The 115,343-nt window shown below is 45.9% G+C and carries 98 protein-coding genes and 3 tRNA genes (2 of these 101 cut by a window edge); 61 read left to right on the top strand and 40 right to left on the bottom strand.

What is annotated here, in order from left to right; genetic code table 11:
* The 11 genes from AC121Z_RS09595 to AC121Z_RS09545 form a co-directional block, all read left to right on the top strand.
* Positions 1 to 1,888: the 3' portion of a TonB-dependent receptor gene (locus tag AC121Z_RS09595; RefSeq protein WP_498123814.1), read on the top strand. 383 nt of this gene lie to the left of the window's left edge; 1,888 of the gene's 2,271 nt are visible here — the last part of the coding sequence; its start codon lies beyond the left edge, outside the window; the stop codon is at positions 1,886 to 1,888.
* Between the two features lie 16 nt (positions 1,889 to 1,904).
* Positions 1,905 to 3,284 carry an alpha/beta hydrolase gene (locus tag AC121Z_RS09590; RefSeq protein ID WP_498123813.1) on the top strand — a complete coding sequence of 460 codons (1,380 nt, stop codon included), beginning with the start codon at positions 1,905 to 1,907 and terminating at the stop codon, positions 3,282 to 3,284.
* Positions 3,274 to 4,632, top strand: a complete 1,359-nt coding sequence (gene pepQ / locus AC121Z_RS09585) for a Xaa-Pro dipeptidase (protein ID WP_498123812.1) — start codon at positions 3,274 to 3,276, stop codon at positions 4,630 to 4,632. The genes AC121Z_RS09590 and pepQ overlap by 11 nt, the downstream gene beginning before the upstream one ends.
* Positions 4,622 to 5,980 carry an MFS transporter gene (locus tag AC121Z_RS09580; RefSeq protein WP_498123811.1) on the top strand — a complete coding sequence of 453 codons (1,359 nt, stop codon included), beginning with the start codon at positions 4,622 to 4,624 and terminating at the stop codon, positions 5,978 to 5,980. Before pepQ ends, AC121Z_RS09580 begins: the two co-directional genes overlap by 11 nt.
* 16 nt (positions 5,981 to 5,996) lie before the next feature.
* Positions 5,997 to 7,445: an amidase gene (locus AC121Z_RS09575; RefSeq protein ID WP_498123810.1), complete on the top strand. Its 1,449-nt coding sequence runs from the start codon at positions 5,997 to 5,999 to the stop codon at positions 7,443 to 7,445.
* 149 nt (positions 7,446 to 7,594) lie between these two features.
* Positions 7,595 to 8,623, top strand: coding sequence for an N-acetyltransferase DgcN family protein (locus tag AC121Z_RS09570; RefSeq protein WP_498123809.1), 1,029 nt, complete (start codon positions 7,595 to 7,597; stop codon positions 8,621 to 8,623).
* Positions 8,624 to 8,658: 35 nt separating this feature from the next.
* A complete protein-coding gene (gene dgcA, locus AC121Z_RS09565; RefSeq protein ID WP_498123808.1) occupies positions 8,659 to 9,633 on the top strand; it encodes an N-acetyl-D-Glu racemase DgcA in 975 nt (324 codons plus the stop codon).
* A 49-nt stretch (positions 9,634 to 9,682) separates the two neighbouring features.
* Entirely contained in the window at positions 9,683 to 11,173 is a 1,491-nt protein-coding gene (locus AC121Z_RS09560) for a M81 family metallopeptidase (protein ID WP_498123807.1), read from the top strand.
* Positions 11,174 to 11,203: 30 nt separating this feature from the next.
* Complete coding sequence (locus AC121Z_RS09555) at positions 11,204 to 12,553, top strand: serine hydrolase domain-containing protein (RefSeq protein ID WP_498123805.1); 1,350 nt, start codon at positions 11,204 to 11,206, stop codon at positions 12,551 to 12,553.
* Between the two features lie 141 nt (positions 12,554 to 12,694).
* Positions 12,695 to 13,543 (top strand): discoidin domain-containing protein, encoded by an 849-nt coding sequence (locus AC121Z_RS09550; protein ID WP_498123804.1) that lies wholly within the window; start codon positions 12,695 to 12,697, stop codon positions 13,541 to 13,543.
* 88 nt (positions 13,544 to 13,631) lie between these two features.
* A complete protein-coding gene (locus AC121Z_RS09545) occupies positions 13,632 to 14,633 on the top strand; it encodes a hypothetical protein (protein WP_498123803.1) in 1,002 nt (333 codons plus the stop codon).
* Positions 14,634 to 14,635: 2 nt separating this feature from the next.
* Here AC121Z_RS09545 and AC121Z_RS09540 read toward each other — a convergent pair whose 3' ends face one another.
* Positions 14,636 to 15,943, bottom strand: a complete 1,308-nt coding sequence (locus AC121Z_RS09540) for a valine--pyruvate transaminase (RefSeq protein WP_498123802.1) — start codon at positions 15,941 to 15,943, stop codon at positions 14,636 to 14,638.
* A 186-nt stretch (positions 15,944 to 16,129) separates the two neighbouring features.
* Between AC121Z_RS09540 and AC121Z_RS09535 the strand changes: the two genes are divergently transcribed.
* Both AC121Z_RS09535 and ilvB read left to right on the top strand, forming a co-directional pair.
* Entirely contained in the window at positions 16,130 to 16,600 is a 471-nt protein-coding gene (locus tag AC121Z_RS09535) for an Lrp/AsnC family transcriptional regulator (protein WP_498123801.1), read from the top strand.
* Positions 16,601 to 16,830: 230 nt separating this feature from the next.
* The gene (gene ilvB / locus AC121Z_RS09530; RefSeq protein WP_498123800.1) at positions 16,831 to 18,696 is read left to right on the top strand and encodes a biosynthetic-type acetolactate synthase large subunit; all 1,866 of its coding nucleotides are present in this window, start codon (positions 16,831 to 16,833) and stop codon (positions 18,694 to 18,696) included.
* Positions 18,697 to 18,804: 108 nt separating this feature from the next.
* On the opposite strand, the gene AC121Z_RS09525 is transcribed toward ilvB, so the two are convergent.
* The gene (locus AC121Z_RS09525) at positions 18,805 to 19,716 is read right to left on the bottom strand and encodes a LysR substrate-binding domain-containing protein (protein WP_498123799.1); all 912 of its coding nucleotides are present in this window, start codon (positions 19,714 to 19,716) and stop codon (positions 18,805 to 18,807) included.
* Positions 19,717 to 19,851: 135 nt separating this feature from the next.
* On the opposite strand from AC121Z_RS09525, the gene AC121Z_RS09520 reads away from it, so the two are divergent.
* Positions 19,852 to 20,565 carry a pirin family protein gene (locus AC121Z_RS09520; protein ID WP_498123798.1) on the top strand — a complete coding sequence of 238 codons (714 nt, stop codon included), beginning with the start codon at positions 19,852 to 19,854 and terminating at the stop codon, positions 20,563 to 20,565.
* 193 nt (positions 20,566 to 20,758) lie between these two features.
* A complete protein-coding gene (locus AC121Z_RS09515) occupies positions 20,759 to 22,597 on the top strand; it encodes a DUF885 domain-containing protein (protein WP_498123797.1) in 1,839 nt (612 codons plus the stop codon).
* 98 nt (positions 22,598 to 22,695) lie between these two features.
* Here the strand turns inward: AC121Z_RS09515 and AC121Z_RS09510 are convergent, their stop codons facing one another.
* From AC121Z_RS09510 to AC121Z_RS09500, 3 genes are all read right to left on the bottom strand, one after another.
* Positions 22,696 to 23,136, bottom strand: a complete 441-nt coding sequence (locus AC121Z_RS09510; protein WP_498123796.1) for a MarR family winged helix-turn-helix transcriptional regulator — start codon at positions 23,134 to 23,136, stop codon at positions 22,696 to 22,698.
* 98 nt (positions 23,137 to 23,234) lie between these two features.
* Entirely contained in the window at positions 23,235 to 24,875 is a 1,641-nt protein-coding gene (locus tag AC121Z_RS09505) for an HAD family acid phosphatase (protein WP_498123795.1), read from the bottom strand.
* A 64-nt stretch (positions 24,876 to 24,939) separates the two neighbouring features.
* The gene (locus AC121Z_RS09500; protein ID WP_498123794.1) at positions 24,940 to 26,475 is read right to left on the bottom strand and encodes an aminotransferase class V-fold PLP-dependent enzyme; all 1,536 of its coding nucleotides are present in this window, start codon (positions 26,473 to 26,475) and stop codon (positions 24,940 to 24,942) included.
* Between the two features lie 357 nt (positions 26,476 to 26,832).
* Here AC121Z_RS09500 and AC121Z_RS09495 point away from each other — a divergent pair, with 357 nt between their 5' ends.
* The 6 genes from AC121Z_RS09495 to AC121Z_RS09470 all read left to right on the top strand — a co-directional run bounded on the left by AC121Z_RS09495 (position 26,833) and on the right by AC121Z_RS09470 (position 31,878).
* Positions 26,833 to 27,600, top strand: coding sequence for a DUF3450 domain-containing protein (locus AC121Z_RS09495; RefSeq protein WP_498123793.1), 768 nt, complete (start codon positions 26,833 to 26,835; stop codon positions 27,598 to 27,600).
* On the top strand, positions 27,600 to 28,985 hold the full coding sequence (locus tag AC121Z_RS09490) for a MotA/TolQ/ExbB proton channel family protein (protein ID WP_498123792.1): 1,386 nt from the start codon (positions 27,600 to 27,602) through the stop codon (positions 28,983 to 28,985). Before AC121Z_RS09495 ends, AC121Z_RS09490 begins: the two co-directional genes overlap by 1 nt.
* A 5-nt stretch (positions 28,986 to 28,990) precedes the next feature.
* On the top strand, positions 28,991 to 29,557 hold the full coding sequence (locus AC121Z_RS09485; RefSeq protein ID WP_498123791.1) for a MotA/TolQ/ExbB proton channel family protein: 567 nt from the start codon (positions 28,991 to 28,993) through the stop codon (positions 29,555 to 29,557).
* Positions 29,550 to 29,957 carry an ExbD/TolR family protein gene (locus AC121Z_RS09480; protein WP_498123790.1) on the top strand — a complete coding sequence of 136 codons (408 nt, stop codon included), beginning with the start codon at positions 29,550 to 29,552 and terminating at the stop codon, positions 29,955 to 29,957. Before AC121Z_RS09485 ends, AC121Z_RS09480 begins: the two co-directional genes overlap by 8 nt.
* Complete coding sequence (locus AC121Z_RS09475) at positions 29,957 to 30,625, top strand: energy transducer TonB (protein ID WP_498123789.1); 669 nt, start codon at positions 29,957 to 29,959, stop codon at positions 30,623 to 30,625. The genes AC121Z_RS09480 and AC121Z_RS09475 overlap by 1 nt, the downstream gene beginning before the upstream one ends.
* Before the next feature lie 89 nt (positions 30,626 to 30,714).
* A complete protein-coding gene (locus AC121Z_RS09470; RefSeq protein WP_498123787.1) occupies positions 30,715 to 31,878 on the top strand; it encodes an alpha/beta hydrolase family protein in 1,164 nt (387 codons plus the stop codon).
* Here the strand turns inward: AC121Z_RS09470 and AC121Z_RS09465 are convergent, their stop codons facing one another.
* From AC121Z_RS09465 to pflB, 9 genes are all read right to left on the bottom strand, one after another.
* A complete protein-coding gene (locus tag AC121Z_RS09465) occupies positions 31,879 to 33,690 on the bottom strand; it encodes a V-type ATP synthase subunit A (RefSeq protein WP_498123786.1) in 1,812 nt (603 codons plus the stop codon).
* Positions 33,683 to 34,390: a hypothetical protein gene (locus AC121Z_RS09460; RefSeq protein ID WP_498123785.1), complete on the bottom strand. Its 708-nt coding sequence runs from the start codon at positions 34,388 to 34,390 to the stop codon at positions 33,683 to 33,685. The genes AC121Z_RS09465 and AC121Z_RS09460 overlap by 8 nt, the downstream gene beginning before the upstream one ends.
* A complete protein-coding gene (locus AC121Z_RS09455) occupies positions 34,387 to 35,067 on the bottom strand; it encodes a hypothetical protein (protein WP_498123784.1) in 681 nt (226 codons plus the stop codon). The genes AC121Z_RS09460 and AC121Z_RS09455 overlap by 4 nt, the downstream gene beginning before the upstream one ends.
* Positions 35,064 to 35,519 (bottom strand): ATP synthase subunit C, encoded by a 456-nt coding sequence (locus tag AC121Z_RS09450; protein WP_498123783.1) that lies wholly within the window; start codon positions 35,517 to 35,519, stop codon positions 35,064 to 35,066. Before AC121Z_RS09450 ends, AC121Z_RS09455 begins: the two co-directional genes overlap by 4 nt.
* Complete coding sequence (locus tag AC121Z_RS09445) at positions 35,512 to 37,314, bottom strand: V-type ATP synthase subunit I (RefSeq protein ID WP_498123782.1); 1,803 nt, start codon at positions 37,312 to 37,314, stop codon at positions 35,512 to 35,514. Before AC121Z_RS09445 ends, AC121Z_RS09450 begins: the two co-directional genes overlap by 8 nt.
* Positions 37,311 to 37,946, bottom strand: a complete 636-nt coding sequence (locus AC121Z_RS09440) for a V-type ATP synthase subunit D (protein WP_498123780.1) — start codon at positions 37,944 to 37,946, stop codon at positions 37,311 to 37,313. Before AC121Z_RS09440 ends, AC121Z_RS09445 begins: the two co-directional genes overlap by 4 nt.
* Complete coding sequence (locus tag AC121Z_RS09435) at positions 37,924 to 39,294, bottom strand: V-type ATP synthase subunit B (RefSeq protein ID WP_498123779.1); 1,371 nt, start codon at positions 39,292 to 39,294, stop codon at positions 37,924 to 37,926. Before AC121Z_RS09435 ends, AC121Z_RS09440 begins: the two co-directional genes overlap by 23 nt.
* A gap of 137 nt (positions 39,295 to 39,431) precedes the next feature.
* Entirely contained in the window at positions 39,432 to 40,169 is a 738-nt protein-coding gene (pflA, locus tag AC121Z_RS09430) for a pyruvate formate-lyase-activating protein (protein ID WP_498128207.1), read from the bottom strand.
* The gene (gene pflB, locus AC121Z_RS09425) at positions 40,166 to 42,457 is read right to left on the bottom strand and encodes a formate C-acetyltransferase (protein WP_498123778.1); all 2,292 of its coding nucleotides are present in this window, start codon (positions 42,455 to 42,457) and stop codon (positions 40,166 to 40,168) included. The genes pflA and pflB overlap by 4 nt, the downstream gene beginning before the upstream one ends.
* Positions 42,458 to 42,783: 326 nt before the next feature.
* Between pflB and AC121Z_RS09420 the strand changes: the two genes are divergently transcribed.
* Positions 42,784 to 42,966, top strand: a complete 183-nt coding sequence (locus AC121Z_RS09420) for a hypothetical protein (protein ID WP_498123777.1) — start codon at positions 42,784 to 42,786, stop codon at positions 42,964 to 42,966.
* A 40-nt stretch (positions 42,967 to 43,006) separates the two neighbouring features.
* Here AC121Z_RS09420 and AC121Z_RS09415 read toward each other — a convergent pair whose 3' ends face one another.
* On the bottom strand, positions 43,007 to 44,026 hold the full coding sequence (locus tag AC121Z_RS09415) for a DUF3080 family protein (RefSeq protein ID WP_498123776.1): 1,020 nt from the start codon (positions 44,024 to 44,026) through the stop codon (positions 43,007 to 43,009).
* Positions 44,027 to 44,109: 83 nt separating this feature from the next.
* A complete protein-coding gene (locus tag AC121Z_RS09410) occupies positions 44,110 to 45,015 on the bottom strand; it encodes a fructosamine kinase family protein (protein ID WP_498123775.1) in 906 nt (301 codons plus the stop codon).
* 276 nt (positions 45,016 to 45,291) lie between these two features.
* On the opposite strand from AC121Z_RS09410, the gene thrS reads away from it, so the two are divergent.
* The 9 genes from thrS (at position 45,292) to AC121Z_RS09365 (ending at position 54,977) form a co-directional block, all read left to right on the top strand.
* Complete coding sequence (gene thrS, locus AC121Z_RS09405) at positions 45,292 to 47,208, top strand: threonine--tRNA ligase (RefSeq protein WP_498123774.1); 1,917 nt, start codon at positions 45,292 to 45,294, stop codon at positions 47,206 to 47,208.
* A 79-nt stretch (positions 47,209 to 47,287) separates the two neighbouring features.
* Positions 47,288 to 47,827 (top strand): translation initiation factor IF-3, encoded by a 540-nt coding sequence (gene infC / locus AC121Z_RS09400; RefSeq protein ID WP_498128206.1) that lies wholly within the window; start codon positions 47,288 to 47,290, stop codon positions 47,825 to 47,827.
* Positions 47,828 to 47,943: 116 nt separating this feature from the next.
* Positions 47,944 to 48,141: a 50S ribosomal protein L35 gene (gene rpmI / locus AC121Z_RS09395; RefSeq protein ID WP_100658293.1), complete on the top strand. Its 198-nt coding sequence runs from the start codon at positions 47,944 to 47,946 to the stop codon at positions 48,139 to 48,141.
* A 17-nt stretch (positions 48,142 to 48,158) separates the two neighbouring features.
* Positions 48,159 to 48,515, top strand: a complete 357-nt coding sequence (gene rplT / locus AC121Z_RS09390) for a 50S ribosomal protein L20 (protein ID WP_100658292.1) — start codon at positions 48,159 to 48,161, stop codon at positions 48,513 to 48,515.
* A gap of 193 nt (positions 48,516 to 48,708) precedes the next feature.
* On the top strand, positions 48,709 to 50,214 hold the full coding sequence (locus AC121Z_RS09385; RefSeq protein ID WP_498123773.1) for a DUF1570 domain-containing protein: 1,506 nt from the start codon (positions 48,709 to 48,711) through the stop codon (positions 50,212 to 50,214).
* A 205-nt stretch (positions 50,215 to 50,419) separates the two neighbouring features.
* A complete protein-coding gene (pheS, locus tag AC121Z_RS09380; protein ID WP_498123772.1) occupies positions 50,420 to 51,400 on the top strand; it encodes a phenylalanine--tRNA ligase subunit alpha in 981 nt (326 codons plus the stop codon).
* Between the two features lie 12 nt (positions 51,401 to 51,412).
* Positions 51,413 to 53,800 carry a phenylalanine--tRNA ligase subunit beta gene (pheT, locus tag AC121Z_RS09375; protein WP_498123771.1) on the top strand — a complete coding sequence of 796 codons (2,388 nt, stop codon included), beginning with the start codon at positions 51,413 to 51,415 and terminating at the stop codon, positions 53,798 to 53,800.
* Positions 53,801 to 53,807: 7 nt separating this feature from the next.
* Positions 53,808 to 54,107 (top strand): integration host factor subunit alpha, encoded by a 300-nt coding sequence (locus AC121Z_RS09370; RefSeq protein ID WP_100641703.1) that lies wholly within the window; start codon positions 53,808 to 53,810, stop codon positions 54,105 to 54,107.
* 273 nt (positions 54,108 to 54,380) lie between these two features.
* Positions 54,381 to 54,977: a hypothetical protein gene (locus tag AC121Z_RS09365; protein WP_498123770.1), complete on the top strand. Its 597-nt coding sequence runs from the start codon at positions 54,381 to 54,383 to the stop codon at positions 54,975 to 54,977.
* On the opposite strand, the gene AC121Z_RS09360 is transcribed toward AC121Z_RS09365, so the two are convergent.
* The gene (locus AC121Z_RS09360) at positions 54,961 to 57,243 is read right to left on the bottom strand and encodes a penicillin acylase family protein (protein WP_498123769.1); all 2,283 of its coding nucleotides are present in this window, start codon (positions 57,241 to 57,243) and stop codon (positions 54,961 to 54,963) included. The two genes, AC121Z_RS09365 and AC121Z_RS09360, sit on opposite strands and share 17 nt — an antisense overlap.
* Before the next feature lie 101 nt (positions 57,244 to 57,344).
* Here AC121Z_RS09360 and nagZ point away from each other — a divergent pair, with 101 nt between their 5' ends.
* Positions 57,345 to 58,337, top strand: a complete 993-nt coding sequence (gene nagZ, locus AC121Z_RS09355) for a beta-N-acetylhexosaminidase (protein WP_498123768.1) — start codon at positions 57,345 to 57,347, stop codon at positions 58,335 to 58,337.
* Positions 58,338 to 59,735, top strand: a complete 1,398-nt coding sequence (locus tag AC121Z_RS09350; RefSeq protein ID WP_498123767.1) for an SLC13 family permease — start codon at positions 58,338 to 58,340, stop codon at positions 59,733 to 59,735.
* A 27-nt stretch (positions 59,736 to 59,762) separates the two neighbouring features.
* Here AC121Z_RS09350 and AC121Z_RS09345 read toward each other — a convergent pair whose 3' ends face one another.
* The 4 genes from AC121Z_RS09345 to AC121Z_RS09330 are packed head-to-tail and all read right to left on the bottom strand — an operon-like array spanning position 59,763 to position 66,003.
* The gene (locus AC121Z_RS09345) at positions 59,763 to 60,293 is read right to left on the bottom strand and encodes a cob(I)yrinic acid a,c-diamide adenosyltransferase (RefSeq protein WP_498123766.1); all 531 of its coding nucleotides are present in this window, start codon (positions 60,291 to 60,293) and stop codon (positions 59,763 to 59,765) included.
* The gene (locus AC121Z_RS09340; RefSeq protein ID WP_498123765.1) at positions 60,290 to 61,867 is read right to left on the bottom strand and encodes a CsiV family protein; all 1,578 of its coding nucleotides are present in this window, start codon (positions 61,865 to 61,867) and stop codon (positions 60,290 to 60,292) included. The genes AC121Z_RS09345 and AC121Z_RS09340 overlap by 4 nt, the downstream gene beginning before the upstream one ends.
* Complete coding sequence (mfd, locus tag AC121Z_RS09335; protein ID WP_498123764.1) at positions 61,864 to 65,361, bottom strand: transcription-repair coupling factor; 3,498 nt, start codon at positions 65,359 to 65,361, stop codon at positions 61,864 to 61,866. Before mfd ends, AC121Z_RS09340 begins: the two co-directional genes overlap by 4 nt.
* A 36-nt stretch (positions 65,362 to 65,397) precedes the next feature.
* Positions 65,398 to 66,003, bottom strand: coding sequence for a PilZ domain-containing protein (locus AC121Z_RS09330; RefSeq protein WP_498123763.1), 606 nt, complete (start codon positions 66,001 to 66,003; stop codon positions 65,398 to 65,400).
* A 119-nt stretch (positions 66,004 to 66,122) separates the two neighbouring features.
* Between AC121Z_RS09330 and AC121Z_RS09325 the strand changes: the two genes are divergently transcribed.
* Both AC121Z_RS09325 and AC121Z_RS09320 read left to right on the top strand, forming a co-directional pair.
* Positions 66,123 to 67,316 (top strand): lipoprotein-releasing ABC transporter permease subunit, encoded by a 1,194-nt coding sequence (locus AC121Z_RS09325; protein ID WP_498123762.1) that lies wholly within the window; start codon positions 66,123 to 66,125, stop codon positions 67,314 to 67,316.
* 42 nt (positions 67,317 to 67,358) lie between these two features.
* Positions 67,359 to 67,919 (top strand): phosphoribosyltransferase, encoded by a 561-nt coding sequence (locus AC121Z_RS09320; protein ID WP_498123761.1) that lies wholly within the window; start codon positions 67,359 to 67,361, stop codon positions 67,917 to 67,919.
* A gap of 164 nt (positions 67,920 to 68,083) precedes the next feature.
* Here AC121Z_RS09320 and AC121Z_RS09315 read toward each other — a convergent pair whose 3' ends face one another.
* Together AC121Z_RS09315 and xthA are read right to left on the bottom strand one after the other, a co-directional pair.
* Complete coding sequence (locus AC121Z_RS09315; RefSeq protein ID WP_498123760.1) at positions 68,084 to 68,728, bottom strand: energy-coupling factor ABC transporter permease; 645 nt, start codon at positions 68,726 to 68,728, stop codon at positions 68,084 to 68,086.
* Between the two features lie 3 nt (positions 68,729 to 68,731).
* Complete coding sequence (gene xthA, locus AC121Z_RS09310) at positions 68,732 to 69,538, bottom strand: exodeoxyribonuclease III (RefSeq protein WP_498123759.1); 807 nt, start codon at positions 69,536 to 69,538, stop codon at positions 68,732 to 68,734.
* Positions 69,539 to 69,734: 196 nt separating this feature from the next.
* On the opposite strand from xthA, the gene AC121Z_RS09305 reads away from it, so the two are divergent.
* On the top strand, positions 69,735 to 70,148 hold the full coding sequence (locus tag AC121Z_RS09305) for a DUF2750 domain-containing protein (RefSeq protein ID WP_498123758.1): 414 nt from the start codon (positions 69,735 to 69,737) through the stop codon (positions 70,146 to 70,148).
* 5 nt (positions 70,149 to 70,153) lie between these two features.
* On the top strand, positions 70,154 to 70,555 hold the full coding sequence (locus AC121Z_RS09300; RefSeq protein WP_498123757.1) for a SufE family protein: 402 nt from the start codon (positions 70,154 to 70,156) through the stop codon (positions 70,553 to 70,555).
* Here the strand turns inward: AC121Z_RS09300 and AC121Z_RS09295 are convergent.
* Complete coding sequence (locus AC121Z_RS09295; RefSeq protein ID WP_498123756.1) at positions 70,552 to 71,796, bottom strand: glycosyltransferase; 1,245 nt, start codon at positions 71,794 to 71,796, stop codon at positions 70,552 to 70,554. The two genes, AC121Z_RS09300 and AC121Z_RS09295, sit on opposite strands and share 4 nt — an antisense overlap.
* Before the next feature lie 79 nt (positions 71,797 to 71,875).
* On the opposite strand from AC121Z_RS09295, the gene AC121Z_RS09290 reads away from it, so the two are divergent.
* Both AC121Z_RS09290 and AC121Z_RS09285 read left to right on the top strand, forming a co-directional pair.
* Positions 71,876 to 72,934: a 2-dehydropantoate 2-reductase gene (locus AC121Z_RS09290; protein WP_498123755.1), complete on the top strand. Its 1,059-nt coding sequence runs from the start codon at positions 71,876 to 71,878 to the stop codon at positions 72,932 to 72,934.
* Entirely contained in the window at positions 72,934 to 73,779 is an 846-nt protein-coding gene (locus tag AC121Z_RS09285; protein ID WP_498123754.1) for an HDOD domain-containing protein, read from the top strand. The genes AC121Z_RS09290 and AC121Z_RS09285 overlap by 1 nt, the downstream gene beginning before the upstream one ends.
* Here the strand turns inward: AC121Z_RS09285 and AC121Z_RS09280 are convergent.
* Positions 73,776 to 74,591 (bottom strand): acyl-CoA thioesterase, encoded by an 816-nt coding sequence (locus tag AC121Z_RS09280; RefSeq protein ID WP_498123753.1) that lies wholly within the window; start codon positions 74,589 to 74,591, stop codon positions 73,776 to 73,778. The genes AC121Z_RS09285 and AC121Z_RS09280 overlap by 4 nt on opposite strands.
* Before the next feature lie 155 nt (positions 74,592 to 74,746).
* On the opposite strand from AC121Z_RS09280, the gene AC121Z_RS09275 reads away from it, so the two are divergent.
* Complete coding sequence (locus tag AC121Z_RS09275; protein ID WP_498123752.1) at positions 74,747 to 76,069, top strand: spinster family MFS transporter; 1,323 nt, start codon at positions 74,747 to 74,749, stop codon at positions 76,067 to 76,069.
* 19 nt (positions 76,070 to 76,088) lie between these two features.
* Here the strand turns inward: AC121Z_RS09275 and AC121Z_RS09270 are convergent, their stop codons facing one another.
* On the bottom strand, positions 76,089 to 77,168 hold the full coding sequence (locus tag AC121Z_RS09270) for an alkane 1-monooxygenase (RefSeq protein WP_498123751.1): 1,080 nt from the start codon (positions 77,166 to 77,168) through the stop codon (positions 76,089 to 76,091).
* A gap of 173 nt (positions 77,169 to 77,341) precedes the next feature.
* Here AC121Z_RS09270 and AC121Z_RS09265 point away from each other — a divergent pair, with 173 nt between their 5' ends.
* Complete coding sequence (locus AC121Z_RS09265) at positions 77,342 to 78,391, top strand: AraC family transcriptional regulator (RefSeq protein WP_498123750.1); 1,050 nt, start codon at positions 77,342 to 77,344, stop codon at positions 78,389 to 78,391.
* A gap of 10 nt (positions 78,392 to 78,401) precedes the next feature.
* Complete coding sequence (locus AC121Z_RS09260) at positions 78,402 to 79,214, top strand: alpha/beta fold hydrolase (RefSeq protein WP_498123749.1); 813 nt, start codon at positions 78,402 to 78,404, stop codon at positions 79,212 to 79,214.
* 8 nt (positions 79,215 to 79,222) lie between these two features.
* Here AC121Z_RS09260 and glgC read toward each other — a convergent pair whose 3' ends face one another.
* On the bottom strand, positions 79,223 to 80,485 hold the full coding sequence (gene glgC, locus AC121Z_RS09255; RefSeq protein WP_498123748.1) for a glucose-1-phosphate adenylyltransferase: 1,263 nt from the start codon (positions 80,483 to 80,485) through the stop codon (positions 79,223 to 79,225).
* A 205-nt stretch (positions 80,486 to 80,690) separates the two neighbouring features.
* Between glgC and AC121Z_RS09250 the strand changes: the two genes are divergently transcribed.
* Genes AC121Z_RS09250 through AC121Z_RS09240 form a run of 3 tightly spaced genes read left to right on the top strand, consistent with a single transcriptional unit; the run spans position 80,691 to position 83,381 of the window.
* The gene (locus AC121Z_RS09250; protein WP_498123747.1) at positions 80,691 to 81,224 is read left to right on the top strand and encodes an SRPBCC family protein; all 534 of its coding nucleotides are present in this window, start codon (positions 80,691 to 80,693) and stop codon (positions 81,222 to 81,224) included.
* Positions 81,225 to 81,238: 14 nt separating this feature from the next.
* Positions 81,239 to 82,192: a fatty acid desaturase family protein gene (locus AC121Z_RS09245; protein ID WP_498123746.1), complete on the top strand. Its 954-nt coding sequence runs from the start codon at positions 81,239 to 81,241 to the stop codon at positions 82,190 to 82,192.
* Positions 82,185 to 83,381, top strand: a complete 1,197-nt coding sequence (locus tag AC121Z_RS09240; protein ID WP_498123745.1) for an MFS transporter — start codon at positions 82,185 to 82,187, stop codon at positions 83,379 to 83,381. The genes AC121Z_RS09245 and AC121Z_RS09240 overlap by 8 nt, the downstream gene beginning before the upstream one ends.
* A 17-nt stretch (positions 83,382 to 83,398) precedes the next feature.
* Here AC121Z_RS09240 and AC121Z_RS09235 read toward each other — a convergent pair whose 3' ends face one another.
* The 6 genes from AC121Z_RS09235 to AC121Z_RS09210 are packed head-to-tail and all read right to left on the bottom strand — an operon-like array spanning position 83,399 to position 90,294.
* Positions 83,399 to 84,310: a hydroxymethylglutaryl-CoA lyase gene (locus AC121Z_RS09235; RefSeq protein WP_498123744.1), complete on the bottom strand. Its 912-nt coding sequence runs from the start codon at positions 84,308 to 84,310 to the stop codon at positions 83,399 to 83,401.
* The gene (locus AC121Z_RS09230) at positions 84,300 to 86,303 is read right to left on the bottom strand and encodes an acetyl/propionyl/methylcrotonyl-CoA carboxylase subunit alpha (RefSeq protein WP_498123743.1); all 2,004 of its coding nucleotides are present in this window, start codon (positions 86,301 to 86,303) and stop codon (positions 84,300 to 84,302) included. The genes AC121Z_RS09235 and AC121Z_RS09230 overlap by 11 nt, the downstream gene beginning before the upstream one ends.
* Positions 86,300 to 87,100, bottom strand: coding sequence for an enoyl-CoA hydratase/isomerase family protein (locus tag AC121Z_RS09225; protein ID WP_498123742.1), 801 nt, complete (start codon positions 87,098 to 87,100; stop codon positions 86,300 to 86,302). The genes AC121Z_RS09230 and AC121Z_RS09225 overlap by 4 nt, the downstream gene beginning before the upstream one ends.
* A 13-nt stretch (positions 87,101 to 87,113) precedes the next feature.
* A complete protein-coding gene (locus tag AC121Z_RS09220) occupies positions 87,114 to 88,721 on the bottom strand; it encodes a carboxyl transferase domain-containing protein (protein WP_498123741.1) in 1,608 nt (535 codons plus the stop codon).
* Positions 88,722 to 88,732: 11 nt separating this feature from the next.
* Positions 88,733 to 89,902 carry an isovaleryl-CoA dehydrogenase gene (locus tag AC121Z_RS09215; RefSeq protein ID WP_498123740.1) on the bottom strand — a complete coding sequence of 390 codons (1,170 nt, stop codon included), beginning with the start codon at positions 89,900 to 89,902 and terminating at the stop codon, positions 88,733 to 88,735.
* Positions 89,899 to 90,294, bottom strand: coding sequence for a MerR family transcriptional regulator (locus AC121Z_RS09210; RefSeq protein ID WP_498123739.1), 396 nt, complete (start codon positions 90,292 to 90,294; stop codon positions 89,899 to 89,901). Before AC121Z_RS09210 ends, AC121Z_RS09215 begins: the two co-directional genes overlap by 4 nt.
* Before the next feature lie 260 nt (positions 90,295 to 90,554).
* Between AC121Z_RS09210 and AC121Z_RS09205 the strand changes: the two genes are divergently transcribed.
* The 5 genes from AC121Z_RS09205 to AC121Z_RS09185 all read left to right on the top strand — a co-directional run bounded on the left by AC121Z_RS09205 (position 90,555) and on the right by AC121Z_RS09185 (position 95,696).
* The gene (locus tag AC121Z_RS09205; RefSeq protein ID WP_498123738.1) at positions 90,555 to 91,730 is read left to right on the top strand and encodes a thiolase family protein; all 1,176 of its coding nucleotides are present in this window, start codon (positions 90,555 to 90,557) and stop codon (positions 91,728 to 91,730) included.
* Between the two features lie 70 nt (positions 91,731 to 91,800).
* Positions 91,801 to 92,661 (top strand): alpha/beta fold hydrolase, encoded by an 861-nt coding sequence (locus AC121Z_RS09200; protein ID WP_498123737.1) that lies wholly within the window; start codon positions 91,801 to 91,803, stop codon positions 92,659 to 92,661.
* Positions 92,654 to 93,910 carry a kynureninase gene (gene kynU / locus AC121Z_RS09195; RefSeq protein ID WP_498123736.1) on the top strand — a complete coding sequence of 419 codons (1,257 nt, stop codon included), beginning with the start codon at positions 92,654 to 92,656 and terminating at the stop codon, positions 93,908 to 93,910. The genes AC121Z_RS09200 and kynU overlap by 8 nt, the downstream gene beginning before the upstream one ends.
* A gap of 9 nt (positions 93,911 to 93,919) precedes the next feature.
* A complete protein-coding gene (locus AC121Z_RS09190; protein WP_498123735.1) occupies positions 93,920 to 95,380 on the top strand; it encodes a transporter substrate-binding domain-containing diguanylate cyclase in 1,461 nt (486 codons plus the stop codon).
* Positions 95,367 to 95,696 (top strand): hypothetical protein, encoded by a 330-nt coding sequence (locus AC121Z_RS09185; protein ID WP_498123734.1) that lies wholly within the window; start codon positions 95,367 to 95,369, stop codon positions 95,694 to 95,696. Before AC121Z_RS09190 ends, AC121Z_RS09185 begins: the two co-directional genes overlap by 14 nt.
* Here AC121Z_RS09185 and AC121Z_RS09180 read toward each other — a convergent pair whose 3' ends face one another.
* From AC121Z_RS09180 to AC121Z_RS09170, 3 genes are all read right to left on the bottom strand, one after another.
* On the bottom strand, positions 95,697 to 97,352 hold the full coding sequence (locus tag AC121Z_RS09180; RefSeq protein ID WP_498123733.1) for a flagellar assembly protein A: 1,656 nt from the start codon (positions 97,350 to 97,352) through the stop codon (positions 95,697 to 95,699).
* Between the two features lie 77 nt (positions 97,353 to 97,429).
* Positions 97,430 to 98,869, bottom strand: a complete 1,440-nt coding sequence (gene sbcB, locus AC121Z_RS09175; protein ID WP_498123732.1) for an exodeoxyribonuclease I — start codon at positions 98,867 to 98,869, stop codon at positions 97,430 to 97,432.
* 12 nt (positions 98,870 to 98,881) lie between these two features.
* Entirely contained in the window at positions 98,882 to 100,486 is a 1,605-nt protein-coding gene (locus tag AC121Z_RS09170; RefSeq protein ID WP_498128204.1) for a response regulator, read from the bottom strand.
* A gap of 256 nt (positions 100,487 to 100,742) precedes the next feature.
* Between AC121Z_RS09170 and AC121Z_RS09165 the strand changes: the two genes are divergently transcribed.
* From AC121Z_RS09165 to AC121Z_RS09150, 4 genes are all read left to right on the top strand, one after another.
* A complete protein-coding gene (locus tag AC121Z_RS09165; protein ID WP_498123731.1) occupies positions 100,743 to 101,849 on the top strand; it encodes an isoaspartyl peptidase/L-asparaginase family protein in 1,107 nt (368 codons plus the stop codon).
* A gap of 131 nt (positions 101,850 to 101,980) precedes the next feature.
* Positions 101,981 to 102,403 carry a CBS domain-containing protein gene (locus tag AC121Z_RS09160; RefSeq protein WP_498123730.1) on the top strand — a complete coding sequence of 141 codons (423 nt, stop codon included), beginning with the start codon at positions 101,981 to 101,983 and terminating at the stop codon, positions 102,401 to 102,403.
* Positions 102,404 to 102,467: 64 nt separating this feature from the next.
* Positions 102,468 to 106,382 (top strand): ATP-dependent RNA helicase HrpA, encoded by a 3,915-nt coding sequence (hrpA, locus tag AC121Z_RS09155; protein WP_498128202.1) that lies wholly within the window; start codon positions 102,468 to 102,470, stop codon positions 106,380 to 106,382.
* A 188-nt stretch (positions 106,383 to 106,570) separates the two neighbouring features.
* A complete protein-coding gene (locus AC121Z_RS09150; RefSeq protein ID WP_498123729.1) occupies positions 106,571 to 106,873 on the top strand; it encodes a PilZ domain-containing protein in 303 nt (100 codons plus the stop codon).
* A gap of 15 nt (positions 106,874 to 106,888) precedes the next feature.
* Here AC121Z_RS09150 and AC121Z_RS09145 read toward each other — a convergent pair whose 3' ends face one another.
* Positions 106,889 to 108,076 (bottom strand): class I SAM-dependent rRNA methyltransferase, encoded by a 1,188-nt coding sequence (locus AC121Z_RS09145; RefSeq protein WP_498123728.1) that lies wholly within the window; start codon positions 108,074 to 108,076, stop codon positions 106,889 to 106,891.
* An 86-nt stretch (positions 108,077 to 108,162) separates the two neighbouring features.
* Between AC121Z_RS09145 and AC121Z_RS09140 the strand changes: the two genes are divergently transcribed.
* Entirely contained in the window at positions 108,163 to 109,149 is a 987-nt protein-coding gene (locus AC121Z_RS09140; RefSeq protein WP_498123727.1) for an NAD(P)H-quinone oxidoreductase, read from the top strand.
* A 73-nt stretch (positions 109,150 to 109,222) separates the two neighbouring features.
* On the opposite strand, the gene rnhA is transcribed toward AC121Z_RS09140, so the two are convergent.
* Entirely contained in the window at positions 109,223 to 109,684 is a 462-nt protein-coding gene (gene rnhA, locus AC121Z_RS09135) for a ribonuclease HI (protein ID WP_498123726.1), read from the bottom strand.
* A gap of 108 nt (positions 109,685 to 109,792) precedes the next feature.
* On the opposite strand from rnhA, the gene dnaQ reads away from it, so the two are divergent.
* Positions 109,793 to 110,503: a DNA polymerase III subunit epsilon gene (gene dnaQ, locus AC121Z_RS09130; protein WP_498123725.1), complete on the top strand. Its 711-nt coding sequence runs from the start codon at positions 109,793 to 109,795 to the stop codon at positions 110,501 to 110,503.
* Between the two features lie 55 nt (positions 110,504 to 110,558).
* Positions 110,559 to 111,944, top strand: coding sequence for a TIGR03503 family protein (locus AC121Z_RS09125; RefSeq protein WP_498123724.1), 1,386 nt, complete (start codon positions 110,559 to 110,561; stop codon positions 111,942 to 111,944).
* Here AC121Z_RS09125 and AC121Z_RS09120 read toward each other — a convergent pair.
* Entirely contained in the window at positions 111,941 to 112,075 is a 135-nt protein-coding gene (locus tag AC121Z_RS09120) for a hypothetical protein (RefSeq protein ID WP_498123723.1), read from the bottom strand. The two genes, AC121Z_RS09125 and AC121Z_RS09120, sit on opposite strands and share 4 nt — an antisense overlap.
* A gap of 38 nt (positions 112,076 to 112,113) precedes the next feature.
* Here AC121Z_RS09120 and AC121Z_RS09115 point away from each other — a divergent pair.
* The 4 genes from AC121Z_RS09115 (at position 112,114) to dapE (ending at position 113,707) form a co-directional block, all read left to right on the top strand.
* Positions 112,114 to 112,190 (top strand) — tRNA-Asp (locus tag AC121Z_RS09115).
* Positions 112,191 to 112,214: 24 nt separating this feature from the next.
* A tRNA-Asp gene (locus AC121Z_RS09110) sits at positions 112,215 to 112,291 on the top strand.
* A gap of 21 nt (positions 112,292 to 112,312) precedes the next feature.
* Positions 112,313 to 112,389 (top strand) — tRNA-Asp (locus tag AC121Z_RS09105).
* 145 nt (positions 112,390 to 112,534) lie between these two features.
* Positions 112,535 to 113,707, top strand: coding sequence for a succinyl-diaminopimelate desuccinylase (gene dapE / locus AC121Z_RS09100; protein ID WP_498123721.1), 1,173 nt, complete (start codon positions 112,535 to 112,537; stop codon positions 113,705 to 113,707).
* A gap of 9 nt (positions 113,708 to 113,716) precedes the next feature.
* Here dapE and olsF read toward each other — a convergent pair whose 3' ends face one another.
* Positions 113,717 to 115,343: the 3' portion of a bifunctional ornithine lipid synthase OlsF gene (gene olsF / locus AC121Z_RS09095; protein WP_498123720.1), read on the bottom strand. Its footprint extends 110 nt past the window's final position; the window shows 1,627 of its 1,737 coding nt (coding positions 111-1,737); the start codon falls outside the window, past its right edge — the gene reads right to left on this strand; it ends in the stop codon at positions 113,717 to 113,719.

The raw sequence follows: 115,343 nt of genomic DNA, 5'->3' as shown, positions 1-115,343 counted from the left end.
TTACATCAATGATATGCCGGTTACCGATACCTATGGCGCGTCTGTTCAACCAGATTTACGCCTTTATGATGTTGAGCGTGTCGAAGTACTAAGAGGGCCCCAAGGGACCTTGTTTGGTTCAGGTTCTCTGGGTGGAACGGTACGAGTTATTACCAAAAAGGCGACACTCGACGGTTTTGACACGTCATTTCGTGTGGATTTAGCGGATACTGAAGATGCCGGCTTGCGGCAACGATACGATGGCATGGTTAATATCCCTATAGTGGAAGATAAATTAGCCATCCGAGTTGTGGGTTATTACCGTGATGAAGCGGGTTGGGTTAATAATATTCAGTTAGGCACTGATAATGGCACAGTAGATAAAGGTGGCCGTGTTAGTCTGCTTTGGCATGCATCGGATCATTTAACGGCAACGTTTGAAGTGCTCGATCAAGACAGCCGACCGCACGATGGTGATGCATGGGATCCCGCACTCGGTAAATTCACAAAGTCTGCAGCGATCGCTGAAGGGCGCCCCTCTAAATTAACCAGTTATAATGCGACCGTCGAATATGACAATTTAGGCTTTGCGTCGTTTGTTTCATCGACTTCGTACACTGAGTCTAAAACTGGCGTGCGAATAGACTATGGTGATATCACTGGTCTGGGTTTTCCTTTGTTAGCACAAAATGAGCCCTGGGAAGTAAACTTTTTATCTCAAGAGTTTAGATTAGTCTCCACTGATAGCGATAAGTATGAGTGGGTAGCGGGGTTGTTTTACATTGATAGGGAGTCAAATGCTGATTTTAACTTTACCTTGCCGGGCTTATCCGAGTTCATTAACACTAATGTAGCTCCCGGTCTGCTCGAAGATGATGTGTTTTTGGCAACCAGCACGCGAACGACATCGGAAGAGATTGCCGCATTTGGCGAACTAAATGTACATCTCAATGATAAATGGACTGCGACTATCGGTATGCGCGGTTCCAACGTCAAAGTCGCTATTGATGAGCCAGCGCGTTCAGTTCTTAACTTTGCAACGTTCACCAAAGATACCGCTTCATTTGAAAACAATGGTGAAGATAAAGGGATATTTACTTGGCGAGCGGCGTTATCTTATCAACCCACCAGCGATCTGCACCTTTATGGGTCAATCACCAGTGGTTACCGGATTGGTCAAACCAATCCGTTCGTCGGTGCAAGTCCTGTGGATCCCAATGACCCGTTAATCATCCCCAATATTTATGAGCCAGACGAAACCTTGAATTATGAGTTAGGTATTAAGACTGATTTTTGGCAAAACAAGGCCAGGTTGAACCTAGCTGCTTACTACATTGATTGGACTAATATTCAGATTGATGCAATACGCTTATCGGATGTCGCTAATTTTACCGCCAATGCGGGCGAAGCAGAATCTAAAGGGGTAGAGCTCGAGCTAGGTTTAAAACCACTCACTGATTTGGAGTTTAATCTTTCTTTAGCGTTACAAAATGCTGAAATTAGTGCAATTAGCGAAGCTGATAGCTTACGTTCTGGTGCGGCAGTAGGTGACTCTCTGCCAGGCTCGGTTGATTTTCAGTTCGCCGCAAATGTTCAATATTATTGGACATTGGAGTCAGGACACCAAATGTACGCTCGCCTAGAAGCTCAATACGTTGACTCTTCACCTAATGGCTTCTCCAATCAAGTTGGTACCAATCAACCCAATCCACTGTTTGCTTTAAATGAGTCGTATGAGAACGTCAATGCGAGTGTTGGTGTGTATCTGGGTAATTGGGAAGTGACTTTGTACGGTGAGAACTTAACTAACAATGATAGCTATATTCTAAACAGCGGAAACCTAGGGGCTAGTTATGTTAACACCCTCCGGCCGCGCACATTTGGTGCCCGTTTGCACTATCGCTATTAGATAAGACACTGTAGCCATGAGTTTAAAAACCTCAATACTGTTACAAAAACTGTTAACACCAGCGTTTATTGCGCTGGTGAAACTCTGTCCGAACTGGATATACCCAGTCTTACAGCGGAGTCCCCCAGATGGGGACTATGCGGTTGGAATGAGAGATATTCAGTTCGCCCATGAAACAGTGGATGAACTCCCTTCATCGGGGCGCGGCATGGCCAGAATTTGGTATCCTGCAGCTGAAACTGAAGGTCTTACACGTCGCTCGCTTTACTCTCAAAGAGAAAGGGTCAGTGCCCGTGTGGCGATTGCTCAGGTGCAGAAACTACCTGAAGTGGTCGCTGAGCAAATGGGGCGCTCACTGACTTGGTCGCATGAAGGGGCTAAGATTATTGAGGCAAAACGCCACTCATTGCCAGTCGTGGTGTTTTCTCATGGTTTTGGTTTGACCATCGATGCGAATACGCAATTGTGTGAGCACCTCGCAAGTCATGGATATATTGTTATTGCTGTTGCACATCCTTCGGCGAGTTTATTTGTAAGTTATCCTGACGGCTCTGCCTCCTATTTAGATTTGTCAGTAGTTGCAAAAATTCAAACACCGACAATGTTAGAGACTGTTAATGCGATTATTAATGCTCCTACACCGGAACAAAGAAGGGCCGCAACTGTCCGCTGGTGTCGCTCGACTGCTCAGAATGAACTTCAAGAAATATGGATAAGTGACATTGTCACATGCCTCGACAGCCTCATTAACAATCGCTGTGACGCTGATCTATCTGACATCATCGCGGCAGGAAACTTTACTAAAATCGGTGCCGCAGGGATGTCTTTTGGTGGTTCCGTAAGCGTTTCGCTTGCCGAGCGGGAGCCCCGTTTTGTGGCGGCAATTAATTTGGACGGCGGTCAGGTTGGTGATGCTTTGCTAGGTAAAACACCGCGCGTACCACTGTTAATGTTGCACTCTAGCAAGGTACAACTAGCCAGTGGTGGGAGTTTTAACGATTTCCATTATGCTGAAAAGCCCGGTTCATCGGTCAGGGGTTACTTGCAAAGGGCATTTATCAAAGGGGCCGATCATAATGATTTTACTGACCTAACACTGCACCAAGGCCAATTGCTAAGGCGTGTACTTATGCTGGGGGATATCGATGGTGAGCGCATGATTGGTGTTACTAATGCGCTGTGTCTGGAGTTTTTCAATAAACACGTTGTGGCCGGTAGTTCAAGTGAAGCTAATCAAGAATTGACACAACTCATACAGCAATGGCCAGAATTACAGCTCTATTGCACCCAAGACAACGTGGATAGGGACAATAGTAACGATTTGCAATCTGTCCATAAGCAGAAGAGTCAGGGCCTAGTTAGTACTAGTCAGTGCTCGGGAACGAATGATGAATAAGTTGATATCTAGCCATTTTGCCTATTTGCAGTGTATGTGTGAGCATTTTATGGCGACTCATGATTATTCTGAAATCGTGGTGTTTAGCGGAGAGCTTACATTTGGGTTCAAGGATGACATTCCGTATCCATTCAAAGTTAACAATTATTTTAAATATTTCTCTCCAATCCTAAATTATCCAAACACATGGGTCCGCTGGCAGCAGTCGGCGAAGCCACAGTTGGTCTGCTATCAACCGAGCACAGTTTGGTCAGCGCCAGTTGCTATTGAACTGGGTGATTGGGCGCCATTTTATGAAATATCTATAGTCAAACAGCTTGCCGATGTCAGAGCGATTTTAGGGGCTTCAGACAGCAGAGCATTTATTGGTGAACACGCAAATTTCATGATGGATTGGGCATTGGGTGATAAAAACCCACCACGCTTACTCACGCAAATAAATTGGTATCGAAGTTATAAGACTGAGTATGAACAAGACTGCGTACAACAAGCGAATTCCATTTCGGTTAGAGGACATAGAGCTGCAGAACAGGCTTTTCTGGACGGGGCTACCGAGCTGGAAACCAAGATGGCTTTTGCGCAAGCATGTGCTCAGCTCGACTCAGAGTTGGCTTATCCAAGTGTAGTAGCGCACAACCAAAATGCATCGGTACTCCATTACGCAGAACATTCGAATCAGCGGTATCGCAAAGGGACGCTGCGCAGCCTCTTGATTGATGCTGGTGCCTGTTTCAACGGCTATGCAGCCGATATTACGCGTTCATATGCGGCTTCAGAAGGGAGCTTTGCAGAGCTGATTCACGGAATGGACGCGGTACAGAAAAAAATTATTGCGGATCTGCCTGCGTGTTACTCATACGCAGAACATGGCCAGCGGGCACAATTTATGTTGGCTGAATTGTTATGTGATTTTGAGTTAATTACAACGGCGCCTGAGACTGCCATTGACCTCAATCTTGTCCCACAATTCATGCCTCACGGACTGGGTCACTTTATTGGTTTGCAGGTGCACGATCCCGGTGGTGAATATATGAACGAGAGAGGCTTGGAATATGAGCTACATGCTCAATTCCCTACCGTAAAGATGGGTCGCCCGATAGAGGCTAACCAAATAGTGACTGTTGAGCCCGGTATTTATTTTATCGATCACCTCCTAGGTCCATTAGCGCAAGGGCACTACCGTAACTCAATCAATTGGACGCTGGTTGAAGAATTGCGTCCCTATGGCGGCGTGCGCATCGAAGACAATATTCTTATTACTGCGGATGGGGTTGTAAATATGACCCGAACTGCGTTTGACCAAGCCAGCCAAACATTACAAAAACAGAGTAATTTAAATGAAAACTAGCATCAGTGATGATCAAGCCACTCCCATTACTCAGCATGGGGTATCCTCAACTATTACCGCAGGCTATCGTCGTTACGCCTTGTTATTGCTGGTTTTTGTTTCCATTTTTAATGCTATCGATAGAACTGTGTTTATTTCTGTCATGGAACCGGTTAAAGCTGAACTGGGTCTTAGTGATACGCAACTGGGATTACTTTCGGGTTTAGCATTCTCTTTATTTTACGCAACAATGGGATTGCCATTCTCGCGTTGGGCAGATTTGGGGAATCGGCGTAGCTTACTCACGTTAACGGTGGGGCTATGGAGTTTAATGACCGCCTTGACCGGAATGGCACAAAACTTTGTCCAGCTGTTTCTGGCGCGTGTCGGGGTTGGGATCGGTGAGGGCGGTGGGCATCCTGCAGCGCTCTCAATGTTGAGTGATCTCTATCCTGCCAAAAAAGGTGGGCATGCCATTTCATTTTTTCTCGTAGGGGGAACTATCGGCGGCATTATTGGTATTGCTGGTGGATCCGCAATCGCTGCAGAATATGGCTGGCGAATAGCCTTGGTAGCGCTGGGGGTTCCCGGATTGTTATTGGCATTAATTATTAAGCTATCGCTACGGGAGCCACGTCAAAACTGCCGCTTGCCCACAATGTCTGAAACCTTTGGTTCTGAATTTAAAAATGCGGCCAAAACTCTCATGCGTAAGAAAAGTTTTTTCTATTGTTTAGTGGGTTTTACTATCTTCAGTATTTATGGACAGGGAAGCGGACAATGGACGCTCAGCTATATTTTGCGGAATTTTGACATTTCTCACGAATCAGCTGGCGGTATTTTAGGTCTTGCATTAGGCGGGGCCGGTATTGTTGGTACGCTCTTGGGCGGCTTTGTTACCAATTATATTGGTGAACGAAACGTTAAAGGCTTTTTGTATTTTCCAGTACTGGTGATGCTGATCAGCGTCCCGATTTCAGCTTGCGTGTATTTGAGTTCTTCGGTGACCCTTGTGTTTACCCTGTTAGCACTAGGGGCTGTGTTGACAGGTTTGATGACACCCTGTGTATTTGCCCTAGTCTTTGGCGTTTCAGGCGTTAAATATAAAGCGATGGGGATGGCTTTGTTAGGTATGTTAGCCACCCTAATTGGGAGCGGCCTTGGCCCTATGTTTATTGGTGTAGTAAGCGATGCGTTGGCATCCATCGTGGGTCAGGAGTCACTTAAATATGCATTACTTTGTAGTGTTGTCTTTGTGCCCATTTCGACCTACTTCTTTATTAAAGCTACAACCACGTTGGAACAAGATTTCGAGAATGATGGGGTGTTAAGTAGCGATAGCCAACAGAACAGTCAGGTAACAGATTAGCAGTTAAGCTAGGTAGATGGATATGAACTTGAGTGAATACGCATCGTACGATGGTATGGGACTGGCTGAGTTAGTAAAAAAAGCAGATGTAAGCGCAGCGGAGCTGGCTACCTTAGCGAATAGGGCAATCGAAACGGTAAACCCCAAACTGAACTTTCTAGCGCATAGTGTAAACAATCAAATGCATACTGCTGGGTGCGCAAAAGATGGTTTAAAACCGTTTTGGGGAGTCCCCACACTGATTAAAGATTCTATGTTGCAAGGACAGCCTTTTGAACTAGGCAGTAGAATCGCGCGCGGGTTGACTGCGGGTCAAGATGGAGAAATGGCACGCCGGTTGAAAAAGGCAGGTTGCAATATTGTAGGGATTTCGACGATGCCTGAGTGGGGGAGTTCGCCGACAACTGAATCGCTGCTATATGGCAAGACCCGTAATCCATGGGATTTGAAGTTGAGTGCGGGCGGATCAAGTGGCGGAGCGGCCGCTGCAGTGGCAGCGGGTGTGGTACCCTTCGCGCAAGCGAGTGATGCCGGTGGTTCAATACGGATCCCGGCCGCATGTTGCGGATTAGTTGGTTTAAAACCAACTAGGGCTAGAACCCCAGAGCATCAGTATGTGCCTTTCTCACCGTCAGTGAGTCATGTTATAACCCGAAGTGTCAGGGACACTGCAGCGTTGCTCGATATGGTTCATGGCAGCGAATCTGGCGCAATTTACTTTACTGAGCGACCCCGAAGGCCCTTCATAGAAGAAGTCTATAGATCGCCGCCGACCCTAAAAATCGGTTATTCCATGCGCAGTTTTAGTGGGGGGAAGGTGCATCCTGACTGCCAACAGGCTGTCACATCAAGTTTAAAGGTTTGTGAATCCATGGGATACCACATAGAAGAGGTTGATTTACCCGTTGACTGGCAACGCTTTCAAGAAGCTTTCACGCTACTTTGGGCCTATCGCCACCCCTATTCAGTTTATTTAACCGAAGTACAAACCGGACGTTTGGCTAATAGCAGCACACGTGAAGCAAATAATTTAGCTTTGTATCAAAAGGCGCTGAATACTGACTTGCATACGTTTGATCGGCATTTGCGTTATTTGGCGGAGGTGTGTATGCAAATCGGGAAGCTCTTTGAACAATTGGATGTTTTTGTTAGTCCGGTGACCTCCAGACCGGGCCTAAAGCTTGGTGAACTTGATGCAAATGCCCACGAATTAACCATTGAATCATGGGTAAGTAGTGCATCCGCTGATTACGCCCCCTTTACCCCCATATTTAATGTGACCGGACAACCGGCCATCTCTCTTCCGTTATCGACAGCCAAAAACGGAATGCCAGTAGGTGTTCAGTTCGTAGCAAAACATTCAGATGAGGCTACGTTATTGCAACTTGCAGGTTTGTTTGAAGAGGAAATGCCCTGGGCGCAACGGTGCCCAAAGCATTCGCTTTTTGCGCTGCGCGATCAGTAGTTAGTCATCTGAAGATCTAGCTGAGAAAGTCGTCATTATGTCTTAGCCAAAAATGACTTTTGGTTATAACTTCGTGACTAACCGCCGAAATTTCAGTGCACGTCTGTGCCATCCTCATCACATCAATGACAGAAATTCAGAGGCGTGTAATGCAATCTCAAACTAGTGTGACACTTAAAGCTCCGTACCTATTATTTATTGGAGATATCAGTGACATGGTCTATGCCAAAACTGCTGCTGGGATTATTCAGTGGAACGCCGAGTCAGTTGCTGGGATCTTGCGCTTTGAAGGTAACGATCTTGATTTGGGAGTGCAAGACATGAGCATTGACGAAGCGATTTGCGTAGGTGTTCAAAGCCTCGTTATCGGTGTCGCCCCAATGGGAGGAAGTGTCTCGAGTGGATGGCTGGAAGTTCTCATAGAAGCGGCACGAAAAGGATTGGATATTGTCAGTGGGTTACATGTAAACCTGCAAACATTTGGTGAGCTCGTATCTGCTGCAGACAGCTCGGGCGCTAAATTGATTAATGTCCGTACTCCCCCAACATCTTTACCAGTAGGTAAGGGTACAAAGCGTACTGGTAATCGCTTGCTCACCGTCGGCACGGACTGTGCTGTTGGGAAAAAGTATACCGCCCTTGCCATAACTCAAGCACTTAAAGATTGCTCAATCCCAGCGACATTCAGAGCGACTGGTCAAACCGGCATTATGATTTCAGGAAGAGGTATACCGATTGACGCCGTAGTCGCAGATTTTATTTCCGGAGCGGCTGAACTCGTGTCACCAGAAAACTCTGCCGATCATTGGGATGTAATCGAGGGGCAAGGGTCTCTTTTCCATCCCGCTTATGCGGGGGTTAGTTTGGGGTTACTGCATGGTTCACAACCTGATGCGTTGGTGATTTGTCATGACGCGACTCGCACTACTGTTGCAGGGTGTCCCGAGTTTAGTGTGCCTTCGTTACAAGAATGCATAACCGCAAACATCCGTTGTGCCCGTTTGACTAATCCAAATGCCAAAGTGGTGGGAGTAAGTGTTAATACCTCTGGGTTAGCACCAGAGGAAAGAAGTAAATATCTTTCTGACCTGAGTAAATCCCTCGAACTACCGTGCGTCGATCCTATTATTGATGGTTGTCATTCAATTGTTCCCAACTTATTGAATTTAAATAAATAAGTTGCGGATTTTAAGATTATTCAGGAAAGTAAATCATGAGAAAAGTCAGCCTTAGTATTGAAAACTGGCCCTTTGCAGAACCCTTCGTAATTACCGGACATACATTTGAAAATGCGGCTGTGTTGTTGGTCGAAATTACCGATGGTGGGTACATTGGTCGCGGTGAAGCGAGTGGTGTCTACTACTTACACGAAACTGCAACTAGCATGTTAAGACAGGCGCAAAGCGTAAAAGAATGTATAGAGGCAGGTGCCAGTCGTGAAGACCTACTGACATTGCTACCAGCGGGTGGTGCGCGGAACGCATTGGATTGTGCATTGTGGGATCTCGAAGCCAAGCTCAAAGGCGAAACTATTTGGAATCTTACGGGATTAGATTTTCAACCCGTTCAAACCGTGAACACTGTCGGTATCGGTACGCCGGCAGAAATGGCAGCTAAAGCGGCAACACTTACTTCACGTCTTATCAAGATAAAACTTGATGCTGATCTACCGTACGAAAAAGTCAGTGCCATTAGGCAAACCAGACCAGACGCGACTCTCGTTGTAGATGTTAATCAAGGTTGGAGTTTTAACCAGTTAGTCGAGTTGGCGCCTAAGTTTAAAGCTCTCAATGTAGCAATGATTGAGCAGCCTCTGCCAAGAGGTGCAGATGAAATACTAGAAGAATACCGTTCACCGCTCCCTTTATGTGCAGATGAATCTTGTTTGGACACCTCTGAGTTTGAACAAGCGGCAAAGCGCTATCAAATGATCAATATCAAGTTAGATAAAACCGGTGGGCTAACGGAGGCACTCGCACTTGCCAGATTAGCGAAAAGTCGAGGGCTTGGTTTGATGGTTGGAAATATGTTGGGAACGTCCCTCGCGATGGCTCCAGGATTAGTGATTGCTCAGTTATGTGATCTTGTCGATCTGGATGGTCCTTTGCTTATCAACTCTGATAGAGAGTATGCGCTGCATTATGAGCAAAGCTTGGTTGGAGGGTTAACCCCGCAACTATGGGGTTAACACATTTCACTGTGTGTGGGCGCAAGGCTCTAATTAGACAGGATGCAGTATGAAAATATTTGTTGCGTGCTTTGACACTGAAACTAATACGTTTGCGGTTTTGCCAACGGGGTATGATGACTTTTCTGTCATAAAGAAGGAGCAGTTTGAGCAGGAACCTTCGCTGGTAAAAGACTTGGGTTGTATGACTGTTTGGAAGGAACTAAGCGATAACTTCGACCATGAAATTATACTTAGCTTGTCTGCTTTTGCTCAACCCTCTGGGCGCATCATACAAGCCGTATATGACGAACTAAAACATGACCTTTTGAATGACCTTAAAAATGAAGATGGTGTTGATATTGTTCTATTAGCACTGCATGGTGCCATGGCGTCAGACAAGATTGATGATTGCGAAGCTGATATTATTCAGAGCGTAAGAGACATTGTCGGCCCCAATGTAATTATTGGGGTGGAACTTGATTTGCATTGCCACCTCTCGCCAGAAATTCTTACGTATTCAGACATTGTCGTCTGCTACAAAGAGTATCCGCATACTGACATCAATGCCCGCGCAGCAGAATTGTTTGATTTAGCAGTCAAAGCCAAGGAGGGCGCTATTAAGCCAACGATGGCTGTATACGATTGCAAAATGATGGGGATGTATCCCACAACATCTTCTGAAATGCGAGACTTTATGGCCTCAGTTGTGCAGGCAGAGCAGCAACCCGATGTGCTGTCCATTTCTATTATCCATGGTTTCCCATGGGGAGATAACATTCACGCGGGTACCAAAGTTTTGGTTGTAACCGACAATGCACAAGACTATGCATACGAGCTTGCGCAGAGCATAGGACAAGAACTTTTCTCTATTCGTGATTCGATTCAGTTCAAATCATACGATCTGGATGCCGCATTATCTTTGGCCTTTGAAAAAACCGAATGGCCGGTTACGGTTGCTGATCAGTCGGATAATCCCGGTGGTGGTGCTCCCTCTGATTCTACATTCGCTTTAAAGTGGTTACTGGATAACCGTAAGGGGCCAGCAGCACTTGCATTTCTATACGATCCTGAAGTCGTTCGTCAGGCTTTTGCAATAGGTAACAGTGGCGAATTATCGGTAAAACTCGGGGGAAAGGTTAGCCAACATTCGGGAGAGCCGGTTGATGTAAACGCGCTCGTCATCGGATTAAAAGAGAATTTACAGCACCGCTTTCCGCAAGAAAATGGCGATGTGATACTTGCGCCTCTGGGTGACGTTGCTGTACTGCGCATTGGTAACGTTGATGTATTTGTCACAACTGAGCGTTGCCAATGTTTTTCACCGTGTTTCTTGACAGATTTTGGCCTCGCAGCTGACGAATATCAGGTATTGATTACGAAATCTACGCAGCATTTTTACGCTGCATTCGCCCGTGTTTCTGAACATATCATTTATATGAGCGCACCAGGCGCAATTCCTCCAAATATGCAGCTGATCGAATATCAAGTGATGTCGACGAGCGATAAGTATCCGTGGAATGAAAACCCGTTTTATCCTGTCGCCCGAACACAAGTTTAATTTAATTATTTATTAAGAAGGAACTAGGCCATGCCGAATGCAACTAGCTCAGAACTTCAATCACTCTTGGAGTGCTTAATCAAGAAACATGGCGTTGTTGGTGCCTCGTTAGCTGTTTTTAACAAAGGTGCTGTTGAAGTTGCTGCCGCGGGACAGCTAAACGTTAATACCGGAGTTGAGGTCACGCCGGATTCATTGTTTCAAATTGGTTCAATATCAAAGGTATTCACTACGTCGGTGATCATGCGCCTGGTTGATGAAGGTCGTGTTGATTTGGATAAATTGGTGGTTGAGTATTTACCTAATTTCCAATTAGCTGATATGACCGCTGCAAGGACGATAAAGGTAAGACATTTGCTCTGTCATATCAGTGGTATGGAAGGCGATTACTTTCCTGATGATGATCCGTTTTCGACCTCAACGGAGAGTTATGTACAACGATGCGCTTTATTACCCCAATTACATCCCGTTGGTAAGTATAATTCTTACTCAAACAGTGCATTTACCGTGGCGGGTCGGGTTGTCGAAGTCGTTACAGGAAAGCCATGGGCAGAGGTTGTGTCCGAATTCATTTTTAAACCATTGAATATGCAAGAGGCGATTAGTGACCCGAAAGAGATACTCCGCTTTAGGGGTGCGATAGGCCATGTTCAATCACCGGACGATGCGAAAGAAGCGATTGTTGTGCCCAAAACGTATCTACCTTTGAGTATGGCGCCCGCGGGCACCGTACTCTCTATGTCAGCAAGAGACTTAATGAAATTCGCCGAGATGCATCTTCATGGTGGAAAATGTCAGGCGGGTAAATCTGTTCTATCGGTTAGCGCAGTTAAGCAAATGCAGACATCACAATTTACCTTACCTGAATATCCGAGAGGGATAACCGATTGGGGATTGGGATGGTTTTTAACGAAACGTCCACAGCGCAAGACATTCGGGCATACGGGAGGCACAATGGGACAATTCGCCTACCTATATATGGCCCCCGAACACAATTTTGGCTATGCGTTGTTAACCAATAGCAGTAGCGGTTTACTGCAAAGCGAGCTTGACGGGTTATTGTTTGAGGACTATGCAGGAGTCCCCGCAGAAACTGATCCAGAGATCCTCGATACACCCGTAGACACACACAAATATGTTGGAGTTTATGGCAACATTGGCGCCAAAGTCGAGGTACGAGAGGAGCATGCCGGATTGATTTGTGATGCTTCAGCTGTGGTTGGTGCGCCAACACTACTCAAGCTAGAACCTGTTGGTGATGACGCTTTTATGGCACGCGGTTCAGCAATGCCATCACGCAGTATAAATTTTGTCGATACTGATACCTCTGGCAGGGCTGCATATCTCTACACCGGGGGGCGATTATTAAAGCGGCTATAGATGATGAATGCCAATCAAGGACGATCGGTATAGAGTTCCGTACGATTGGTATATTCGTACCAAATGCTTAGCGGTATAGTGAGATCAGAGTGTAGTTGAGGGGTGTTAATAGAGTGATCAATACTAGGAGTTATCACATTTATGAAAGCCTTAACTGCCGCCTGCCTATTTTGTTTATCGGTGCTCCCCGCGCAAGCAGAGGAGTATAAATCAATAGCCAATCAAATCGAGATTGGCGCAAACAGTATCGTTACCGTAAAATTTCTCAAAATCAATGAAGAGGACACTCCATCCTGTTTGGATGATGGGGTGTATTTCTTTTTGGGTGAGCATTATTCGTCTGCGTGGCTCGATACAATGATATTAGCTAGACAAAGCCAACAGTTGCTTGGGTTCACGTTTACCGCACAAGATTGCGCATTATCTGCTGTGCAATTATTACCAATTTACAGTGAAGACGGCGGTTCCTATAGTGATGGTCCGTTGGAAGAAACTGGCCTAAATGGAAATGTTGCGTTGCTTGGTACGAACGGTCTAGACCAAAATAGCATCACCAGTAGTGAATATTATAACCAAGACAGTGCGGCTGCAGCTTTCGATGGTTATGTATACACACAGCACGTGAATGAGGATTCGGAGACTAAGATCGCGCGAGGAATTTGGTTGACCAAGCAATGGAGCCGCACAGATGAACGCGTAGACCCATGGGTGGAGTTAGACTTTGGTAAGATTGTAAGTTTATCTGGCATTGGTATTTTCATTAATCAACAGTCTTTGGGCCTTGGGCGACTTCCTCGTTCATTAAACGTGTCAACATCAGATGATGGTGAGGAATGGAGTGATAAAGTCAGTGTGACTTTACTGAATCAAACAGCGAATAGTTTCGCTTTGCCAGATGATTTCCAAGGCAGATATATAAAGCTGGAATTTATCCGTAATTTTGGCGATCCAAATTATATCGAGGTTGACGAAATTGAGTTATATCAGTAAATCTTTTAATTCAAGCTTTGGATTTTAACAACAGAGTCAACATTCTTACTGACAGTTCGCTGTCAGTAAGACGTTAGAGGAACTCGATATGACCATTGCTGCGTTTTCACAGTCTTCGTTAGCATTGTTACAGTCAAGAGACTTTAGTGCTAAGGAAATTAACGCTTATCAGACGATATTATCCAAGGCAGAGGCGGCAGATTTACCGGCTAAAAGCTTCTTGCAGACCCTGACAGCGGCAGAACTTAGTACCTTACAAAAGGCCAACGGCCTTGTTGAACGAATCGCTGTTGATGGCTTATCGGATGAGGGGGCGTCCAATTTACTCGCTCAACCAGATGGTACTGACCTAGTTGATTTAAATAACGACGGTATTGTTGAGATAGGAATAGGACGTTCCATTCACTTTCCGCCTGTCAATGCTCCAGCTCATATCACGGCTGCGTGGGAACACGCTGCGCAAGGATTAGATCCGTATGAAAGAGCGACTGTTGAATTGACGATGCATCATATGATTTACGGAATAGCTGGAATGACAATTACAAAAGCACAATCACCTGCGGTGCAATGGTCAGACACCGGCATCGATAATTTTTTTGCTGACCTGTATGGTAATTTGGATTTTCGTGTCGGTTTTGATGGTTGGACAGAATACAACTTAATGCTAAAAGGCACTTATGAGCGTTTTGCTTCTGCTCTAGGAAAAGCGGAAGAAACACCCCTAACAACAAGTCATTTTGAAACACAATCGAGACCCAGCAATCAGGCTCTAAATTCAACATTTGACTCTAATCAAGATGCAGATGAACCGTTGTTACAAACCATGATTGAGTTGTTATTAGATGCGCGACTTGGCATTGATAGGGATAGGCTAGAGGCGCTTGAAAAAGAGCGGCAAGCAATCCTAACTGATAGTTCACTCACGCCAAAACAACGAGAGGGAAAACTCGAGGCCATTCAAATGGAGATTGAGGCTGTCATCACGCGAGCGCGTGAGAAAATGCTTGAAGAAGAGAAGCGAAAAACCAACCTGTTAAATTTTGACGGCTTTGCAACGATACACAATAAGCGTATTCGTTGGGATGAGTAAAATCAAAACACGTTTGCGTGAGCGTACAGTGTTTTTACTTCGTCAGCGATTATGTGCACACCGGCTTCAATCACTTTGTCATCTTGTGCATAAGATACCCGAATGCACTCTTTCGTGTGTTGCCAATGCGCATCTAGCCCAACAAAAAAGTCTTCGCCGGGTACAATCAAAACACCACGTTTTTTAAGTCTTTGATAGAGCGTGTGTGAGGATACGGGTAGCCCTTCAAACCAAATCCACAGAAACATCGCGCCCTCGGGTTTGTGAATTCGATAGGGTAGCCCCGAAAGTGCATTTGAAAAGAGCGTTTGCGCAAGTGTCGCCTTGTGACGGTAATATGGATTAATTTCATACTGCGTTATGTTGGTCAACTGTCCGGATTGGAGTAATGGCGTAAGCAGTAATGGACCGAGGTTACTGCTAGCCAAATTTAGCGCAGTTGCAGCATTACTTACATTGTTCGCAATCTCAGGTTTAGCAATTACGATACCGCAACGAACACCCGGTAAGCCTAACTTTGACAGACTTAATACGACTACCGTATTGTCGTTCCAGAATGTGCTAGCGTTTACATTAATCATATTTGGAAAAGGTAAACCATAAGCCCCATCAATAATAAGTGGGATCCCTTGTCGTTGCGCTATACCATTCAGAGATCCTAACTCCTCATCAGTGATAACGTTTCCAGTCGGGTTGTTGGGACGAGAAAGTGCAATCGCACCAATATTTTTTTGTTTTGCAAGAGAGCTAAAATCCACAAAATATTTAAATTCGTGGGCGCTCAGCTTTTTTATCTTCGGCTTTGATGCACTGAAAATGTCCCTGTTAATGCCAATTTCTTTATATCCAACATATTCAGGTGATAAGGGAAGATGAATAGTCTTGTAGCTACCGTCAGTGTGTTGACCAGCGTACATATTGAATAAAATATAAAAAGCTGTCTGACTTCCACTGACGACGGCGATGTTCTCTTCATTAATCGACCAGCCTTGGGTCTTAGCCAAAAACTTTGCGAGTGTTTTTCGAAATGACAAGTTGCCCTGAGGTGATTGATAAACCCCTAACAGACCACTTAATGCTGAACTGTCCTTACCTATTTTTCTGAATTGTTCATAGAACAATTGCTCTATCTGTGGGATTTTTGCTGGATTCCCACCACCCATGAATATCATGGATGGGTTATCAGTAAGCGCCTCACTGAGGTCAGCCATTAAGTTGACAATGCTTGACTTTTTGGACCATCGGGTTCCAGTAATTGAAAGAGACATGCCGTTACGTGAATAAATGTTACCTGCAGCTAATACTGACATAGATTCAATCACGCATTGTTTAAAGTGACATTTTTATATTGCAGATAGTGTGCTTTCAACAAAGTGGACAACAAGTCGCCTTCAGATTCATTCTGGTACTGATATACTGGAGTTCACATTTTATTGAATAAAAAGCTATGCAGATCGCAATATGTGGGTATAGCAGTGAGGTTTTAGGGGGATTTTGTGCATAAATTAGATGCAACAGATAAGCGGATATTAGAGCTTTTGCAGACAGATGCATCGATATCGGTATCAGAAATATCAGAGCGTATTAACATGTCGCAGCCACCCTGTTGGCGAAGAATAAAGAGACTTGAAGAGCAGGGTATTATTGACCGACGTGTAGCTCTGCTCAATCGCAAAAAAATCGGATTGAATGTTGTAATATATGTAGAAATTAAACTGTCGGCCAATGGGCGTCAGCACGTAGGGGAGTTTGAGGATAGAATTAGGAATTTCCCGGAGGTTACAGAATGTTATGTAATGTTGGGACGAATCGATTTTTTATTAAGAGTGGTCACGCAGGATGTTGAAAGCTATGAACAGTTTTTTCGCTCACACCTTTCACAAGTCCCGGGCGTCCAAGAAATAAACTCAATGGCAGCTCTGACTGAAGTCAAATATACTACCCAAATGCCGCTTGAACAGGCATGATATTGGCTATAGCTACCATCATTATTGCTTTCGAATACTGGCTAGAATTTTGTTGTTTTAGTGTCAACGTTGAGAATGAGAAGAATTATTCATTGGTATTCAGGCTGCTGCAGTTTAAAAGTATAATTTATACCGTATAAGTGATTAATAGTTGATGGATAGATAAAAAATTACCATGTCGCTTATATACACTTTGCCCTGCATTCAATCGATTATTAGGGCATTCGGGTATGAAAAATTCGAGCGAGAATCTTACCTATTCTTCCAGTTACTCCATCGTTAACGGTACCTTCGCTGACATAAAGTCAGCACAAAGGCGATCGGCTTTACGTGGAGCTGCATTGTTAATCAAAGCACTTATTGCTGAGGATGTTGAGGTTATCTTTGGATACCCAGGTGGTGCGAATTTAGAAATATTTGATGTATTAGCAAAAAGTCCCATTCGCGTCATTCGAACAGAGCATGAGCAAGGTGCCGTGCATGCGGCCCAGGGTTATGCGAGAACGACGGGACGCGTGGGTGTCTGTTTGGCGACATCTGGGCCTGGCGCTACCAATTTAGTCACAGGAATTGCTGACGCAAATAGTGACTCCACGCCGATTGTTGCTATCACAGGTAATGTCCCAACCCATTTGTTGGGAAAAAACGCATTTCAGGAAGTTGACATCACAGCAATCACCAAGCCAATCACCAAGGCAAACTTTCTTGTTAAAAAGGTTGCGGATATACCTGAAGTCGTTAGTCGAAGCTTTATGCTTGCATCAACCGGCCGCCAAGGTCCCGTTCTAATCGATTTGCCTAAAGATATCCAACAACAATATCCACTGGATTGCTTTGGAAATTATATTGAACCTCCCATACCCGCTAAAGTTGAACAACGATCCTCTGCTGAGCAGAGGATTACAGAATTTCAATTAGAAGAGATATTCCGTCTGATTGAACAGTCTAATAAGCCTGTAATTTATGCCGGTGGTGGTGTGATTGCTGCGAATGCGCATGGTGGTTTGCGCGCATTCGCTGAACAGATCTCCTGTCCCGTCGTAACAACAATTATGGGGCAGGGGCTGTTACCGCAGGAGCATCCTCTGAATTTAGGCCCATTAGGAATGCATGGCAGTAAATTCGCCAATATTGCAGTCAATGAGGCTGATCTTGTGATTGCGCTAGGCGTTCGGTTTGATGATCGAGTTACCGGCAATGTAAACACGTTCATAGAACACGCAAAAGTGATTCATATCGACATTGATCGTAATGAATTGAATAAAAATAAAGTCGTAACCTTTCCCATTTGTGCCGATTTGGCGCTGGCGATGGAGCAACTGCAGCAGGCTCCAACAACGGGCCCACAAAGTGAATGGTTGAATTACTTACATGCACTCAAGTTACGCTATCCGTTTACGATTCCGGCACTTGGAGAAGAAAAGCTTTCTGCTCAATACGTGATTGCTAAGCTCGCTGATATGACACAACGTGATGCTATTATATCGCTTGGCGTAGGCCAACATCAGATGTGGGCAATGCAGCATTATGCCAGTGCCAAACCTCGTCAGTTTCTCTCCAGTTCTGGATTTGGCACCATGGGTTATGGGCTACCAGCTGCTATTGGGGCAAAAGTTGCAGCCCCTAGTAAGTGGGTAATTGATATTGATGGTGACGGCTCTTTCAATATGAATGTACAGGAGCTTGCAACGTGTTATCGATTTGGTTTAGGTGTGAAAGTGGTCGTCATCAATAATCAGTGGTTAGGTATGGTCAGGCAGTGGCAAGATATGATCTACGCGCAAAATAGAGCAAGCTCAGATATGGCAGATCCGCAGCAAAATTCAGTCCAGGCTATGGCGGTTTATCCTGATTTTGTGTGTATCGCTGAAGGGTATAAGATCAAGTCTGAGCGAGTATCTACGCAACAAGAGCTGTCCTCAGCTTTTGCTAGAATGCTTAAAGATCCAAATGAACCCTACTTGCTGGATGTTATTGTAGAGCGTGAAGAAAATGTATTTCCAATGATCCCTGCTGGAGGCAGTTACAAAGACATCATCATGGATCAAGAGCAGCTACAAAACAGTGAAATGGGATCGCAGGGGAGCAATATCTAGAGTCTATTACAACAGGTTGTTTTGCACGGTAGCTCGATCATTAGTTCAAGAAATCTTGAGCAAGTTTTTACCTAAGTGTTGTTTCTGCCGTGATAAATGTGCATCAACTTAATCAGAGTTTCCTATTTGTTGGCCGAGGTTGTTGAGCAAAAAGTCGCAAAGCGCCTTTACTGAGGGGGATTGTGTCCGGCGTGATGGTGTGAGTAAACTTAACTGTGCCCTGCCAGAAGTCCAATCCGGTAGAACCCGCTGCAATAGTCCACTAGCGATTTCGCTACGGCATGTATAGGCGGGCAGGCTAACCAATCCAAGACCTTCAGCAGCAGCCTTTTTTAATGTACTCATGTCATCACTGCAAAGTATAGGAGAATGTGGCACGGTGGTTTTGTGGCCAGCTTTGTTTTCTAAGGTCCAATGCCCAGCACTTGGTTGCCATCCGACTTTCATACTCTGCCTCTTATACAAATCATAGGGCGATTGCGGGGTGCCTGTTTTGGATAGGTAAATAGGGCTTGCAAATAAGTGCCACGACACGGTAGCAAGACTTCTTTGAATAATGCTAGAGTCTGGCAAGTCATCGTTATGCCCGCGGATTGCCATATCAATGCCTGAAGAGATCAAATCGACACTTTGGTTAGTGACTTGCTGAACGAGTTCAACCTTTGGATTATCGTGCAGAAACTTAACGACTAAATCATTGATCGCAAACTGTGCAACACCGAGTGAACAGCTCATGGTTACTTTGCCGCTGAGGGATGTCTTTCGACTAAGAATTGCAGCTTCGGCAGCTTCCATTTCATCCAATAAAGCACGCGCGTGCTGATAAAACATTTGTCCAGCTTCCGTGACGTGAAATTGGCGAGACGTGCGTTGTATTAGTTTTATGTCAAGCCGCTCCTCCAGCTTTGATACATGTCGACTTAAGCGAGATTTAGGCATATTTAACGCTTTTGCTGCGGGTGTGAAGCCTTGCTTATCCACCACATGCACAAAATAGAAATAGTCATTCAAGTCGATCATAGGTATGTCTGCAAGCGCTATTGGGTCATCCTGTTCCAAATATAGAACAATAGTTTCTATTTTTCTATCTACCTATCATTATCGTTCCATATGTAGAATTAAACTATCGATTCGCAATAGTTAACGGTGAACAAAATGCATACATCACTAAAGTCGTCAGTAGATACATCAGCTAACTTAGCAAAACCTGCCAATGTTACGTCCGCGAAGCGGGGAGAAACGTTCAAAGTCGGAGACGGTTTTACAGCATTGGCATTTCGGGCAAAAGACTTTTCAGGCGCTATGGATCCATTGGTAATGGTTGACCATTACCGGATGAGCAAACCTACTTTTGGGGCGCATCCACATGCCGGACTGTCTGCGGTTTCGGTCATTTTTGAAGACAGTGAGGGACCGTTTCACAACCGTGACTCACTCGGCAATGACTTTGACCTTATGCCAGGGGATCTGTATTGGCTTAACGCTGGTTCTGGCGTTATTCATGATGAATCGCCACGAGAAGGCTCAAAGATACACGGCTTGCAGGTATTCGTAAATTTACCTTCTAAGCTGAGAAAAAATACTCCTCGTTCACTCCATGTCGAAGCCAAAAATATGCCTCATATTAAATGTGATGGCTGTCGTGTGCGTGCGGGAGAGGCTATTGCCATATCTGAAATTTCAGCATCTGGTAGTAACAACATTCACTTGGTCAACCCAAATGCTGAAAGTGCTCACTTTACCTTGTTTGCTGGGCAGCCCATCAATGAAAATTATGTGCATAAAGGCCCCTTCATAATGGATTCGGAGGCGGAAATTGAACAATTACAAGAGGCCTTCACAACCGGAAAACTTGGCAAACTAGACTAAAAGTACATGTTGCTCTAAACACGCAAATTAAAACGCAGAACGTTATTTTTGGTTTCTGCGTTTAAATTTGCCAGTGCTATGTCACTTTGAGACCAACTTGCGATACAGACCGACAGTTGATCTGGATTATATTTTTTTAGCTAGTAATGTTAACGCGTCAAAATTTATACATTATTAGCAGGATATTATTGAGATGTTTAAACGTAGTCTATTAGCAGTAAGCGTGTCTTTATGCGTGATTGGTTCAGTACAGGTGTCAGCCCACAATCACAGCGCCCAGTTAACCGAAAGCACGACAGTGAATAAGACTGAACTTTCCGCATCAAAACAAGCCAATGCGCTCTTTGATGAAATATTCATGCAGGGGGTTATGCGCAGCCCAATGTATCAGTCATATCTTGGGATCAAAGATGATCAAGATAAGTGGGACGATTTATCTGATGCGCGGGCGCAAGAAGACCTCGCACTCGCTAAGGAAAATTTAGCACGGGTAATGGCGCTTGATGAATCTGCATTAGATGCACAAACACGTGTAAGTTTGCAGCTTATGCGACAAGGGCTTGAGGAGGAAATTGCAGATTTCAAATGGCGGTTATATAACTATCCGGTGAACCAAATGTTTGGTTTGCACTCAAGTGTTGCATCTTTGCTTATCAATCAACACCGCATTAGCACGGTTGAGGATGCAGAGGCATATATCAGTCGTTTAAATGGCCTCCCGGCGCTTTTCTCACAGTTGATTGAAAATTTAGAACGGCGCGCCAAAGCAGGGATAATCGCACCTAAGTTTGTATACCCGCATGCAATTAATGCCAGCCAGAATATTATTTCTGGCGCGCCGTTTGAGGAAGGAAAAGACAGTACTTTGCTAGCGGACTTCAGTGCAAAAGTTGCTAAGCTCGACATTGCTCAAGAGCAAAAAACAAAGTTAGTCAACGCAGCTAAGCAAGCCTTGCTGAGTGCAGTTGAACCTGCGTACAAAAGCCTAATCAGCGCGCTTGAAAAGCTCGAAGCGAAAGCTGATACGAAAGATGGTGCATGGAAGTTCCCTGAAGGCGAGGCGTTTTATAATAATGCGCTAAAGCGCACTACAACAACTGAACTCACTGCCACTGAAATTCATCAAATTGGCTTGGACGAAGTAGCGCGCATTCATGATGAAATGCGTGAAATTATGAAGAAAGTCCAGTTTGACGGTACATTGCAAGAGTTTTTCGTGTTCATGCGCGAATCCGAGCAGTTTGTATACCCAAGCACAGACGAAGGCCGTCAACGTTATTTAACTGAAGCCACAGCTTGGATCGATAACATGAAAACTCGCTTGGATGAGTTATTCATCACTAAGCCTAAAGCTGGACTTATCGTAAAGGCGGTCGAGCCCTATCGCGAGAAGTCTGCGGGTAAAGCGTTTTATCAGCAGCCGTCAATGGATGGTACTCGTCCGGGTACCTACTATGCGAATTTGTACGATATGGCTTCCATGCCAACCTATCAAATGGAGGCGTTAGCCTATCACGAGGGTATTCCAGGGCACCATATGCAGATTGCAATCGCGCAGGAATTAGAGGGATTGCCAAAGTTTCGTAAGTTTGGTCGCTACACGGCATATACAGAAGGGTGGGGGCTCTACAGTGAGTTAGTACCTAAAGAAATCGGTCTTTACGAAGACCCTTATTCTGACTTTGGCCGCCTAGCAATGGAACTTTGGCGAGCGATTCGACTGGTAGTAGATACGGGTATCCATGCCATGCAATGGACGCGGCAGGAAGGTATCGACTTTTACGTGAATAATTCACCCAATGCCAAAGCGGATGCAGTTAAGATGGTTGAGCGTCATGTCGTTATGCCAAGTCAGGCAACTGCTTATAAAATCGGTATGCTCAAAATTCTTGAGTTACGCGCTAAGGCGCAGCAAGCGTTGGGTGACAAGTTTGATATTCGAGAATTTCATGATGTCGTGCTAGCCAATGGACCAGTGCCATTAAACGTTCTTGAAGAATTCGTGGATGGTTATATTGCAGAGAATATCTAACCGTTGAGTTCGCGGCTAAATACAAGTTAATAACCTTGTCTCTTAACAGCCCGATAAGCGTCGGGCTTGTTTGAGAGTGTTAGCTAAGAAAACGTATATCATCTTTGCAAAAGACTACGCTCAATATCGCGCAAACAACAGGTAGACGTCGATATTTGCTCATCATTGCACGTGGAGAATATTGAATTAATTTTAGTCTCAATGCTCTCCGTGGCGTCTTGCCATATTTGTTTTCCTGACGCTGTAATTCCAACTAAGCTCACACGAGCGTCGCGCGGATTTTGCGCTTTCTCTACCAAGCCTATTTTTTCCATTGGTGCCAGAATTCGCGTTACCCCAGATGCTGTTCTACTCACTTTTTGCGCTAAATCTATACGTCTCATACTGTTCTCGGGTGCATGTACAAGTGCGTCCAATACCATATATTCGGTAAAACCTATACCATGAATGGCGCCAAGACTTAGGTCTAATTGCCTAAAGAGTTCGTTGCTCGTGAACCAAATTTGTTTTAATGCGGTCTTTTTATCTAATTCAATCATAATGTACCAATACTTTAAATATACTTGAGTGCGCAAATAATAATTGAACAGGCGAATAAGTCAAGTAGCAATTTTGACAACCTATTTATTGAGTTTGATCACCAAGAGCCATACATCGGATTCGGCAGCAAAATAAATGAGTCAGCATACGACCGCAAAATTGCCCGAATGTCCGCATCCTCCTGTGTCACGCCTTCCAGATCCTCAATATTGTCTCCCACTTGCATAACAATGCGCACAGCGGGGATGTTTTGTCCACGCTTACCCGGTGTTTGATAACACTCAGCTGAACCCGCACGGATCTGCTGTCGGCGGAGATCTTTGTCATTAATGATGGTGGTGTGATTAATGCTGGCCTTATCTTCATCGACTCGACCCAATAAACAAGTGTTATCTGTAGTTAGCGGTAAACCAAGTGCTAACAGATTGTTCCACGTATGGTGATCAAGTTCACGATCTCGATTAGTGATAAGCGCTAGCATACCGCCTTTATCAAGTACCGTTTGAATAAAGCGTTTCACGCCTGGCACCAGTGTCGCCGCCTCTTCTTTGACCCACGCAGCCCAACTAGGAGAGGTGTAGCTTTTGCCACTCCGGTCCAAGCGCACTTGATATTCACTATTGTCTAATACCGTTTCATCAATATCCATTACCACGACCCAAGGAGTTTCTTGCGCAGATAGTTCCGTAATGGTTTGCTGAGCGCTCAAATACGCCTTTTCTGTTAGTAGCCGATATTCTTTACTTTTGGTTTGCCATTTGACCGCGCTAGACAGGGGCAGTTGAGGCTCAGTTAAAGCAAGACTTATCGCACAGTGATCACTGAGCATCTGTGCGGGGCGCATATCGTTAAACGGATGAACAGCCGCTACGAGTGTGCTGTGAGGCAACGACATGTTGCCAACCAGAATGTGATCGATAGGTGCTGGATAATAAGGATGACAACCAATCATTGATGCTGTGGTATTTATCAAAGTGGAGTCTGAACCATCACTATTTGTCGTCAATAGTCGAGTTAAATGATTATAGGGCGCCGAAAGACGGTGATTAAAGTCACCCAAGATCACGTAAGGTTGCTTTTGTGCTTCTTGGGTTTCCACCCAAGCATCTAGCAGCGGTGCTTGTTGGGCGAATGTTTTACAGGCTTCCGAATCTGCGCGGGAATAGTTATCGACGAAACAACCACTTTTCATATGCACGTTTAATACACTGATAGTGCCGAATGGAGTCGCTAGTTCAAGTTCTAGTCCATGCCGTAAGCCAGGTGAATCCAAGCCAAAATTGGCGAGTGAATTTGAGTTTAGAATTTCGATGCCTTTACGCACGGCGAAGGCGACTTTTTGCTGGGTTGACGGTGCTTCTGAACCTCTGCATGTATAGGCTTCACTATCCGCACGCTGTGACATAATAATTTGCCATTCACTTGGCGGAAAAAGCTGCGCAACTGCAGTTTCTGAGGCGACTTCTTGTAAGCCTACAATGTCTGCATCGAGACTATTGGCATACGCTTGCAAGGCCAGTAATTCATCTTGATTTCGCGGCTTACACCCGTGATCGAGCGGATACGCCAAATGTTCAACATTCCACGTCGCAAAAGTCAGTGACTCGGCTGATTGATAAGCTGTAGGTTCAACGAGTTCAGTATTTGCCTGCGAATAATGTGTGGTTGATTTACACCCCGAGATTAACAAGGCTGTACTTACAGCAGCCACTACGCTAGCACGTTTGCCAGATAACATTTTTCCCGTCCTTAGCCGAGTAGCGTGAGCGGTGCTACTGGCATCTTATTAGCCTGGCAAAATGTTATAGTGTAACAACAGTCTCTTGCAAGCGATTTCCTGTTTCAGTGCGACCTTCGGCCAAATTAGCATGCAACTGCAATGGGTCAAAATGATTAAGTACCGTTTGCTGCACACTGGTTGGCGTCACGTTGATGTATTCGCCGGTTGTGCAGTTAAACACATAATGCTGTTGCCACTGGTCTAGATTGCGCATCACAGCCTCTACCGCACGCACAATGTACTGCGCTTCTTCATCAGTATTGGTAGGGTGCAAAGAGAGCCTGACCCAACCGGGTTTATCAGACAGATCACCTTGGTCAATTTTACCTGTGATCGATTCTGAGTGGGCCTTATCTACATTAAGCAAAATATGCCCATAAGTGCCAGCACAACTGCAGCCACCACGCGCTTGGATCCCAAATTTATCGTTCAACAGCCGCACCATCAAGTTGTAATGGCAACGGGTTGAATAGAATGACACGACACAAAGCCTTTCATGCACGTCAGGCTCGAGTAATGATATTCCTGCTATTGCACTCAATCCTGACATCAAAATACGCGTGAGTTGCTGCTCGCGTTGAGCCATTTTGTCAACGTTCATGGTGTCCTTTACCTGAATGGCCAACGCGGCTCGAATGGTTTGCAGAAAGCCTGGCGTACCACCATCTTCGCGGACTTCAATGTCATTGTAAAAGCCTTGTTGACCCCACGGATTCGTCCAGGTTACGGTTCCGCCACCGGGCTGATCGGGGATTTCTGTTGCATACAGTGACCGGTCAAAAAGCAATACACCGCAGCTACCAGGCCCCCCCAGGAATTTGTGTGGTGAAAAAAAGATTGCATCTAACTTTTGCAACGGGTCTTTAGGATGCATGTCAATTGCAACGTAGGGAGCAGAGCAAGCAAAGTCAACAAAGCAAAGACCGCCATGCTGATGCATAATTTTGGCGAGTTGATGATAGTCCGTGCAAATGCCCGTTACGTTACTGCATGCGGTAAAAGAGCCTATCTTCAGAGCTCTATGTTGATATTGTGCGAGTAACTCACGTAGATGCTGTTGGCAGGGTTGAGCATCATCGCCACGGCGCACAACTTCAACATCCACATCACAAGTATTCCATGTGGTTTGATTTGAATGGTGTTCCATATGCGTGACAAAAACAATAGGGCGGGTTTGGTCCTGCTCAGATTTCTCCAATTGTTTGGGCACTCGTAAGCCCATCATACGCTGTAGTTTATTGATGACCGTGGTCATGCCTGAGCCAGCGCAGATAAGAGCGTCATTGGCATCAGCATTGACATGCTGCTTAATGATTGTTTGAGCTTCATGATAGGCCAACGTCATCGTTGAACCGGTGAGGTTGGTCTCTGTATGGGTATTGGCAACATAGGGGCCAAGCGTTTCCGTTATGAAATTTTCGATTGGCTGGTACAAGCGCCCACTGGCCGTCCAATCGGCATACAGAATATTGATTTCCTCTGTCATTGTGGAGTGTGTTAATGCATGGCCGATGATGTGGCGGCGAAATTTTGCAAAGTGTTCGACGAGTTCTGACATAGGAAAATAACCAATAGATGATTTATCGCAAATTGTCCTAATTGTGGAAGAATAATTTTTACCAATTACCTTGTAAATTTGGATTTTATTAAAAAATAAATTCAAATATTGATGCAAATGTAGAAATAAATGCTTTAGTTGCCCGGCTTTGTGAATATAGACAGTTCTTTACACTCCTTATTCAATAAACATTCCGCTATTGATGGCCTGTTTGAGCTGCTTATTTGACAGCCAAATCCCCCTAATTTGAAAAAAATATGATCTGGAACAACGATCACGCTAATTCAACTTGAGTTTAAATGTTGAACATATGTAATGAGCTAATAAACGATGCGTTAACCATTGAGGTGGCTCCTTATGCTAAGAACATTTTTGCTATTGCTTGGGATTATGACAGTTTATTCAAACAGTCCATTGGCTCAAGAGCAAACACGAGAACTCGTTGACAGAGGGCTTGAGCGACTGAGCGAAAACCGCGAAGCACAAGCGACTGTAGATAGTGAGTTTGAGGCAACTCGCTCACTAGAAAAGCAATACATCGAAGAACTAAAAATCATTGACGGTTTGAACATGTATAACGCGATGCTCAAGCGTCAGCTAGACGATCAACAAGCAGAAATAAATAAGCTGGATTTTTCGATTAGCAATGCCACACAGATTGAACGTCAAATAATGCCACTGCTGGTGCGCATGGTGGACGCATTAGATAATTTCGTACAGCTTGATCTGCCGTTTTTAGCCATTGAGCGCGAAGAGCGCGTTGCGAGTTTACGTGCCCTGTTAGAGCAAGCAGAGTACTCGACGTCTGAAAAATGCCGCCGTGTGTTTGAGGCTTATCAAATCGAAAATGAATATGGCTACACGATTGAGTCATACAAAGGGCGAGTGCAAGTCGATGGTAATCAATTCGCAGTAGACTTTTTGCGGATTGGGCGGATTGCATTGCTTTATCGCGACCTAAGCGGCGAGCAAGTGGGCATGTGGAATAAGCAAAGTGGGCAATGGGAGGCTCTCACTGAACGTCAATTCCAACGCCATATTACTAAGGGGATCAAGATTGCGCGCGAAGAAATATCGCCGGAATTGATCACAATCCCAATGGCCGCCAGTGTGGAGGTACGCTAATGCGCTTACTATTACTTTCATTATTTTCGCTCACTATTATTGCGTCCCAACACGTGTTGTCACAACCTGCGGCGGACGAACAATCGGCGAGCCGGGCTATCTCATTGGATCAGTTACTTGAGCAGGTAAAAGCCGGCAACCGCTCGGATCAATTGTTCAATCAGGAGCGGATTGCGGCCTTCCGTCAGCAAAAAAGTAACCAACAACGGCTATTGGCCGAAACTCAGCAACAACGCGAAGCGGCAGAGCGTTTGAGTGCAGAACGAGAGCAACAGTTTGAAAACAATGACCAGCAAATCACCTTGCTACAGGAACGGTTAAGCGAGCGTCTGGGCGCGTTGAAAGAGCTTTTTGGCGTGCTGCAATTGGTGGCGAACGATACCCAAGGTCAATTCGATAATTCGTTAATACAAATTCACTATCCCCAACGATCAGAGCGGTTAAACGCATTTTCGAAGAAAATGGGGTCGTCCTCTGAGCTGCCAACGGTCGAAGAAATTGAATCTCTTTGGTTTGAATTACAACGAGAGATGACTGAGTCGGGCAAAGTGGTTCAGTCCAACCAAACCGTTCTCAATACTCAAGGCAAGGAAGAGCAAATCGATGTTATCCGGGTCGGTGCATTTAACTTAATCGCTGACGGGAAGTATGTCCAACGCATTGCCGAGACAGGTCGCTTGGTTGAATATCCACGGCAACCTTCAAATCGTTATATGAGCGGCGCTGAAGCGCTTGCAGACAACGATGGTGAATTAACGGCTTTAACCATTGATCCGGTGCGCGGGCAACTAATTGCATTAATGGGAGCGGCGCCTGATTTGCGCGAGCGGGTGCAACAAGGTGGAGTGATTGGATATATTATTTTAGCACTGGGAGCCGTAGTTATTTTGCTCGCTTTACTGCGCTATATGGTTTTGGTTATTGAAGATAAAAGGATCCAGTCACAACTCAAAACCTTAGAACAGCCAGGAAACAACGCATTGGGGCGGATCATTGCTGTCTATCAACAAAATCGCAGTGATGCACTTGAATCCCTCGAACTTAAACTAGGTGAAGCAGTATTACGCGAAATACCACGGATCACCCGAGGCCTATCTTTCCTGAAAATAAGTGCTGCAATTGCTCCGTTGCTAGGATTATTGGGCACCGTTACTGGCATGATTATCACCTTCCAGGCGATTACCTTATTCGGTGCCGGCGATCCCAAGTTGATGGCGGGTGGGATATCACAAGCGTTAGTCACGACTGTTTTGGGGTTAACCGTCGCTATTCCAACATTGCTTTTGCATAACCTCGTGAATGATAAAGCGACCAAACTGTCACAAATTATTGAACAAGAAGCCGTTGCCTTAGTGGCTGTGCAGGCCGATAAATCAGTTGAGTAAAGACGATGCCAGTATTCTTAGATAATTTGTTTCCCTGGCTCGGTGATATGCTGGAATTAGGCGGCGATATTTTACTGATGATCATTGTTATTGCGGCCTTTATGTGGGCGCTGATCATTGAACGCTTGGTCTTCTTTTTCACGGTACTACCGGCCAAACGACGCTTTGCCCAAACGCTTTGGCGTGATTTGCCAGAGCATCGCAGCTGGTACGCAGGGCAACTAAGGCAACTATTAATTAGCCGTCTCTCCCGCGACATGCAACGTAATTTGCAATTGATCCGCACAATGGTGAAAGTCTGTCCATTGTTGGGACTGCTTGGCACTGTGCTTGGCATGCTAGAGATTTTTGATGCGCTCGCGATAACCGGGAACAACAGTGCCAGAACAACTGCTGGCGGAGTTTCCAAAGCCACGGTTTCAACCATGGCTGGAATGGTGGTCGCAATATCGGGATTAATGGTTTCTAACTATCTGATTAAAAAGGCAGACGTTATGAAGCTGGTATTTCTAGAGTCATTTCGAATGGATGAAAATCATACCCGCATAAGAAAGGTGAACAAACATGCGTAGATTTATTTCTAGCCAAGCGCAGGATCAGGAAGCCAGTGTTGATATTACCCCAATGCTTGATGTGGTGTTTATCATGCTCATATTTTTTATTGTAACTGCAACCTTTGTTAAGTTGTCAGGCATTGAAGTCGACGCTCCGAAAGCGTCTACGTCGGTGGTGCAGGAACAAGCCAATATACTGATCGCGATTGATGCCAATAATAAAATTTGGATCAACCGCAGAGAAGTTGATTTCCGCGCGTTGAGACCGAATATTGAACGCTTACACGCGGAGAATCCAAAGGGTATCGTGGTCATCCAAGCTGATCGAATGTCGCGTAATGAAACTTTGGTAAAAGTCATGGATGCTTCGCGTAAAGCCGGTGTTTATGACATTGCATTAGCTGCGGATAAAAGCTAATGAGAGCCGACTTTATCGCCCAAGTCGAACAGGTTTCGGATCGGCTATACAGTTTCCGCTTTATCCTCTTGTTTATCATTGGGGTCGCAGTTGCAGGCGCTCTAACCCTATTTATGCATGTACTGATTGAAGCAAGTCATCAGGAATTAAATAACAGCACGCGCGCCAATATTCTTGATTTTGTGCGGGTTAAACGTGATGAATCTTCAGTGCAAAATCGTCGCAAGCCGACACGTCCAGAGCAACAGGAGGCTCCGCCGGCGCCACCGACACCGCAAAATCAACAACAAAATATGTCTGATAGTGTACTTGAAGTCGCCGTACCAACGGTGAGTAATAACGTCAACGTAGAAATGGGCTCAATTGGCGTAGGGCAGGGCGATGGAGAATACTTACCGATTGTTAAGGTGGCACCCGCTTATCCAATTAAAGCGTCGATGGAAGGTATAGAGGGTACCTGTTTGGTGGAGTATACCGTCACAGTAACCGGCGCAACAAAAGATGTAGTAGCCGTTGAAGGTAAATGCCCGCGAGTTTTTGTTCGTGCATCTATCGAGGCCGCAAAAAAATTCAAATATAAACCGCGTATTATCGATGGCGAAGCCATTGAAGTACCAAACGTGTATAACTTGTTTAATTACTTTCTAGATCAACGGGTTGAGCAATGAACAGGCTGATTAAGATCCTTCTTTGTTGTGTGTGCATTGCGCTTGTCAGTTCGCCAGTAGTGCAAGCAAAACGAAAGCAGACCTATGCGATGAGCTTGAACGTATTCAGAGCGGTTGAACAAATTAATGGTTTAGTCGATGAAGAAAAGTACCAAGACGCAATGGTGGAACTGGATGAAACATTGGGCTGGGGCAGGCTATCCCAATATGAAAGAGCGCAACTATGGTACCTAAAAGGTACGATTGTGTATAAGACAAAGGGCGAAGCAGCGTCAATACCGGTATTTACTCAAGTGTTGGAATATGAGGGCAACATCCCTGAATTTTTACACCAGCGAGTACTTAAAACCTTGCTGCAATTAAATTTAGTCAGCGAAGCCTACTTAACAGCGCGAGACCTAGGTATCAAGTTAATAGAAGTGACGGAACAACCCAGCGCGGATGATTGGGCTCTGTTGGCACAGGCAAATTATAAACTCGAGGATTGGGCAGCTGCGCTAGCAGCCATTGAGGCAGCCCGGAAAATCGAGCAGGAGGCCGGCAAAACGCCGAAAGAGAATCTGTTGTTGCTGCAAAATGCGACTTATTATGAGCTTAAACAAATGGATAATATGATCATCACGCTGGAGGCACTGATCAAATATTATCCCAAGTCTACCTACATGCTTTATTTAGCCTCAATATACGGTCAAACCGACAGATTGGATAAGCAGACGGTATTAATGGAGTCGCTGTATGAAGCTGGCCAGCTCAGAGACACCTCGCAGTTGATTAATCTTGCTAGTTTATACATGTCTGAGAAAGTCCCTATTAAGGCGGCAGAGTTACTGCATAAGGCATTGGAGAGTGGCGAAATTGAAGGCTCTCAGCGAAATTATGAAATGCTTTCACAAGCCTGGTTATTAGCAGCAGAGATCGAGTCGTCGATGCAAGCGTTGGCAAAAGCCGCGTCTCTTTCTGACTCAGGAGACTTGCAGTTACGCTTAGCTTACATGCATTACGATTTAGCACAGTGGCAAGAAGCCGAATCTACAGCACGCGTAGCCATTGATACAGGGATGACTCCAGAACGGACGGGCGAAGCTTACCTATTGATTGGCATGGCGCGCTTTAATACCCATTCGTTTGATAGTGCAATAGCCGCGTGCGAGCAAGCCGCAAATTTTTCGGGCAGTCGTGATTTGGCGCAGCGCTGGATCACGTATATCAGCCGAGAGCATGAGAAGTATAACTCGATGCTAGCGATTAATTAATTATTGCACGCCATGCTGCAGTTCGTGCAATATTTGCGTGTACGTCGGTGTGTCTTGTTTGGCGTAATTTAAGTTTTTAAATTTGCCCGTCAATCGCGTGAAGTATTCGCGTGCGGACTGCTTGTCGGAAAACTCATAGTCGTAGTCCACGTGTTTGAGTACAAGGTTAAATAAACATTTTTGTCGCTCAATGGAGCAGGCTGCATCGACTTCGTCAAATGCATCTTGCTGCAAATACACCATGTCCACGAATAGCGCTTTTAAATAGGTGACAAAATCATCCAGGGTAATACCTTCTTCACCGGTAACCTGCATCATTTGCAAGATTGATTCTCCGTTTACAAGCAACTCTTTAACTTGTGATACTTTATTGCTCCAACCGGGTTGCTGGTGAGAATCAAACCATTGCTCCAATTGTTCGGTGTAGCGCGACCATGACAGTAACGGGTCGACGGCGGGATAAAATCGCTTGTACGCGCGCTGTGCAGACAGACCCAAAAAGCACTTAACGGTAGCCAATGTTGATTGCGTTACCGGTTCGTCAAAATTACCTCCAGCGGGAGAAACGGTGCCAATGAGCGTTAGACTGCCAATTGAACCATCATTAGTCTGTACACTTCCGGCACGTTCATAAACGCTTTTGATTGAACTCTCTAAATAGGCAGGAAACCCCTCCTCACCGGGAATTTCTTCTAAGCGCCCCGATGTTTCGCGCATGGCTTGCGCCCAGCGAGAGGTTGAGTCAGCGATGATCAGTACATCCAAGCCCATTTGCTGATAATATTCACCAATCGTGATCCCGGTATATATCGACGCTTCCCTTGCCGCAACGGGCATAGAAGAGGTGTTACAAATAATGATGGTACGGTCCATCAAACTGCCACCAGAATGTGGATCGGTTAGTTGTGGAAATTCGGTGATCGTCTCAACAACTTCACCGGCACGCTCACCACAGGCGACCACGATAACAATATCAACATCAGCGTATCGCGAAATGAGATTCTGCAGCACGGTTTTTCCCGCCCCAAACGGTCCGGGGATACACGCAGTGCCGCCTCTGGCGATAGGAAAAAACGTATCTATTAGGCGTTGACTGGTAAGTAACGGTTCGCTGGGATACTGGCGCTGTGAATAACCTAGTTTAACCAGGCGACGATTAAGAGGTTTGCGGACCGGCCACGATTGTGACAATGTTATATCGTGTTGCTTTCCTCTAGAGTCACGTACACGGGCAATCACGTCAGTAATAGCAAACGTGCCCTGTTGGATCCATTCTAAATGAAATTCACCTTGCCAATCAAAAGGCAGCATTATTTTATGACTGATTCTGCCTTCTTGCACTGCGCCTATTGTGTCACCCGCTTTGAGTGTTGCCCCTGCCTTATGATGGGCGATAAAGGACCATTTTTTAGTTTGATTTAACGCTGGGATTTGCACGCCTTTAGGTAAAAACGTGCCAAATTGTGAGGCGAGAAGCGGTAGTGGCGTTTGCAGTCCATCGTAGACTTGACCGAGTAATCCCGGGCCTAATTCGACAGAGAGCATCGCTCTGCTTTGTATCACAGGATCACCAACGGCAACACCAGCAGTACTTTCGTATACTTGCGCATCGGCGCAGTCGCCACGCACGCGCAAAACCTCGGCTTTTAAATAGATCGGCTGTTGATCTTTTGGTGTTGCAGTCGGAGTGATGTAAACAACTTCATTTTTGGTTAAATATTCGCTTTGTTGATCGATCAATTGGATCTCAACCAAATCATCCTGCACGGCGACTACTTTCGCTGACGGCTTGTTGACTGTGGGATTAGGCATGGTGCGGTTCTCCCCATGTGAGGTCAGCGCGGCAGGCAAGCATATTTTTCTCAATCAGTGCGTTGAAGCGTTGTTTAGCTTGATAACGATTCATTTGTAACGAACGTGCTAGCAGGTCCCATTTTAGAACGTATATCACTACTGCCTCGAAGTCGTACAGGTGAAGATGGTTTAAGCGTTTTAATTGTTTCATTGCTTCACTCAATAACAGTTTTTCTAAACTTAACGGTTGATCATTGTGATACAGCTCTAACGCTTTGTGTAACCATGGGAATACCTGGGATAGAGAAAAGTCTTTATCGTGCCAGTGTCGCACGATATGCGCTTGCCAGCGCCCGTATCCCCAGCGTGGTTCGCTTGGCGGTGGGAGTTCTTGCTCACGCATGCGCATGGCAGCCAACAGCGTTCGCATTTCCAGGCGATTACGAATAATCAATCGCAGTGTATGGTTATCTACTTGCTCATAAGCGCGGCGGTCTCTTGATAGTAAAGCTTTGTCGTTCAATGTTGCTTCAAGGAAACGCCAATCGAGCGCATGCTCTACTGCTTGGAGGGTATTTTGTTCACGGGGCGAGAGTACCCGTAACCGTTGTTCCAGTTTGAGCCGTGATAGTGGCGTTCTGCTCGCTTTAAATAATTCGTCGGGCCGAGGCAAACTGGTTATTAGCATAACGTATTTATCTTGTGTTGCTTGGCTCACCGCACGACACCTTCTAAAATCACTCTGAAACGGGGTTGAACATGCGCCAACAATAGTTCGGCTACAGCTTGATCGGTCAAATCAAGGACCACATCTTTTTCAATCAAGCGAATTTGAATGCCGGCGTTTATTTGCTCAGATGAAGCAAACGTAACCCCTTTTTTAAGTACTTCGTGGGTTATACCAAAGACCAGATCTGATAAGGGACCTTGGGTTAAAATACTAGGGTCATTGCGCAGTTCGGTAACACCAACCACTTTGTCTGGAAGAATGATTTCAATCGGTTCATTATCAGCCACCGCTTGCGACTGACCAGCAACCGCCAGAATTAGCCTTTTTAGTAGTTCAGGTTCAAGCATGGCATCGCTCACTAAGCGCTGCAAATCTTGACTAAATTCACGGGTGAGATCTGACTTAAGCTCTAATACCATATCGCGCATCGCGGTTGTTAATGCCGACTCAGCCGCTTGTTGAAATGCCGATGCTTGAGCTTGCGCCTGTTTAATGCGCTGCTCAGCGTCCTGTCTGGCATCGTCGACGATTTTTTTTGCTTTGGATTTGGCGGCGCTGATAATAGCTTCTGCCTGTGATTCTCCCGCCGCGACGCCTTCATTGCGTAGCCGCTCTATCAGTTCGTCAACGCCGTGCGAGACAATATTCTCTTTTGGTTGGCTCATAGGTTACCTCCAGGGATACCGCCACTGACAACCAGTGCGAAGACAAACGCAAACACAGCAAAGCCTTCAATGATTGCCGCAGGTGCCAACGATAAACCAAATATTTCTGGTTTTTCCTTAGCCGCATTTATCGCTGCTGCACAAGCTTTTCCTTGCCAAATCCCGCTATACAACATCGCAATGCCAGCGAGTAAACCAACCCCAAACAATCCAGCCGCATTACTAATGTCGACCTCTCGATTTAGCGTAAACATGATCACAATGCCATAGATTACAAACGTGGAGGGAAACGCAGAAATACCGATATATTTACCATATCCACCCTCTGTTTCGAGCATGGCACCGATACCCGCCTGTCCGGCAATACCGCAACCGATACTACTAGCAACAGCGCCCAAGGCCATTGGGGCATAGATGCCAAACCAACCTAGTGCAATAACAAATTCATTCATGCTCAATCTCCTTGCGCTTAAACCGATAAAAAGGCTTCCCCTCAATAGGCAAGCCCCATTTGTAGAATTCGATAAAATTTAATCGTAGCCCATGCACAACACCGCTGATCAGTGAGAGCAACAGATTGAGTACGTGCCCTAAAAGCAAAATTAGAATTGCGCCGAGTAAACCTAAGCCGGAGTAGCTATGGTATACGTCAGTCGCTAGTTGATTAAACGTGATTGCTAAAGAGGCGCTGGCAAGGCCAAGCGCAAATAAGCGCATATAGCTTAAAACATCACCAAAAATACCCATAATCCCAGCAAGCTGCACGCTGCCATCAAATAATCGCATCATTTGATTTTTCAATGAGTCTGCCGGTCGGGCACTGGAAAACAGCAAGACCAGCAACATGCCGCTAATCAGCAGCACCCACCCCAGTGCGCGAAGGTTACTAATTGCGCTGAATTGCCAAAGCACGAGTCCGGCAATTATCGTTATTATCCAACCAACCGCAGACCAACGCCGAGAGCTATAACGTAGCGCAAAGAACTGCATGACATTAGCAAGTATAATATGCGCGGAACCGATCAATATCGATAGCGTCATCATGACATTGAAGTCAGTTAGGTTCAGGCAATGCAAATGTGATAACCAATGCTCTGATGGCGGTGTAATGCCAAAATAACTGCCGACTAAAACACCATAAATGATCGTGCTAATGCTCAGCGTTAGTCCCAGCAGAAAGTAAGCTTTGCCCTTGGGTTTGCTGCGTATTTTGTGCCATGAAAATAACACTAGGCATAGCAGAACAATGCCATAGCCAGCATCAGCTAAGATCATTGCAAAGAATACACAAAAGGAACCAAGGAGTAATCGACTTGGATCCCAGCTGTAATAATCCGGGGTTTGATAGAACATGCTCAGATCGGTACCTGTAGCTAACTCTTCAGGTTGGTCCAATAGGGTAGGCGGCTGTTCAGAGGTCTCTGGCGATTGAATGACGAGAGCTGCCTGAAACTGCTTAACTAGTTTGGTTAAGTCATCCAGCGCTGCGGACGGCGTCCAGACTTGTAACATGAACCAATGTGCGGTATCGCGAGACTGTGTTAATGCATGTCGTAAGAGCGCTTGATCATCAGCCTCAGCCAAATGCAATCTAAGTAACAGAAGGTAACGACTCAACTGTTCACGTTGGGCTTGTAAATCTTCAATTTCAGCTTCGACCTGCTCTAATTGATATTGCAGCTCACGCAGTGGCAAAGCTCCCATATGGATCCGGGGAACCGGCAAAAGATCGGATTTAGGCTCTTGTTTGGCAATTAAAATAAGATAGGCATCTTTGGGAGTCAGTGAGACGATTTGCCATGGCAGTTCCAAGTGCTGTAGGCATTGCATTTGTCTGCGTGGTAATTGATAGAACCATAAATGATAGCCTTTGAGTGACTCTTTGGGGGGGAAGGTGATGTCACCCCAAGGCCGCATATCAGCAATTCGCTTTTGCAAAAAATCACGTTTATCCCGCGCATCTCTGAGCGCTTCCTTGATGCTTAAAGTTTGCTTTGAAATGGTGGCGACATTGAAATCGTCACTGCGCGTTAAGGGGTGTCTCTTATGTCTGACGGATTCTAAAAATTTAAGTGCTTTGTAGGTTAAATCAGCGCGCGTGTCAGCCAGAGATTGAGAGCTTTCAGATGTTGGCAACTGGAGGTTAATAATGTGACAATTGCCCTGTTTCTGCAACGCTGATAGAAACGCTAACTTGTCAGTCAACGGCACAATCATGGTTACTTTGCTCAGCGGGGTAATACTCATTCCCAATCATCCGGTGCTGTAGGTTGATTTTCTTGCATTCTGAGGGCTGTTTTTTGCTTAGCAATTTTAGCGCGCACAACGGCAACCATTTGTTCATCGGATAAGTAAATTCGAATGCGTTTAATGTTGGCTTCTGCCTGCGGGATCAGCACCTTTTCAAAGAGGTTTACGCGTTGTGTGATGGTGGCTACCGCTTTTTCAAGTTGATTAATTCTTAGTCTTTGCACTTGCGTTTCAACGCCGAGCGTTATCCCTTTTTCAAGGTGCACGCAAAGATTATCGACCCAGTGTGGTTTGCTAAAAAAGCTATAGTCAGTTCTGGTAAATAGAATTTTCTGAATCGTTGGTAGGCGGGTGCCAACAACATTTTGTTCACCCAGTCGAACAGCTTCCAATACTACTAAGCCATCCACATCAATCTCACTGTTTGCCAACATCGGTATATTTTGCGTGATGATCTCTTGCAAAGCCTGTTGCTGCTCTTCCAGGGACTTGAGTTTGCGATAGGCATTGGCGCGTTCCGTCAATAGTTGCTGACGCTTGAGATCAAGCGAAGGCAAAAAGCGTTGAAACGATTTCAATGCTTGCATTTCCTTGGCTAATGAAGACTTATTCAGTTGCAACCGAGACATTGCTAGTATTCTCTTGCTGATACTGGGTGAAGTATTTATCAATCAATTCTTGTTTCATTAGCAATTGCTCAGCGTTAAAGCACTCCGCGAGAGTCTGCCAACATAAATCCAGCGCGTCTTCGAGCGACATACTGACATTGATATCCATAAATCGACGCCGGAATAATTGGCCAAATTTAAGCAGTTGATGGTCAAATGGAGAGAGTTCAAATGCCATCGCTTGCTTTTTCTTTGCGTCTTGAGAATCTGAATAAAAGCGGATCATAGTGTTCATTATTTGACCATGATCGTCGCGAGTCACTTTTCCGATCACATTTTGTTTTAAGCGTGAGAGGGAGCCAAACGGGTCAATCACGCCATTGTGCAGATAAAATTGGCCCTCAGTGATATATCCAGTATTGTCAGGCACTGGATGGGTAACATCGTCACCCGGCATGGTCGTGACCGAAAGTATTGTGATTGAACCGCCTTTGGCAAAATCACAGGCCTTTTCATAACGTCGAGCTAATTGAGAGTACAAATCCCCCATATAGCCCCGATTAGAGGGTACTCTGTCCATGGCAATGCCAACTTCTTTCATTGCATCTGCATATGCGGTCATGTCAGTCAACAAGACCAGCACTCGCTTACTCTCTTCCAGTGCAAATTTTTCAGCAACGGCAAGCGCCATATCTGCCACGATCAGTCTTTCTACGATAGGATCTGATGCTTGATTAACAAACATAACGGTGCGCGAGAATACACCGGCATCTTCAAAACTTTTACGAAATTTATAATAGTCATCGAAAATTAGCCCGAGACCACCAAAGACAACAATATCGGCATCAGCCTGAATACCAATTCGTGCCAGGAAAGGATTGAATGGTTCACCAGATACGGAAAAAATTGGAATTTTTTGACTTTCGACCAAGCAGTTAAACACATCTATCATGGGCACATTAGTACGGATTAATTGCTTCGGCACAATTCTCTGGCACGGATTAACTGATGGGCCTGCGATATCAATTTTAGGGTCAAGACTGAGATCCGGTCCTTTATCCATCGGGTTGCCCAGACCATCAAAAACACGACCAAGGATATTCGCGGAATAGGTGGTTTGAATGGGGTGCCCAAGAAATGTTACAGAAGCATCGCTTGAGATACCCTTAGTTCCAGAAAATACTTGCAATGAAACAACGTCTCGCTTGATGCTGATGATCTGTGCTGGCAGAGTTTCCTGTTGATGAGAACGCACAAGTGCGAGGTCACCGAGTTTGATTGAACCCGCGTGTTCGGTGTTTGTGACCGCTACACGAATAATATCACCAACGATTTCCAAGATTCGTGAATATCGTACGAGCTGTTGCACAGGGCACTCCCTTTATTCTCTGCCTCTTAACTATCAAAGTGATCGACCATTGACGCAATAGTTGTTGCACGTTTTATTGATTAAGATCATGTGTACTCGTGCGACTCTTGCAAAATCATTGCACCGGCGTATCGGCATCAAACGAATGTATTGATCCCTTTATCCTGCAAAATTTTTGCGAATTTCAGCATGGCTTCGGAAGACGGTGGTTGCACACCCTCTAAGGCATAGTTGTCAGCATAGCTTTGCCATTTGTGCTTGCCCAACTCGTGATAGGCCAGTAGATCCACACGTTCAATATTGCGCAATGTCGAGATGAATTCTGCGAGCGCTGCAATTTGCGGCGCGCTGTCGGTATATCCCGGCACAACGACATGTCGGATCCAGGTCGTTTGCGCCTGTTCATCCAGGAATTGAGCGAAAGCGAGAGGATCGTGATTGTTGACGCTGGTTAACGCTACGTGTGTGGCATTATCCATGGCTTTAATATCAAGTAGTACCAGGTCGGTTACCTGTAATAGCGCGGATATCTCTTTACCCGGCTTGTGCACAAAACCATTCGTATCAAGACTGGTGTGCAGTCCCATTTGCTTACACTCGCTAAACAGTGCTGTAACAAAAGGTAATTGCAGCGTAGGCTCACCACCAGAAACGGTAATACCACCATGTGGTTGCAGGTAATGTTGGTAGCGTTTTATATCGCGGACAATCTCTTCGACGGATCGGGTTGAACCAACATGTCGGTCCCATGTGTCGCGGTTTTCACAGTAAATACAACGGAGTTGACAACCTTGCATAAAAACGACGTAACGCAAGCCCGGACCGTCCACCGTACTGAAGGTTTCTGTTGAGTGAACAAATCCGCGCACGATTATAAGCTTGCAGTGAATGTCCGCGAAATAACATCTTGTTGCTGCTCAGGCGTTAACGCATTGAAGCGCACAGCATAGCCGGAGACCCGAATGGTCAGCTGGGGATATTTTTCGGGGTGTTCAATAGCGTCGAGCAGTCTTTCGCGATCTAACACATTGACATTAATGTGTTGACCACCTTCGACAGTCTCATCATGGTAAAAATAACCATCCAATAGATCACAAAGATTGGTGATCTGGGTATCCAGCGTGCTGCCGAGGGCTTTGGGCACTATTGAGAATGTATAACTGATCCCGTCTTGAGCATCTTTAAATGGTAGCTGAGCAACCGATGATAATGAGGCGAGAGCGCCTTGTACATCACGTCCATGCATGGGGTTGGCGCCTGGGGCAAAAGGGGCGCCAGCTTTTCTACCGTCCGGGGTATTGCCGGTTTTTTTACCGTATACCACGTTTGAAGTAATGGTAAGTATCGACTGGGTAGGGGAGGCGCCTCTGTAGGTTGGTAATTGCCGAACTTTATTCATAAATGCACTTACCAGTTGATTCGCAATGCTATCAACTCGGTTGTCATTATTACCAAAGGTTGGAAAATCGCCGTCAATGACAAAGTCTGTTGCGACCCCATGCTCATTCCATACTGGTGTTACCTTTGCGTATTTAATCGCGGATAATGAATCAGCGCAAATTGAAAGGCCAGCGATACCCATGGCCATCGTGCGCTCAACATCACGATCATGTAAAGCCATCAAGAGCGCTTCATAACTGTATTTGTCATGCATGTAGTGAATGCAATTCAATGCCGTCACGTATTGTTTTGCTAACCAATCCATGACCTTATCAAGGCTCTCCCACACGGTGTCGTAGCATAACGGGCCATCATTGAGTGGCGGTCGAGCGGGCGATACTTGGGTGAATGTGATTTCATCCACACCGCCATTAATGGCATAAAGTAGTGCCTTAGCTAGATTTGCTCGGGCCCCAAAAAACTGCATTTGTTTACCTATCACCATAGGGCTGACGCAGCATGCAATCGCGTAGTCATCAGAATGGAAATCTTCCCGCATCAGCGCATCGTTTTCATACTGAATAGAAGACGTGTCAATGGACACCTGAGTGCAAAAACGTTTAAAGCCTTCGGGTAAACATTCCGACCATAATATCGTGATATTCGGTTCCGGGCTGGGGCCCATAGTGTAAAGCGTATGCAGGAAACGAAAGCTGGTTTTGGTAACGAGGGCGCGCCCATCTAGACCCATACCACCGATTGATTCTGTTGCCCAAATGGGATCCCCACTGAAAAGCTGGTCATACTCCGGTGTGCGCAGAAAACGTACCATGCGTAACTTCATCACAAAGTGATCAATTAATTCCTGAGCGGCTTCTTCAGTTAAAATTCCTGCTTGAATGTCGCGAGTGATGTAAATATCAAAAAACGTAGAAACTCGACCTAAGCTCATTGCAGCACCGTTTTGACTTTTTACTGCTGCTAAGTAGGCAAAGTAGGTCCATTGAATCGCCTGTTGCGCAGTCGCAGCAGGATGGGCAATATCAAATCCATAGGTCTTTGCCATTTGCAGTAAGTCCGCGAGGGCACGTTTTTGGTCCGCTAATTCTTCCCTTAATCGCAGGGTTTGCTCTACGACTGCTGTGTCTGTGGCCTGGCACAATCTTTCTTCGAGACTGCGCCATTGAGCCTCTTTTTCATCTATCAGTCGATCGACACCATAGAGTGCAACTCGGCGATAGTCACCGATAATGCGCCCGCGTCCATATGCGTCGGGTAGGCCGGTAATCAAACCCGAGCGTCGACAATCTCTGACACTGGCCGTGTACACATCGAATACCCCTTGATTGTGAGTTTTACGGTATTCACTGAAGATCTTACTAATAGTAGGTGAGACCGATCTGCCATACACTTTGCATGAATCTTCAACCATGCGGATACCACCCTGACAAATCAGCGCTCGTTTCAGTGGTTGCTCGGTTTGCAGTCCCACAATTTGTTCGAGGGATTGGTCAATGTAACCAGGTGCATGTGAAGTTATGGAGGATGGAATGTCAGTATCAAAATCTATCGGGCCATGTTGCGCGTTTTCTTTACCAATGAGCTCCGACACAATGCGCCATAGCTGCTGAGTAGCAGCGGTCGCTGGGGCTAGGAAATCAGCGTCTCCGCTGTAAGGCAAATAATTTAATTGAATAAAACTTCGTACATCAATATTGGTTTGCCAAGGGCCCGATTTGAAATCACGCCATTGCGCTATTGAGCCAGTTTCAAAAACTCCCATTTCCTCTCCCAGTTGCATTGTTTTGCAACGTCTGCAGTGTGATCTAAGTATAGACGATGGCATTCAATACTTTATTGATAGATATCAAGCAAAGGACATATAGATGCCGTTGGGATGCAGTGAAGTATGTGACTAATATTTAATTTTTAATGAAAAACTGCTGATATTTGCTATACTTACCAGCGGGTCAACGGAATTTAGGATGTTATTTAACTGTTTTATAACGCGCCAATCGCGGTTGTTGCAGCACGGCAAAGTACACATTTGCTGATACATTTCTCAAACAACGCAGACCCTTAATGTTTATATAAAAAGCAGAGGGCATTGTGAAACTACCAAAATTTTTTAAGCGTAAATATCCCTATTCACCGATTGCGTATTTAGGTCGGAAGAACGTGGAACGGATCTTCGGCGCACGTATCATGAAATATAAAAAGCTGGAAAAAATCCAAGCGGAAGAGGCGAGTAACGAAGCAGACGCAGACGCAAGCGAGCGAAAGCGCGCCTAGTCACTAGCACTTCTAAGGGAAATCTCTACTTACCTGACGTTTACAGCGCAGCGACCGATATTTCGCAACGTGAAAATAAGTCTTGCCACAGGACTACATGCTCCCGAATAGCTTGTGAGTATGTTTCGTGAGCACTAATCCGCTGCTGCACACGGTCGCGCAATTTAGGCGATAGATTCGGTTCGCTCAATAACTCAGTGAGCACCGGTGTTAGCTTGTAATGATAAGTGTTGAGCTGTGCTGCCAGGGGTTGAATTTTTTCGGCAAAAAACAATCGAAAAACATTACCCAAGACCGCCGCTTTTTGCTGTCCTGCTAAGCGCTCACAATCAACCTCCGCAAGTGCTGGGGATAGCCACGCATTTGCCGCTTGTAAATGTGCCGTAATAGCTGTTTGCGTGCGCCACATCTTTGCCGGTAATCGATATTTCAATAAAGCCTGAAGATGTTCCTCCAGTTGTTTACTCTTTACTGGGTGATGAGGTTGATTTGGATTTACCGCAATTAAATACTGTAATGCTGCAACGGTCTGATGCAAACCATCGGAGCCATCTCCTGCGATAAAACCTTGCGCTTGTGACAGGGCCAACAATAGTTCTTCGCTGGTTTGTATGAGATTTGCGTAACCCACGCTTAGTTGCGCTTGCTTGGCGAATGCTAATTGGTTGAGTTGGTCTTGTAATGCTGTATCAGCGGTCGACTCGGCACATTCCTTTAAGGCTTGTGTTACGTTAACTTCATATACAAACCGTTGCGATGGCAGTTGGGTTTTACCCATGGCGGTGTTGCGCTCGGCAACGAGTGTCGAAAGGTGGCAATTGGGCAAATTTAGAAACTCGCGCACATTCAAACTAAAAGGCTGTACCGCTTGTCGCATTTCTGCTTTAGTAGGAAACGCTGGCATTGCTGAAATTACAATTGTAGGGGGAGCTTTCTCGACCACTCTTGCAAGTCGTTCAATGTATTCTTCTAAGGTTGATGAAACTCGATTTGAAGAACAGGCCCCTAGAAACAGGAGTGTTGTACTAAAACAGCAGAAAACCAGTAGTCGTATTTGCATCAGGTTAGTGCATAGTTAATCAAGGGGAAACTTCTTGTCATATCATACGCCTCGAAAAGCGATTTTGACCAATTTGGCAGGCCCTAACTATTTCCTCTTATTTGAGCCACAATTGATTCAACCAATCCCCGATAGCTGTCGCCAAACATTAACCAGTGATTCAATGCATGGGGTAATTGATAAATAGGCCGGCGGGTATCGTAATCTGGGGTGGGAGGTAGTTGCTCTTGATACGCTGCAAAGAAGCCTTTAGCAAAACCGCCAAAGAGTTCTGCCATAGCTAAATCACATTCAGGGTCACCGAGCCATACTGCAGGATCATAAATAACGGGAGCCGAAGCACTAAAACCTATATTGCCGTGCCATAAATCGCCATGCAGTAGGCTGGGGCGAGGATTATGCTTAGCCAGTTGGGTATCAATCAATGCCAGAATAGTTTGATCGACAATTTTTGCTGCGCAGGTCAAGTGATGCAAATAGCACTCGATCCGGTTTTGGATAAAAAAATCTCGCCAATTTGAGTTGGGAGAATTTACTTGCTCAGTTGCACCTATGAAGTTGTTAATCGGCCATCCATAACAACCGTCTAATGCAGCAACGTCTGGAGAAACAGGGGATAGGTGTAAAGCGGCGAGTTTGCTACCAGCATCACACCAAAATTCATGTGAAGGCGATTTGAAGCATATATATTGCAGGACCAGATACTCATAGTGTTTATGGTTTTCTGCAAACTCGCCGTGACAAATGACCTGCGGACATTTAAACGTTTGTGTCGATAGTAAAGCGCGCAGACCTTCGGCTTCGCAAGCGAGGGGGCTCGCGCTAGCTTGATAGTGCTGAGTGTCACTCAATTTAACAAAAAAGCGGCGTTGACTGCCTTTTAGCACATAGCTCACATGATTATGTTGACGATGAATTTGTTTTGCACTTTCACAAATGAAGACGTCACCGATCGCGGAGCTAATTGTATCGCTGATAAAATGCCACATACCTGCGTTCTCACAATGCCTGAACTTCAAGTATGGTCAACATTGCTAAATGTGTTAATCCAGTTCGATCTGAAAAACCATTATGTTATACCAATATTGCTTAAGGTCGCTGACTAGCAATTCGCATAGGAAGAGCGGAAGGCCTTGCGTCACAGGGAATTGCGGTTATAATCGCCTGCGCTTACACCCTTCGTATGGGTGTTTTTTTATTGTTTTTGCTTTTTTTTATTTCAACAAGTGGCGCAGAGTAGGCGTCACCACTGTGTAGGACCGAACATGCCAGTAATTACTCTTCCGGATGGAAGCCAACGCGAATTTGCTAACCCCGTATCTGTTTTAGACGTTGCCATGGACATTGGTCCTGGGCTTGCCAAAGCGACCATTGCTGGCCGCGTTAATGGTGAACGTGTCGACGCGTGTGATCTGATTGAAGCTGACGCGGACTTGAGCATCATCACAGCAAAAGATGACGATGGTTTAGAGATCATTCGCCACTCCTGTGCCCACTTAATTGGTCATGCGATTAAGCAACTCTATCCAGATGCAAAAATGGCCATCGGTCCGACCATTGATAATGGCTTTTACTATGATGTCGATTTACCTGAAGCGCTCAGTAATGAGGACTTAGCTAAAATCGAAAAGCGCATGTTGGAACTCGCGAAAACTAACTACGATGTGGTTAAGAAAAAGGTCAGTTGGCAAGAAGCACGCGATACCTTCGCTGCGCGCGATGAGTCATACAAGGTAGAAATTTTAGACGAAAACATTAGCAAAGATGATCGTCCAGGACTTTATCATCATGAAGAATATGTGGATATGTGTCGTGGTCCACATGTACCTAATATGCGCTTCTGTCATCACTTCAAATTGATGAAGGTGGCGGGTGCCTACTGGCGCGGTAATTCAGACAATAAAATGCTGCAGCGTATTTACGGCACCGCATGGGCAGATAAAAAGCAATTAAAATCTTATTTGCAGCGCCTGGAAGAGGCGGAAAAACGTGATCACCGTAAAATCGGTAAGTCTTTAGATCTTTGGCATTGGCAAGAAGAAGCGCCAGGCATGGTGTTTTGGCACAGTGATGGTTGGTCAATCTATACTGAGCTTGAAAAATTCATTCGTCAGAAACAACGCGAATACGGGTTTGGCGAAGTCAAAGCGCCGCTAATGATGGATCGTTCCTTGTGGGAAAAATCCGGGCACTGGGATAAATATGCTGAAAACATGTTTACCACTGAGTCGGAAAAACGCGAGTACGCGATTAAACCGATGAACTGCCCGGGGCACGTGCAGATATTTAACCAAGGCCTGAAATCATATCGTGACTTACCATTACGCTTGGCTGAATTTGGCTGCTGTCACCGAAACGAGCCGTCAGGTGCATTACATGGCCTCATGCGTGTGCGCGGGTTTACCCAAGATGATGCACATATCTTCTGCACTGATGATCAGATTGAAGGCGAAGTTTCAAGCTGCATCCAGATGGTCTATGAAGTTTATAAGGTGTTCGGCTTCGAAAATATTGCGGTTAAATTATCTACGCGTCCAGAAAAACGTGTAGGGTCAGATGAAACCTGGGATAAAGCTGAGCAGAAGTTAGCTGATGCGCTGAAAGCAAACAATATCGAGTTTGATTATTTACCTGGTGAAGGTGCGTTCTACGGACCGAAAATTGAGTTCACCCTTTACGATTGTTTGGACCGAGCTTGGCAGTGCGGCACCGTGCAGCTTGATTTCTCAATGCCAGGTCGCTTAGGGGCTACTTATGTGGCTGAAGACGGCGAGCGCAAAGTTCCGGCAATGATCCACCGGGCGACTTTGGGCTCTCTTGAGCGTTTTATCGGTATTTTAACTGAAGAATATGCGGGCTTTTTCCCAACGTGGTTAGCACCCGTTCAGGTGGTGTTGCTCAATATTACCGACAAACAAGCAGAATATTCGCAAAAAGTTACGAAAAAGTTGCAGGAATCTGGGTTTAGAGCAAAGTCTGACTTGAGAAATGAGAAGATAGGCTTTAAAATCCGCGAGCACACATTACACCGTGTGCCATACATGTTAGTTGTTGGCGATGCCGAAATGCAAGATGATGCAGTTGCGGTTCGTACTCGACGCGGCGAAGATTTAGGTAAAATGTCAATTGATGCGTTTATTGAAATGCTACAGCAAGACGTTACCGGAAAAGAGATAAAGTAGTCGATACATGTACATAGGGTTTGGAGAGGTTGCGATACTTCTAGCCAAACAGACGATTTAGTTTTTGGAGGAATAGCACATTAAAGGCGCTAACAATAAGGCTCAGGGCGATAAAGCCCGCATTAACGACGAAATTACAGCACGTGAAGTGCGTTTGATAGGAAGTGAAGGCGAACAGGTTGGGGTAGTCTCAATTGCTGAAGCTCAACAGGCAGCAGATGAAGCGAGTCTGGACCTAGTCGAAATCAGTCCGAATGCCGAGCCGCCAGTCTGTAAAATTATGGACTATGGCAAGTTCCTCTTTGAGAAAAGTAAAGCTCAAAAAGAGCAAAAGAAAAAACAGAAGCAAATTCAGGTCAAGGAGATTAAATTTCGCCCTGGCACTGATGAAGGCGATTACCAGGTAAAACTGCGCAACCTGCGTCGCTTTCTAGAAGGTGGTGATAAGGCTAAAGTCACAATCCGCTTCCGCGGACGTGAAATGGCCCACCAAGAGATCGGCATTGAACTGCTAAACCGTGTAAAAACGGATCTAGAAGACATTGCCAACTGCGAGTCTTTCCCTAGAAGGGTAGAGGGTCGTCAGATGATCATGGTGCTCGCCCCACTTAAGAAGTAGTAGTGGTTTAAAGTACAATCGGTTCTGCACCCGAGCGTCACCCTGCTGCATATTTTAACTAGGCAAAATACGACTGCACGTATCAGGCCTACATTTAACAATGCGGAGTTTTAGCAATGCCTAAAATGAAATCAAACAGCGGTGCTGCGAAGCGTTTTCGTAAAACAGCTTCTGGCCGCTTTAAAAGCAAGCAGTCTCACTTGCGTCACATTTTGACCAAGAAGAGTACTAAGCGTAAACGCCATTTACGTGGCAAAAAATTGGTTCATGATGCGGATACTAAGCTTATCCAACGCATGTTGCCTTACGTTTAAGACAAGGAGACTGACTAATGGCTAGAGTAAAACGCGGTGTAATTGCACGCGCACGTCATAAAAAAGTTCTGAAGCAGGCTAAAGGTTACTACGGTGCCCGCAGTCGTGTTTATCGTGTAGCTGTCCAGGCAGTTACTAAAGCAGGTCAATATGCATATCGTGACCGTCGTCAGCGTAAGCGTCAATTCCGTCAATTGTGGATTGCACGTATCAATGCTGCGGCTCGTCAAAATGGTATGTCTTACAGCCGTTTCATTAACGGTTTGAAGAAAGCATCTGTTGAAATCGATCGTAAAATCCTTGCGGATATTGCGGTTCACGACAAAGCGGCATTCAGTGCACTTGTTGAAGCAGCCAAAGGCGCTTTAGCATAATCTATTAACCAATAGGTTTAAGTTCTTTCATAGAGACGGCGAGCAGGAAGCTCGCCGTTTTTTTATGCCTAACACTCATTACTACTGCTGTGTTGAATGAGAGATTAAATTAACTTATGTCTCATTGCCATATGACCCGTTTTTTTATACATTTGCCAGCTTAATTATTGCCGTTACGTATCAGGGAAGAAGCATGCTATTTCAGTTTTTCGTCCACTCCAAAGTTAAAGCTTTTGTGCGTAACTGCACGTTCGTGTTGTGTGCGTTAGTATCGCTCTCACCTGCCGCTTCGGAGGATTTAGCTGGGTGGCATGTCTATCATTCAGATAATCTCACCTTATACAGCGATCATGAGCCAGAGGTCGCGTTGGGCTTGCTTGAAGATCTGGAGATTTTTCGCGCCACGATTATTCAATTGGTTAAAGGAAGTCATCGCACTAAAATGCCTCCCGTTGACGTTTTTTTGTTTAAAAATAACGATATTTGGCAGCATTTACCCTACGCAAATTCAGCATCGGCAGTATTTGTTGATGTTGTTTATGGCCCTAGAATGGTCATAGGGCCAGCGGGAGATGAAAATCGATTATCCAAGCTGTATCACGAGTATGTGCATTATCTGGTCGCTAACACGGCACCGATCAAATATGCCGATTGGTATAATGAAGGCATCGCTACATTTTTTTCTACGACGGTCATTGGTAAAGATTTCGTTTACATTGGGCAGGTACCAGAGTATGAGGCTGAAACCCTCTCACGCCGTGGTATGGTCAATCCAGATGATCTCTTCGCGGTAGATTCAGTATTTGATAAATCCAATCGTTTTAAGCAGAAGTTTTATGCGACAGCTTGGTTAGCAACCCATTATTTTACGCTCGGCGCACGCAACGGATTTCCTAGTTACTACGCCTCGAATGCTCAATTTTTAAGCCTGTTGAGTAAAGGCGTTGATGTGGAGACTGCATTTGCCCAAAGCTTTCCGATTAGTTTTAAAGACCTTAAGCGTGAGCTACGCGAATACGCGCGCAGTGATAGAAAAGACGGTCTTATCCTTGAGCGTCCACAGATTAATAGCGAGATAAGCCACAGTCCACTATCTTCCCCACAAGTTAAGTCGGTATTGTCACCAGTTTTAGGTTGGCGAGAGCCGGATGGGCTAGGAGCAATGTTTCTAAAGCAAGCGGCTGATGCTGGCGTACCTTTCGCAGCTTCAATTGCCGCACTCCACGCAGCGCAACGGAAAGAGGTTGCAGAAAGCCAAGCTTTACTACAACCATTACTTACGCGCACAGATCTAGATGCTAATACGCAATACAATATTGCCAGTACCTATCGCGCACTATCGCAGAATGCGTATGCGCAGGGAGAAAACACGATCGGGCATAATTATCGTGAGCAAGCATTGCAGTGGTGGCAGTTCAGTGTGAAGCAGCAGCCCTACCTACCGAGCATGACGGCGTTAGCTATGTACCATGCGCGGTTTAGTGACAAGTCTACTGCGCTTGAGGCTATTGACGCTTTACTCGCATCGTCTCGGCATATCAATGCGATCGTGGGTGCTGTGCGGGCTTATGTAGTACTCGAAGATTTCGAACTGGCACAACAACAGCTATTGCAAGCTAAGCGTATGATTGGTCATGATCGAGCGCTATTTGAACAGATCGAGTCGCTCATAGCTTCGGTTAACGCCGTCGCCAATTGACATAAGTAAACTAATACATTGAATTACGTGCTGCATTGTGAAGCCACTTTATTCTAATCCTAGGTAAAAGTGGAAGGTTCCTTAATTTAACCGCGATTTAGCAGTATCTAGTCCTAGCACTCAGACGCTATTCTTGTGTAAAATACGCAGCTTTATTTTGCACGCTTATATGCACACTGAGATGTGTTCACCGCTAGAGGGTACTATGGATCTAGATGCGATCATCAATGAAGCTAAAGCATTGATTGATGTCACTGAAAATGTGGCAAAACTCGACGAAATTCGGGTCGAGTTTATGGGGAAAAAGGGTAAGTTAACCGAACAGTTAAAAAGCCTAGGGCAATTGAGTCCAGAAGAGCGTCCTGCTGCCGGACAGCGGATCAATCAAGCCAAGCAAACGATCCAGGGTCTGTTAGCAGAGAAAGGGCAGGCGCTCAAAGCCGCCGAGCTGAATGCTAAGTTAGCAGCAGAACAGGTCGACGTGAGCTTACCTGGTCGTGGTCAAGCCTCCGGTAACTTGCATCCGGTGTCACGCACTATTGCGCGTATTGAAGGTTTTTTTGGTGACCTCGGTTTTGAAGTAAAAACTGGCCCTGAAGTCGAAGATGGCTTCCACAATTTTGATGCTCTGAATATCCCAGCGAACCACCCCGCTCGCGCGGATCATGATACCTTTTACTTTTCGCCTAACATCATGTTGCGCACACAGACCAGTGGTGTCCAAATTCGTACTATGGAAGCGGAAAAGCCGCCATTGCGCATCATCTCGCCAGGCCGCGTTTATCGTAATGATTACGATCAGACTCATACTCCAATGTTCCATCAAGTTGAAGGCTTAATGGTTGATAAAGCGATAAGTTTTGCAGACTTGAAAGGTATTTTGCATGACTTCTTGCACCACTTCTTCGAGGAAGACCTGCAGGTCCGTTTCAGACCGTCATATTTCCCGTTTACTGAGCCTTCTGCAGAAGTCGATGTCATGGGTAAAGATGGCAAATGGTTAGAAGTCTTGGGCTGCGGTATGGTACACCCCAATGTATTAAGAGCGGTCAACATAGATCCCGAAGAATACACCGGTTTCGCTTTTGGTATGGGCGTTGAACGCCTCACAATGTTGCGTTACGGCGTTACTGATTTACGCGCATTTTTCGAAAACGACATGCGCTTCTTAAAGCAGTTCAAATAAGGGGCGATTGCGATGAAATTTAGTGAAAAATGGTTACGAGAGTACGTGGATCCAGCGCTAGACAGTAAAGCGCTGTCGGAACAGCTTAGTATGGCTGGTCTAGAGGTTGATGGTATCGACCCAGTCGCTGGAGATTTCAGTGGTGTTGTGGTCGGTGAAGTGGTTGAGTGTAGTCAACACCCTGACGCTGACAAATTACAAGTCACAAAAGTTAATGTAGGGGATAGTGAATTATTAGACATCGTCTGTGGTGCACCGAATTGCCGGCAAGGGCTTAAGGTCGCAGTTGCGAAAGTCGGTGCCGTTTTACCTGGTAATTTCAAGATCAAGAAAGCGAAATTACGCGGTCAACCAAGCTTCGGTATGCTGTGTAGTTTCAGCGAATTAGGCATGGGTGAGGATCATTCTGGGATAATCGAATTACCCGCTGATGCGCCTATCGGCACAGATATTGTTGAATATTTGGACTTGGACGATCGCATTATTGAAGTGGATCTTACCCCTAATCGTGCCGATTGTCTTGGGATGCGCGGTCTCGCCCGTGAAGTGGGCGTGCTGAACAACCTCGATGTTAAGGCTCTTGATTTTAAAGCGGTTGAGAGCACTATTGATGATTCCCGTGCGATTGAATTAGCGGCACCAGATGCTTGCCCTCGTTATCTCGGTCGAGTCATTAAAGGCATTACTCTGGACGTGAAAACTCCGTTGTGGATGGTAGAAAAGTTGCGTCGCAGTGGGGTACGCAGTATCGACCCAGTCGTTGATGTGACGAACTATGTGTTACTTGAACTCGGCCACCCCATGCATGCCTTTGATTTAGGTGCGATTGATGAAAAGATTATCGTGCGCCATGCAAAAGCCGATGAGCAATTAACCTTGCTAGATGAGAGCACAGTAAGCCTTAAACCAGATACATTAGTCATCGCGGATGCAACTAAAGCACTTGCCATGGCAGGCATCTTTGGTGGCTTACACTCAGGTGTGACTGCAAAAACTCAAGATATTTTCCTCGAATCGGCATTCTTTGCGCCGGATGCGATTATTGGTAAAGCGCGTCAATATGGTTTGCATACGGATGCGTCACATCGTTATGAACGTGGTGTTGACCCAGAATTGCAACGTACCGCAATGGAGCGTGCGACACAGCTTTTAATCGATATCGTTGGCGGGCAGGCAGGGCCGATCGTCGAAGCCGTTGCAACCGAACACCTACCAAAATCTGCAGCTGTTACACTACGCCGAACTCGTTTAGATCGTGTTCTGGGTCATACGATTGCTGATGAAACAGTCACTGAGATCCTCACTCGTCTCGGCTTAGATGTAACGTTTACAGATGGCGAATGGAAAGCGCAAGCGCCGAGCTATCGCTTTGATATTGCGATTGAAGAAGACTTAATTGAAGAAGTCGCTAGGGTTTATGGTTATAACAGCATTCCCAACAATTCACCGCAAGGCACTTTGGCTATGCTACCAAGTGAAGAAGCAAAACAGCCTTTACAGCAGTTAAAAACGGTATTGTTGGAACGCGGCTATTCCGAAGCGATCACTTATTCTTTCGTTGATCCGAAACATCAAGGTGCATTATTCCCTGAGCAAGAGGGGTTAGTTTTACCACACCCCATATCCAGTGAAATGTCAGTGATGCGTGTCAGCTTATGGACTGGTCTATTGCAAGCCGTCAGTTATAACCAAAATCGTCAGCAAACACGCGTGCGCTTGTTTGAAGCGGGATTGCGTTTCATTCCTGACACGAGCGGTGAAAATGGCCTTCGCCAAGAAACTATGATTGCAGGTGTGATCGCAGGGCATCAGTTACCGATGCACTGGGAGAGTAAAGAGCAAAACGTTGATTTCTTCGATATCAAAGGCGACGTCGAAGCGCTACTTGCGCAGACCGCTTTAAATGGCAAGGTAGACTTTATCGCTTGCACGCATTCGGCATTGCATCCCGGTCAGGGGGCAGAAATTCGCTGCGATGACCAAGTGATTGGTTGGGTTGGTGCCATTCACCCGCAATTCGAGAAACAACTCGGCTTGAGTGGTCGAACTTTTGTATTTGAACTTTTTGTCGATGCTGTGACTCAACGAGTTATACCACAAGCGCTACCAATTTCTAAATTCCCAGCGAACCGAAGGGATATTGCAATTGTGGTTGACGAGGCGGTTAATTTTGGAGACATACGTAGGTATGTAGAAAAAATTGGCGTAAATCAATTAGTTGACCTAAACTTGTTCGACGTGTACAGAGGTAAAGGCATTGAACCTGGTAAAAAAAGCCTCGCTCTGTCGCTTACGTTGCAAGACACCAGCAAAACGTTAGAAGAAGCCGAAATTCAAAAAGCGGTGGAAACAGTAGTTGCAGGTCTTGAATCACAATTTAGGGCTGCGTTGAGAGAGTAACAAGACAATGGCATTGACCAAAGCTGAAATGGCGGAACACTTGTTCGAAAAGCTAGGTATGAACAAGCGGGATTCCAAGGAACTCGTTGAAGCATTCTTCGAAGAGATTAAGTCTTCGCTAGAGGCCGGTGAGCAAGTTAAGTTGTCTGGGTTCGGCAACTTCGATCTGAGAAGTAAAAACGAACGACCAGGACGGAACCCGAAAACGGGTGAGGATATCCCAATCAAAGCTCGCCGTGTGGTGACGTTTAGACCGGGGCAAAAACTTAAGAGCCGCGTTGAAAACGCTAAGCCGACAGGTCAATAGCAGTGACTGGATAATCAGTTGTACTGAATAGCGTAAAAAGCCTACTGTAAAGTAGGCTTTTTTAATGCGTGCGACCGTCCTAAAAGTAACACTTTCCAATTTTTTGGGAATGCAATGAATTCACATGATAGGCGAATTCAAAAAGATTATTCCTGCGTGCATAAATTAACGGTTGTTATAGCAAAGTGCCCAAATACAATGCTTCCCCCTTATTACGCTGTTCTTGTCGTGGTAACCTTCGCCTTAAATTGGTTGTCATTATAGGTTGTTTACTTGTCTATCCTAAAATCTACGCGTATGCGACTGTTTTACCTTATATTTTTGACCATCGTTGTAGCAACAGCGATTATTCATCGGCCGCAGGAAGAGCAACGGCCGAATGACACTCAGCCTCAATTGAGCGTTGATGCGCTGTTTGCTGCTAGTGACGTACAATTAGGCTTAAAACAAGCCTATGTTGATCAGGATGATGAGGTGTTTGTCTATTGGCAAAATATACTGCTTGAGGCCGCATTAGAGGTAGGTTACGACGCCGACCAAGTGCGCTTTCTTGCCGGCGAGCGCGGACTGGACTATGTCAAATTCCGGGCTGCTCGAATGTTGTTTCAAGAGGCCATCGACGCGGCGTACATCAACGGTGAAGCGTTTGAACCTATCGCTGCTCAATACCCGCAGGCAGAAGACTTGTTTGCCGATGCACAAGCCATGTTCAGAGCGCGTAATGAGGCTCTCAATGGTATTGCTTCTGCCCTTATGCAAAGCGCGCAAGAGGACCCATCTTTGGGTACGCTTACACCGCAACAAGCGCAGCAGCATGCACTAGCGTTGTGGCAACAAAAACTCCAGTCAGCGGCTAGGGCACCAAAGTAAGCGTATGTTCAGGAGTTTCTGGTAACAGCGGGGTTTGTTCGGCGTTAACATAAGCGTCAAAACCCTGCCGATAAAACGGGCTCAACGGATGGCCTGACTGGCCCCCAGGAATCGTTAGAATTGCATGTTGCTCTCGCCCTGGTTGCACGGTTAAGCGTTGTGACGCGCCATGCGTGCCGTTTTGTACGGCAGGTAGAAAACTGTCGCCAAAGCCAGCAACCGTCGGCATGTCGAGTACTGGGGCGAGCACCGGCATAACTCGACTGAATGGATGTTGTACTTTTAGTGCGTTGACCTTGCCCCATGTCAGTTCTGCCAGCGCGCCGGTGTCACCACCGGCATATTGGGCAAGTAACTCTTGGCGCATCGTCCGGTAGGTGTCGAGTAAAAACGGTAGATAATCGTCATAGGGCGCCGGCAACCAATCCAGTGGTTGCTGCTTCAGAATGGCTTTGGTTGCAGGCTCTAAATGGCGGAGCACGGGTCCCAAACTGAGATTCTGTTCACGCAGATAGGTTTCAATTGGCGCAAACAACGCGTTCATGACTGCACTGCGGAATTTTCGCGTTAAGGCATAACCTACGGAGTCGCTGCACGCACAGCCTTGCCACGCATCGAGTAGAGCAATATCTTCGGCAAATTCATGTGGACTTTGTTGTAGGGTATTGAGTAAGTATGCCTGCCAAGCAGACAGAAAAACGGCTGCGTTATCTTGTTGAATTCGATAGAAAGCCGCTTCATCATAAATTTCTTGTTCGAACAAGCGATCGCGGATCTGCATCCCGCGAGCGCCAAGAGCATAACCGCCATCACCAAAGCGGCTTAATTCCTCAGTGCCAATTACGCGTGCATTCGCGGTCCAAAGGCGTTGATTATCTGGGTTGATTACTGCGGGAAGCTGCTGTTCTCGCGCGTCCCATAGGGCCGAAACATCTTCCTCTGCTATCGCCTGATCACTGGGAACAGGGCGTGCGGTCACCGCTCCAGCCGGCATCCATGCAATGGAGCCAGTGTGATCAGCCGCTACCATATTTTGCACAGGGATACCCATTTGCGTCGCAATCTCACGCGCTTCAACAACTGATTTTGCGCTATCCAGTTCCAAATGTTTGAGATTAACCGCGTAGGGCTGGTGCGCTACCCAACGTAATGCATAGTTTTCACCATCAATTTGCCGAACGGGGCCATAGTCGCTTATGGTGAGCTCCATACGGTGCTCAGTTTCAGGGGTTTTTATGATTTCAGTCTGCGTATTAACTGCCGTTGTCGCGGCCAAGCGTATCCAGTCTGTATTATCCAGATTTGCATTGGTAAAGCCCCATGCAACGTGGGTATTGCTACCGACGATAATGCCTGGTGTACCTGGCAAACTCACCCCATGCACCTCTATGGCTTCGTTGTTGCGGGAGTAGTACAAGGATAATCGATACCAAATCGGTGGTACGCGTAACCCTAAATGCATGTCATCACTGACCATGGGGGTGCCGGATTGGGTTAGTTCACCACTCACTGCCCAATTATTGCTGCCGATATCAATCGGTTCAGGGATGACAACCGAGGCTAAATGCGAATTCGCTGGTTTATGCAAAGCGGGAATATCCAACGGCACTGGTCGTTCAATTTCAGAGTAATCCAATGCCGCCTGAAAGCTGCTCGGTAACAAGAAAAAATCCAGCATGGACTGCCCATAATGTTTGGCAATTTGGGTCAGCACTAGGTCGCGTTGAACTTGGCCATTTTGCAAGTCAATGTACATACTGTACGAGACTAACAAACTGTCTTCTGCTTGCCATGGCTTAAACTCTTTGCCGAGCAAAAGGTATTCAAACGGTAAAACTGAATAGTGGCTAACTGCATTATTAACACCTTGTGTATAAGCGTCGAGTACGTTGCGTTCATTGTCACTGAGCTGTTGAAGTGCTTGTTGTGCGCGTTTACGAAATTGATGAAAGCGCGCGCGCTCATCGATGCTTATGGCTGCGTCACCAAACAATTCGGCAATTTCTCCGGCACCACTACGACGTAATAGGTCCATTTGAAACAAACGATCTTGGGCGTGGGCAAATCCGGTAGCGTAGGCGGCATCTACAATATTTTGCGCATTAATCACTGTATGACCCTTGGCATCTCGCTGGATATTTACCTGGGCCGAAATTGTTGCGTTCACTTCGCCATCAAGCTCTGGGAGGCTCAAGAATAAGGTTATATAAATAAAACTAACGGCTGCAAACAGGCAAACAAAGACAGCAAGGAGGATGCGTTTCATGGTAATTTTTCGTATAGTCTCAACTTGTTATCTCATCCTAGCGGTGCAAATCGCGAATGCAAAGGTTTTAATCAAGGAGTAGTGCGATTTTGGGGCCGGTAATGCTTGATATTGAAGGTAGCGCTTTGTCGTCAGAGGACAAAGAATTACTCAGACATCCATTGGTTGGTGGACTCATTCTATTCAGCCGCAACTATCAGTCTCCAGTGCAATTGCGTGAACTCGTTAAATCTATCAGGCAAGAGAATCCAGAAATATTACTCGCTGTCGATCAGGAAGGCGGGCGTGTGCAACGGTTTCGCGAGGGCTTTACAGCGATCCCTGCGATGGGGCAATTGCCGACATTGGCTGAATTAGCAGGTATCTCGCCGGTTGAATTAGCCAAGGCATGCGGTGCAATCATCGGCTATGAATTGACGCACGTTGATATTGATATTTCCTTTGCTCCAGTCCTTGATATCAATGCTATCTCTACTGTGATTGGCGACCGTTCTTTTGGTGCTAGCTGTAACGAGATAGTGCCTTTGGCCAGTGCCTTTATTCTTGGTATGCGCAGTATGGGGATGAGCGCGACCGGAAAACATTTTCCTGGACATGGCTCTGTGCAAGCAGATTCACACATCGCGATGCCGGTTGATACCCGTTCCTTAGCTGAAATTGAAAGCACTGATATGCCAGTATTTAGTCAGCTGATCGAGGCGGGTTTATTGCAAGCCATGATGCCTGCACATGTCATTTATTCGCAGATCGACGACCAACCTGCGGGGTTTTCAAGCGTATGGTTGCAACAAATCTTACGGCAACGTTTGGGGTTTAGCGGGATTATTTTCTCTGATGATTTATCGATGCAAGCCGCTACCGTCGCTGGTGGTCCCTTACAGCGCACTCAAGCTGCTTTGCAGGCAGGGTGTGACATGGCACTCGTTTGCAATAACCGTGACGCAGTCAAAGAGGTGTTAAATGGGCTCCAGTGGTCTTCTGGAACGTCGCGAGCAGTGGCAAGTTTACGGGCCCGAGAAGTGCCGCTTACGCATAAGAAACAGCTGTACAGTGCAGCGTTGGAAACGCTAAAACTCGCAGCGGAGGTAGGATAGATGTCAGAAGTCGTTCAAAGCTGGGTTAAGTGGCCAATGGTTATGCTCGCCATTACATTAGCGTTAGTGATTTATCTAACGCTCAATGCGTTGGGACAACCTGCACCTATCGTTGTAACTGCTGCAATAACGACTCTAGTCGGTACATTATGGGTAACTGAAGCATTGCCAATTCCGGTAACATCACTGATCCCTTTTGTGGCGTTTCCGCTGGCGGGGGTGCTTGACCACAAGACCGCAGCATCGGCACTAGGGAATCACGTTATCGTGTTACTGATGGGCGCATTTATGTTGTCAAAGGCATTGGAAAAATCCGGCGTGCACGTGCGCTTAGCATTTAACATGCTGAGACTCACAGGCACCCACAGTGCCAGACGTATCGTATTAGCCTTTATGCTCACCGCGGCGCTTTTAAGCATGTGGATTTCTAATTCGGCAACGACACTGATGTTGATGCCTTTGGGACTTGCCGTAGTCGCGCATTTGCAGCAACCTCGCTTAGCGATAGTACTCCTATTGGCTATTGCTTATGCGGCCAGTCTTGGCGGCGTTGGTACTCCCATTGGCACGCCACCAAATATTATTTTTATGAGTGTATACGAAGAATTTACGGGCACTCAAATGACCTTTCTTGATTGGATGCAGTATGGCGTACCGATTGTTGTTATCGCAATTCCTATGATGGCGTTGTGGTTAACTCGTGGTATTGGCGAGTTACCGGCGTCTCCGATCCCCGATCAGCCTAAATGGGCCCCTGCAGAAAAGCGTGTTCTTATGGTCTTCGGTTTAATTGCATTAGCTTGGGTTTTTCGGCCATATTGGGCCGCGTTTTTCAACGCTCCAGGCATCGGCGATAGCACGGTTGCCTTGCTTGGGGTGGTATTGATGTGTTTGATACCCTCTGGGAATTCTGATCCTGAGACACGAAAACCCAGTTACTTGCTCGATTGGCAAACGGCGCAACAGATCCCATGGGGTATGCTACTGCTATTTGCTGGAGGGATTTGCATTGCAAGTGCGTTTACGGCGAGTGGTTTGAGTCAACTGATCGGTGAGGGGCTATCAGGTTTGACGGCTTTGCCATTGATTTTATTAGTATTATCTATTTGTATAGCGGTAAGCTTCTTGACCGAGATCACATCCAATACAGCCACTGCAACGTTATTGATGCCGATTTTAGCCAGTGCAGCAATGGCGAATAATATCGATCCAGCCTTGCTAATGATCCCGGCAGCGATTAGTGCCAGTTGTGCGTTTATGTTGCCTGTCGCAACAGCCCCAAATGCCATTGTTTATGGTACTGGAAAAATTGCGATTTCGACCATGGCGAAAGAGGGGGCTGCGCTAAATGTTATGGTTGCAATTGTTGCAGCCATTGTGATCACTGCTCAGTTCTAACTCTATGATATTCCATAGAGAACAAGGTTAAACATTGACATCGGCTATCCCCAATTGCTTATTTGACCAGCGTGCCAGCACAAATAAATAGTCTGACAAGCGGTTAAGATACTGCAATGCTTCAGGTGCAACAGCCTGCTCGTGATGTAAACGTACCAATGCACGCTCTGCGCGCCGACATACCGTGCGACACACATGGGCATGTGCTGCGGGTTGACTGCCACCGGGCAAAATAAACTGGGTTTGAGGTGGCAAATCTTGTTGCATAAGATCAATGGCTTGTTCGACCGCGCAAACGCGTTCGGCAGTCAGTTGACTGCTGTCAGAAATTGCAAACCCTACAGTAAATAGGTCGCGCTGAAAATCCGTGAGTAAAGCAGCGGCCGCGGTAAGTGAGGAATCGGCTTGCAACTGACACGCCAATAAACCTAACTGCGCGTTAAGCTCATCTAAGCTGCCATAGGCATCTAGAATTACATCATCTTTGGCTATTTTGCGTACGTCGTGGGTGTAAACTTGAGTAACGCCCGAATCACCTTGCTTGGTATAAATTTTCACTCAGTATCAACCTCATTGAGCTCACTCAGTGCATCAGGTTCGGGCCTATCGTGGCGGCGGATCTGAACGATTACACCAAATAATGGGTGGTCAAAATAATGTACTTGTTGGCTGATCACGCGGCGCAATTGTTTGAGCCCAATAGCTTCAAATGCAGGTTCGGCCGATTGTTCTACAACCTTGACTGGGCGCTGATACACAAGATCATTATCGATATGCAAGTACGGCACCCGATTGATGTATTGCAAATACACTTTAAACGTTCCATCCACTTGCCAACGTGAGTCCTGATACTGTGTGAGTGGTTCACTACTCGGATCATCGGAACTTAGCAGTTGCTGCACGATATCTGCTGGCACAGGGGTGTTTAACGCCTTATCGAGCTGCGTAAAGAATGTATTAGTGGGATCGGGCGGTGGGTCTAGCTCATCATTAGCGGCCAATGAGCTTTCATCAAGTCGTTCACTTGTGGTCAGATTGTCCATAGAGTCAAAGCTCTCGCCAACCGCTTCTGAACGTTCGTTTAAGCCCTCACTCTCGCTCTCTAACTCTGCTAGCTTTGCCGCTTGTCGGGCTGCCTCGTAAAGTGGGGCGTGCAGATCTTTGCCAGCGATCAAGCGAATTGAATCTGCGATATCACGTCCAAATTCAACTTCCTGACGCCAAGCTGTGTGCAATAGTACTCGATGATTTGCTAGACGATTGATGCCACGGGCAAAGTCGTGCAAGGAGAATAATTCATCGGGCAGGAGGTGAGCGTCCTCTGCACGGAACCAATTGAGACCGCTTAATGTGGTGGGGACGCGATCGGTGCGAGGCAATGAAATATCAAAAGCATACAATGGAATGTCACCCGCTAACAACATTTCGTTGTCCATAATACACAACACGTTTACTGGTAATTTAATCGGTTCCAGCGCCGGCAGAGATTCAATAAGCGCTTGGCGCTGTTGGTTTAATTCGCGCAGCAGCGTAGCATAGTCAAAAGGACTGTCTTGCGCATTTACATCGAATAGCAGCGCATTTTCTGCCGATAATGAGATTTCTGGCCCTTGCTGGGTGTTTAAATCATCGCTACTTGCAGCGTTTTCTTCCGTGTTAGCAGGATCATTCTCAACGGGCGTTACTTCTGTTGGACTGGACACTTGTGTGAAATTGTCTGAAGCATCTTCAATGATGGCAGTAATTGCATCATCTACCGCGAGACTATCAACAGCGTCGGAGTTGTTGTCTAAGTCTGGATTGGCAATTAATTCGGCCTCTCTCAAGCGAGCTTGGTGCGCTTGATATTCGGCAAGAATACTGTCAATTGTGGGCAGTGTGTCTGTACTTGTACAAGTATTGAGTAGTGGCAATAAGCCACTGATATCAGGTGTTAAGGCTTGTTCTATAAGGTTTAATTGCCAATTCGAGGGGATAGGCGCGACATTATCAAATTGCTCGGCTAAGGATTCATCATGGCTGCGTTCAAAGACAATGACTTCAATATCAAACCACCATTCCTGTTCTTGCGCAACGGCAATGCGAACAGGCCATAGGGCCAGTACTAACAGGCAAACGCTGAACAACCTCATGTGGGGCGTGATTCCTTGATAAATGATTGCAATAAGGAAGATACCATATCCAGACGTTGCTGGGCATCCTCAGGTGTGTTGATAAGCTTAAGGCGAGTTGGACCATCAAAGCGGAATTGTTTTGCCTGCGTTTGGACTAACTGAATGATGTAGCCCGGATCGACAGGAGTCGTGTCAGTAAACTCGATACTGCCAGTTTGGTGACCCATTTCAATTTTGCTGATCCCCACCTGTTTAGCGAGCAGCTTATACTCGGCGATCGCGACGAGATTTTTGGCTGCTTGTGGCAACATACCAAAGCGGTCAATGAGTTCAATTTGCAGATTATCGATATCCAGCTTGGTTTTGCAACCAGCCAGTTTTTTGTACAGCGACAAACGTGTGCTGACATCAGCGATATAGTCATCAGGCAAGAGCGCAGGAATACGCAATTCAATTTCAGTTTGTTCTGCGAGTGCTGCATCTAACGACGGTTCCTTGCCTTGTTTTAATGCTTCTACTGCTTGTTCCAGCATGTCCATATAAAGCGTAAAACCGATTGACGCAATTTGGCCTGATTGATCATCACCCAATAATTCACCGGCACCTCTGATTTCTAGATCGTGAGTGGCCAACTGGAACCCAGCCCCTAAATCCTCTAAATTAGCAATCGCTTCGAGTCGTTTCGTCGCATCCCGAGTCATGTGCTTAGGATGTGGCGTTAATAAATAAGCATAGGCCTGATGATGTGAACGGCCAACGCGTCCACGGAGTTGATGTAACTGAGCTAAGCCGAGGTGATCAGCGCGGTCCATAATAATGGTATTGGCAGAAGGTACATCGATACCTGTTTCAATGATCGTGGTACACACCAAAACATTAAAGCGTTGGTGATAGAAATCACTCATGACTTGTTCAAGTTCGCGTTCACGCATCTGGCCATGACCAATCGCTATGCGAGCCTCAGGAACGATCTGGGCAATTTCATCGGCTGTTTTCTCGATGCTGTCTACTTCATTGTGTAAGAAGTACACCTGACCGCCGCGTAAAATTTCACGCATTATTGCTTCACGAATGACTTCTTTATCACGTTGTTGCACAAAGGTTTTTATCGACAGTCGCTTGGCCGGTGGAGTGGCAATAATCGAGAGATCTCGCATCCCACTTAGAGCCATATTCAGGGTTCTCGGGATCGGCGTTGCGGTTAGGGTTAGAATATCGACATCGGCGCGCAACGATTTGAATTTGTCTTTTTGGCGCACGCCAAAGCGGTGTTCTTCATCGATAATGACCAATCCGAGATCATGATATTTAACATCATCTTGGATCAGTTTATGGGTACCAACCACAATATCGACTTTACCTTTAGCTAGTCCACTCAATACTTCTTGGCTTTTTTTCGTGCCGACGAAGCGTGACATTACTTCTATATTAAATGGCCAGTCTGCAAAACGGTCTTTAAAATTCTCATAATGTTGCTGTGCGAGCAGGGTTGTAGGCACCAAAATAGCGACCTGTTTGCCTTGGTTGGCGGCCAAAAAAGCGGCGCGCATGGCAACTTCTGTTTTACCAAAGCCAACGTCACCGCAAACCAAGCGGTCCATAGCGCTGGGAAGTCCCATATCATTAATTACAGCACTGATTGCTTGTTGTTGGTCCAATGTTTCTTCAAACGGAAAACTGTCAGCAAAGCGTTGGTATTCTTGCCAGTCTATTTGATAAGCAAAGCCAGGTTTTGCCGCTCGGCGGGCGTAAACATCGAGTAATTGCGCAGCGACATCACGGACTTTCTCCGCTGCTTTTCTCTTGGCTTTACTCCAAGCATCGCTGCCTAATCCATGAAGTGGTGCTTGATCGGGGTCGCCACCGCTATAACGACTGATCAAATGTAGACTGGCGACCGGCACATATAGCTTCGCACCTTTAGCATACTCTATGGTTAGATATTCGGTGCTGATCCCGCCAGCATCGAGAGTTTGTAAACCAATGTACCGGCCTACACCATGGTCAATATGCACCACCGGCTGCCCACTGGATAATTCTGCTAAGTTGCGGATAACCGCGGATTCATCCGTGGCTTTTTGCTTGTCACGTCGTCGTCGCTGACTGATTTTGTGCCCGAGCAATTCGGTTTCGGTGATCAGCAATAACTGCCCATCAGCAGCATGCAGATAAAAGCTATTTTCAACATTCCCAACGGTCAGTCCCACTGGCTCATGTTGTTGAATAAAGCTGTCAAGACTATCAACGCTGGTCGTGCTGATGCGCGCTTGCTTTAATATGCTCAGTAAGTTTTCTTTGCGCCCCATGGTTTCCGCGCAGAATAATACGCGCCCACCGTCAGCTAAGACTTTTTCTAAGCGTTGACGGAGGCGTTGTGCGGGTTCTTTGTGCTGCGGCTGCAAGGCGATGTCGTCAACTAGGTGAACACCAAAGTTAGTTCTGCCGACCTTGTCTTCTACCTCGTGCGTATTGATCTTCACTCTTGGCCAGAGCTTAAATTGTGCGAACAACTCTTCAACTGATAAATACAAATGCTGTGGAGCCAGTAATGGTCGCTCTGGATTATAGCGCCGTTGTTCATACCGATGCTGAATATCGGCCCAAACAAATTCACAGGCGTCTTGGATATCTCCATGCATGAGTATCTGAGTATTCTCGTTTAGATAATCAAACAAGGTGGCGGTTTGCTCAAAGAATAACGGTAAATAATACTCGATACCCCCAGGTAAACCCCCGCTACCCGCTGTAACGCGATGAAATATTGATTCTTTAGAGCTGACAGTATCAAAGTGGGTTAAATACTGTTCTCTAAAGCGGGCGATTGCTGGTTTATCCGTTGGGAATTCTCGAGCAGGTAGTAGGCGGATTTCATCGACTTTATCCGTCGAGCGTTGATCTTCAGGATCAAAAAGACGGATTGAATCTATCTCATCATCAAACAGGTCGATGCGAAAAGGATGTTCACTGCCCATGGGGAAGAGATCAATGATACTGCCACGCACAGAGAATTCGCTGTGACTCATCACTTGATTAACGTGCAAATAACCAGCCTTTTCCAATTTACGTCGAAATGCTTGTACGTCAATGGATTGACCGATTTTGAGCAGTAATAAATATTGGTCTAAATAATTGGTCGGTGCAAGACGTTGGATCAGCGTATTAATCGGCACGATAACTAAGGTATTAGCCGCGTTCGACAACGCATCGAGCGTTTCTAGCCGCTGCGATATAATATCCTGGTGTGGTGAGAAAGTATCATAGGGTAAGGTTTCCCAATCGGGAAACACATTAATATTGACTTCATTTGGCAGACTAAAAAATTGAATTTCGCGTTCTAGCCGCAGCGCACTGGGGGTATCCGCTGTCACTAACAACGTGGGGCCTGTATGCTGCAGGGTGGCGTTTGCAACGGCCAATGCTGCGCTGCTTTTAGGCAGTTGCCCCCATTGTAGGAAATCAACGTTGGACGTTTTGTTTTGCGGTAATGGGGGAAAAAATATCGATGCTTTCATGGATACGCAATAGGCCTTGTGCTAACAACGCGATAATTACTGATTTTGATTGCTTACGGATCGCTTGCGCAGCTGTTGAGTTTGCAAATGCAAACTGGCTCGAACCAACAATTCCTGATCAGTTTCTCGGATTCGACTGTAAATAAACGCGATATGGTAACCATCTGGATGCGGGTCGCAAGTAATAACTTCAGCAAAACAAAAAACCGCGGCAGCTTCTTCTGGTAAGAAAATTTTTAGTTCTACCCCTTGGCCTATCTCAAGTGATTGGGGGCTAATGATTTCAATGCCACCCCCACCAAAGCGTAATGTTGCATACCGCATGGCTTCGTCGTCTTGCTGGTGCAGGATATAAGACATCATCAAATCTATTTTGCGCGCTTGCGCGGTAAGGAAGTCAGCTAATTCGGAGGCATGATTACTTAGGTTACGCAACGGACGTAGTGCTTGAGCTTCTATGCTAGAAAGCTCTCCAGCGATCTTAAAAGCGTAGGGCATGTGTAACTCAAGTTGATGATGATCAGGGATTGCAGCATTTTCAACCGCTTTGATATTTACGTTAAGCGTATGCTTGATCAAGAAGAATTCGTTAAACCGCTCTTTCTTTTGCGCAGCTGAGAGCGTATCGAATGACTGGTCCATAGTAGATTACCTTGTATGGCTTTACAGATGTTCGTATCATGCGTTGGCATTGTCGCATTAACCATAACTTTCGCAAGCAATTCAATTGCTTTATTGAAAGTTTCGAGCGTTAGGAATCTATGTTTCATCCCGTTTTTGCATTTATTGGCCTGCGGTATTCCAAAGCTAAACAGAGCAGTAGCTTTGTAGCATTTATCAATTTCTTCTCTGTTGCAGGTATTACCCTTGGGATCATGGCCCTGATTGTTGTGTTGTCGGTCATGAACGGTTTTGAAGGGCAACTTAAGCAACGAATTTTAGGTGTTATGCCACATGTCGTGGCTGGTATTCCGGCAGACGTCGCGGAAAGTATGGCATTGCCGGAAGTGATTGGGGCTATGCCCTATGCTGAGGCCGAAGGTGTATTGCAAACGGCCAATGCGCTGCGCGGGGTGATGATCCAGGGTATCGAGCCCGCAGCGATGAGCCGGTATTCCATCATTGATGACAATCTGTTAGTGGGGGAGTTAAGTGCACTCGTGCCCGGCAAGTATCAGATTATTATTGGCCGCGCCTTGGCCTCCCAGCTTGGTATACGACCTGGAGAACCACTCCGTCTGCTGCTTGCCGGTGCTTCAGTGTATACGCCATTCGGACGCGTACCAAGTCAACGCCTAGTTGAAGTGGTAGGTGTGTTTGATGTGGGGTCTGAGTTAGACGACAAAACGCTGTTTATGCACATTAGCGACCTGCAGCGCTTAAAACGCGAAGCTGCTCCAGTTTCAGTATCGCGTTTGTTTTTGCGCGATGCCTTTGCTTATCAAGCCACTGCGTTCGCCCTTGAGCAAGCTGATATTGAACATACAACATGGCGCGCGCGGCAGGGCCCTTTATTTGATGCGGTAAAAATGGAAAAGAATATGATGTTCTTGTTATTACTGCTGGTGATTGCAGTCGCAGCTTTCAATATTATTTCAGCGTTGGTGATGGTGGTAAATGAAAAGCAGGGCGATATCGCTATTCTTATGACTTTAGGCATGCAACGTACCAGCGTTATGCGGATATTTTTGTTCAACGGTATGTTAAACGGTTTAAAAGGTGCTGCTTTGGGTACTTTGTTTGGCGTGCTATTGGTATTGGGGCTGAACCCTATGTTTAAGGCGTTGGGCGTGTCGACAGGCTACAGCTTAAGCGGCGGCCTGCCCATTGACCTGCGCATTGATCAGGTTATAGGTGTTGCGCTGTTTGCTCTTTTGCTATGTTTGCTGTCGACGTTATATCCAGCCTACAAAGCATTATCAGTTCAGCCGGCAAGAGCCTTACAATACGAATAAGTTTTCACTATACTTGCGCGAATTGATTTTCAGGGGCTGCTCATGCAAAAAACCTTTATTACCGCACAATCCTTACTCGAAGATTCATTCCGACTCGCTCATCAAGTATATGAAGATGGCTTTAGGCCTCAGTTTATTATTGGTATTTGGCGGGGCGGTGCGCCAATTGGGATTGCGGTACAAGAGTTTTTTGAGTTTAAACAAACGCCCACAGATCACATCGCAGTGCGCACATCGTCTTATTATGGAATTGACAAACAGTCGAAGGAAATCCGTGTGCACGGTTTGCATTATCTGATTGAAAACGCCAACGCTGATGATGCGATATTGATTGTCGATGATGTATTTGATTCGGGTCGTAGTGTGGATGCCTTAATCAAACAAATCAAAGCACAAATGCGCTTAAACATGCCAACCGATGTGCGTATAGCCTGTCCTTGGTACAAACCAGCGAATAACAAAACTCAGTTAGTGCCAGACTACTACGTACGTGAGAGTGACGAATGGTTAGTATTTCCGCACGAACTCGCTGGCCTCACAGAACAAGAAATCCGCGCGGGCAAGACCGAGTTAACTAACATTATGGATGTGTTGTTTGATTAGTGTGGCGGTGATTTCGTTAGCCTAACCGATTAACAACATGCTTACGTTCAAATGCCCAACCACCGTTTGATAACGGTGGTTGTCTAAAAGTGCTAATCGGTTTAAACAATTGATAAACGCCAGTAAAAACTAGCTTTGCTTATGCCTGCAAAGCATTCGCACGGCTATTTACCATCAATATAAAATTTGTCGTGGAAAGTGTAGACCCAATGTGGGCGATAAATGACTAATAGTGTCATTGTCATGCCATTTAACATACCCTCTGGAAACAATAGTAACGGGATTAGAACGAGATAATTGTCTTGCACCGTTAACCAATCATAGATCCCATCTACAGTATAAAAACCGCCAATCAGAGCCATTTTTAGCGCAATCATTAATGCGCCGGGAAAAAATGCACAGACAAAAATATAGAGGAATAAATTGCGTGGTAACCGATGAAATGACAGGTTGTAGATAAGATGTGTCAATGCTACGGGAACTAGGATGCCGAATAGGCCGTTGATCCCAAACATCGCCCAGTCTTCCAATCCAATCAGTGTTACCCCGGTTAATGCTGCGGTTGCTGCAATCAGCGAGTAGCGCACACCCAGCGTCAGGGCTAGCGCAGTTAACCAAAGAAAGTGAACCGATAAACCGTCATAGATCCCAGCGCGAAATATCCATAAAACAAACACACTTGCGCTGGCGCCGAATACTAGGTGTTGCTGTAACTTCGACTGTCGCAAGGCCGTAAAATCAAGATGCCTTAGTGTCCAGATTAAAACGGCAGCAAATCCTAAAAGGCCTAAAAACTGCAACAAAGACACGGTTTATGCTCCGAATGTCGCCCAAATGGGAGCATGGTCTGAGGGCTTTTCGATGCCACGTAATTCATAATCGATACCCGTTGCTGTTAAGCGCTCCAACAAGGGCTTAGTGGCTAAAATCAAATCGATACGCAATCCGCGATTGTCATCAAAGCCTTTAGAGCGGTAATCGAACCAGCTAAATTCTTGATCTTTACTTGGGTTTTGTTCGCGATATGTATCATAGAGCCCCCACTTTAAAAGGTCATTCAACCATTCGCGCTCTTCTGGCAGAAAACTGCATTTTCCAGTGCGTAACCAACGCTTAGCGTTTTGTTCACCGATACCTATATCGTAATCCGTGTGTGATATGTTCATATCACCGATGACGACCAACGGTGTTTGATTGTCACATTGGCTAGCAAGATAATGATTTAAATCTGCATAAAACTTGCGTTTGGCAGGAAATTTCGTTGCATGGTCGCGACTTTCACCTTGTGGAAAATAGCCATTTAGGACGGTCACTTTCTGCTGCCCGATTGTGTAGCGCCCAATAATCATTCGGCGCTGGGCATCAGCAGGGTCGGTTTTAAACCCGTACTCTACCGAATCCGCGGGTGTTTTGGACATTAATGCCACGCCATAATGACCCTTTTGGCCATGAAAAGCGACGTGGTAGCCCATGTCTTCAATGGCTTTAACCGGGAAGGCTTCATTATCGACTTTGATTTCTTGTAACCCAATGATATCTGGGGAGTGCTTATCAATAAGTGCTTGCAATTGATGTAGGCGGGCGCGAATGCCATTGATATTAAAGGAGATGATCTTCATTAACTGGATACTGCATTGACTAAATCTTAAAACTTTGCGTTATATTAACAAACTTTGCGCAAAAAAACGTCGAATATAAGCATTCTTTGTGGCTTGTATTATGGCCAAAAAAACGCACACATTGTGGCCAAATTAACTAGCGGGAAATGGCGGCAATCGTTACAATTACACAACGTTTACAGATGGAAAGTAAAACATGCATATCGAAGGACAGGACCAATTTCACGACCCATTACCTGGTGAAGAGTTTTTGCGGGTTACGCGGCTAACTCCTGAACAGCGTTTTGATTATTTTTTAGAGCATTTACAGAAAATTCCCACACTTTGGGGCTTGTTTGGTAAAAACGGCTGGGTGATGGTTGAGAGTGAAAATGAGTTATGTTTACCCATTTGGCCGCATCATGATTTTGTTGTCGGCTGGGAGCGTGATGATTTTCCCGAATGTGAGCCTAAGGCGATCCCGTTAGAGGAGTTTCTCAACGTTTGGATAGAAGGTTTAAGCAGCAATCAAACGTTATTGCTTATTTTTCCTTGTGGCGAAGAGGAGGAAGGGATTGTTATTACCGCAAGTGAGTGGGTTGAATGTTGGCATGAACTTAACGCACAGTAACAACCTTGAGCGACGATAGTAATCTATTACCACTGGCTAGCGATATAGCTAAGTGTAATCAGTGGGACACCATGTTGCGCCAAATTATGCTAGCGGGGAAGTCATTGGTAGCTGATGTGGCTACGATCCAAACAGATGCTAACAAGGTGGTAGGGTGTGAGGCCGCGGTGTGGTTGAGTATTGCTGAATCTGATGATGGCTCTCGGGTTTATAGTGCCTATTCCCCAGCAAAGATTGTCCGCGGCTTATTGGCGGTTATATTGGAAAAAGCGAATGCGCTGGATCCTGCCCAGCAACAAGTGTTTGATTATCAATCTTACTTGAGTGAAATTGGTTTGCAGCGCTTCTTAAGCCCCTCACGACAAAACGGACTTGCGGCAGTGATTCGGCGCATCAAACAACATTAGTCGCCTTTTGTCGTGCCTTGCGCTAATTTTAACGCACTTTTTGCTTCTATCCATTGCCCCATATACTGCGTGCTTGCCAGATGGTGGTGGCGTAACATTGCACCGATAAAGTTACGTTTTCGCCGCTCTTCAATGTCGGTTTTGGCCTGTCTAATGATTTCTGCTAAACGCTGCTGCTGGTGCACTAAATCTGCCTCAGTGACCTGTTTGGCGAGTGCTTGTTGATGCGCTTTTTGCCAACAATTTTCTTCATGGTATAGAGCGATAGTCGTGGCGATGATAGCGTCTGCATCATTACAAATTGCGCCGGGCCATTGTTCTGCTGGCCCCATTCCTTCACTCCCAATAATGGTGGTTACACAAGGGGTGCCTACTTGAAATGCGTCCAAAAATTTTCCTTTAATCCCTGCGCCGAAGCGCACAGGTGCTAAGCAGACCCGCGCGTCGGCGAGGACTGATTGTGCATTATGTGCCCATCCTTCGATCAAAAAACGTTTTTTCGGTGCGTGCAATTGGGTTGCTTTGGGGGGCGGATATGCGCCATAAATTCGTAAGTTAGCGTCGGGCAGTCGCTGACTGAGGCGGGGCCAAATTTCAGTGTATAGATACCGCACGCAATCCCAGTTTGGTTCGTGTCTGAAATTCCCAATAAACACCAAGTCGCGGCGTTGCTGAAAGCTAGGTAGTTTACTATCGCTTTGGATCAGTGGAACTAAAGGATAATGGTACAAAAGCTCTTCTTGGATAGCGAAGTTTTGTTGCAAGAATTCCTGTTCAGCTGCAGAAACCAGTAAGGTAAGATCACTACGTAAGATACTAGCGATTTCGCGGTAAAATTTGTCAGTGTGAAGGTTAATGGCAGTGCTACCTGATTTTGTGCTTTGCTGTCTCGCGCTGCGTAATGCATGCAGATCTTCAGTATTTAATATACACAGAGCATTTGGACAATGTTTGCGTACGCGCCACGAAAATTGCTCTTCAATCATAAAGCGGTCGAAGATAACAATGTCCGGTGCTATTTGCTTAACTAAGTCATCAAACGCAGGGTCGTTAATAGTCACTTTGTGAGTGGTAATCCCTAATTCATGCAGTGATACAGCATGCTCACTCTCTGCCGCAGCAGATACATAGGTTACATCCCACTGCTGTTTCTGCAGCGCTGACAAGATATTTAGCATGTTCTGGCCCGCGGCAGAGGAATTTGGCTCAGGCCAGACGTAACCAATCACAACAACACGCATACTTTTGCCTCTTTCAGGCTAGGTTTGTAAAAATTATCGCGTATGATATCAATAATTTGACTGAATATTGATATTTATCATGACGACTCAACTCGTATTTGGGGCTGGCTTGATTGGTTGTTATTTGGGGGGCTGTTTGTCGCGTGTCGCGCGTCATCAAGCAGTGCAGGAGTCTGTCCATTTATACTGCCGCGAAGGTATGGCGCACGCACTGCGGAAAGGCCTTACTTTGACTGATTACCAGAAAAATCGAGTGCAGTTGACAGATGTTATTGTGCTAACTGAACGTGATCACTCTGACGCCAAACCGGTTTCGATCATCTGGTTAACAGTAAAGTGCACAGCAGTAGCGCAGGCGATTGTGGATATGCAACCCTATGTAGGGCCAGATACACTGATATTGTGTTGTCAAAATGGGCTTGGGGTAGATCAGTTGGTGCGCAATGCTTATCCGCATAATGAGATTTTGCGGGTCATGGTGCCATTTAACGTGGTCACATTGTCAGACGGGCATTTTCATCGTGGCTCGCAAGGCGTGCTAACGCTGGAATCATCAACACATAATGACAGATTATTAGCTTTATTACAGCGGGCAGATATTGTCAGTAGTGAGCATGGGGACGGCTTATTACCTGTAGCTTTTACACAAGATATGACAGCGATGCAATGGGCAAAATTACAGCTAAACTTAGGAAATAGTGTGAATGCATTGGCGAATGTTCCAGTGAAAGCTATGCTTGAACAAAGAGGGTTTCGTCGAATTATCGCCGCCATGATGGATGAACTGTTATTGGTTACTCAGTCGTTAGGTTTGAAGCTACCAAAGGTTGCCTCAGTCTCGGGCCGTTTGATTCCGTATATCTTACGCTTACCGAACGGTTTATTTAAACGTGTGGCGAATAAAATGTTGGCGATAGATCCCACGGTAAAAACATCAATGTGGTGGGATTTGCACAATGGTAAGAAAACCGAAGTGGATTTTTTAAATGGAGCGGTACTAGCGCAGGCTAAACAGTTAGGTTTAGCGTGCCCAGTTAACGAAAAAATTGTCGAAATGATCCATGAAGCAGAAGCTTCTGCTACGATTAATTCGACTACCAGTGCCACAGAGTTATCCCAAAGGGTTGGAATCAAATAATGAATGTTGTTGATTATGCTGCAGAAGCTGCTGACATGTTCGCACTTCCTGAAACCGTTACCGCATTAAAAAAAGTGATTGACGATGAACAGTCTACTGTTGAGGACATTGCCAGTTTAATTACTTTTGATCCGACGTTAACTGCGCAGTTGTTAAAACTCGCTAACAGTGCTTTGTATAACTTTCCTAACCGGATTGATTCTATCGCTAAAGCAATTCAAATCATTGGTACCAAGGCTCTTTACGATCTTGCAGTTTCTTATGGCGTCGCAAAAACGTTTGCGACGGTTAGCAGTAACGTGATTGATTTGGATAAGTTTTGGGAGCAAAGTTTAAGCTGTGCTCTGCTGGGTAAATATATTGCTGAACGCAAACGCATTCCAGAGCCAGAGCGGCTTTTCGTTTCGGGCCTACTGCATAATATTGGCGAACTGGCTATGGTCCAGTCATATCCTGACTTAGCGTCTCAATGTGCTGCTATCAATAAAAATACAACCCCTCGCGTAATGCAACAGACCTTATGCGGTTTTACGTTCTCGCAACTATCTGCTGAAATTATGAAAAATTGGGGGTTACCAGCGAGTTTGGTTAGTTTGGTGGAGAATGTGCATCACAAATTGTTCCCAGCTGAACAAGCGGACGAAAGAGTCATTCAGTTAGCCTATGTATTGGCTCTGGATAATGTGCATCAAGATGTGTACGACCCATTTGCAAATTTGCAACCATTCCTGAATGAGGCGTTAGAATTTGATGAAACTCAGATTGAGACAGCGCTAGATATTACTAATCTGCAATGTATCAATATCATATCGCTGTTCAATCCGAGTAGCTTTATTGTGTATTAATCAAATACCGCGACAGTTTGACGACTCAGTGCAATCAGCTCTCCTGCTGCGTCCCAAATATTAGCCTCAGTGTGTCCGTAACCTTCACCTGCTTGCCGAGTTTCTGCTTTGTAGGCAAACCAGTCGGTTGGTTTAACTGGGCGATGCGGATGCAAAAATTCAATGTTCCAACTCACTGTACTGGCAGGCGCGGGCCACTTTAATTGTTGTAATAACGTTGGCGGCCAAGCATCAATTAACGTAATTAAATGTACGTCAGTCACTTCGACTGGGGCTTTTTTGAAACGCATCCAACCATAATAGTGGGATTTTTTTCCATTCATAAATGGTACGCCGCCATCCTCGATAGAAAGGTCAAAATGGCGTAAGAACCGCGGCGTAACTTTGGGAATTTGCGGAATAAACTTGGCTTTTTGAGGTTCGGGAAGGTCATGTAACAGTCCTTTCGATACCTTCAATTTTGATGCTCTACCCACACCAAAGCACACCAGGGCGGCAAGACATACCTTGTCTTGCTGCTGAATGTGCACTTGTAACTGCGACACATTCTTTCCACTGCGCAGCATGCTCGCAGTTACCGTAAATGGTAGATCGTAAACGAGTGGCCCTACAAAATTGACCGACATACTGCGCAGAACTCGATCATCAGTCACCAGTGGTTTAGCAACCTGATAGGCTATTCCAGCAGAGATACCGCCATACACCGTGCGACCTTGAGCCCAAGTGTCGTTTAAGGTTAATTGCACTTGATTAATGTCACCCTTGAGTTTTTGGTCACCCCTGATCGTTTGGATAATTTCGTCGATATGCATACTTTCCCTCTGGTCGGATGAGTTGGTCGTATGGTGCTTGATACGGGAACTAAGTGCAAATAGTTTTAGTGATGATCACAAATAATTAACATTTAGTTGAGCTCAATTGATTATATTCCGTACTATGGGGCGTCGGAATAATAATAAGAGCCATCATGAGTAGTGCAAATAGTGACGTTACAACCCCAACTGCAACCAGCCAAGTATCTAATGGCTATCGCAATTATGTTTTGATCATTCTCACTCTGGTCTATGCATTTAATTTTATTGACCGGCAGATTTTGGGTATTTTAAGCCCATTTATAAAGGCCGATTTAGGTTTAGATGATGCCCAACTAGGCTACTTAAAAGGTATTTATTTTGCTTTGTTGTATACCATTGTAGGGATCCCTATTGCATGGCTTGCCGATCGCTATAACCGAGTAAATATCGTCGCCGTGTCATTAACCCTTTGGAGTGGTTTTACCGCATTGTCTGGGCTTGCCAGCAACTATGCACAATTAGCATTAGCTCGCATTGGCGTAGGTATCGGTGAAGCAGGGGGCAGTCCGCCGTCGCACAGTATTATTAGCGACTTATTTCCCAAGGAGAAACGCGCAGGGGCGCTAGCTATTTACTCTTTGGGAATACCCTTTGGCATCATGGCTGCATTTTTCGCATCGGCATTTTTTCTTACTGGCGGAAGTGCTGATTGGCGTATCGTTATGATCAGTGTCGGCCTTCCCGGTATTGCGCTAGCGATATTGATGAAGCTGACTATTAGAGAACCGGTGCGCTCACAAACGGTTTCCCCAGATAATACTTCGCGACCGAGTGTGAAAAAGTCGATTAAAATTTTACTTTCGATCCCTACGTGGTGGGGAATGTGTTTGGGGATCTCATTCGCGTCGTTTGGAAACTACGCTATTTCTACTTGGCTAATTGATTTTTATGTTCGTGTTCATCCCGATTACCCTATCCGCGACCTCCTCATTGCCTTCGGTATAATTAACGGGACTGCCTACGCCCTGGGGGTGTGGTTAGGTGGTGTATTAGCCGATAAATGGGGTAAATATGATCGCCGCGCCTATGCACTATTGCCGGCGATAGCATTAATTCTTGGAGTACCGGCTTTTTACTACACGCTACACGTTGAAAGCGTAACCTTGTCGTTGGGTTTGATTACGGTATTTCTCTTCACTAGTGGATCGTATTTGGGACCCTCTTTCGCAATGGCACAGACACTGGCTCCGGTTAACGTTCGCGCTATGTCAACTGCACTATTTTTCTTTGTTCTCAACATTATTGCTTTGGGCGGTGGGCCGACGTTAGTAGGGATCTTCAGCCAGTCTATGATCCCCGAGTTAGGTGAGACGGTTGCCTTAACCACAGCACTTGAGTATTTAGTCTTTATGTATGTGTTATCGATTGCAGTATTTCTCTGGACCAGTACCCAAATCCGCAAAGATTGGCAGGCAGCAGCTGATCGCGGGCATTAATAGCCCGCACGTCTTTCAGTTAGCTGTTAGTCTGATTGGGTTTACCATGTTCTTGGTCCCATTGGGCTAATTTAGGGCGCATAAGCGCAAACCATAGCGGCGGGATAAGGGTAAGAAAGACGGTTGCCATATAGCCGCTGATCATAGCCGGTGCAGATTGCATGGGCTGTAATTGATGAAAGGGCACAGCACCTTGCGCATGATGGTGTGAGTGCCGACAGAGGTTAAACATGCACCAGCTGCTTATTCGGCGGTTAGAATTCCACGAGTGATAAGGCATAACACGTTGTTTCGGGTCTCGCACCATGCCGTAATGTTCCATATAGTTGACAACTTCAAGTAATGCTTTAGCAATTAGACCTGTGGCTATTGCAAACAGTAGACCCTTTACGCCAAAGCCAAGCCAAGTAAAGGCCAGCCAGACAAGGCTCATTAAATACCCACGTAAACAACGATTTTGCATACTTAACAAAGCATGGCCTTGGCGCATTAGTCTGCGTTTCTCAATGTTCCAGGCACTAATATTACCTTTAACGGTAGAATGCAATATATGGCTATAAACATTGCGACCACGCGGTGCTGTGGCTGGATCAATTGTTGTCGCAACGTAGCGATGATGCCCATACACGTGTTCAATCGAGAAATTAGCATCGAAGCTTAGGGCCAGGATCCAGCGGCCAATAATAACGCTCGTGCGGTCACCGACGCGATGAACCAGTTCGTGCGCACTTATAGTGCCAACACCACCCAGCATAAATCCGCAAAACAGCGCCGCAACGCCTACTTCTATAGTGTTGCTCGTAACCTGAAGTTGGCTGATCAGTGGTAGACTTAGTTTTACTGACGCAACAACCTGAAGACCGCACAACAAGATCAGTAAAGCTAAGGGTAAAGCTAGCCAAAGCATGCCAGTGAGCAACTGTGGACGTGTATACTCTGGCGTGGTCAGATCGTCACCGAGATACGCATCGCCAATGATAAAAAACAGCACGAGGCTAACGTAGCCCACAATGATCCAAATTCCACCCAGTAATAAACAGAGGCAGCCAAGTAGGGCAATGAAATAGTAACTAAAGAATTTTAAATACTTAAAACCCATATAAACTCCCGCAACTCAAAATTAGAGTTTGATTGAAACGGCGTTCAGCATGGCAACTATTCATTGAGTGGGGGAGGGCATTTATTGACAATGGGGAGTCATTTATTGACAAGTGCTGTTATTCAAAACACTATTGTTACAACATAGATCTAAATTAACGCTAGAGACTTTCCATGGCGGTAATCGACAATAGATTGCAAACACCAGTAGCCCTATATTATCTGCATCAAGTAGCAAACATCTTGAGAGCGCAGGGCTGTTCAGTTGAACGTTGGCTAGACGCAGAAAACTTATGCGCTTCGGACTTGTTACGTAATGATTGCAAAATTACCTTAGCCGCCTACCAACGCCTAATTTCAGCAGCCATAGTCCAGTCACGCCTGCCTCACTTGGGATTATTATTAGGGGCTCAATTAACCATTAATCATCACGGTGCATTAGGCTTTGCATTGTTAAATTGCGGCAATATTGCACAAGTACTGAGTCTCTTTGAGCGCTATTTAATTACGCGAACGCCTTTGTTTTCAGTGGATGTTGAATCACACGCAGACTATACATTGGTTCGACTCCATTCAATTGTCTCTGACGAATCCATTCTTCGACCTCTCACTGAAGTATTGATTGCAACGCTAACTTCGATCATCAATGGCGTGGCTTGTAATGAGGAGGGACGAAAGCACCAAACAGAGTGTCAAAAACGAATCATTTCCCAGATTGACTTTGCCTATACAGCGCCACATTATGCCAGTCGTTATACTGATTTATTGCAGCACCGATGTCGTTTTGCTCAACCCGTAACTTGTTTACGTTTGACTAACCACTGGCTAAATAAGCCATTTCGGTGTGTTGATCCATCGAGTTTTAAACAAGCCAAAGACTTTTGTGAGCAGGAGCGCATTAATGCGTTAGTGCATGTCAGTTGGCAAACAAAAGTGCATATGCAGGTGATTGCAACACCCGGGCAATACCCTGATCTGCATGCAATCGCGGCTAAACTAAATGTAACGCCGCGCACCTTGCATCGGCATCTTTTACAGGAAGGAACCAACTTTAAAAGCATAGTTGAAAATGCCTTTTGCTCACTTGCACAACAATATATGCGGCAACAATCATCCACAATTAAGCAGGTAGCGTATACACTCGGGTATTCGGATGTAGCCAACTTTCGTCGAGCATTCAAACGCTGGACCGGGCAAACACCGCAGCAATTTATACAGGAATAATAGGTTTTTAATGCACATAAGAACACCGGTCATACATTTTGCGCACGCCAATGGATTTCCATCGGGCACGTATCGTAAGCTTTTTCAAGCTATCGACCCGGCTTATCCGGTTATCGCCATAGAAAAAATGGGGCATTCGAGTCGCTTTCCGGTCAATGATAATTGGCGCGAGTTAGCGCATGAAGTACTTGAGTACATTGACCATCATGTTGATCCCGGTTCGCCCGTAGTGGCAGTTGGTCATTCTTTTGGCGCAGTTGTGTCATATTTGGCGGCGTGTACAGAACCACAGCGATTCTGTGGGTTGATCATGTTAGACCCGCCGTTAGCAAGTGGTTTCAGTCGTCATCTTTTCGCGCTGGCTAAAAGAGTCGGAATGATTGATCGCGTTACTCCTGCAAGGCTCGCCAGTACGCGGCGCAGACGGTGGCAACGTTCGGTTGACATGGTGGACTATTTTGCCAACAAGGGATTATTCAAGCACATGGATAGGGATTGTATTGCTGATTATGTGGCGGCTGTCATCGAACAGTCAGAGCACGAACAGGTCTTAACATTTGATCCTAATGTCGAAGCGCAGGTGTTTCGTACGATCCCACATAATCTGCATCGTTTTGCGGGTAAATTACAGTGCCCGGGGTATATTGTTACCGGAAAACAGACTGACGTATGCGTGCCATTTTTACGCAACGCTTTTATTCGGCAGAATAATCTAAAACATGTGACTGTTGCAGGAGGTCACATGTTCCCCTTAGAACGACCTGTGGAGATTGCTAATTTAATCTCGACACTAACCCAACAGTTAGTGTCGCAGCATGTGTAAGCGAAAGCTTAAAAGCCAACCGGTTGCCCAAGCATTTCGCGGGTAACTAATACTACACCACGATCTGACACTCGAAACCCACGCGCCCGATCGTGCTCGTGATCGTATCCAATGACAGTTCCTTCGGGTAATACGCAACCGCGATCAATAATGGCTTTGCGGACCTTGCAGTGGCGATTGATTTCAACATCGGGCAGGATTACCGTCTCTTCAATTTGGCTGTAGGAGTGTACTCTTACGTTAGAAAAACATAAGCTACTGCGCAACGTGGAACCAGAAATAATACAGCCTCCAGAAACCACAGAGTTGATGGCCTCACCTCTACGGTTTTCTTCCTCCCAAACAAACTTGGCAGGTGGAAGTTGTTCTTGATAGGTCCAAATAGGCCACTTGCGGTCGTATAAATTCAATGCTGGTACCGGCGAGACCAACTCCATATTCGCTTCCCAAAAAGAATCGAGAGTACCGACGTCTCTCCAGTAGTTGGTACCCGCATCACCAGACGCAAACGGATAGGCGTAAACGGGGTGGTCAGCAATAATACTGGGTATAATGTCTTTACCAAAATCTCGTTGCGAACCACTTTTTTCTGCATCTCGTTTTAATTCTGAAAACAAAAACTCAGTGTTAAATACATAGTTTCCCATCGACGCCAAACAATGGGTCGGATCATTAGGGAGTGGGGTAGGCTTAGCTGGCTTTTCTTCAAATCCTAAAATCCGCATATCTTCATCCACCGATAATACCCCAAAGGCATTCGCTGCCTCTTCAACTTTTACCGGCATGCAACTAACCGTCATCTGTGCGCCGCTTTCGGCGTGTCGGGCGATCATGGCACCATAATCCATACGATAAATGTGATCGCCGGATAAGATCATGACATATTTAGGTAACTCATCGCGGATGATATCAATGTTTTGAAATACGGCATCAGCGGTTCCTTCATACCAACTTTCTGAGAAGCGCTGAGATGCGGGTAAAATCTCAATGGACTCTCCCAATTCCTTTTTAAAGTGACCCCAGCCTCTAACTAAATGCCGGATTAAACTGTGCGATTTGTATTGAGTGACAACACCTACACGCCGAATGCCAGAGTTAATGCAATTCGATAAAGGGAAATCAATAATGCGAAATTTGCCACCAAAGTATAACGCTGGTTTGGCTCGCCAATCCGTCAGTTCATGTAACCTGGAGCCTCGTCCTCCAGCTAAAATAAGCGCATAAGTTTCTTTAGTTAAATTACTAATATAACGGGAATTGTTGCCAGCCATAGATAAGGTTCCATGCAAATAATGTAAAAGTAAAACAGCGTTTGTGTTTACTAATTAGCCTACTCTTACTACAGCTCAATGACAAACACCAGTTTGATGCGATGAAGTGGATTATTAGATAGCGTAGATTGGTCTGAGTGTAGTCTTCGCATATGTAAATGGAATGTTATACACTGACTCCCAGTAGAGTAAGAAAAGAGTGTTTATGACCTTGCTGAAGCGCTTGGCTATTGTGATATTTCTCCTCATGGTGTTGCTATACGGCATAGGGCTGCTATTGCCATCAACCTTTGCAATACATCGGTCAATTATCATTGAGGCACCCGCGTCAACCATTTATGACCAAGTGGTTGATCTGCGTCAGTGGCAGGCGTGGGGGGTTTGGTTTAAGCGTGATCCGGATATGCAAGTTACCTATAGCGGGCCCGATCGAGCGGTAGGCATGCGTTCTGAGTGGCGAAGTGAAACGCAAGGTAACGGGGTTATGGTCATAACCAAGTTAGAACACGACAAACGAGTTGAATATAACCTTACGTTTCCAGATATGGCAATGCAAAGCACAGGCACTTTGATCTTAGAGCCTGTATCGCAAGGTATAAAGGTCACTTGGCAGGATGCTGGTGATGTAGGCGACAGTGTCCTTTACCGTTTTTCCGTGCTATTCATGGATTATTTGTTGGGGCCTGATTTCGAAGACGGATTAGCTAACCTAAAAACCTTGAGTGAAAACGCGCGTTAATGCGGCAAAGAAGTATGACAGAGCATTTACGCATTATTAGACAATTAAATTTACGTCCTTTCATGGTGCGCTCAAACTGGCAGGGCAGCTATCTCGTATTAGTAAACTATACCCTTATCTTATTTGCGCTAGCGTTACCCGCATTGCTGCCTCACTGGCTAACCTTTATATTGGCAATCATCATACTGGGCAATCGTCAATTGGGTTTGGGGATCCTCATGCATGATTGCGCGCATTATGCTCTATTTAAGTCTAAACAGGCGAATGTGTGGGTTGGGCGTTGGTTATGTGCAGCCCCAATACTTGCGCAGTTTGATGGCTATCAGCGTTATCATTTGCAGCACCACGCCAATGCAGGCACAAAGGATGACCCGGATTATCCTAATTACGCCCCGTACCCAGTTGCACCGAGCTCCCTGCGACGTAAAATTTTACGGGACTGTTTGGGTATCACTGGAATAAAGAATTTTTTTGCCGTTCTATTAATGCATGCTGGTGTACTTGAATATGATATGGCTTATAAGAATACCCGGAGTTTCTACTGGCCTGGATTGCGTAGAGTAGGATTAAATCTGATGCGGCAGCTGTACCGCCCTTTAATCCTTCATGCTATTTTGCTGAGTGTTTGTTTGGCGTTAAATAGTGTCTTGTCATATGGATTGTTTTGGCTTGCCTACTTTACAACCTTTAGCTTGTTTTCGCGGGTAAGGAATGCAGCTGAGCATGCCAGTGTGCCTGATTTACTGAATGTAGACCCGCGCAAACATGCACGCACCGTGCATGCTGGTTGGTTAGCTCGCTTAACGGTTGCTCCTAACCATGTCAATTATCATATTGAACATCATTGGTTACCTCAGGTTCCGCCTTATCACCTTGCTGCGCTGCATAAATATCTTAGTGAGCAAGGGGTGTTGCAGGGGGCTGAAGTATTACCCAGCTATACTGCAGTGGTGAAGAAACTTGCCTGACGCAATACGACTAGTTATCGCTCTGACTGCAAACAAATGTGCCAGCGTCTTGTTTTCAGCAAAGACGCTTTTGCCGGGACTCATTCTTGGTGTTGGCTTACCCAGTTGGTTAGTTGGGTGGGTCGTTCCTATTCGAGAGTCGCTGGCTCTATTACCCCAAGTCGCATTAAGTGTGTATTTGCGGCGACACGGCAAACGCTACAAGGTATGGCGCTTTGGTATGGCGCTGCAAATCAGTGGCAGTGTGTTGCTGGTACTATTATGTTGGCATTATGCGAGCTATTCGATGCATGGTCAGACTTGGTTGTATGCGTTGAGTTTTATGTTGCTGCTTGCTTTTTACAGCGTTGGCCGCGCATGTTGTTCTTTGACGGTAAAAGACATCGAAGCAGACATCGTTGAGAAAGGAAAACGGGGTGGATTGATTGGCAATGCAACCATGCTATCCGGCATTGTAACCTTGTTAATTGCAGTTCCTTTGGCGACATTTTCATTGTTTCAGTCACATATTGCGTTGTTGTTATTAGCACTTTTGTCAGCATCGATGCTAGCGGTAACCGTATTCATCATGTGGCCAATTAAAACCGAGGTGGATGTCAGCGCGAATGCTGAACCCAGTAAAGTACGTTGGTACCAGTTATTGCCTAAATTATCAGGTGCTGCTCGTCGATTTATTTTGGTACGTGCGATATTTGTGCATTCGGCATTGGTTGCGCCATTTTTTATGTTAGCGCAATCATCTCAAGATAATCGACTCCCGCTTTATTATCTGGTTGCCGAGGCGCTTGCTGCACTACTCAGTGCTAAAGTATGGGGGCGATTGAGTGATCGCAGTGCGCGTTCAACCTTGCGTCTAGCAGGCGTCTTTGCAGTAACTGCATGCGTTGGATTATTGTGGTTACAACCACAACAACTGTGGCTGTCTGTGGGGTTGTTCTTTATCTTGTCAGTTGCTCATACTGGGGTACGAAATGGCCGTAAAACCTATACGTTGGATATCGAAGAGGGCCAATCACGGACTGAACTTGTGGGCAGTGCTAATACCTTTATCGGTATTGTATTATTTGCCGTTGGCGCGATTTACGCAGCGTTACAACCTTGGCTTGGGGATACCCTTATCGCAGTGATGGCAGGCATGTTACTGCTTGGCGTAGCCATGACGTACACTCTTGATGCTGAAAAAGATTAAACGTAGCTGATAATGCACTACTTAGTCAGCAGTGCGTTAGCAACTTTGGATTGATTACATTTGCCCAGGGCTTGTGTGATCTGATTACCAACCTGTGCCAGCTTGGTTAGGTCAATCCCGCAATTAATGCCCATTCCTTGTAGCATGTACACCACATCTTCGGTAGCAACATTACCACTGGCACCCTTCGCATAAGGGCATCCACCGAGCCCTGCAACCGCAGCATCAATAGTATTAATTCCCATCTGCAAAGCCACGAGTAAATTTGCTAAGGCCTGTCCATAAGTATCATGAAAATGCACGGCTATAGCCTGTTGGGGAACAACTGCCATGACCGCCTCTAGCATATGCCGGGTTTTAACCGGCGTCCCTACACCAATTGTGTCGCCTAAAGAAATCTCATAGCATCCCATCGCAAACAACTTTTCGCTGACAGCCGCTACAGCTTGTGGGCTGATATCACCTTCATACGGGCAGCCTAATACGCAAGACACGTAGCCGCGAACGGGAATATTGTGCTGTTTGGCAGCTTCCATGACAGCAGCAAAACGCTCTAGGCTCTCCGCAATTGAGCAATTAATGTTTTTTTGCGAAAAAGATTCTGATGCAGCACCAAAAATAGCGACTTCGTCGACACCACATGCAAGTGCCGCTTCAAACCCTTTTAGGTTAGGCGTGAGTGCCGAGTAAATAATGCCTGGCTTACGTTGAATTTGCGCAAAGACAGAACTACTGTCGGCCATTTGGGGCACCCACTTGGGTGAGACAAAGCTGCCTGTTTCGATGCGTTTAAGGCCAGCGTCAGCGAGGCCTTCAATCAAGGCTAATTTGTTTGCCAGCGGAATTAAGGCTTTTTCATTCTGTAATCCGTCACGCGGGCCGACCTCAACGATGCTCACCTCGGCCGGATAGTTTAATTCAGTCAGCATCAGGCTCAAACTCCAATAGCGCAACGCCACCGTCGACTAACGCACCGGCAGCGAAGAAAAACTCTTTTACTTGGCCTTTGCTTGGCGCCTTAATCGCATGCTCCATCTTCATCGCTTCCATGATGATTAACGAAGTACCTTTTTCAACCAATTGACCGGGTTCAACGAGCAGTGCAACGATCGTTCCGTTCATTGGGGCTGTTAGTCCGCCGTGAGTATCTTGCGCGTCCTCAAGGCCTAGATCAGGAAGTACCTGGCTAAATTGCATGGAATGGCGGTCGGTAAATAAGCGATAATCATTGTCTTGGTGAGCCAACGTTAATTGCTGTCGATGCCCATCAATGTTGGCATCTAAAACACCATCGCATAATTGACCACTGCAGGTGTGCGTGTGACCTGCAATCTCGATCTTCCAGGTGGGTAAGGTGCGGCCTGGAATATAACTTGCGATTATGTCTACTACACTGTCGTCACTCAGCTTCAGTTGCATATTTTGCTGATGTAATTCATTCGCCCGCCAACCATCAAGTATGTGCGCGGCGGATTTAAAATGAGTTTGCTCTCGTTGTTGATTAACCTGCATTAACAGGGTACTTAATGCAGCATAAACAACCAGTTCTTTGCCCCCTGATAAACTGCTCGAGAACAACATATCATAATGTGCATCGATAAATCCGGTAGTCAGTTCGGCATTTTTAAACGGTGCGGACGCAGCGATGTTATAGAGAAACTCAATATTAGTAGTGACCCCATGAACATGGTATTCACGCAGTGCTGACGCGAGTCGATTCAGCGCTTTATCGCGATCTTCATCCCAAACAATAAGCTTAGCAATCATCGGATCATAAAATACCGAAACCGTATCGCCTTGGACCACACCAGTATCAACACGAACAAAAGCATTTTCTTGTGGTGGGCGCAATGTCGAAAGTACACCGGTTGCTGGCAAGAATTCGTTGTTGGGATCTTCAGCGTATATGCGGGCTTCAAATGCGTGCCCATTAATCGTCAGTTGGTCTTGCGTTAGGGGCAACGGCTCGCCGCTAGCTACTCGCAATTGCCATTCAACTAGGTCCTGACCGGTGATCATTTCAGTAACGGGATGCTCGACTTGGAGGCGGGTATTCATTTCCATGAAATAAAAACTACCATCGAAGTCTAATAAAAACTCTACGGTACCGGCACCTACATAGTTTATTGCTTTAGCCGCTTTGAGGGCGGCTTCGCCCATTTCACTGCGCAATGCATCGTCCATTCCGGGGGCAGGGGCTTCTTCGATCACTTTTTGATGACGGCGTTGGACTGAGCAATCACGCTCAAATAAATACACACCGTTACCCTGCTGATCACAGAATACTTGGATTTCCACGTGGCGTGGTTGCGTAAGGTACTTTTCAACCAGCATGATGTCATCGCTGAAACTTGCCATCGCCTCTCGTTTAGCAGCTGCCAGACCTTCATCGAATTCCGTCGCACTGTGTACTTGGCGCATACCCTTGCCACCGCCACCAGCAGCGGCTTTCAATAACACCGGGTAACCGATTTTATCAGCAGCTTCCCGCAAGGTTGCTGTGCTTTGGTCATCACCATGATAGCCAGGTACGAGTGGTACGTTGGCGGCATCCATAATGGTTTTCGCCGCTGATTTGGAGCCCATTGCTTCAATTGCCGCTATTGGAGGGCCCACAAAGATAATATTGTTGTCATGACAAAGTTGCGCAAATGCTGCGTTTTCTGACAAAAATCCGTACCCAGGGTGGATGGCATTGGCACCCGTTTGTTTAGCTGCCGCAATGATGCGCTCACTGCGTAAATAGCTATCTTTCGATGCAGAGCCACCGATATGAATGGCTTCGTCGGCAAGCTGCACATGCAACGCTTGAGCGTCTGTATCAGAATAGACCGCCACAGTGGCGATACCGAGTCGTTGCGCCGTGCGAATAATACGACAAGTAATTTCGCCGCGATTAGCGATTAATAATTTGGTGATCATGCATTGTCCTTACGCCATGCGGGTTGGCGCTTTTGTAAAAAGGCGTTGAGACCTTCTTGCCCTTCTTCAGATACACGAATTTGTGCAATCAGCGTACTGGTGGCATCCATCAGAGTAGCGTCAATGGTTTGTTTTGCGACTTGACCCGCCAGCGCTTTGGCTGCGGTTACCGCTGCCGGACCGTTATTCAATATGTTACCGACAATCTCTGCTATCGTGCTGTCGAGTGACTCATCATTGACCGATTCGCTAATTAGGCCTAAGCGACGTGCTCGCCGGGAAGAAAATACTTCTGCTGTCATAAAATAACGTTTAGCGACTCGTGCGCCCATAGCTTCGATAACATAAGGCGATATAGTCGCAGGAATGAGCCCTATTTTGACTTCACTTAAGCAGAACTTACTCAATTTATTGGCGATTGCGATATCGCAACAGGCAATGAGCCCTACGGCACCTCCAAAAGCGGCACCTTGGACGCGCGCAATGGTTGGCACCGGTACGCGATATAAGGCGTCAAACATCGCGGCGAGTGCTTGGGCATCCTGTTTGTTTTGCTCATAGGTATAGGTTGCCATGCGTTGCATCCAACCTAAATCAGCACCGGCACAAAAGCTTTTACCTTTGGCTGCTAACACTAACACTCGAGCGGATTCATCTTGGCTAACAGCATTAAAGCATTGGTGCAATTCGGCAATCATGCTGTCGTCAAACGCGTTGTGCTTATCGGCGCGATCCAATGTTACAGTCACTACGCCACGGTTATCTTTGGTGTAGTCAACAAATTGCAAGTTATTCATATTCACGCCCATCTTACATGCGGAATACGCCAAACTGCGTATCCTCAATTGGTTTATTTAATGCGGCAGACAATGATAATCCCAACACGCGTCGCGTATCGGCTGGATCAATCACGCCGTCATCCCACAAACGAGCTGATGCGTAATAGGGGTGGCCCTGCTGTTCGTAGGTGTCGATTATCGGTTGCTTAAACGCCGCTTCTTCGTCGATTGTCCAGGTTTCTCCACTCCGCTCTTTTTGATCCCGCTTCACTTGCGCGAGTACACCAGCCGCTTGCTCTCCCCCCATGACCGAGATACGGGCGTTTGGCCACATAAATAGAAAGCGTGGATCATAAGCGCGACCACACATACCGTAATTACCAGCGCCAAAACTGCCGCCGATCAGAACCGTTAATTTGGGCACTTTCGCGCATGCGACAGCCGTGACCATTTTCGCGCCATGCTTAGCAATTCCGCCCGCTTCGTACTGCTTTCCGACCATGAAACCGGTAATGTTTTGCAGAAATACCAAGGGGATTTTGCGTTGTGCACAGAGCTCAATGAAATGCGCACCTTTTTGCGCAGACTCTGAGAACAAAATGCCGTTATTGGCAACGATTCCGACGGGAAAACCGTAGATCCTGGCGAAACCGCAGACTAATGTGGTGCCGTACAAAGCTTTAAATTCATCAAACTCTGATGCGTCGACGATACGGGCGATGATTTCACGAACATCATAAGGCTGACGCGTATCTTTCGGTACGACTCCGTATATTTCTTCTGGTGCGTATGCTGGCTCACGTGCAGGGTGAACGTCGATATCGACCTGTTTCTTGCGATTTAAGCGGGCGATTGCATTGCGAGCTAGCGACAGCGCGTGATGATCATTATTGGCCAAATGGTCAACCACTCCCGATGTGCGGCAATGCACATCACCACCACCCAGTTCCTCGGCGGTAACAACTTCACCTGTTGCAGCTTTAACCAATGGTGGCCCACCGAGAAAGATTGTGCCTTGGTTCTTAACGATAATTGACTCGTCTGCCATGGCTGGAACATAAGCACCACCTGCAGTACATGAGCCCATAACCACAGCAATTTGAGGAATATTTTGCGCGGATAAATTCGCTTGGTTATAAAAAATTCGCCCAAAGTGTTCGCGATCGGGAAAGACATCATCTTGTCTTGGTAAGTTTGCGCCTCCGGAATCGACCAGATAAACACAGGGCAGATGATTTTGCTCAGCGATTGTTTGCGCACGTAAATGCTTCTTTACCGTTAATGGATAATAGGTACCGCCTTTAACGGTCGCATCATTGGCCACGATCATGCATTCAATGCCATTGATTAGACCGATCCCTGCAATTACGCCAGCACTGGGAACATAGTCATCATAGACATCCCATGCTGCTAGCTGGCCGATTTCGAGGAAAGGAGAACCTGGATCAAGCAAGACATTGATGCGTTCACGAGGTAATAATTTACCGCGCGACAGATGTCGCTGGTTGGCTTTTTCACCGCCCCCTTGCTTGATTTGCTCGACTTTCGCGCGCAAATCATCAACTTGCTGTTGCATGTGGGCTTGATTGTCAGCAAAACCCTGGCTATTGACATTTATTTGACTAATGATGCGAGGCACTCGGCTTCTCCTTAGGCTGATTCTTTGAACAGTTCACGGCCTATCAACATGCGTCGGATCTCAGACGTACCTGCGCCGATTTCATACAACTTGGCATCGCGTAATAAGCGTCCCGTTGGATATTCATTAATATAGCCATTACCACCTAACAACTGGATTGCATCTAGTGCCATTTTTGTGGCTAGTTCAGCAGAGTACAGGATTGCACCTGCAGCATCTTTACGGGTCGTTTCGCCGCGGTCACAAGAGCGCGCGACTGCATATACATAGGCGCGAGCAGCATTCATTTGAGTGTACATATCAGCGACTTTACCTTGGACTAATTGAAACTCTCCAATGGATTGTCCAAACTGTTTGCGGTCATGGATATAAGGTACGACGATATCCATACAGGCTTGCATAATGCCCAAGGGGCCACCTGAGAGAACTAAGCGTTCATAATCTAAGCCGCTCATTAGAACGCGCACACCGCCACCTTCTTCCCCAAGAATATTTTCTGCCGGCACCTCACAGTCTTCAAATACCAGTTCACAGGTATTGGACGAACGCATACCGAGCTTGTCGAGTTTCTGTGCTTGGCTGAAGCCAGGCATGTCTCGCTCAACAATAAATGCTGTAATTCCGCGTGGACCGGCATTTACATCAGTCTTTGCATAGATCACGTAAGTGTTGGCGTCAGGACCATTGGTAATCCACATTTTGTTGCCGTTGAGGATGTAGCGGTCGCCTTTCTTCTCAGCGCGCAGTTTCATGCTAACCACGTCAGAGCCCGCATTAGGCTCACTCATGGCGAGTGCGCCAATATGCTCACCAGAAACCAACTTGGGTAAGTACTTAGCGCGTTGCTCATCATTACCGTTTTTATAAATTTGATTGACGCATAAATTTGAGTGCGCACCATAACTCAAGCCAATGCCGGCAGAAGCGCGACTGACTTCTTCCATGGCGATGGTATGGGCCAGATAACCCATGTCAGAGCCACCGTATTGTTCGGATACAGTGATACCGAGAAGACCCATCTCACCTAATTTGGGCCAAAGCTCATTTGGAAATGCGTTAGCTTCATCAGATTTTTCAGCCAGCGGAGCAATTTCACCTTGGGCAAATTGATAAACATGCTCACGCAGCATGTCGATATCTTCACCGAGTCCAAAGTTTAATGTAGGGTAGGGCGTATTCATGCGATTTTTCCTCGTTCTAATTCGGTTAATTCGTCGCGGCAACGACTTTCGACTTCATCCAACTCATTCATCAACATTTGAATGTCGTCGAGCTGCTGGCGTAACGTAGCACGCTTTTGTTCGGTCATTTTTAACATGGCAGTTAGCTGTGCGGCTGAATTGGGGTTGGAGTCATACAATTCAAAAAGATTTTTGACTTCGGCTAGAGAAAAGCCTAGGCGCTTCCCACGTAATATCAACTTTAAACGCACTTTATCTTTCGTGTGATAAACCCGAGACTGGCCGACACGCTCAGGCTCCAGTAACGACTGTTCTTCGTAAAAGCGGATTGAGCGAGGGGTTATATCAAATAATTTCGCTAGCTCGCCTATCGTGTAAGTTTTTTCAGTCATATGGCATGATTTCCTGAGCGTTAGTAAAAGTTTACGCTGCGGCGTAATTTATCTATAGAAAGTTGGTTTTCTTCACTTGTTCTAACAGCTGTTAAACGCTAAGTTTACGTTTACGTAAACCTTGATTAACGTAAAGGTAAAGTAGCACGCTGGTTTCGTCAACTTGATCCACGTTATTGGCAACAATAGAACTAAAGTTGGCTGTCAAATTTGCTGTACGAGTGTTAGCGTTAATCCATATTTTCAAGAGGAAATTTCATATGAGTCAAGATTCTGTTGTTATCGTGACCGCCAAACGAACGGCGATGGGCGGATTTATGGGCGCGCTTTCAGCGGTGCCGGCAACCGAGTTAGGTAGTCATGCCATTGCAGCTGCAGCTGCACAGGTTGATAGCAATGAGATTGACGAGGTTATAATGGGCTGTGTGTTGCCAGCTGGACAAGGGCAAGCTCCGGCGAGACAGGCGGCATTGGGTGCAAATCTGCCACTCGCAGCAGGGGCGACTACCATCAATAAAGTCTGTGGTTCCGGCATGAAAGCGGTCATGCTCGCCCATGATCTGATCAAGGCCGGATCTGCAGAGGTTGTAGTTGCCGGCGGGATGGAAAGTATGAGTAATGCACCTTACATCTTACCCAAAGCCCGCGGAGGGATGCGCATGGGGCATGGGCAGGTACTTGATCACATGATGTTGGATGGTCTTGAAAATGCCTATGATGGTCAGGCGATGGGGTGCTTTGCGCAAGGTACTGCAGACGCAGAAGGAATAACACGTGAGCAGATGGACGAATTTGCACTAAGCTCATTAACTAAAGCAACTCAAGCTATAGAAACAGGTGCTTTTGCAGACGAAATTGTGCCGGTAACGGTTAGTACGCGCAAAGGTGATGTCACGGTTGAAACCGATGAAGGACCTGGCGCTGCGCGTCCAGACAAGATCCCATCACTGCGCCCTGCGTTTAAGAAAGATGGTACAGTGACCGCGGCTAATTCAAGCTCAATTTCTGATGGTGCAGCTGCGTTGTTGGTCATGTCTGAAACCAAGGCCAAAACGCTGGGCTTACAACCGTTAGCCAAAATCGTTGCGCACGCAACCAACGCTATCAAACCAGAAGATTTTACCGTTGCGCCAGTGGGCGCTATCGAAAAAGTGTTGGTTAAATCTGGATGGCAAAAAGACGACGTTGATTTATTTGAAATTAATGAAGCTTTTGCAATGGTAACCATGCTAGCAATTAGCAAACTAGGCCTCGATGCAAGCAAGGTAAATATCAATGGCGGAGCGTGTGCTTTGGGTCACCCTATCGGTGCGTCTGGTGCACGGATAATCGTGACATTACTGCATGCTCTTAAGCGACAGGGAAAGCAGCGCGGAGTCGCAGCATTGTGTATTGGTGGTGGTGAAGCTACGGCGTTAGCCGTGGAACTGTGTTGATAAATGAGTTAGATATCTGTAAAAAAGAGCACCTTTGGTGCTCTTTTTTATTTTTCAGGGAATTTTTTTCATGTTACGCAAACGAATGATGATCAGCCGCGGGGTGAATATGATTCTTGCCTCTGCATTTTTACTGTCTACGCATTTTACCTTCGCTAGTCAGTCAGAAGGACAGTATTTACATGGGGTTTCATTTCAGCAAGTGACTGCTCTCGCGAGCCGAGAACCGACAGCGACCCTCAGTTATGGCGCTGATAAAAACCAATTGATAGAAATTTGGGCCGCCAAGCAGCGTTCAACTGTTCATGCTATGGGCGCAGGTGTGATATTAGTTCATGGTGGTTGTTGGATGCAGGAATATGGGGTTGATCATATCCGTCCATTAGCCACGCAGCTCAGCGACGATGGTTTTAATGTGTTTGCCATTGAGTACCGACGCACCGGCCAAGAAGGTGGTGGTTGGCCTGGTAGCTTAAATGATGTCCGCACTGCAATTAAGAAAATTCGCGATACGTACCCGCGCAAGTCATTGACTTTGGTGGGGCATTCAGCGGGTGGTCACTTAGCACTGTTAGCCGCCACCGATGCAACTTTGCGGTTGGAGGCCGTGATAGGTTTAGCGGCGATTACGGATATAAGTAGTTATAGTCAACTTGAAACAGGTTGTGCTAAAGCCGCAGTAAAATTTATGGGGGGGAGTGTAGAGGAAAAGGCGAATGCGTATGCCTTGGCGGACACGCGCGATAAAAATGTCATTCCACCGCTCTATTTGTTAACGGGTAAGGCTGATAGCATCGTCCCAGAAACACAAAACCGTCATCCTCAATCTAAGCGTTTTCATGGTGAAAATATCGGTCATTTTGATTGGATACATCCTGATAGCGAGGCCTATCAACATTTAACTAATACATTGGGTCGTTTATATGAATGATTCAACCTACTTGCAGGCCGCGCAAGTGCAGGATGGCAAGGATGAGCTCGCAGGCTTGCGGGCAAAATTCGTATTGCCTGCAGACACTGTCTACCTCGATGGAAATTCCCTTGGGCCATTAACTAAATCGGCTCAACTGCGCGCCACTGAAGTTGTTGCTCAGCAATGGGGCGAGGATTTGATCACCAGTTGGAATAAACATCAGTGGATAAATTTACCGTTAAGTGTAGGAGATAAAATCGCTCCTCTGTTGGGCGCTGCGCCTGGACAGGTTATTTGCTGTGACTCGATTTCAGTGAATTTGTTTAAGCTGGTCTGTGGCGTGCTCGGCATGCAACCTACACGTAAACGCATTATTACCACTCAGGATAACTTTCCAACTGATCGGTACATGTTGCAAGGGATCACTGAGTTTGCCTCGGCAAAAGGATTGACTCTATCGAGTGTTGCAGAAAATGAGATCCTACAATGTATTGATGACTCAGTTGCCGTTATGCTAATTACCCAAGTGAATTATCGTAGTGGTAATCGTTTAGATATCCAAAAGATCACGCAGCGGGCACATGAGCATGGGGTAATTGTGATTTGGGACCTTGCGCATAGCGCCGGCGTTTTGGCATTAGAACTTGACGCATGGAACGTCGACTTCGCAGTAGGCTGCGGTTATAAGTACCTTAATGGTGGTCCTGGTGCTCCAGCGTTTATGTATGTGGCTAAACGTCATCAGGAGCACTTCAAACAGCCACTACAAGGATGGATGGGGCATGCAGACCCCTTTGCCTTCGCTCCAGAATATGTCCCCGATAGCTCTATAAAACAAAATTTGGTCGGCACTCCACAAATTCTTTCAATGAGTGTTTTAGATGCTGCGCTTGATGTGTTTCAAGATCTCGACATGCGGCAGGTTGAGACTAAAGCGATGGCTCTGCGTGATTGGTTTGTAAACTTACTCGCAACATTCAATATTGCACAATGGTTTGACCAATTTGATACCTCTGACAACCATACCAGTCTGCACAGTGGCGCTCAGGTTGCGCTTAGACACCCACATGCCTATGCCATTTGCCAAGCTTGGATCGATGTTGGAGTGATTGCGGATTTTCGTGCGCCCAATATTTTAAGAGTCGGCTTTTCCCCGTTATATTTACGCTTTGAGGATATTTTTCTCGCAATTGTTGCGTTACGTGACATTATGCGAGAACAACGCTATTTGGATAAAAAATTCCAAATTAAACATATGGTTACCTAGAATTCCCCAATGAAAATCAAGCGAATTGCGATACTCTACACAACGGTCTGTTTAGCGTTATTTTGTCCTCCAGTTGTCGCTGAAGACTTACAGAAAACTACGCTACAGTACTGTGTTGATCCAAATTGGATGCCCTATGAAGCGATACGCAACAATGTTCACGTGGGGATTTCAGCCGATTATTTACGGTTGTTGGAAGAGTATTCTGCATTTAGATTTGATTTGGTTATCACCGACAGTTGGACACAAAGTTTAACCTACCTTGAGCAAGGTAAATGCGATGTTCTGCCGATGCTGAATCGAACCCGGGCAAGAGAACGTACACTACTGTTTTCTGAAACGTACTTCACAGCCTCCAATGTATTGGTTGCACCGGTTGGTTCAACAGTCGTTCAGGGCTACGAAGCGATAAACGAGCAAGTGGTTGGCGTAGTCAGGGGCTATCGGCACAGTGAATACTTGAGTCGTTATTATCCGCATATTGCCTTGCGTCGATACGAAAGTGAATCTGATGTGTTACTTGCATTGGCTGATGGAGCAATTGATCTAGCTGTCGGTTCGTTGCTTGCAGTCAATGCCATGATCCAGAATAACGGGTTAAACAATATTCAAGTTGTTGGTTTAGCGCAGCCTCATGATCAGCTCCGATTAGGGGTTGCTCGTAATCTTGAAAAAAGCAGTGCGAAAGTCCCCATCGATCCAACCCAAATAGTCGCAGCGCTTGACGATGCCATTGCAGCTATTCCAGAGTCTGCCCATGTCAATATTTACCGGCAATGGAACAACGTTAAGTATATCGAACACACGGATTACCAATTAGTGGCATGGCCATTAGTTGTGTTAACCATGATCATCGTTGGTTTGATTTGGCGTTATCGCACTGTGCAACGGTACACGCATTCATTAGCATTAAAAAACCAAGAATTAGAACGTTTGCAACATGCTTTAGTTGAGAAAAACAAGAGCTTGGAATTTCTCTCAATCCACGACCCACTGACGGGTTTATATAACCGTAATTTTATGCTGCAACGCGCTGAAGAAGCGATTAACAGCTTCGAACGGTTCAAGCAACCTGTCAGTATCGTCGTGATGGATGTCGACCACTTTAAGACTATCAACGATCGTTATGGTCACGGCGTGGGTGATCGGGTTTTGGTCGAGCTTGCTCAGCTGGCGCAGCGGTGTTTACGCGAAGTTGATTTAATTGCGCGCTGGGGAGGAGAGGAGTTTTTAATCATGTGCATCAATAGTAATGAGGAGGCTGCTAAAGTCTTAGCTCAACGAATTGCTGATGCGCTTAATAAAGCACCGTTAGCAGCTATTCAAATCCCATTAACCTGCAGTTTTGGGGTTGCTGAATTAGGCGAAGGTGAAGACTTTTCAACCTGGTTTGATAACGCTGACCGCCGCATGTTTAGTGCCAAGCGCAATGGGCGAAATCAAATTATTGGATATCATGATGACGTGTAAACAAGCTAAAGCGTTTCTTTTAGTGTTGCCCATGGTGTTGCTCTTGTCTGCCTGTCAGCGCCAAGAGTTACCCACGATTGGTCGTACTCATGGTGATTTTTTGATGAGTCATCTACTGAGTCAACAAGGTGCCTGTTGGACGTTTTCAAAGCCCGTATATTTTGATTCTACGTTTGCCACGGGAATGAGTTTCGGGCCCGACGATTGCCTTAGTGCTGAACGTAAAATTGGTCGCAAGACGGTAGCTGAAATTGCTCAAATGCATGTCTCTCTAACTTACGACGGTCAGTATTACATAATCAAAAACGGTTATTGATTACACCATAGGGTCATAATGCCATTGATGGTCATCATATTTCACTACGGAGCGGGCATACTCGCGTTCTGAACGCCAAACACGGTTGTTAAGTTTGACTGACACCCCAGCATATACGCGTTTAAAGGCTTTGAGCATGATGCCATTTGTGTAATCATCTTTGGCTTGCTTCATTTCCAAATTTTTCACTTCTAACCAGTTTAACAATTGAGCTTCATTCTCAAACATTTCGATCGCTTCATCGACTTTTTTGCGCAGGCTTTTAGGGATCAATTTAGTTTTAATAAGCTCAATTTTGTCTTTGTGTTTAGAATTGTTTTCACGCAGTTGTTTCAGTATCTCATCGAGCAGATCTTTCCGCTCCATGAGTTGATTAAAGCCTTTACTAAAATCAATGGCTAGATTACTGCCCGAAACTGCCCCTAATGTTCCTGCCATTACCGACTTTTGGCCTACCACATTGCAGGCAAATAGATTGCCATTAGGATTGTCAATTTGACCAACAATAATGTCGCCTTTACATTCTAACCGGCTGTAAGCGACTTGCCGCCCAACGGTTATATTTCCGCCGCATTTGATATCTAAGCCCTGACCATGCTGTACGTGAATACTGCCGCTCGCTTTAAGCTCGCAACTAAAATCACTATGATCATCACTGGCTTTACCCATGGCGCCTTCAGTAATGACAATATCGCCGCCTGCATGAATTGACGCAGACTCAACAAATCCATTCACAGTAATATCACCCGTAGCAACGATCACCATCTTTTCCGTGACATCGCCATTGACCAACACAGCGCCATCGTAATTGATATTACCTGTACCCACATTGACGCCTTGACAAATAAATGTGTCGTCGACATTCATTATAAAATCTTGAAACTTTGGCATACCTGATATTGTTGCAATTACCAAGTTTTCGTCGTGATCACTTATAGCTGTGCCATCGCCCAATTTGATACTTTGCCATTCGCCACTTTTGGCTTCTAATTTATTGCCTTTAATATTAAATCCCGAACGCCCTTTAGAAGGTGGCAGGCGACGCAGCACTTCAGTGCCGGCTTTGACGCAAATTACTTCTCCCAAGTTGCGCATGTCTACGCGTGAGGCTGAAGATGTTTGTGGCCTGAGGACTCGTTCCAGGGCATTTGGCACTAAGGGTTTTACGTGAGAAGACCGGCCATCTCTGGCGGGTAATCCTTTGGCAATGACTTCCTCTACGACTTGCCCCGCCTTGGCTTCTTTGGCTTTGCCAAGGGCAAGTCTGATGCGTTTTAGCCCCAAGCCGCGAGTAATTCCCTGATTCTTGGCCATCTTGACGATTTGTTGCAAGCTAGGAATTTGCCCACCATAGGGGGCGGTTATTACCAGCGTTGCAGTCATCGCATCTTCCGGGATACGAAACTCTATTTCGGCATGCCGTTTCTCACCTATTTTAGCCGTTACTTTGGCGAAATCTTTTGATTTAAATAGATGGTTGGCTTTGTCGCAGCTGGATTTTATCTCAGCTTCAGAAAGGTACAATTTGGCAAGCTCACTGTTATTGACGAAAGCTAATAACGCTTTTGACTCTAGCTCTTTTTCAAACTCTGCAGGATTGAGCGTAAGCTCTACTGCATTGGCTTGCTCATTATAATTTAGCGAAACACCTTTCATTTGCACCAACCATTGAATTTACATCGTTTTCTTATCGGCTAATAATCATTAAACCTTTATAACAGCATAGTCAACTCTTAGAGACTTTGCGCATAGTCGGCAAGCGCGCGCAAAATCGCCATCTTATTGTGATCGTGCTCATAGTCATGCGCTAGCTGTTCTAATTCTTGCATAAAGCTTTCAACACTTAACCATCCCGCGTGCTCTCCCAGTAATAATCTCGCTTGACGGTGTGATTGCCATTGCGTCATTTCTTCTACGGACAGTGAGGTCGGATAATTGCGCGCGCGATAGCGAAACAGTCGAATTCGGAATTCACGGCTAGGCGCCTGCTCCGCGAGTAGTGTTAATTCCTCTGGTTGAGCACAAATCACCTGTTGGCACCATTGTTTTTCTGCATTGCTCAAGAAGTTTTCGTGATACAAGCTACAGTCAGGATCAGGCATTTCAACAGTCGGCTCGACGTCATAAACATCGAGGATTTTTTGCATCAGTTCAGGGTGTGCTAACACTTGCTGCAAGCGTTGTTTGGCCAAAGGGATATCAATCTCTAGGCTTTCTGCTCGTGCCTCACTGAGGGTTGATAAAGGCGCAACAAAAGGACACCGGTTAATCGCGATAGTCTTTAACGCCGGGCGGAGTTGTTCAGCGCCGAGTTCATCGCTTTTGGTATAGAGCAAGTCCCTGATCTCATTATGAGAAAGTGTGAATAGGTTGTCGATAGGCTCACACAGATTGATGCAAATAATCGCGTTCTTATTAATTGGATGTAAAGCGATGGGCAATACGATGGCGCAACAACCCTGCTTTGCTTTGAATCGCGAGCTTATGTGTATGAGTGGCTGCTGAGCGTGAATATTTAAACGGGCAAGCACAGTGTTTTTGTTGCGCAAGCTAAAGCCATAATCAAATAATTTAGGTTGTTGAAGTTTGATTAACTTGGCTAGTCCAATGGTTGCGCTTACGTCTGACAATGCGTCATGGGCACTGCTATGTTCAAGTTTATTTGCTTTGGCTAAGTCTTCTAGTTTAAATGACGGCGATCCATCAGCTTTGTATGGCCACTCAATACCCTCAGGTCGCAGTGCATAGCACGCCCGCACTAAATCAATCAAATCCCAACGGCTGTTGCCATATTGCCATTCTCGCGCGTAGGGATCATAGAAGTTTCGGAACAGCGAAAAGCGGCTCACCTCATCGTCGAAACGCAGACTGTTGTATCCGACAACACAGGTATTTGGCGTACTTAGCTCAGCATGCACAAGGCGCATGAACTCAGCTTCTCGATAACCATCACGGAGACTCTGTTGGGGCGTAATACCCGTTATTAAACACGCTTGCGGGTGTGGTAAGTAATCATTGGGTATCTGGCAAAACCAGTTAAGCGGCTTGGCTACTGGATTGAGCGCTAAGTCTGTACGAATGGCTGCAAACTGACTTGGCCAGTCACGCTTTGGGTCGGCACCCCAGGTCTCATAATCGTGAAAGAGCAGGGTGGGTGAATGATGCGAGCTCAAATTAGGTCCAATTTAGTCTTCCGCATCGAGACCCAGTTGTTCGATATAGCTTTGATGCTTTGCGCTTTGAGCAGCGCCTAGACCTGCGCTCTGTAGTAATGCATTCGCCTTCATGGCTTCTTGCAGGTGTTCGGGGGATAAACGTTCGGTCTTGGCGATATTTACGAGTACTTTTAGCAGGCTCATGGCAACTTGCTTATTTTGCGGTGAAAGCTTTAATGCTTGTTTTAAGTTTTGATAAGCAGGTCCCATGCGGTTTTCTTTGTAGTTGACGGCCGCCATTTCCTTTAATTCCTTGGCTGTAAAACTGATCTCACGACGCTCAATGGATTCCTGCTTAAGATATTCGTTAACCACATTACTGGAAAAGGTATCACCGGCGATTTGTTTACCGAGGCGGTCGAGGATCGACAACGACTTTTCTTTATGACCGAGCTCATGAAACGCTTTCATTTTATCAAGGTTGTCCTCTAACGAAGCGCGATCATTAATCGATACTTGCTCATCCATTATTTTCTCTGCTGCTTTTTTGTCATCCCTCACGCACAACAAGCGCGCCTGTAACACGGCTATTTGCTCACTATCAACCGCCATAGTGCCACGTGTTTGCTTGAGTCTTTCGATGTCGCGGTCAGCGCGTTGCAAAAAAGGCACCGCTTCTTCTTTACTCAAACTGGTGGCTAAATCGATGCCTGAGCGTACTACATTTAACATCAACTCAGGGGAATCATGGATGGAATTTTTGGCGTACTTAGCCATATTCTGGGTCGCTTGATATTGCCCCATTTTGTCATGGTTTAGACGGGCAAGATCCCATAATTTTTTATTCCGGTTAATATTGCGCGGAGCCAGTCGGCTCGCTTCCTTCATCTGTTCATAAGCTTCAGCATATTGCTCATGCTCAATGTGATATTGAGCAAGCAAATCATAGGTATTAAACCGCGTATCTTCGCGTTCTAACATTTCTTCAATCAAGATGTCAGCTTCGTCCTTTTTATTTTGCTTCAACAAGGCACGAGCAAGACCAATAGAAACCCAACCGTACTTATATTCCTGCAGTAATTCAGTAAAATGGCGCTCAGCTTCGGCAAACTCATGAAGACCTAAAAAACAGTCTCCTATGATCCTTTTAATCCGGGGGTGGAGTTCCTTTAAACTGGGATCAAGCAATTGCCGCTCAGCGTGATATATGGCAGCTGAAAAATCTTGATGGTCGAGACAAAAGAGCAACTTGTGCAATTTACGTCTGATCATTAATAAATAGTTGAGGCGTTTTTCGACCTTTGCCCGATCCAGTGGTTTCACCCAAAAATCATCAGGCTGTAATTCAATGATGCAATTGACCAATTCTTTGCTGGTTTCTGCACTTAAAAAGACCACGGTGGTTTCTTTGGTGATATGGCCTTTTACTTTAAGTTCTTCGTAGAGATGAAATCCATCTTTATCAGCATTAACATCGAAGGAAATCATCACAATATGAAATTGATGGTCTTCGCATAAACGCAGCGCATAAAAAGCATTCTGGGCGCTTTTTACATTGGTAATTCCCACTTCTTTGAACGCGTTTTTGATGTTGTCTTGAACCAAGCTCTGGCCATCAATGATCAACGCACTCATCTCTTTGGGTTCAAGTGGCGCTGGTATTTTCTTCAATCCGAACTTCTACCTTTATTTATGTTTTGCTGGCGCTAGGAGAAAGCGATGAAAGTTTCGATAATTCAAGATAATAACGAGAATCGTCAATAACGACAACTATTCAATTAACGAGAGTCTGTGGGAAAAGGCGTACCAATGAAAGTAACCGGTAAAATTGCTTCTCAGTTGGCGAAACTATGACTAATAGTCAACATGGAAAAGTGGGTCATTTGGGCGTATGTTAGAGATTAAACCGATTGTTGGGCATTCAGTAGAAGGAGTAGGCATAGTGTTGCAGAAAGTACCTAGGTTACGAGCGTTACATTTTCTTTTAGCGGGGGCACTGTTAACGGCTATCGGATATAAAGTAAATGCACATCCGACACATGCTGTGGCAATTGCTATCCATGGCGGCGCAGGAACCATCACTAAAGCAGATTTAACACCTGAACAAGACAAGGCCTACCGTGCCGCACTTGCTGCCGCATTAGACTCTGGTTACGCGTTATTAAAAGCCGGAGAGTCGGGGGAAGAGGCAGTGGTTGCAGCGATTCAACTAATGGAAGAGTCGCCTTTATTTAATGCTGGAGTGGGGGCGGTTTATACCTTTGATGAGCGCCATGAACTTGATGCATCGATTATGCATGGTCGCATGCGTCAAGCCGGCGCAGTAGCAGCAGTGACGAATATTAAAAGTCCAATTGCTGCAGCACTGGCGGTCATGCAGCATTCGCCCCATGTGATGCTTACTGGTGTTGGGGCCGAGCAATTTGCTGCGCGGCAGGGGCTCCCGTTGGTTGATAATACCTATTTTAATACCGAACGTCGCTTGCAGGCGCTGCACAAGGCAAAACTTGCTATGACTCCGCAAGCTGGAGTTCGCAAGGAGCCGGCGGTGCCGACGGATTATAAGTTCGGTACGGTGGGCGTCGTGGTTTTAGATAAACAAGGTAACCTAGTTGCGGGCACCTCAACTGGAGGGATGACCGCTAAGCGGTATGGACGGGTCGGTGATTCACCAATCATTGGTGCAGGTACCTTTGCGGACAATAAGAGTTGCGCGGTATCTGCAACTGGGCATGGTGAGTATTTCATCCGCTACAATGTTGCTGCCGATATTTGTGCGCGAATGGCTTATCAGGAAGTGAGTCTGCAACATGCCGCTAATGTGGTTATTCACGATGTTTTAAAGCCCGCAGGCGGCGAAGGTGGTGTGGTTGCGGTCGATAAATACGGCAATGTTGCTATGCCGTTTAATACAGAAGGCATGTATCGAGCCAGTATTGATGCGATGGGCACGCGCATAATCGCAATTTATTCAGAAGGTCAGAATTTAACTGATTGATGCACAGACAAAAAATGTGAGTAAAAAGTAGTGGTTTGCGCAATAAGCATCTACGCTTAAAGTGACTGCGATAAGTGTTTCTACTGTCGCTGCCGATAATAATAAATAAGTTGTTAGGAACAGGAGACACAATGGAATCTTTATTGGTTTCAGATTACATGAATCGACGGGCTGTTAAATTGACTATTGATATGCCTATTGCTGAAGCTGTAGAGCGCTTACTAACGAGTAAACAGGCGGGCGGGCCAGTGGTTGATAGTACCAATAAAGTCGTCGGTTTTCTATCCGAACAGGATTGCTTAAGTAAGATGATCACCTCCAGCTACTATCGCGAGCAAGTCTGTCGAGTAAAAGATGTGATGCAATCAGCGGTGCTTTCAGTGAAGCCTTATTCTTCGGTGTTAGAGTTAGCTGAAATGATGTTAAAAGCCAAACCGAAAATCTATCCAGTTGTTGATGATGATGGCTTTTTGCTCGGCAGTATTAGTCGCTCGGAAGTACTTAATGCGATTGATGTACAATTACGCGACGGTTATAAAGCAAAAGCTAGCTAGCATTTTTCGCCCTGTTCTTCTAGGATTGCGCACCTATTAAGTGATTAACAGGTGCCGATTGAGTATTCCAGAAAATATCAGTATTGAACAAGCCGAGGCGTTAATCACGCAGACACGGTTAATTGATACTTTTCGTCTCTCGAATGAGCTTAAACGTCTACGCCGTGCACTCGCAGCATTAGAGCCGAGTAAAATTGAACAAGACAAAACCTGGCTAAAATTTTGTCAGCGGCTGCGTAAATCTGTGGTAGCGGTTCAGCAGCGCCGACAAGCGATTCCCGCAATTGAATACCCTGATCTGCCCGTAAGCCGCGAAAAAGAGCAAATTCAAGCAGCCATAGCTAATCACCAAGTGGTGATTATTGCGGGTGAAACGGGGTCGGGTAAGACCACCCAATTACCCAAAATGTGTCTTGAAATGGGCTTAGGGACACGGGGCATGATCGCGCATACTCAACCCCGTCGTCTCGCAGCACGCAGTGTCGCGACTCGGATAGCCGAAGAGCTTAATTCATCGATAGGTGAGCACGTAGGCTTTAAAATTCGCTTTTCTGATACCGTCAGTGATGGCAGTTATATCAAGCTAATGACAGACGGTATGTTACTTGCGGAAATGCAAAACGATCGTTTTCTCAATCAATATGACACCATCATTATCGATGAAGCGCATGAACGTAGCCTAAATATCGACTTCTTGTTAGGTTACCTCAAACAATTGCTTGCTAAGCGTCCAGAATTAAAGCTAATCATCACGTCGGCAACCATTGACCCCGAACGTTTTTCTAAACACTTTAATGATGCGCCAATGTTGGAAATCAGTGGGCGTACGTATCCTGTAGAAGTTCGCTACCAGGAAGCTGCTGAAGATACCGATATGCTTGACAATATCGTCTTGGCGGTAGATGAACTGATGCGTGAACCGCCAGGTGATATGTTGATTTTTCTCAGTGGTGAACGCGACATTCGTGATGCACAAGAGGCCCTTGCCAGACAACAATACCGCAATACTGAAATTATCCCGTTGTATGCTCGTTTGAGTGCAAGTGAGCAAAACCGGATATTTCAGTCCCATAGCGGACGACGTATTGTACTGGCTACGAATGTTGCTGAGACCTCACTGACTGTACCGGGGATTAAATACGTTGTTGATCCCGGGCTAGCACGGCTGTCGCGCTACAGCGCTCGCAGTAAAGTTCAACGCCTTCCAATCGAGCCCATTTCACAAGCATCAGCCAATCAACGTGCAGGTCGATGCGGCCGTACTTCAGACGGGATCTGTATTCGTTTATATAGTGAAGACGATTATCTTAGTCGTCCAGCCTTTACCGACCCTGAAATTTTGCGCACCAACTTGGCATCGGTGATCCTCCAAATGCTGGCTTTGGGGTTAGGTGATATCAGTCGTTTTCCGTTTGTTCAAGCGCCAGACAGTCGCAATATAAAAGACGGTTTTTTATTACTCGAAGAACTGCAAGCGATTGAAAATACCTCAAATGGACAACGCTTGAGTCTGTTGGGTAATAAACTCAGTCGACTCCCAATTGATCCACGCTATGCACGAATGGTGCTCGCTGCGGGAGCCTTTGATGCAGTCAGTGAAATCATGGTTATTGCCGCAGGTCTGTCAATTCAAGACCCGCGCGAGCGACCACAAGATAAACGCCAAAAAGCGGATGAAGCTCATAAACTGTTCCATGATGATAGTTCTGATTTTATCGCCTTGTTGAATTTGTGGTTGGCTTTCAAGGCTGAACAAAAGGCCCAGAGTAATAATCAATTGAGAAAGTGGTGCAAAGCGCACTTTATCAACTATCTGCGTATGCGCGAATGGCAGGATATTGTCAGCCAAATTAAACATTCCTTGGTTAGTATTGACTTAAGGATTAATTCTACGCCAGCCGATTATGACGCCATACATCAAAGTCTTATGACCGGTTTACTTTCCCATATTGGACAGCTTGACAAAGACAAGACGTATAACGGTGCGCGCAACGGTAAATTTCTAATCTTTCCGGGTTCAGGCCTGGCGAATAAAACACCCAAGTGGGTGATGGCGGCAGAACTTGTAGAGACGTCGCGTTTGTTTGCGCGTATGGTCGCCAAAATTCAACCCCAATGGATCGAATCTTTAGCGCCACATTTGGTTAAATCACATTACAGTGAGCCTCATTGGTCGAAAAGGCGTGGCGCTGTTATGGCCAAGCAGCGCGTGACAATGCTAGGATTACCGATAGTAGCTAATCGCAGTGTAAATTATGGCAATATTGATCCAGTTGTTTCTCATGAATTGTTTGTGCGTGAAGCCTTAGTCAATGGACTCACGAATCTAAGCTATGGTTTTTTAAAGAATAATCAGTCATTGCTTGATGATATCGACCAGCTTGAGCAGAAAACGCGACGGCGCGATCTATTGGTATCAGAAGACGAGTTAGTGGCGTTTTACCAACAACAAATCCCCGCACACCTAGTTAGCGAAGCGAGTTTTAAAAAATGGTACCGGCAGCAATCCACAGACGTTATCGCAAAGTTAAAGTTTACCCGAGAGGCGGTGACTAAGTCGGACCTAAGTACCGCGATAATTGAACAGTTTCCAGAGTTTTGGCGTCAAGGTGACCTCGTGTTGCCATTGAGTTATCAGTTTGATCCAACCGCCAATGAGGATGGGGTTAGCGTGCTAATCCCCTTACCGTTATTGAATCAAGTACAAGCACAAGGTTTTGACTGGCTCGTGCCCGGTTATCAAGTGGAACTACTCATCGCGTTGATCAAAGGCCTACCGAAACGTTGGCGGCGGCATTTTGTACCCGCACCTGACTATGCCAATGCGGTATTGGCAAGGTTTACAGAGCTTCAAACGGATGGAGAGCTACCATTAGTCGTCGCGTTGAGTGAACAATTAAAACGCATGACAGGGGTGTTGATAGAGCCGGAGATGTTTAGCAACGTCGAGTTACCTGCACATCTGCGCCTGCATTTCAACGTTGTTGATGCCGACAATAAAGTCGTTGCTAAGGGCGATGATCTCGTTGCACTACAACGTCAATTACAAGGACAGGTGCAAGAAACGTTAAATCAAGCCGCAACCCCTGAATTTGAGCGCAGTGGACTGACGCAATGGGACTTTGATCAATTGCCGGAAAAATTCTCACGCAAGACTGGCCAATTTGAGGTGCAAGCCTATCCAGGACTGAGTGTTGGTAAAACCGGGGTAGACATTCGTTTATTCGACTCGCGGCACGAAGCTCAGGCTGCGCACAAAGCAGGTTTGGCTGCGTTGGTACAAGCAGTTATTCCGTCCCCGATAAAGCATTTGCAACAAAAATTGCCGAATAAATCCAAATTAGGCTTGTATTTTAATCCGTTTGGCTCAATCACCGCACTTATTGACGATTGTGTTGAAGCGGCCATTAATGTGATGGTTACAGAGTTATTCGATGCTCCTGAACAGGTGCGAACACAAGCCCAATTTGAACAGTTGACTGAGCATGCGCGGGCACAGATCAATGATGCAGTTTTAGCCATTGCGGTGCAGGTAGAGCAGGGGCTCGTGATAGCTGCTGGGATCCAAAAGCAATTGAAAGGCAAAATTGATTTTCAATTGGTACATGCGCTAAATGATGTGAAAAACCACCTGAGTCAATTGGTGTATCCTGGCTTTGTCACCGATATCGGAGTGCATCGACTGAAAGACTGGCAACGGTATGTGCAAGCACTAGCGCACCGGATTGAGAAACTTAAAGTGGATGTTAATCGTGACCGAATGCACATGCTGACAATGGAAAAAGTGACTAAGCAATATCAGAGTGTTTTAGAGCATTACAAGCGCCAGCGCGATATACCAGACGATTTATTAGAAACCCGTTGGTTACTGGAAGAGTTGCGTGTATCCCTATTTGCCCAGCAGTTGGGAACACGTGTGCCTATTTCAGCAAAGCGGATTGAAAACCACTTAAAAAGCTTTTCATTAGGCGGAGTATAGTGAGTTTATTAGCGCTATTGATGGGCCAATTTATTTATTTAGTCGGGGCCAGTTGACACCACCTTATAATCACCAATGCTTGGCATTGACATTAGCTCTTCAGCGGCCTATAACTTGTGGTGTAATTATGGTCGATCAATTCGTTTTGGCTTGGTAGCATTAGTCAAATACGGTCAGGAGATGCAGTAATGCTGGGATATGATGACAAGCGTAATTTTTTCCGAATGATGGTGAATTCACCCTGTGAATTAATGCTTCATGACGATGAGTCGAGCCGCACCCTACAGGCTATTTGCCGTGATATAAGTGCGACAGGCATGTCGTTGGAAGTCGGGGAGTCATCAATTGAGCTTGGTACCAGTGTTTCGGTCTCGATTGAATCGACCAGTAGTCAAATTCCTTCCTTGTCAGCGAAAGCTAAAGTTGTACGTTGTGTGCCCGAAGGCGATGCAAACTGCATTGTTGGGGTAGAAATCCTTGAGATGAAATAAGCACACTACGCCAGCTTAAAACACCTGACACAGAAACCCTTTGAGGTAATAGCCTTCGGGATAAGCGCCTGACGTCGCATGATCTGGCGCTTGAGATAGTCGCTCAAGAATTTTTATTTCTCGTTTGGCATCCAGCGCTGCATCAGCAACTATTTTTTGAAACAGATCGGCAGGCATTAAGCCAGAGCAACTATACGTTGCCAAGTATCCGCCTTGTTTCACGGCATGGATCCCGTACATATTGATATCTTTATAACCCCGAGCCGCTCGATTTAGGCTGGCTTTGCTATCAACAAATTTTGGTGGATCCAAAATTACTACATCAAATTGCTGCCCATCAGTATGGTATTGACGCAATAATTCAAACACATCCTTTTGCACATAGGTATTATGCTCATTACCGAAGCCATTGATATCTGCATTGTGTTTCGCTGTTGCCAGTGCACTTTCAGAAACGTCCACATGGGTAACGTGAGCAGCCCCTGCTTTGAGAGCATAACAACCAAATGTTCCAGTGTAACTAAAGCAGTTGAGCACGCTTTTATCCCGACAATAGGACGCAGTTATACGGCGGTTGTCACGCTGGTCAAGATAAAATCCAGTTTTGTGACCATTGATAAGATCAACCGTGATGGCGACCCCGTTTTCTTCGATAGTAACCGCATTGGGTAAGACACCAGCCAAGGTTTCAATGCGTTGCTCCAATCCTTCTTTCTCGCGCACGGCAACATCACTGCGTTCATGGATAATGGCATCGGGATAAAAGCGCTTTACTGCCCATAAGATTTTATCTCGTTGTTTCTCTGCCCCGGCGGACAATAACTGCAAAACCACTACGTTTGCATAAACGTCTATGGTTACACCTGGCAAGCCGTCAGACTCACCCGCAACCAGTCGATAGGCATTGGTTTGTGCGCGTTCAATTACCGCTTTACGTTGCCATTGAGCTTGCTCAATACGCCGGCAAAAAAATGCGTTATCAACGCTTTCATTTTGCTCAAAGGTCCAAATTCGGGCTCTAATTTGTGATTCTGGCGAGTAAGCCGCGCGCGCCAACCATTGACCTTTTGCAGATACAATATCCACAGTATCGCCAAGGTGGCAACGACCCTTGACTTTTGCAACAGCACCAGCAAAAACCCAGGGGTGGCGACGGAGCAGAGATTTTTCGCGATCGGGAGCAAGAATGATTGTTGCTGACATAATTTTCGTATCTAATTAAAAGAGAAGAGTATATCCCAGAAAGCGTGAGAAGCGGTGAAAAACCGTTTTACGAGGCGGAGAAATTTATGCCAACTAAAATGCGGTATGTTGCTTATAATCCCACTGATCCTGAGGCACCATTAACTATTGCGAGTACTGAGACGCCGACACCCAATCATGCTGAGTTGTTGATAAAGGTGGCTGCATTTGGTGTTAATCGCGCTGATCTTTTGCAACGACAGGGTAAATACCCGGCCCCTGCTGGAGAAAGTGATATTCTGGGTTTAGAAGTTAGCGGTGAAGTTGTTGCCTTGGGAAGTGGAGTAGAAGGTTGGCAAATTGGCGATCGGGTGTGCGGATTGGTCGCAGGCGGAGGCTATGCTGAGTATACGGTGTTGGATAGTCTGCAAGCGATTGCAATTCCAAGCAGCATTGATATGCAAGTGGCCGCAGGTTTACCGGAAGTATTCTTGACAGCCTATCAGGCGTTGGTAAGTCTTGCACAACTGGTACCAAACGAGCGGGTACTCATTCATGCGGGAGCAAGTGGAGTTGGTTTGGCCGCTATTCAGCTCGCGCGACAGTTGAATTGTGAAGTCGCCGTTACGGCCTCAAACGATGAAAAGCTTGGGCAATGCAAGCGGTTAGGCGCGCAGCTGCTGATTAATTATAACGAGCATGATTTTGCTATCCGATTAAAGCAATTAGCTTGGCAGCCAGACGTGATTGTGGATGTCGTTGCGGGTGATTATGTACAGCGTAATTTGGATGTAGTAGCCCTTGATGGCCGCATGGTTTATTTAGCAATGCTTGGAGGGCGACAAGCCAATTTGGACATGGCTAAAGTGTTGGCCAAGCGAGTGACCTTGTATGGCTCGACGCTAAGAAATAGAAGCACTGCGTATAAACGTGCCTTAGTACAAGCATTTTGCGCAGATTGGTATCAAGCGTTTCTTGATGGGCGCTTAGCGGTTCCGTTAGATAGCGTTTTGCCTATCACATCAGTAAATACTGTGCATCACAGACTCAGTAAAAACCAAAGTAAGGGTAAATTTATTATCCACTGGGATTAACCCAATCAGTGTCATCGCTTCTTTAATGGTAATCATTAACTGTTCAAGTGAACGTGATATCAAAACTTAGTCGTTATTCATTGAATCCACTATCAATAATACGGTTCTCTGATTCTGCAGCGGCGCGTGCTAGTTCGTCACAGCGCTCATTTTCAGGGTGACCTGAATGCCCCTTAACCCAATGCCAATTCACGTTGTGCTTGCCGATAGCAAGATCCAATTGTTGCCACAAATCCACATTCTTTACCGGTTTCTTGGCGGCGGTTTTCCAACCGTTTTTCTTCCAATTATGGATCCATTGATTGATGCCATTTTTAACATACTGACTGTCTGTGGTTAGCTCAACCTGACAGCGCTCATTTAATGCATTCAAGCCCACGATAGTGGCTAACAATTCCATGCGGTTATTGGTAGTGTGGGTAAAGCCTTGACTGAGTTCTTTACGAAATTGATTAAAGACTAGTACAACACCATATCCACCTGGGCCTGGATTGCCCAAGCAGGAACCATCAGTATACAACTGCACTTTCTTCATTCAGTGACAATCCTTATTTTTTTTTGGAATTCTGGATCTTCAGCGTGGAGTCGCGTTCGCTGTTGGGTATACTATCGCAAATAAAGACAAAAAGCAGAGTGTTATCCTATGCGGCAAATCGTGCTGGATACTGAGACAACCGGTATTGACCCCAAAGAAGGCCATCGAATCATTGAGATTGGTTGTGTTGAATTGGTTGATAGAAAACTGACCGGTAATCACTTCCATGTTTACATCAACCCTGAACGTGACATTGAGCAGGAAGCGATTGATGTGCACGGCATTACCAATGAGTTTCTACAAGACAAACCACGGTTTGAAGATGTCGCCAAAGACTTTGTTGCGTTTATCGAGGGCGCCGAGTTGATTATTCATAACGCCCCTTTCGACGTGGGGTTTATGGATTGGGAATTTGCGATGACACCGAGCGTTACCGATATTCGTACCGCGAATATTTGCTCGGTGTTAGATAGTTTGGTGTTAGCTCGCCAAATGCACCCGGGGGCGAAAAATAATCTTGACGCTCTCTGTAAGCGTTACGGTATAGACAATAGCCACCGGACTTTGCATGGTGCTTTATTAGATGCGGAAATCCTCGCAGATGTTTATCTGATGATGACAGGCGGGCAAAAGGCATTAAATTTAGCCAATCAAAGTGGTCAAGGCGCTGATGGTGAAGTCTCAGAGGGACGTCGCCCAATTGACCGCAGTGGATTGAAACTTAAGGTTATTCGAGCCTCTGCCGATGAATTAGCTAAGCATGAATCGCGCTTGGACATTGTAGAGAAACAATCTGGCCAATGCCTGTGGCGCCAATAAATGATAGGACATTCGATTGACTCGCAAATGGTGTTTTCGAATTAGCAAGGCTTTTTTGCACGCCATTATTGCTGTAATAGCGTTGCTGGCGTGCGCGTCGTACGCGCAACAACCGCAAAGTGCTCAAGATGATACTGCACTAGACGACAGCCAGCCCTCGCCGTTAACCACGCTTGGCGGTGAATACCATAACAGCATCAAATTGCTGCAAAATCGCTTTCGGATCGATTATCAAGTTGATGAAATCACCTTAGTATTTTTCCGCGAATTCGGCTCGGCACCAGTGGTGCTCGTGCGTCCTGATGGCTCCAAGATATTTTCTACCCAAGCCGACGGCGAAAAAGTGTTTTGGTACGATGCCAATACTTATGACATGATCAGTATCAAGGACCCTGTGCCGGGCCCTTGGCAAGCGGTTGGACAGATTTTACCAAACAGTCGAGTTATGGTGTTATCAGACATTCGTTTGCACGCCGAGCCCTTACCCCCCATGATTTTTTCGGGCGAAATCTTGAAACAAACTGCCTACTTGACCAATGGCGAAGAGCCAATTAACTACAGTGAATTTCGCGATGTTGTTGAATTGACTATCGAGTTAACCAGCACCAATAACCCTAATTACAATAATTTTGGCGCCAACAGTGAAGTGGTAGCAACCTTTGTTGATAACGGTTTGGGAATGGATGAGGCTCCACTTGATGGCACATTTACCGGGCAATTCAATCTGGCGATCGCTGCTGGTGAGTGGCAACCTGTATTTCGTGTAAGTACTCCCATGTTTACCCGTGAGCAAATCGATGCGCCCATTATCTTGCATCCGAATCCCATCATCATCGATGTAGCATTGGATGATGCAGGGGAGGGCTACCACAAGCTGTTGATTGATGCTAAGCGTGAGCTTGTTGATATCTCCTCTTTATTAATAGATGGCAAGATACGCTTCCCGAATGGTGACATCCAAAACTTTTCACTCACTGAACTCAGCAGTAATGTGCGCGAGCATTTGATCGTTAATTACGGTGATGGCGTGTTTCGCGTTAAATTAACCGCCTACGGAAAAACAGCGAATGGTCGCGATTTTATCTTAGATGTACCGGAATATACTTTTGTCGTTCAAGCTCCGCCTCCTGAGCCGGTGAATTCACCCGTTGAGTCTGAAATGAACTCAGAGACGGACGATGGGCCGGCAACTCTAACTGACAACTTAGTGTCTGAACCCATTGAGGAAGACACCGTAGATGTTGTCTTTTGGGTATTAACGATCAATGGAACGATCATAGTGTTAGGCCTTATCGGCGTTGGAGCGTACTTGTGGCTACAACAACCCAAGAAGCCGAAAGTATCGACGGCAACTGAGCCTAATGAAGAGGAGCCATCAGATAACGGCAATTCTGCATCGGTGTCCTTCTTGCAAAAGTTAAAAGCATTATTGCCGTTTTAGGTATGCATTAAATCGGTTTTTGATGGTTTATCAACCAATTGCTCTTTTCCTAGGGTTTTAACCGCAAAAAACCGTTGACTCATGGGGGTGTAACCCGTATCATCTGCGCCGCAATGAGGGATGGGGGTCATTATTGATTCTTTAACTTGTTGTTTTTATTGATGATTGTGGAGCGGTAGTTCAGTTGGTTAGAATACCGGCCTGTCACGCCGGGGGTCGCGGGTTCGAGTCCCGTCCGCTCCGCCACTGTCAATACATCAAATAATCGCCGGAGCGGTAGTTCAGTTGGTTAGAATACCGGCCTGTCACGCCGGGGGTCGCGGGTTCGAGTCCCGTCCGCTCCGCCATTATTTGATATCCCCTGATGCGGAGTGGTAGTTCAGTTGGTTAGAATACCGGCCTGTCACGCCGGGGGTCGCGGGTTCGAGTCCCGTCCACTCCGCCATTTTCTATGTATAAACTCTCCAAAAAATATTCTTCAGAACGGTTGCCTTGTGCGCTCTTTGTCATGATTTTGTCGCGCATTCGTCATTGATCCGTCATTTGCAGATGCAACGATATAAAGGTGTTTTATCGACCATTAAATCGCCATGCCAATAAAGCCCGCAACTGCAACTATTAACGCTAGTCCAGTATTTGCGATAGCCAAAGCACTACTTCAATTACCGTCGGTAACCCCCAACGATGCAGGTTGTCAGCAAGTTATTCAGCAACGCTTGATCGCATTGGGCTTTACCTGTGAAACGATCAAGATCAATGGTGTCACAAACCTAATTGCCAAGATTGGCAATGGTAATCGCCATCTTGCATTTAATGGGCATACTGATGTGGTGCCACCCGGACCATTAAAATACTGGGATTGCCCGCCGTTTGCAGCTCGTATTCATAATGATTACTTGTACGGTCGTGGAGCCGCTGATATGAAAACCGGGTTAGCGGCAATGCTCGCTGCCTGCGAACAGTTTAGTTGGCCAACGTTGAGCCCTGACATAACCTTTTGGTTTTTGGTTACCAGCGATGAAGAAGGCGAGGCAGAGTACGGCAGTCGGGTGATTAGGGACTATTTGGCTGTGCAAAACGTGACCCTTGAACATGTCCTGATTGGTGAGCCTACCGCAGATGCTAACGCTGGCGATACAATTAAAGTCGGGCGTCGAGGTTCACTTTCTGCAACATTGACTTTACAGGGAAAACAAGGTCATGTGGCTTATCCTCATCAAGCAGTTAACGCTGGATTATTAGCTGCCCATGTAGTTAATGAATTGGCTGAAATACCATTTGCACCGGGCTCGCCGGACTTTCCGGGAACGAGCTTGCAAGTGACGCAAATTGATACAGGGGAGTACGCAGACAATATAATTCCTGGCAGTTGCACAATTAGCTTTAATGTCCGTTATTCTGCGGACTATTCAGAACAAGAGTTGCAACAATGCATCCTGCAGCGGATTGAGAATGTTACTGGGCACTATCGGATCAACTGGGAGCGCCCGTGTAATGCGTTTCTGTCTCAGCCACAAGATTCTGAGCGTTGTCTAATTCGCTTGGTTGAACAAGCAATTGTTAATACAACGGGACGTTTTCCAAAGCTGAGCACGGCAGGAGGAACATCCGATGGTCGCTTTTTTGCCAGCCCAGATACCCAGGTGGTGGAAGTGGGTGTACCGAATTCCACCATCCACCAAATAAATGAGCGCGTAGCGGTTAAGGATATTATCGCGTTAACAACGATTTATTGTCAGTTATTAAACCGCTGGCTGAAGTAATTCAATCTATTACCCCGCCAGCTCAGTTTTTATGTGTACGTCAAAATAACGTTTACGCTTTTTAGCCACCATCATACGGGTATCAACCACGACCAGGCCATCAATACAGTGATTAAAATCGGCATCCACATTAAAGTCTAAGAAAGCAACGCCACCCTGCTCACATACCTCTGAGTATTGTTTAAATAAAGTGGGTACATTACAGCCGATATTCGCGAGTAAATGTTTGAGCAGCTTAAATGCATCTTCGTAGCTACCGCTCCTAAAATCAATAGGTGTAAGATCATTGAATGCATAGGGTGTCAGTGCCCGAGCTGTCATATTGGGTATGGCCGAAAGTTGGGTAAACCGCGTGCTATAAAAATTGACTAACAGACTCTTGGCAGCTTCCGGTAAAGAATTACTAATACTTACAGCGCCAAATAAATAGCGATACTTGGGATAGCGACTCACGAATGCCCCTATGCCATACCATAAATAGTCCAGACTGCGCTTACCCCAGTAACGCGGTTGCACAAAGCTTCGGCCCAGTTCTAATCCCTGATCCAGTAACGGTTTGCATGTCGATGCATAGTCGAATAACGTTGCTGAATACAGGCCAGTCGGATGTTCATGGTGGCTTAATAAGCTGGCATCGCCTAAACGATAGGCTCCGACGATTTCTAAGTCACTTTCATCCCACAGGATAAGGTGATAATAGTGACTATCAAATACATCGATATCACGACGCTTCAGTGTGCCTTCGCCAACGGCGCGAAAGGCGATCTCTCGTAACCGGCCAATTTCCCGCATGATGGGAGAGCTACCAGTATGCTGATATAACAATATTTGTTTGCCATCGGAGGTACTACCGAGCAGCTCGCATTGGTCGCGTATCGCCAGCTTTAGCTGGGTGCGATCTTCCGGCATTGCAATAGGTGTTTGGGTGATAAATAGGGGTTTTTTGTCTGCGGCGACACGGTAGAGATGCTTTTTCATTAACTTGGTTGTGTCATCGATTTGCATATTAATCCCAGCATAGCTGGAATACGGGATCAGTTTTCCAACCCGAACTGGGAGGTGAGCGCTCCGTTGTTTAAACATTTCTTTTACCAATAAGGCTGTCGCCAATGGTTTGTAAAGCATTGAGGCACCGTAAAATAGAGCGGAGTTTTTAGCATCAATGTAGATCGGCAGGATCGGTGCCTGAACTGAGCGCGCGATCCGCATAAAACCGGTATGCCAACGAGTATCTCGGACACCTTGTGGACGCAGGCGTGAGACCTCTCCAGCAGGAAAAATCAACACGGCACCGTCATTATTTAAATGCTCACGAATATTACTTAAATGCTGCCTGGCAGTTCCTCCTTGCATATTGTTCACTGGCAATAAGCGGTCATGCAGAGGCTTGATTGCCATTAACATTTGGTTGGCGACTACCTTTAAATCGCCTCTGATTTCACTGATCAATTTCATCAACACAAACGCATCTAATGATCCAATTGGATGATTGGCAATGATTACCACCTTACCTTCAGAAGGAATGTTTTCGCGTTCGTCGTCACGCACAGAAAATGACAAGTTAAAGTACTCAAGAACCTGTTCAATAAAGTCTATATCATGCAGATGAGGGTAGTTCGCTGCAAACTCGTGAAAC

This window comes from Alteromonas sp. DYW1, from assembly GCF_059752595.1.
The sequence above is the reverse complement of the archived record's forward strand: the minus strand, read 5'-3'. Positions and strand labels throughout refer to the sequence as shown.

Coding starts and splice junctions, on each gene's coding strand:
- AC121Z_RS09590 (WP_498123813.1), top strand. CDS start 1,905: ATGAGTTTAAAAACCTCAATACTGTTACAAAAACTGTTAACACCAGCG.
- pepQ (WP_498123812.1), top strand. CDS start 3,274: ATGATGAATAAGTTGATATCTAGCCATTTTGCCTATTTGCAGTGTATG.
- AC121Z_RS09580 (WP_498123811.1), top strand. CDS start 4,622: ATGAAAACTAGCATCAGTGATGATCAAGCCACTCCCATTACTCAGCAT.
- AC121Z_RS09575 (WP_498123810.1), top strand. CDS start 5,997: ATGGATATGAACTTGAGTGAATACGCATCGTACGATGGTATGGGACTG.
- AC121Z_RS09570 (WP_498123809.1), top strand. CDS start 7,595: ATGCAATCTCAAACTAGTGTGACACTTAAAGCTCCGTACCTATTATTT.
- dgcA (WP_498123808.1), top strand. CDS start 8,659: ATGAGAAAAGTCAGCCTTAGTATTGAAAACTGGCCCTTTGCAGAACCC.
- AC121Z_RS09560 (WP_498123807.1), top strand. CDS start 9,683: ATGAAAATATTTGTTGCGTGCTTTGACACTGAAACTAATACGTTTGCG.
- AC121Z_RS09555 (WP_498123805.1), top strand. CDS start 11,204: ATGCCGAATGCAACTAGCTCAGAACTTCAATCACTCTTGGAGTGCTTA.
- AC121Z_RS09550 (WP_498123804.1), top strand. CDS start 12,695: ATGAAAGCCTTAACTGCCGCCTGCCTATTTTGTTTATCGGTGCTCCCC.
- AC121Z_RS09545 (WP_498123803.1), top strand. CDS start 13,632: ATGACCATTGCTGCGTTTTCACAGTCTTCGTTAGCATTGTTACAGTCA.
- AC121Z_RS09540 (WP_498123802.1), bottom strand. CDS start 15,943: ATGTCAGTATTAGCTGCAGGTAACATTTATTCACGTAACGGCATGTCT.
- ilvB (WP_498123800.1), top strand. CDS start 16,831: ATGAAAAATTCGAGCGAGAATCTTACCTATTCTTCCAGTTACTCCATC.
- AC121Z_RS09525 (WP_498123799.1), bottom strand. CDS start 19,716: ATGATCGACTTGAATGACTATTTCTATTTTGTGCATGTGGTGGATAAG.
- AC121Z_RS09520 (WP_498123798.1), top strand. CDS start 19,852: ATGCATACATCACTAAAGTCGTCAGTAGATACATCAGCTAACTTAGCA.
- AC121Z_RS09515 (WP_498123797.1), top strand. CDS start 20,759: ATGTTTAAACGTAGTCTATTAGCAGTAAGCGTGTCTTTATGCGTGATT.
- AC121Z_RS09510 (WP_498123796.1), bottom strand. CDS start 23,136: ATGATTGAATTAGATAAAAAGACCGCATTAAAACAAATTTGGTTCACG.
- AC121Z_RS09505 (WP_498123795.1), bottom strand. CDS start 24,875: ATGTTATCTGGCAAACGTGCTAGCGTAGTGGCTGCTGTAAGTACAGCC.
- AC121Z_RS09500 (WP_498123794.1), bottom strand. CDS start 26,475: ATGTCAGAACTCGTCGAACACTTTGCAAAATTTCGCCGCCACATCATC.
- AC121Z_RS09495 (WP_498123793.1), top strand. CDS start 26,833: ATGCTAAGAACATTTTTGCTATTGCTTGGGATTATGACAGTTTATTCA.
- AC121Z_RS09490 (WP_498123792.1), top strand. CDS start 27,600: ATGCGCTTACTATTACTTTCATTATTTTCGCTCACTATTATTGCGTCC.
- AC121Z_RS09485 (WP_498123791.1), top strand. CDS start 28,991: ATGCCAGTATTCTTAGATAATTTGTTTCCCTGGCTCGGTGATATGCTG.
- AC121Z_RS09480 (WP_498123790.1), top strand. CDS start 29,550: ATGCGTAGATTTATTTCTAGCCAAGCGCAGGATCAGGAAGCCAGTGTT.
- AC121Z_RS09475 (WP_498123789.1), top strand. CDS start 29,957: ATGAGAGCCGACTTTATCGCCCAAGTCGAACAGGTTTCGGATCGGCTA.
- AC121Z_RS09470 (WP_498123787.1), top strand. CDS start 30,715: ATGAGCTTGAACGTATTCAGAGCGGTTGAACAAATTAATGGTTTAGTC.
- AC121Z_RS09465 (WP_498123786.1), bottom strand. CDS start 33,690: ATGCCTAATCCCACAGTCAACAAGCCGTCAGCGAAAGTAGTCGCCGTG.
- AC121Z_RS09455 (WP_498123784.1), bottom strand. CDS start 35,067: ATGAGCCAACCAAAAGAGAATATTGTCTCGCACGGCGTTGACGAACTG.
- AC121Z_RS09450 (WP_498123783.1), bottom strand. CDS start 35,519: ATGAATGAATTTGTTATTGCACTAGGTTGGTTTGGCATCTATGCCCCA.
- AC121Z_RS09445 (WP_498123782.1), bottom strand. CDS start 37,314: ATGAGTATTACCCCGCTGAGCAAAGTAACCATGATTGTGCCGTTGACT.
- AC121Z_RS09440 (WP_498123780.1), bottom strand. CDS start 37,946: ATGTCTCGGTTGCAACTGAATAAGTCTTCATTAGCCAAGGAAATGCAA.
- pflB (WP_498123778.1), bottom strand. CDS start 42,457: ATGGGAGTTTTTGAAACTGGCTCAATAGCGCAATGGCGTGATTTCAAA.
- AC121Z_RS09415 (WP_498123776.1), bottom strand. CDS start 44,026: ATGCAAATACGACTACTGGTTTTCTGCTGTTTTAGTACAACACTCCTG.
- AC121Z_RS09410 (WP_498123775.1), bottom strand. CDS start 45,015: ATGTGGCATTTTATCAGCGATACAATTAGCTCCGCGATCGGTGACGTC.
- thrS (WP_498123774.1), top strand. CDS start 45,292: ATGCCAGTAATTACTCTTCCGGATGGAAGCCAACGCGAATTTGCTAAC.
- rpmI (WP_100658293.1), top strand. CDS start 47,944: ATGCCTAAAATGAAATCAAACAGCGGTGCTGCGAAGCGTTTTCGTAAA.
- rplT (WP_100658292.1), top strand. CDS start 48,159: ATGGCTAGAGTAAAACGCGGTGTAATTGCACGCGCACGTCATAAAAAA.
- AC121Z_RS09385 (WP_498123773.1), top strand. CDS start 48,709: ATGCTATTTCAGTTTTTCGTCCACTCCAAAGTTAAAGCTTTTGTGCGT.
- pheS (WP_498123772.1), top strand. CDS start 50,420: ATGGATCTAGATGCGATCATCAATGAAGCTAAAGCATTGATTGATGTC.
- pheT (WP_498123771.1), top strand. CDS start 51,413: ATGAAATTTAGTGAAAAATGGTTACGAGAGTACGTGGATCCAGCGCTA.
- AC121Z_RS09370 (WP_100641703.1), top strand. CDS start 53,808: ATGGCATTGACCAAAGCTGAAATGGCGGAACACTTGTTCGAAAAGCTA.
- AC121Z_RS09360 (WP_498123769.1), bottom strand. CDS start 57,243: ATGAAACGCATCCTCCTTGCTGTCTTTGTTTGCCTGTTTGCAGCCGTT.
- nagZ (WP_498123768.1), top strand. CDS start 57,345: ATGCTTGATATTGAAGGTAGCGCTTTGTCGTCAGAGGACAAAGAATTA.
- AC121Z_RS09350 (WP_498123767.1), top strand. CDS start 58,338: ATGTCAGAAGTCGTTCAAAGCTGGGTTAAGTGGCCAATGGTTATGCTC.
- AC121Z_RS09340 (WP_498123765.1), bottom strand. CDS start 61,867: ATGAGGTTGTTCAGCGTTTGCCTGTTAGTACTGGCCCTATGGCCTGTT.
- mfd (WP_498123764.1), bottom strand. CDS start 65,361: ATGAAAGCATCGATATTTTTTCCCCCATTACCGCAAAACAAAACGTCC.
- AC121Z_RS09330 (WP_498123763.1), bottom strand. CDS start 66,003: ATGGACCAGTCATTCGATACGCTCTCAGCTGCGCAAAAGAAAGAGCGG.
- AC121Z_RS09325 (WP_498123762.1), top strand. CDS start 66,123: ATGTTTCATCCCGTTTTTGCATTTATTGGCCTGCGGTATTCCAAAGCT.
- AC121Z_RS09320 (WP_498123761.1), top strand. CDS start 67,359: ATGCAAAAAACCTTTATTACCGCACAATCCTTACTCGAAGATTCATTC.
- xthA (WP_498123759.1), bottom strand. CDS start 69,538: ATGAAGATCATCTCCTTTAATATCAATGGCATTCGCGCCCGCCTACAT.
- AC121Z_RS09305 (WP_498123758.1), top strand. CDS start 69,735: ATGCATATCGAAGGACAGGACCAATTTCACGACCCATTACCTGGTGAA.
- AC121Z_RS09295 (WP_498123756.1), bottom strand. CDS start 71,796: ATGCGTGTTGTTGTGATTGGTTACGTCTGGCCTGAGCCAAATTCCTCT.
- AC121Z_RS09290 (WP_498123755.1), top strand. CDS start 71,876: ATGACGACTCAACTCGTATTTGGGGCTGGCTTGATTGGTTGTTATTTG.
- AC121Z_RS09285 (WP_498123754.1), top strand. CDS start 72,934: ATGAATGTTGTTGATTATGCTGCAGAAGCTGCTGACATGTTCGCACTT.
- AC121Z_RS09280 (WP_498123753.1), bottom strand. CDS start 74,591: ATGCATATCGACGAAATTATCCAAACGATCAGGGGTGACCAAAAACTC.
- AC121Z_RS09275 (WP_498123752.1), top strand. CDS start 74,747: ATGAGTAGTGCAAATAGTGACGTTACAACCCCAACTGCAACCAGCCAA.
- AC121Z_RS09270 (WP_498123751.1), bottom strand. CDS start 77,168: ATGGGTTTTAAGTATTTAAAATTCTTTAGTTACTATTTCATTGCCCTA.
- AC121Z_RS09265 (WP_498123750.1), top strand. CDS start 77,342: ATGGCGGTAATCGACAATAGATTGCAAACACCAGTAGCCCTATATTAT.
- AC121Z_RS09260 (WP_498123749.1), top strand. CDS start 78,402: ATGCACATAAGAACACCGGTCATACATTTTGCGCACGCCAATGGATTT.
- glgC (WP_498123748.1), bottom strand. CDS start 80,485: ATGGCTGGCAACAATTCCCGTTATATTAGTAATTTAACTAAAGAAACT.
- AC121Z_RS09250 (WP_498123747.1), top strand. CDS start 80,691: ATGACCTTGCTGAAGCGCTTGGCTATTGTGATATTTCTCCTCATGGTG.
- AC121Z_RS09245 (WP_498123746.1), top strand. CDS start 81,239: ATGACAGAGCATTTACGCATTATTAGACAATTAAATTTACGTCCTTTC.
- AC121Z_RS09235 (WP_498123744.1), bottom strand. CDS start 84,310: ATGCTGACTGAATTAAACTATCCGGCCGAGGTGAGCATCGTTGAGGTC.
- AC121Z_RS09230 (WP_498123743.1), bottom strand. CDS start 86,303: ATGATCACCAAATTATTAATCGCTAATCGCGGCGAAATTACTTGTCGT.
- AC121Z_RS09225 (WP_498123742.1), bottom strand. CDS start 87,100: ATGAATAACTTGCAATTTGTTGACTACACCAAAGATAACCGTGGCGTA.
- AC121Z_RS09215 (WP_498123740.1), bottom strand. CDS start 89,902: ATGAATACGCCCTACCCTACATTAAACTTTGGACTCGGTGAAGATATC.
- AC121Z_RS09210 (WP_498123739.1), bottom strand. CDS start 90,294: ATGACTGAAAAAACTTACACGATAGGCGAGCTAGCGAAATTATTTGAT.
- AC121Z_RS09205 (WP_498123738.1), top strand. CDS start 90,555: ATGAGTCAAGATTCTGTTGTTATCGTGACCGCCAAACGAACGGCGATG.
- AC121Z_RS09200 (WP_498123737.1), top strand. CDS start 91,801: ATGTTACGCAAACGAATGATGATCAGCCGCGGGGTGAATATGATTCTT.
- kynU (WP_498123736.1), top strand. CDS start 92,654: ATGAATGATTCAACCTACTTGCAGGCCGCGCAAGTGCAGGATGGCAAG.
- AC121Z_RS09190 (WP_498123735.1), top strand. CDS start 93,920: ATGAAAATCAAGCGAATTGCGATACTCTACACAACGGTCTGTTTAGCG.
- AC121Z_RS09185 (WP_498123734.1), top strand. CDS start 95,367: ATGATGACGTGTAAACAAGCTAAAGCGTTTCTTTTAGTGTTGCCCATG.
- AC121Z_RS09180 (WP_498123733.1), bottom strand. CDS start 97,352: ATGAAAGGTGTTTCGCTAAATTATAATGAGCAAGCCAATGCAGTAGAG.
- AC121Z_RS09170 (WP_498128204.1), bottom strand. CDS start 100,486: ATGAGTGCGTTGATCATTGATGGCCAGAGCTTGGTTCAAGACAACATC.
- AC121Z_RS09165 (WP_498123731.1), top strand. CDS start 100,743: ATGTTAGAGATTAAACCGATTGTTGGGCATTCAGTAGAAGGAGTAGGC.
- AC121Z_RS09160 (WP_498123730.1), top strand. CDS start 101,981: ATGGAATCTTTATTGGTTTCAGATTACATGAATCGACGGGCTGTTAAA.
- AC121Z_RS09150 (WP_498123729.1), top strand. CDS start 106,571: ATGCTGGGATATGATGACAAGCGTAATTTTTTCCGAATGATGGTGAAT.
- AC121Z_RS09145 (WP_498123728.1), bottom strand. CDS start 108,076: ATGTCAGCAACAATCATTCTTGCTCCCGATCGCGAAAAATCTCTGCTC.
- AC121Z_RS09140 (WP_498123727.1), top strand. CDS start 108,163: ATGCCAACTAAAATGCGGTATGTTGCTTATAATCCCACTGATCCTGAG.
- rnhA (WP_498123726.1), bottom strand. CDS start 109,684: ATGAAGAAAGTGCAGTTGTATACTGATGGTTCCTGCTTGGGCAATCCA.
- dnaQ (WP_498123725.1), top strand. CDS start 109,793: ATGCGGCAAATCGTGCTGGATACTGAGACAACCGGTATTGACCCCAAA.
- AC121Z_RS09120 (WP_498123723.1), bottom strand. CDS start 112,075: ATGACCCCCATCCCTCATTGCGGCGCAGATGATACGGGTTACACCCCC.
- dapE (WP_498123721.1), top strand. CDS start 112,535: ATGCCAATAAAGCCCGCAACTGCAACTATTAACGCTAGTCCAGTATTT.